Origin of the sequence: Acinetobacter septicus (assembly GCF_019355975.1) — a bacterium.
In the GTDB taxonomy this organism is placed as follows: domain Bacteria; phylum Pseudomonadota; class Gammaproteobacteria; order Pseudomonadales; family Moraxellaceae; genus Acinetobacter; species Acinetobacter ursingii.
This window is the reverse complement of the sequence record NZ_CP079898.1, coordinates 2,534,932-2,650,274: the sequence shown is the minus strand read 5'-3', so window position 1 is coordinate 2,650,274 and position 115,343 is coordinate 2,534,932. Positions and strand designations below refer to the sequence as shown.

The window sequence follows — 115,343 nt, the reverse complement described above, 5'->3', positions numbered from 1 at the left end:
TTTGATCACCCATAGCATCAAACGATTGAGCTTAGATCTGACTATACCGAGTATTACCCGTTTGCGAGTTCTTTTCGGATAATTTCTGCACCTGCGCTAAGTGCTTGTAACTTGCCTCGTGCCACATCACGAGAAAGTGGTGTCATACCACAATTGGTCGATGGATACAGTTTATCTGCATCCACAAATTGGAGTGCCTTGCGCAAGGTATCAGCGACTTCTTCAGGCGTTTCAATGCTATTGGTGGCAACATCAATCGCGCCGACCATGACTTTTTTGCCACGAATCAACTCGATCAAATCCATCGGCACGCGAGAGTTGTGACATTCCAGTGAGATAATATCAATCTTGGATTGTTGTAACTTAGGAAAGGCTTCTTCATATTGACGCCATTCTGACCCCAAAGTCTTTTTCCAGTCAGTATTGGCTTTAATACCATAGCCATAACAAATATGCACAGCCGTTTCACACTTAAGACCTTCAAGCGCGCGTTCAAGCGTCGCAACGCCCCAATCATTGACTTCATCAAAGAACACATTAAACGCAGGCTCATCAAACTGGATAATATCCACGCCCGCAGCTTCTAATTCCAGTGCTTCCTGATTCAAAATTTTGGCGAATTCCCAAGCCAATTTTTCACGACTTTTATAGTGCGCATCATACAACGTATCAATCATGGTCATTGGACCAGGTAATGCCCATTTAATCGGTTGAGTCGTTTGCTGACGTAAAAACTTGGCATCTTCTACAAATACGGGTTTTTGACGCGATACTGCACCGACAACGGTCGGTACGCTGGCATCATAACGATTACGAATTCGAACCGTTTCACGTTTTTCAAAGTCAACGCCATCCAGATGTTCAATGAATGTGGTGACAAAATGTTGGCGAGTTTGTTCACCATCACTCACGATATCAATGCCCGCCAATAGCTGCTCGTGTAGCGATAAACTCAAAGCATCACGTTTGCCTTGCGCCAGTTCATCACCTTGTAATTTCCACGGTGACCAGAGTTTTTCAGGTTCTGCAATCCATGATGGTTTTGGTAGGCTACCCGCAGTTGAGGTTGGTAATAATCGTTTCATCTTCAATAATCTTCTATATTTAGTTACACAGCAGCGGTTTTATTCGGATGACTTCTATCCAAACTTTTATCCGAATTATTTTTATCGGAGTAATTGGCAGCCCAGCGTTCAAGAATATTCTGGTAAGGCTTAATGAAGTTTTCCTCAGTCCATTTACCTTGTTTTACTGCTAATTGACCACGTTCCACACGATCATAGACGATGCGTGTTAATGAATAATCTGGATATTCAAGACTTGCTTGATAGATTTGTGCCGCTGATGAATTTGCATTGTAAATTTCAGGGCGATAAATCTTTTGGAAAGTTTCCATCGTACTAATTGCACTAATCAATTCAAAATCAGTGTAATCACGTAGTAAATCACCTGCAAAATAGAAGGCTAAAGGTGCAACGCTCCCTTTTGGCATAAAGAAGCGAACCTGTAAGCCCATTTTATGGAAATACTCATCAGTCCGTGAGTATTGGTCTTGTTTGTATTCAACGCCCAAAATAGAATGTTCATTGCTTGTGCGATGATACTTTCTCGCGGTCGAAACACTCAGGCAAATCACAGGTTGTTGATTAAACTCTGCCTTAAAGGTGTCAGAATTTACAAGATATCGATATAGCTTGCCATGTAAATCACCAAAGTTTTCAGGTGCATACGATGTTGAGTTTTCTTTATTATGTTCTTTAAGCACCACGCTGAAATCGTAGTCACGAACGTATGATGAAAAGCTATTTCCAATCATTCCTTCAATACGTTGATTGGTTTTATGATCAATAATTGTACTTTTCAGCATTTCAATGATTGGGAAGGTTGTACCATTGCCTTCAATATCCAAATCGGCAGAAATAATATCGATTTCAAGTGAGTAACGATCACCATTAGGATTGTCTGATTGTGCTAAGGCATTGAAACGATTATTAATCATGCGAAGGGTATTGCGCAGATTCTGCTCACGGCTTTCACCACGTGCCAAATTGGCGAAATTAGTTGTAAGACGTGTACTATCTGCGGGTTGATAGTTTTCATCAAAACGAATACGTTTAATTGAACATGCGAACTCTTTACTCATGGCAAAATCTACTACCCTAAATTCTATAGAGTCATTTATACCTAAAGACAAACATGAATAAAAACGATTTTGTTTCATTAAAAGATGAGCCAAATTCATGTTTAGAAATTTAGCCCAATTGAAGATGGATAATGCGAGTCATGTCTTAGCAGAAGTTTGGGATAATCAGGCAATCTAATAAAAACTGCCCTCCCGCCTTTTCAGTAAAATTAATTTTTATTTTTATCAAAATCTTAGATACTATTTCAACGATCCACTTAAACTCTATCAAGTCCGCTATCTGAAATAAAAACAGTAAACTCCTAACTTTTTGACCTATGGTCGTTCTGCATACTGCGGTAAGTCATCACAAATCGTGTCCCACTCTGCTTTGTGCGCAGCGAAAATATGCATACTCGGTTTTTGCTCAATTTTGGTATCTAAAGTTCCAATCCGCAAACGATAAAATTCAGGGGTATCTATTTTTATGCTCATGATGGGCGAACCACATTCGCTACAAAAACAACGCTGCGTGGTTGGAGTGGATTGATATTTCTTAAGCAAATGTTCGCCTTGCACAATTTTAAAATCATTCACATGCACAGGCGTATTGGTTGCATAAGCTGTACCATTGGCTTTACGGCAACGTTGGCAATGGCATTGAATAATATCACCCAAGCCATGACCTGAAACCTCGTAACGAATGCCCTGACATAAACAGCTTCCCGTCAATAATGCAGCTTGTGACATGAAGATACTCCGTGTAATTATTGATTTTTTAACCAAATTAACAGGTTTTGAGGATAACAAAAATAGTGAATTTCAATTTAGTCAGAATTTAGTTGTGCATGAACACCTTGTGCTGCTGTTCGTCCTGTCGCCAGACAAGCGTTCAGTAAATAACCACCTGTAGGTGCATCCCAATCCAGCATCTCACCACAAGCAAAAATATAAGGAGAATTCTTTAGCATCAGATGCTTATTTAATGCATCGAGTCGAATCCCACCTGCGCAGCTAATCGCTTCTTCAATTGGACGAAAACCCTGTATCTGCACGGCAATTTGTTTAATATGCTGCGCCATTTTGATTGCATCATTCCAGTCATTTTTACTGACGACATCACGAATCAAAGCAATTTTGGTTTTATCCAAGCCAATCTTTTGCCATAAAGTATTTAAAGACTGCTTTTTGCCTTGCTGTAACTTTTGTAAAATTTGTTCTTGGCTCAGGTCTGGCAGTAAATCCAGATATAAAATTGCGGGACCTTGCGTCTGCATCGCTTCACGCAAATCGCGATTACAGCGATAGACCAAACCACCTTCCAATCCATAATGGCTGATCACCATTTCGCCAAACTGAGGTACTTGACCAGCTACCCACGCCTGAATCCGCTTAAGCGGTTGTCCGAAAATGGGTTGCAAATATTCAGACCAATTGACTAACACCCCGACATTACTGGCAATAAAAGGTTGAATAATCGATGCATCTAACCAGTTTTGCCATTTTCCATCACTTCCCAGTTGTGGCCATGATACTGCCCCACACGCCAGTACAATCGCATCAGCCGTAATGTGATTCTGCTGTTGTTGCACTAAATCCAGAACCATCAACTCCCGATCCTGCATAGCCAAGACTTGATGGCGGTAACGAAATTTTACGCCGCGATCTTGCAAACGCTTGAGCCATGCGCGTAATAATGGCGCGGCTTTCATCTCGTTTGGGAAAATCCGTCCTGAACTACCAATGTACGATTCAATCCCTAAACCTTTCATCCATGCCTGAATGTCTTGAGCATGAAAACCTTCAATCATCGGGCGCAACCATTTGGCATGATCATAGCGTGATATAAAATGATCTAAATCTTCAGCATGACTAATATTGAGTCCTGTTTTTCCCGCCATTAAGAACTTACGTGCTGCCGATGGCTTTTGCTCATACACGGTAATGTCATAGTCACCAAGTTCAGACAAAACTTCGGCACAGGCTAGTCCCGCAGGACCCGCCCCAACGATCACGACCTGCTTACTCGGCATGACCTTGCCCTTGCAATGGCAAAAATTCATCAAACCGAGTCTGATAGCTTTCAGGTTTAGTGATGATGAGCTGTTGGCAAAGTTCAGCACGCTCTAGATATTTGATCTCAAAATGGGTGCGTGCCGAATCAGATGCAATGCGTTGTTTAACGTAAGGCAAATGCCACAGGTGCAAAAGTTGCTGTTCTGCTTCATCAATATAATCTGGAATATTACTAGCAAGCGTGATCGTACCTTGAGGTTTTAAACGTGACAGCAAAAACTCAAAAAACGGCATATTCAGCCAACGCTGTGCAGGATTATGCGGTTCAGGATTAGGATACAAAATAAAAAAATGTTGTACTTGTTGCGGATAAAGCGCATGGACGATCCACGGCAAAGCATCCGCATGGACGGGATATAAATTATCCCGTGGTTCCAATCCTTTTTGTTTCTGCATCGCCAAAAATTTTTCTTTGGTGCGCTCGATTGCAAACAATGTTTGTTCTGGATGTTCACCACTAAATAACAAGGCATGCTTGCCCTTACCCGCACCAATTTCAACACAAATGGGGATATTTTCAATGGAACTAAAATCACGCGGCGCCTGCATGCGCTGGGCTTGAAATTGACGAATCGAGATAATCACAGCAAACTATTCAAACTAGGTATTGAAATCAGGCTAAGTCTAACAAGTGATTTGAGCTTTGCCTAATATCTTGATGATGAATTTGAGGATTTTACTATGCCACGCACATTTCCCTGTCCCCGTTGTGGAGAACCCTCTGTCTGGGAAGGCAATGAGTTTCGTCCCTTTTGTTCAGAGCGTTGTAAACTGATTGATCTGGGCGCATGGGCCAATGAGGACTATAAATTACAGACTCAAGATGCTCCAACATCGGAAAATGGCCATCCGAATGATTACGATAGTTAAGTTGCTATACCCGCCTCGATGATCATCTTTCGTTGCAAAATTTACTCAAAATCGTGCAATTAGCAAACAAAATTAAACACACAGGACTTAAAGTACTCGTCAATAATATGGCTCTTCTCACAATAGGAGAATTTTGATGCTTTTGTTGAGATTACTTTTCGCTGTTTTTGCTATTTGCTGTTTAATCTTCCTCGTTTTAGGTTTTATGGCTTCAGATGCCGTTTTATTTGTTATTGCCGTATTATTTGCAGTTGCAAGCGTTTTAATTGCACTGGAAGCCAAACAGCGTTTCCATAGCTTATTTCACTCTTGACGTCTGGGACAATGATTGCAAGTTCAATCATTGTCCTTTTATTATGTCTCTTTTAACCTGCTTTACCTGCAACAAAAGGATTAAATTGTTTTTCATAGCCAATGCTGCTCATCGGCCCATGCCCTGAAATAAACTGTGTATCATCGGGTAGACTAAAACATTCACGTTGAATCGAATCCAATAGTTGTTGGTGATTGCCTTTCGGAAAATCAGTCCGCCCAATCGAGCCCTTAAATAACACATCCCCTGTCCATAATAATGCATGTTGTTGGTTATAAAACATCACATGGCCTGGTGTATGTCCAGGCGCAAATCGCACGTCAAACTGATGCTCACCTAATGTCAAGACTTCGCCGCCTTCAAGCCATTGATTTACATGTACAAGTTCAGGAATTGGAAATCCATAACGTTTCGACACTTCCTGAATCATATCTAGCCAAAATTGATCCTCTTTGTGCGGGCCAATCACAGGAATACCCCAGATTCTAGCTAACTCACCAACTGCCCCTGCATGATCAAGATGTCCATGGGTCAACCACAATGCTTTGACCTTTAAGCCAAGTGCTTCGACTTCTTGTCTTAGTTTGGCTGCATCTCCCCCTGCATCAATTAAAATTGCGTCTTTAGTTTCACTATCCCAAACAATAGAACAATTTTGAGCGAAAGCCGTTACAGGAACTATTTTAACTTGCAGCATAACAACCTCTGGCGAAACATCATGATGTTTTATTGAGCTAAGGTGATTTCAAGCGCATTTAAATGGGCTTGAACGAGTTTGCGGAGTAATTGTAGATGGGCATCTGAGTCGTTTAATGCAGGAATGTACTGATAAGACTCACCACCAGCATTCAAAAACAATTCTGCATTTTGAATCGCGAGTTCTTCTAAGGTTTCCAGACAATCCGCAGAAAAAGCAGGGCTCAAAATCTGTACAGATTTCACACCTTGTTGCGCCCACTCTCCAAGCAATTGATCTGTATAAGGTTTAACCCATTCCTGTTTGCCAAAACGTGACTGAAAACTAATGGCCCATTGATTGTGTTCGAGCCCCAGTGCTTGGGCAACTAAACGCGCGGTTTCCCGACATTGATCTGCATAAGGATCACCTTTATCAGCATACGGCTGGGGAATTCCATGAAAAGACATTAATAATTTTTCTGCTGTCCCATGCTGATTCTGAAAATCCCGAATACTTTGCACTAGCGCCTGAATAAATAAAGGATGGCGATAATATTCTTTAACAATGCTTAAGCCCGGTAAATTACGTTGCTGTGGAATCCATTTGGCAAAAGCATCATAAAGTGGCGCGGTTGAGGTCGCAGAATATTGCGGAAATAAAGGCAATAATAAAATATGATCCTGAGGAGATTGCGCCAATTGTTGCAATAATGAGGTGATTCCGGGTTGACCATAAGTCATGGCAGGAACCACCCTTAAATCAAACTGCGGATAAGCATCCGTAAGATCAGATTTCAAACGTTCAGTCTGCGCAAAAAGAATTTCTCGCATGGGTGAATCTTTACGCCAAACTGTTGCATAGGCATGCGCCACACGTTTAGGACGAAAAGGCAGCACAAAACAGCGTAGAATAATTTGCCAAAGCAGTGCGGGAATTTCAATCACCCGTGAATCTGACAAAAACTGTTTTAAAAACTGCCTCACTGCTGGAACAGTGGCTGCATCAGGAGTTCCCAAATTGGCTAAAATAACAGTCACTTTTGGCTTAGATGCAGTAGACATTCTTTTTCCTGTTCAATGCGTACATGAAAATCTGTGGAGTACGCTTACTTTAACAGTTTTATGGCTTTTTCAAAATAAATGACTAATTTGTTTTTATTTGCGTCGTGCGTTGAGGTTCTGGCTGTTGAGTTTCCAGTAATTTCAAAGCCTTAGGTGTAAGCTGCCACAATAAACGCTGACGCTCATCACGACCAGCGGGGACAATCCAGTCATTTTGTCGCATCTGCATTTTAATATGATGCAATGCACGGATATTAATTTGCGAACGCGCAACTGCATGTGCTCGCGGTAAGACTAGCCTTGCATCTTCAAGTCCCGTTTCATTCAGATAATCATTAATCCTTTTAGAAAAATATTCCTCAGGTGTCGGGATTTTAAAGACCACACTTAAAATGGATAAAATCTGCAACCAAGTCAGCTTACGTTCAGGTTTAAGTTCCTGAAAATTACCATCCTGATAGGCATGAACACGGTATTCAAAAGAATAAATTTCATTGGTATACACTCTTGGCATTGCGACCAAAGGATCATTTTCACGCTTACCTTGCTCGGTTTCCAGACGAGTGACTTTAGCGCGTAAACTATCAATTTCATCTTGTAAAACTTGGGTATTTTGCGGTCTGACCCACCCCAATACAGGATAACGTTCCAACATTTGAGACATATTGAAACGCACCGCCAGTTCTAAGTCGCGCAGGCTATGATAACAAAAAACCTGATCGACCTCTTGTTGGAGCTGTTTACGAAATTCATGAAATTTTTCTTTTAATTCTGGTTTGCTATCCTGCAACGCAGCGTCACGGCTTTCTGGCGCATCATGCATAAAGACAATGATCGGTTTTTGTTTGGTTACGGCATAAATATATTCAAGATGTAGATAACTTACCCCTGAAACTGATTGTTCCCCGTACTGACTACCAAGCAATAATACAACATAATCACAATCGTCAATTTGACGACGCGCAATGGAGGTACTCAGTGGTGTACGTTGCTCAAGCCCCCATGAAAAAAATCCCATTCCGATGAGTGTCTGTGCCAATACCATACGTTCTGGTTGCATCTCTGCACCAGAAGTTGAAATAAACACTTGATAACGCTTATCCAGCATGGTTATCCCCTAAAATTTAACATTCCTCACCACGTTCCGTGTGATGTACGAATATACAACCTCAAATTTAGATCTAAAATTTATGCAATCATCGCCATACTCTTCAATCATCAATATTGTGAATACGCCAAGTCATATGATCTTTAATCATATGTTTTAACACAAACTTTAACTCATCTGCATTATTTCCGCTGACAAAACACTCAATTTGTAGATGATTCTGACGAATTTCGTCAAATAATAACTCATTTTTAATCAAAATGCGGGCTGTTTGCCTCGCCACCGCCAAACCTGAGTCAATTAATGTCAGTTTCTGCCCAAAAAGATGGGTAATTGCTTCATTTAAAAACGGATAATGAGTACAGCCTAACACCAAAAAATCCGCATGCTGATCCACGACAGGCTGTAAACATTGCTTCAATACCGTTAAACAAGCGGGACTCATTTGTTCGCCTGCTTCAACAAAGGGTACCAGTTCCAGACAAGTGACAGCTAAGACCTCTACCCCTGCTGGATGCGCGAAATTTTGAATCACATCCTTAATCAGTTGCCCACGAAATGTTGCAGGTGTTGCCAATACTGCAACGACTTTAGACTGAGTTTGTAGCACTGCGGGTTTGAGCGCAGGCACTAAGCCAACGATTGGAAAAGACGCTCCATAATGTTCGCGCAAATAATCCAGACTAAATGCTGAGGCTGTATTACATGCCACAACTGCCATTTTACAACCACGACGATATAACCATTCAATCGCCTGTGCGGTTAACTGTCGGATTTCCTGATCTGAGCGTGGCCCATAAGGAACATGTGCAGTATCGGCATAATAAATAATCTGTTCATTGGGTAAATGCTGAACGATTTCCTGTGCAATGGTTAATCCCCCCACACCAGAATCAAAAATACCAATCGGCGCATCTTTAGATGCTTGAAGTCTGGATTTTAATTCAGCATGAATAGGGTGTATTGCGGTCATTTCTTTGGATAAATCCATCGTGTCAGATTCAGAATTAAGCTTAAACCTCAACTGCTCAATTGCAAGAGCAAATCACCACTTTTTAACTCAAGAACAGCTTCTCCATCAGAATTTTCAGTCAAAACACCCAACTCAATCAAATGATAAAAAGCGGCGCGCTGAATTAAAGCATTTAAACCAAAGCGCACATGTACATAAGGGCGTAATTCCTCTTCTCCTGCTTCACTTACATAACCACGCATAAAAATCGGATGTTCCTCATCCACAATCACAATATCTTGATTGGTGGTGGTTAATTGGATAAAAGATTTACAATCAATCTCAATCACATCGACTTGATTGACCAGCAAAGGTTCATCTTCAACCTCGATCTCAATTTGCTCAACGGGCGTCTTTAAATAATACTTTGCATCCTCTTTCCAAAGCACTTTAGAAAATAGATCTAAAAGCGCCTGCCGCTTGATCAATTGACCTTCGTGCCACCATTCTCCATTGGCTTTTATGATCAAATCCATTTTACCGCAATGCTTTGGATGCCATTGGTCAAGAGGTGGAATTGACCTTTTGTGACTTTGCTGTGCATCTTTTAGATATTGTGCGATACTCATTAAGTTTTTATCATCTAACGATGTTGACTGGTTTGTCTCTTGAGACGAATGATGATGATTTACCATGGTTTATGCCTTGCTGACGAGAAAATATAACGACTCAGCCAATTGGCTAGATCAGGGTTTGAAACTATACTAGCCGCAAACTATTTAAGACACGATTGTCTGTTTGTGTCTAGACATTAAAGAACACTCATGGCAGCACCGAAGCGCTGATGTGACGGTTGCCACCCTTAGCAATATGAGGAGTCCTACATGGAGCACATCGAACGCGAAGCGATGGAGTTTGACGTAGTGATCGTTGGTGCTGGACCTGCGGGTCTATCGTCTGCGATTAAAATTCGCCAACTTGCGATTGAACATAATTTACCCGATCTATCCGTCTGCGTCGTCGAAAAAGGCTCCGAAGTGGGCGCTCATATTTTGTCTGGTGCGGTCCTTGAGCCACGTGCCATCAATGAGCTATTTCCGAACTGGAAAGAAGAAGGTGCGCCTTTAAATGTCCCTGTGACTGAAGACAAAACCTACTTCCTGCTCTCTGATGAAAAATCGCAGGAAGCACCGCACTGGATGGTGCCAAAAACCATGCATAACGATGGCAACTATGTCATCTCGCTCGGCAACGTGGTGCGCTGGTTAGGTCAAAAAGCTGAAGAATTAGAAGTGTCTATTTTCCCGGGCTTTGCTGCTGCTGAAATTTTGTATCACGAAGATGGTACCGTCAAAGGCGTACAAACTGGTGATATGGGCATTGGTAAAGATGGTGAACCGACGCATAACTTTGCGCCAGGTTACGAACTCCATGCCAAATACACTTTGTTTGCAGAAGGCTGTCGTGGTCATCTAGGTAAACGCTTAATCAGCAAATTTAATCTGGATAAAGATGTAGATCCGCAGCATTACGGTATCGGGATTAAAGAACTGTGGGAAATTGATCCAGCCAAACACAAAGAAGGTCTGGTCATGCACGGTTCAGGCTGGCCACTGACTGAAACTGGTTCTTCGGGTGGTTGGTGGTTATATCACGCAGAAAACAACCAAGTCACTTTGGGAATGATCGTGGATTTATCCTATGAAAATCCGCATATGTTCCCATTTATGGAAATGCAGCGCTGGAAAACCCATCCTCTGATTAAGCAGTATTTAGAAGGCGGTAAACGCATTTCTTACGGCGCTCGTGCGGTTGTGAAAGGTGGCTTAAACTCTTTACCTAAACTCACCTTCCCGGGTGGCTGTCTGATTGGTGATGATGCTGGCTTCTTAAACTTTGCCAAAATCAAAGGCTCTCACACTGCCATGAAATCAGGCATGTTATGTGGTGAAGCAGTCTTTGAAGCGATTGCGCGTGGTGTAGAAAAAGGTGGTGATTTAGCCATTGCCCGTGTGCTCGAAGGTGAAGACTTCTTTGATAAAGAACTCACCGCTTATACGCAAAAGTTTGACAATAGCTGGCTCAAAGAAGAGTTACATCGTAGCCGTAACTTTGGCCCTGCAATGCATAAGTTTGGTTTGTGGATTGGTGGTGCGTTTAACTTTCTGGATCAAAATATCTTTAAAGTACCGTTTACCTTGCATGACTTACAACCAGACTACAGCGTATTAAAGACTCAGGATAAAGCCACCTTTAAACCGACTTATCCAAAACCAGATGGCAAGTTGACTTTTGACCGTTTATCTTCAGTGTTTGTCTCCAACACGGTACATGAAGAAAACCAACCGTCGCATTTGAAATTGACCGATCCAAGTATTCCAGTCAATGTCAATTTACCGAAATGGGATGAACCTGCACAGCGTTATTGCCCAGCAGGGGTTTATGAGATTGTGGATGAGGGTGAAGGCAATAAGCGCTTCCAGATCAATGCAGCCAACTGTGTCCACTGTAAAACCTGTGATATTAAAGATCCATCACAGAATATTACTTGGGTGACACCTGAAGGTGGCGGTGGTCCGAATTATCCGAATATGTAAATTCCTTGCGTTATAGCAAAGCAGTGCTTTGCTATATCTCATCTTGCGAAGCTATAACGGCTTCTCATCCCCCGAACGATAAAACTTAATCTGTTTTCAAATGCACCGTAATTTAAATTGCGGTGCATTTTTATTTTTTGCCAGTGCGTTATTTTTATTCTGCTCATCTGCTTACATTTCTATCAATCTTTGTTACCTAATTTGAGCGCAGAAATGCATAGACTAATTTTTAAACATTTTATTTTTTCTGATTCCTTTGTTAATTGCGGGTTTGTCACCTTTTAGCCAATTTACTCAAGTCTTTGTCTATGAATCCATATTCAGATTACATCTTGGGCAAGGGATCACTTTTCTTCACATGATTTGAAAAAAGGATGAAAGTCATGCTTGATTTAAAACACACACTGCAATCACTTCAAAATATACGTGCTAACCCAGCAGTTTCGATTTTTGTTCCTACCCATCGTACTTTTCCAGATAATCAACAAGACCATATCGCACTAAAAAATCAACTCAAACAACTCGAAGAACAATTACTGAAAACTTATGACAAAGTTTTTGTTGCCCAATTTTTAAAGCGTATTCATGAAAAAACGGATGAATTAAATCCCAATTATTATCTAGATACTTTGGCCATTTTTGCGACCGCTGATCAGGTCGAGGTGATTTGTTTACCGTTTAAAACTCAAGCCAGAATTATGATTGATACGCAATTTGTATTACGCGACTTTATTCGAGAACTGTCTTATGCACTGGATTATTATATTGTGGTCGTGACCCGCGAAATGGGCCGCCTGATACAAGCATCCAATAATCGCGTTATTCATGAGTTTTCAGAACTGGATATTGAACTCACTCCGCTTTTGCCACATGGCGCTTTTCCAGTCAAAAATGAAACATTATATAGCCTGACTGCCGCAGAGCGATCTGCTGCTGCACAGGAAGATCGTTATCTTAAAGAGTTTTTAAATCGAGTGGATAAAAATGTACAGGTGATTCATGCACAAAAACCTTTGCCAATTGTGCTTGTTGCTGATCGTCGAAATATCAGTTTCTACGAAACCATCTGCGATCATCCTCACCAAATTATTATCAAGGTCGACAATGTCACTCAACTGGAGAATAGCGAACCACGCCATATCGTAGACAGTGTTCAAAATGCATTAAAAGATTATCAGAATAAAATTCATCAAAATCATGCCAATCAACTGGATCAAGTTTATGGAAGTGAGCGGGTTGTGACTGATTTACAACACATTTATCAGGCTGCTTTACAGGGCAATATCGACACGCTCTATATACAACAAGGTTATTCGGTAAATGGTTTTATTGATGAAAACGAGCAGCGTATAGAATTTAGCGCCGCACCAGAAGATGACTCTACGCCTACCGATGTTATCCACCATATCATCGATGCGGCTCAGACGCATGGCGGTCATATTGTATTTTTACCCGAAGCGTATTTAAGTGGCAAAACCCCAGTGACTTTACTTAGTCGATATGCAATTTAAATTTATAAAATCAAGCCTTTGCATAGGGCTTGATTATTTTACTGACCCATTGCAAGCTTATGAATCAAGCAAAGACCATGCAATCAACCACATCACTACACCAATAATGATATCCAAAACCTTCCAAGCTTTTGGATTTTCGAATACGGGTTCAAGCAATCTTGCACCAAAACCCAAACTAAAAAAGAAAACAAACGATGCTGTCACCGCTCCAGCAGCAAAAGCAGCTTTATTGGCATATTGAGAAGAAATAGAACCTAATAAAACCACTGTGTCCAAATAAACATGTGGGTTCAGCCAAGAAAAACTTAAACATAAAATCAGGGTTTGCGCCAAAGAATTCACTTTTTGTCCCGCAGCATGCAAACCATCTTTGGCAGTATAAGCACTATAAAAACTGCGTAAGCCATAAGCGAATAAGAAAATAGCACCAAACCATTTCATCGCCTGAATGAGCCATGTCTGTTGACTCAACAAGCTTGCAAAACCAAAAACACCTAATGAAATCAGCAATGCATCTGAAACTGCACAGATTAAACACACCCAAAAGACATGTTGTCTGAGCAAACCCTGTTTTAAAACAAAAGCATTTTGTGCGCCAATCGCTAAGATTAAGGAAAACCCTAGTAATAAACCTGAAAAATAGGTCGACATCATTATCCTTTTTGCACCAGATAACGATATTCTTTTAAACCTGCTGCATCCAGCAATTCTTCCTGAACTAACAATTCATGTCCCAGATGCATACAAAACTTGGGAATATCCCATGAAGTGGATGGGTCAGTCGCCAATACCTCCACCACATCCCCTGACTTTGACTTCCGAATGGCTTGATGCAGCATCATCACAGGTTCAGGACAACGCAAACCGCGTGTATTCAATTGAATGGTCGGAGTTAAATCTGGTGAAGACATGCCTATACTTGAGTTCAAAAACAGGGGCATAGTTTACCATAAAGTTAAGTCTCCTAGAAAAAGCAAAAAAAGCTGACTCATCAATTTGAATCATTTACGTTTTCCAATCGTTTTAGTAATGCATAAGCCATTTTTCTTCGGTATGATTAAAAATCATTGATTGACACATTAAGAGTCTTTAGGAAAGATCATGCAAGAGGAATCAGGCCCATCGTGGGGTATGCGTGGCTTAAGAAAATGGTTAGGCACTGCACCAGAAACCCGTGACGAACTGTTAAAACTCGTTCAGGATTCACAGCGTTTTTTAGAACCCGATACTGTGGCAATGCTAGAAGGCGTTCTAGACCTTCCTGCCACCAAAATTCGTGAAGTCATGACTCCACGTACTGCCATGATCAGCTTGCAAGAAGACGATGAATTACTGGATATTTTGCACGTTCTGGTTGAATCAGCACATTCTCGTTTTCCTGTCTTCTCATCCGATCAACCTGATAATGTAGTGGGAATTCTCCTTGCTAAAGACTTACTGCCTTTTCTGACCGAACAAGGTGCGAAAGTTGATGTACGCGCCTTAATGCGACAACCGCTGTTTGTTCCAGAAAGTGCTCGTTCGGATCAGGTTTTACGTATGCTTAAACACACGCAAACGCATATCGCGATTGTGATTGATGAGTACGGGACGACATCTGGTCTGGTCACGCTTGAAGATATTTTAGAAGAAATTGTCGGTGAAATTGAAGATGAACATGACAATGCCGATGAAGAGGCGCAGTACATTGTGCCGGATCCAACACAGCAAACAGCAAACACTTGGTTGGTACAGGCACTTACACCGATTGAACACTTTAATACAGTTTTAGATGCAGACTTTTCTGACGATGAAGTAGAAACTATGGGCGGTTTATTGCTTCAGGAAATTGGTTTAGTCAGTGATTTGCAGGGTCAGACCGTTGAACTTGAAAATTGGGAATTTACCATCGTTGAAGCAGATGCACGTACCATTCATCTGATTCGAGCTGTTCGTAAATGAGAACATATTTTAATACATTGTTAGGATCTTCCCAGCAACAAAAACAACTCCCCTTTATTATTCCCCTGCTGATTTCACTCTGTGCTGGTGCTATTTTTAGTCTAGCACTTGCGCCTTACTATTACTGGTGGCTGGCGATTTTGTCGCCAGCATTATTATATGCTTCTCTCAAAAACCGTACAGCTAAACAAGCGTTTGGGATCGGTTGGGCCTATGGTTTTGGCTTATGGTTTGTCGGAGCATTTTGGCTCTATACCTCGATCCATGTCTACGGCGATACCAATGCTGTTTTAAGTGTACTCATGATTGGCTTTATGGCCTTAGTCATGGGACTGTTTACCGCATTTCAAACTTGGCTATATCGTCGGTTTTTCCCAGAAACACCGCTGACGTTTGCACCACTCTGGATCTTCTTTGAATGGGCAAAAACTTGGGTGTTTACAGGTTTCCCATGGCTTTTTGCAGGTTATGCTTTCACCGAACGTTTTCTGGATGGTTATGCGCCGTTGTTCGGAATTTTCGGGGTTTCCTTTGCGGTCATCATACTGGCCTGCGCATTGGTTGAAATTTTACAACGTCGTATTTTCTGGGTGATTCCATCAGCCCTATTATTATTGGGTGCATGGGGAGCGTCGAAAATTGAATTTGTTCAGCCCAAAAACAGCAAACCCTTATCTGTATCTCTGATTCAAGGTAATATTCCGCAAGATCTAAAATGGCTGACTGAATATCAAGTTAAAACCTTGATGATCTATGCCAATTTGACCCGCACAGAATGGGGGCGTGATTTAATCGTTTGGCCTGAATCCTCCATTCCGATGTTTCAAACCGACATCGAACCTTTTCTGGATGCCATGCAGCAGCAAGCCAAGAAAACAGGTTCAGCATGGGTGACAGGTATTCCGTATTGGGATATGAACGCTTCTCAGCAGGTTGGAACGCCACAGTACTACAACAGTATTATGGCCTCGGGCAGTGATTCATCAGGGCTATATAAAAAACAACGTTTAGTCCCTTTTGGTGAATATATTCCGCTTTCTGGACTACTGAGTTGGGTGTTGCCTGCCTTACAAAATGATCCTTCGATGAGTGGTTTTAGTCAAGGGGCGAACGATCAAAAACCCTTGATGATTAAGGGCCATCCACTTGCTGCTGCCATTTGTTATGAAATTGCTTATCCAAATTTAACCCGACGTAATGCGGAAAATAGTGACTTTCTGGTGACGGTTTCCAATGATGCATGGTTTACTGGAACCGCAGGCCCCATGCAACATTTACAAATGGTGCAAATGCGTGCTAAAGAAAATGGACGCTGGTTTATTCGTGCCACCAATACGGGTGTAACAGCGTTTATCGATCAGAATGGTCATATTGTTAAACAAGCACCAATTGATAAAGAAGCCGTGCTCCGTGGTGAATTGCCTGCGATGCAGGGTGAGACACTATATACTCGTTTAAGTGACTGGCCAATCTTGGGCTTTTCATTGTTACTCTTAATCATGGGTTGGTTTTATCGCCCCAAACAAGTCAATGTCAGCTTTAAATCACGACGTTAACGTCCGATTGACCGCTTCAAAAAACCGAGATTTCTGCTGAATCTCGGTTTTTATATGCATCAAAACTATAATAATTTTGTTCCCACTGGCACGTCAAAATCAGGCACACAAAGCGCCACATCTCCCTCTGCATTATGAAACCCAGTGACCAGACATTCGGACTGAATCGGGCCGATCTGTTTTTTAGGAAAATTCACCACTGCAACCACCAGTTTATTGATTAAATCTTCTGGTTGGTACAGCTTGGTAATTTGTGCACTGGATTTTTTAATCCCCAATTCTTCGCCAAAATCTACATGCAAGATATACGCAGGCTTACGTGCTTTTTCAAAAATCTCAGCCTGTATAATTTTACCGACACGCAGTTCTACTTTTAAAAAATCCTGCCATTCGATTAAATCCATCGCACTTATTCCTGTTATTTATTTCAATAAGGATTATGCATACTGTTTAAACTGATTGAAAAGAATAAAAATTAAAAAATAATCACGCAATAAAAAACGAGGCATCAGCCTCGTTCGATCATACATCATCGTTATAGCGTCGCAGTTAGATAAGATAACATAGCAGCTAGACTCAACATCGGAACATAACGATAAATAGAAACGATAGCTTGCTCAACATTTGAAATTTGTTGTTCAAGCACAATTTTTAATACCGTTGCTTTTAACGCTGAATAAAAACTTAAAATCAGAATCGCACTAAATATACTCAGCGCAATGAAACCTACCATAATTTGGCTAGTTGCGTCTGACATTTGCCAAAGGGTTAAAATACCTTGACTCAGTGGAAGTAAACTCAAAATCAGGAGAACAGATTTGAGCATTGACCAATGAAACTGATGAATTTCATCCGAAAAAAATAATGCTTTCATGCTATCCTCCGACAGTAAAATGGCTGACTTAAAAACTATTATGCAAGGTTTTAATCAAATAAAAAGTCTATTTTTATTCATAATTCATTTATCTTGTAATCAGTAAATATGGGAATAGTTCTTATTATAAATCTCATATCTTGATATTTTATTAAATTATATAAAAATCAATATGATAAATTAAAATTACAAACTGAGATGTATTATCATTACAATGTTTTATTTTTAAATTCGATTCAACCCATCCATAATTCCCATCAAGCCAAGTACATTATTTTAAATAGATAGCACTTCATTTAAAAATGCTACCTATAATCTTAAAACTAAATTTTAAGGTTTGTAGTAAATATCCGCATCGTTTCCTTCACCGCCAGATTTTCCATCTGCCCCAAAAGAATATAAGTCGTAGGCATGGCCCTCGGTACCAGGAATCACATACTGAATATCATTTTCCCAGCTATCTTTCGGATAGCCCCCTTTGACATAACCGCCTGGCAACCAGTTTTTCGCAGTGGCAGGCTGAGTCACAAGCGCATCCAGACCACCTTCTTGCATAGATGGATAATGACCATTGTCTAGTTTGTATTGATCTAATGCTCCTGCCACACCTTTTAAGGTGATTTGTGTGGTATCGACTTTGGCTTTTTCACCACGCCCCATCACATTTGGAACAATCAATGCAGCTAAAACACCTAAAATTACGATCACAACCATCACTTCAATAAGTGTGAATCCAGACTGTTTGTTCATAATTTTATTACCCTGCATTTTCTGCTTATTCATTTTCATCTCTAACATACAACTCATTAAATCATATTATTCATATTTACAATTGGCAGCATGACCGCAATCACGATCACCAGTACAATGGCCGCCATAAACACCAGCATCAACGGTTCAAGCAGCGCCAATAAGGTTGAGATGAATGTTGTGACTTCACGATCCTGCATATCGGATGCTCGCTGCAACATTCGGTCTAGTTCGCCCGATGCTTCACCACTGCGTATCATTTGTACCATCATTGGTGGGAAATAACCACAGCGCTCAAGCTGGGTTGCCAAGTTTCCCCCTTCCGTGACTTTTTCCGCCGCAATATTAATCGCATCACGAATCACCCAATTACTACTCACCGCAGCCCCAATTTTAAGTGCATCAACTAAAGGAACACCCGATTGAGTCAAAATCGATAAGGTACTGGCAAAACGCGCCGAATTTATACCACGTGATAATTTACCAAATAATGGCAATCTGAGCGTTAAACGATCAAATGCATAATGGCCTGCGGTGGTTTTTAAAAAGCGGACAAAAGCAATGATGCCAATGATACTGATCAGCAATAGGAACGGCCATGTGTGACGAATCAGATCGCTGGCTTTCATCAAAGCCACTGTAATCCACGGCAAAGCCTGTTTACTCTGGTCAAACGTTTTAACAATATCTGGGACAACATAGGTCATAAGCCCCATGACAATTGCAAAAGACATCAGCAATAAAATGATTGGATAAATCATCGCACCCTGAATTTTCTTTTGCATGGCAAAACGGTTTTCGGTGTAGTCTGAAAGTTGATCGAGTATTAGATCCAAATGTCCAGAGCGTTCACCTGCGGCAATAGTGGCAATATATAAGTCAGGAAAACGTCCTGATTGCTGCATGCCCTGTGCCAGCGAATGTCCTTCTAGTACTTTGGAACGTACCGAAAGGAGTAAATTCTGCACATGGGCTTTTTCATTTTGTTTAGCCACGGCGCGTAATGCTTCTTCAAGCGGAATCGCCGCTGCCACCAATACAGAAAGCTGCCTCGTCATGAGTGCTAGATCATAAGCACTAAACTTTTTTTGAAACCATGAACGTTGCTGATGTTTATCTTTTTGCTCAACAGGTTCAACGGCGATCGGCGTCCAAGTTTTATCCCTGAGTTGCTGGCGAATTTGTCGTGCAGAGTCCCCTTCCAGCACCCCTTTTTGCTGTTTTCCCGAAGCGTCAATGGCAGTAAATTGATAGGCAGGCATGATCTTTTCTAATTTTTTCCAAAAAATAATCGGTTAGCTGTTGCATCTTTCCTACAGAATCCCTCATATTTCGGAGCATTACAGCTTTGCACACTTTAGCACAGCACCTATCATCCGAAAACGAATCATCTTAAAAAATAGTGACGATACAGATTTATGCCAAACACGCCGCCACCTCAAACAGAGATTTACCGTATTCGGGTCGCTGTACCTGTCTATCTGTATGAGACCTTTGATTACAGCTTAACTCAGGCTCAATATCAACAGGCTCAGGTTGGCGCGCGCGTAGCAATTCCTTTTGGTCGGCAAAAATTGATTGGCATCATTACCGAGAAAATCGCGCCAGATATTCCACTGGATTCACGGTTTCAGCTCAAAGCTATTTTTGAGTTGCTTGATGATGATGCCATTTTAGATGACAAAGTTTTAACTTTGTTGACATGGTCAGCACAGTATTATCAGTTTCCGATTGGGGAGGTGATGCAAGCGGCTTTGCCTGCACTGTTACGACAAGGCAAACCATTGGATATTTTGGCGCATATCTGGAAAATCAAACCTTGTGAAGATGCAGAATCCAAACTTAAACGCTCGCAAAAGCAATTTGAAGCCTATCAAATTTTAAAACTACACCCGACTGGAACAACCGAAAACATTTTAAATTTAAGTGGGGTAGAAACTGCAACTTTACGCGCTTTGGCAAAAAAAGATCTGGTCGAATGTCATTTAGAAACACAAGATTTTCGACCGACACCCGTTCAATTGGCACAAATGCCCCTCACCCCCAACGATGATCAGAAAAAAGCCATTCAACACGTGGTTCAGTCGCTCCATCATTATCAAGCTTTTTTACTGGACGGCTTAACAGGCAGTGGCAAAACCGAAGTCTATCTACACATCATGCATGAGGTGTTGAAACAAGGTAAGCAAGTGCTGGTTTTAGTGCCTGAAATCGGACTGACCCCACAAACCATTTCCCGATTTAAATCGCGTTTTCATTGTGATGTTGCGCTGATGCATTCGGGCTTAAACGACTCCAAACGTCTGCAAGCATGGCAACAAGCCAAAATGGGTAAAGCTTCAATCATTTTAGGCACACGCTCTGCTATTTATACGCCTTTGCATAATCTTGGTTTAATCATTCTGGATGAAGAACACGATATTTCCTATAAACAACAGGAAGGCTTTCGTTATCATGCACGGGATGTGGCGCTGTATCGAGGGCATTTAGAAAACTGCCCTGTTATTTTAGGCTCAGCCACACCAAGTATTGATAGTTACCATCTGGTCGAACAGGAAAAATTAAAACTACTACAACTCAATCAACGTGCGGGTGTGGCACTCATGCCGAAAATGCATGTGATTGATTTAAAGGTTGCCAAGAAAAAGCAAGGGTTGAGTCAACAACTGATTGAGCAAATCCAAAAAAAACTGGATAAAAAAGAACAAGTGCTCATTTTTCTGAATCGCCGGGGTTATGCACCTGTTTTGGTTTGCGAAAGCTGTGGCTGGCAAGCCAATTGTCCACATTGTGATGCGCATTTTACGCTGCATACTCAACCTTATACTTATCTGCATTGTCACCATTGCGGTACGATTCAGCGCTTACCCGATCAATGTCCAGAGTGTCAGCATCAGAGCCTAAAGACTCTCGGAATGGGAACAGGTAAAGTTGAAGAACATTTTAATGAACTTTTTCCAGATCATGATGTGATTCGGGTCGACCGAGACAGCACCAGTCGGGTCGGAAGCTGGCAGAAAATTTATGATCGGATTCAGCAAAATCAACCCATGATCTTGCTGGGTACACAAATGCTCGCCAAAGGTCATCATTTTCCTTTTGTCACCTTGGTTGCGATTTTAGATATCGATGCAGGTTTACTGTCTGTCGATGTTCGTGCACCTGAACGTACTGCACAATTGATTGTACAAGTGTCTGGTCGTGCTGGACGTGGGGAACATAAAGGTGACGTTTATTTACAGACGTTGAGACCTGAGCACCCCATGCTCACCACGCTGATCGAAAAAGATTATCGTGCTGTCGCCAAACATATGCTCCATGAGCGTAAAGCTGCATTGTTGCCTCCTTATCGTTATGCGGTATTGATTCGTTCAGATTCTAAAAACCGTGACTATAGTCAGCAATTCTTAGCTGACATCGCTGCCCAATTACAGTTAATGGCGCAGGATAGCATTGAGATTTGGGGACCTATTCCCGCGCCGATGGAACGCAAAGCTGGACGCTATCGGGCGCATATGGTGATCTTGTCGCAAGATCGCGCACGTATGCACTTCTTTTTACGGCAATGGTGGGCGCAAGTGGTGCATTTACCTAAACAGCATCAATTACGTTTATCGATTGATGTTGATCCACAGGAATTTAATTAAAATGTTCATGATCTGACATCTATCTTGTTTTAAATGATGTTTATACTGGTGAGATAAGGAACTGAGCTCAAAACGATCAAGGTAATCCATGTCATTATTATTACAAATCACTCTATTTTTAGGCGCAGCCTTACTGATCGTACCACTGGGTAAACGCTTTGGCATTGCCACGGTACTTGGTTATCTATTTACGGGTATTTTACTCGGCCCCAGTGTTTTAAATATCGCCAGTGATGCCAATGCCATTATGCATCTAGCAGAATTTGGCGTGATTTTATTGATGTTCATTATTGGCTTGGAACTTCGTCCACAGCGTTTATGGGAAATGCGACATTCCATTTTTGTCATGGGAAGTATGCAAGTGGTGCTCACGGGTGTGATTTTAATGCTGATCACACTACTTTTGTTCAAGCAAAATCTAGCCAGTAGTTTTGTGATCGGATTTGCATTGGCACTGTCTTCAACCGCCTTTGTCTTACAATTATTAAGTGAAAAACAACAACTCAATACGACTTATGGGCAATCTTCCTTTTCCATTTTACTTTTTCAGGATATTGCCGCAATTCCGTTATTAGCCGTGATTCCGCTTTTGGCTGGCACACAGACCACACATCATGGAATTGCTTACTTTGCTGCCATTGTAGCGACCTTCACAGGTTTGTTTTTATTTAGTCGATATATTCTGCGTTATTTCTTTCGCTTTGTCGTGGATAGTGGTGCAAGTGAACTGATTACTGCGGTTGGTTTATTTATTGTATTGGCCGTGGTTTTGCTGATGGATTTATTAGGTATCAGTACGACGCTGGGTGCATTTTTAACTGGAGTATTACTAGCTGATTCCGAATTTCGTCATGAGCTTGAAGCCAGCATTGCCCCGTTTAAAGGATTACTTTTGGGTCTGTTCTTTATGACTGTGGGCATGACTGCTCAGATCTCGCTATTTGTCGATATGCCGTGGCTGATTATTGGGGGTGCAATCAGTTTAATGCTGATCAAACTGATCATTTTAACGGGGATTGCCCGATTTAATCAGTACAGTTGGAAAAATAGCCTGTTGATGGGCACCTGTCTGGCACAAGGGGGCGAGTTTGCGTTTGTGGTACTCAGTGCAGCAAAAAGCGAGAAAGTCCTCACTCAGGCATTAGTAGAGCCGCTGACCTTAATAGTGACTTTATCGATGATGTTGACTCCCGTTTTATACTGGCTCATGACCTCGAAAATTGTGCCTGTTTTATTTAAGGACAAAGCACCCGAATATGATGAAATACCCGCCAATGATCACCCGATTATCATTGCAGGTTTTGGTCGTTTTGGACAAATCATTGCGCGCATCGCACGGCTGCATCATTTTAGTTTTACCGCAATTGACAATAACATGCAGCGTATTGATTTCGTCAGACGTTACGGTGGAACGCTGTATTATGGAGATGTCACACAGCCTGAGATCTTACGTGCAGCAGGTATTGAAAAGGCTCGAATTTTTGTTCTGGCGGTGGATGATGTAGAAGACAACATGAACGTCGCGCGACATATTCGCCTGAATTATCCTGAAATTAAACTGTTTGTCCGCGCTCGTGATCGACATCATGTGCATTTGCTGCGTGATCTCGGAATCGAGCATATCTGGCGTGAAACCTATTTATCCTCACTGGGTATGGCTTATCGGGTACTTTGTGATCTGGGCGTCTCTGCCGAACAGGCCTATGAAAATATCGAAACCTTCCGTGATTATGATGAAAAATTGTTGGCGAGACAGCAAAGTATTTATACGGACGAACAAAAAATCGTTGAAACGCATCGTAATATGTTAGCGGAACTTGAACATTTGTTTGAAAGTGATGAAAGAAATCAGCCTGTCAGTTCAGGTGTGAATTTACAACGTGGTTTAGAAAACGATACACAAAAGCACCGTATTAATGTGACACGAGATGATCACGATTGACTTGTGTTTTACAATAAAGACACCATTAAGACAGGGTTATGGAGAAAAATATGTCTGATCTACGCCAACGTTTTTACATTGAGGACTGCCCTGTTCGTGGAGAAGTGGTTCATCTTGAAGAATCCTTGCAAACCATTTTAGCGCAACGTGATTATATGCCTGCGGTCAAAGCCCTATTGGGTGAAATGCTAAGTGCAACAGCATTACTGGCCAGCACCTTAAAAATTAAAGGTCGTATTAGCCTACAAATTCAGGCTTCGGGGACATTTAAATGGGCAATGGCGGAATGTAACCATTTGGGTGAAATCCGTGCTTTGGCAGATTATGAACAAGACCCACACTTTCAGGAAGGCACAGACAGCAGCGTAGTGTTAGGCAGCCTGCAAAATCCAGTATTGTTTATTAATATTGAACCCGAATTTGGTGATCGTTATCAGGGTATTGTACCGTTGGATCAACCAACGCTGGCAGGTTGTTTAATGCAATATTATGATTTATCTGCCCAGATTCCGACCCATATTGTATTGGCTACCACGCCGAAACGTTCTGGGGGGTTATTGATTCAACTGCTTCCGCGTAACAATGAAGAAGAACAACAGTTGATCGATGAAGACATTTGGCCACGTTTGACCATGTTAACTGAAACCCTCAAGCCAGAAGAGCTGACCGAACTTTCAGCCAATGAAATTTTGTATCGTTTGTATAATGAAGAGCAAGTTCGTTTGCCTGAAATTGAGCATCTCAAATTTGGCTGTACCTGCTCCAAAGAACGCTGCGCCGAAGCTCTGATTCAGATTGGTGTGGAGTCGGTACGTGAAATATTGACCGAGCAAAATCCAATTCGTATGGACTGCCAATTCTGTAATACTCAATATAGCTTTACTGCGGAAGAAGCATTGGGCCTGTTTGGCGAGCATTTAAGCTAAAAGACATGTGATAACACCAATCAAAGCCTTCAGAATTCTGAGATTCTGAAGGCTTTTTGCTGCGTTTCATTTTCCAAATCTCAACATTTTACTATGCTTATGGTCTTGTAATTGCTCAGTTCATCACCATAATTAAAAGAAATAAAACCCAATTTTAAAAGAGCTTTTATGGCAAAAAACTACTATGAAGAACTCGGGGTTACACGAAGCGCCTCAGCAGACGAAATCAAGAAAGCCTATCGTAAATTAGCAAAGAAATATCATCCTGATATTAGTAAAGAATCAGATGCTGAAACCAAAATGCAGGCGATTAATGTCGCCTACGATACGTTGGGCGATGCCACTAAAAAGGCTGAATATGATCAGATGCTGGATCATCCTCAAGGCTTTGCAGGATTTGGACAAGGAGCTCAAGGTGCATCTGGTGGTTTTGATGGCGCACAATTTTACCGTCAAGGCAATGCCTCTGACTTTCAGGGCTTTGAAGATCTATTTGGTCGCTTTGGCTCAGGTTTTGGCGGAGGTGATTACCAATATCAACGTCAAAAACGCAGTTATCGTGGTGAAGACCAACATGCCAGTATCGAAGTAGATGTCGAAATTGCCTACCATGGAACCACTCAGAATATCACGCTGCAAATTCCAACCGTCAATGCCTACGGTGAACCAGAAGTTCAACGTAAAACCTTACAGGTCAAAATTCCAAAAGGCATGAAAGAAGGTCAGCAAATTCGCTTAAGTGGACAAGGTCAAAGTGGCATCAATGGCGGTGAAAATGGCGATCTTTATATTGAAATCCAGTATAAAGACACCGATCGCTTACGGGTAGAAGGCGCAGATGTCTATGCAACAATCGATGTTGCTCCATGGGAAGCGGCATTGGGGCAAAAAATTGAAGTGAATACTCCTGCGGGTAAGTTAGGAGTTAATTTGCCGAAAAATGCCAAAACAGGTCAACAACTTCGACTGAAAGATAAAGGGATTCCAAATAAAACCGCAGGTCATCTCTATTTGGTCTTAAATATCGTGCTACCTATCGCCACAACCGCAGAGCAACAGCAAGCTTATGAGAGCTTTGCTCAAGCCTTTTCATCCTTTACACCGCGTTCATAAGGAGCTGAATGATGCCTACTATTCATTATCGTGAAATCACATATAGCGGATTGAATGAAGCAGAAGTCATTGATGAACAGTGTACTTTTGATTTGACTCACTTTGCACAAGTCAGTGGTCAAAGTCCTGAATGGATTTTGCAATTAATCGAGTACGATATTTTATCGACTTCAGGTCAACCGCAACAGTACCGTTTCTCTGGTACAGATGTGATTCGCGCACGACGAGCCTATCGTTTACAACGTGATTTTGACGCCAGTCTTTCTGCGGTGTCGGTTATGCTGGATTTGATTGATGAAGTTCATCAGTTACGTCGACAAATTCGTTCAAATCAAGCATGATCATTTTATATTCGCGATAATGCCACTTATCGCGAACTTTTCTGGACATAAAATGGTTCAGAACTGAATGAAACTTATCTTCAGAGAATCATAATGGCTGTACCCCAAAATAAAAATGAATTATTAAATGCGATTGAAACCAATTTTAATAAACTCATCCAACAACTCGATAAAGTTCCCGTTGAACAAACGCAGCAACCAACCTTAGATGGACATGTTAAAGGCAGCCAGATGAGTATATGCAATCTTCTGGCTTATTTAATTGGCTGGAACGAGTTGGTTTTGAAGTGGCTGTCTATGGATGCTTCAGGAAAAACCATTGATTTTCCTGAAACAGGCTATAAATGGAATCAGCTGGGTCAACTTGCTCAGAAATTTTATCAGGATTATAGTGATCTTAACTACGCTTTGCTCATCAAACGACTCAGCTTAAGCAAAACTCGCATGGTTGAACTGATTGAAACAAAAACCAATGCAGAACTGTATGAAAAAAGCTGGTACAACCAATGGACCATGGGTCGTATGATTCAATTGAATACGGCTTCCCCGTATCTCAATGCCAAAAACAGAGTCAGTAAATGGCTCAAAATTCAAAATTTTCAACCTAGGGTGTAATTCATAAGCATTAATTTTGTGCAATCCATTGATAAGATAATAATCCTAAAATGGTACAGATCAACGAACCCAGCAAATGAATACAAATCACAAAAATCGCGATTGAAAATTTTTGTTGCTGCAACAAACCCACGACTTCTGCCGAAAACGTCGAAAATGTGGTGAGTGCCCCACAAAACCCCGTGATGATAAATAATTTATAGTTTGGGCTGAGATTGGTATTGGCAAAAAATGCGATGGCAAAACCAATAATAAAACCACCAATTAAATTTGCCAGTAATGTTCCCAGTGGGACATTTTCAAAAGTTGCATTAAATTTTAAACCCAAAAACCAGCGTGACCACGCCCCTAATATAGAACCCAGCGCGATAGACAAAAGTGAGTAATACATAATAACCACATGCTCCAAAATCATGTTTATTCAACAGAGCACGTACACCTACGCTCCTCTGTCAAATGAAAGGATCGTAGGCATCATTAGCCAATCACTGGCGGTTTGTAGCAGGAGGAATGCCATCTCCTGTGGCTCTAGTCTAACCGAGTCAAATTCAAATGTGAAGTTGAACACTCATGCAGGTTTTACTTAAGCTTGGTTATCTTTTCAACTTCTTTCAGGGTTTGCTTTAAAGGCTCATAATCCAGAAACCAAAACAAATTGACGTTATGCTGACGCTTTTGCTGTGCCAAAAGCTCAATCACGCTTTTCTCCCCACGCCCCACCAGATGTTGCCGATAAAAATAATATAGTAGTAAGACAGTACACAATAGCATCACGCCAAGCATCATCCAAAAACCCAATGGCGACTTTAAGCCGGGAATAAATTCAAAGTTCATGCCATAAACCCCTGTTAATAAGGTTAACGGCGCAAATACAGCGGTAATAATCGCCAAAATACGCATATTTTCATTGGTTTGATTGGCAATCGCATTGAAGTGCAAATCAATTGCAGACTGAATCGCCATGCGTAAACGTGAGGTGTGTTTTTGTGTGCGTTCTAAATGACTAACCAAATCATTCATACGGACTAATAACAGATCAGGAGATTCGGTGGCATGTTCACCCATCAAATGGTGATAATTTTCCACCAATTCATCACGTAATTCCTGCAACGTTTCAATCTGTTCTTCACACAAGTTTTCAACTTGCTGAAATGCCATATTTTCCTGAAAAAGCTGTGGCCATTGATTAAAACGCTTTCGCCCCTGTAACAACTCTCTTTGCCAATGTTCAACACGACGAGTGAGCGGAGTTCGCAATGCCAGATAACCATCAATAATGGTGTTAAGTAATCTCAAACTTAAATCAATCGGACTTTGAGGCAGTTTTCTGGGCTTATTTTGCTCCTGTATGCTGCGCTGTAAAATGCTCTGAAAACGTTGCACATAATTATCTACAGCTTGATTACCCTGCTCTCTGACACTAACCAGAATATGCTGACTCACAATAAAGCTAATCGGTGTGGTCGCCAGTCCAAAGATACTTTCATGTTGCTCACCTACACTATTATTGTTTTCGATATGATCTTCTGGCGTAATAATTTTTCTAAAGATCAGAACATCGTAATCTTCCATGGTGTCAAAATCACACGGATGATCAATATTTAAGATATCCCGAATATGAAATTCGTTAATGCTAAGATCTGTGATCGCTTTAATTTTTTTTTGCCATTCTTCTGCATGATTGACCACATCTTCACGTATGCAATCGACCCATTGAAAAATCAACGGATGATCGGTTTGATGTTCATGGCTTAAAAACACATATTGTTCTGTAGTGTGCCGATAAAAATAATAAATCTGCATAACAGTATCTCTTAATTTCTACTGTTATTTTTAGCATAAATCTTTGAATAAAAACTTAAGTACCCAACAATTGAGGACAAGATTCAATTTCAATGGATAGTTATCAAGATGGATCGAAGCGAGGATGCTCAAAAATTACAATGCAACACTGCAAATTGATCAAATGTTACACAAATAAAAAATATTCACTCAATAAGACTGACATATTATAGCATAAAACCCTACTATTATTAAGGATTAAATCTGTATGGCTCGTCCATGCTTTTTACGATCATTTTTGGTGAGTTTCACGCATACTCAAATCAGAGAGATGAATTTAAACACAGTATCAAAGGTGAATTTATGTTCCCAGAATATCGCGCTCTTATCAGTCAACTCAAGCAAGATGATGCGCATTTTTCCAAAGTTTTTGAAGAACACAATGCGCTCGATCACGAAATCATTCGTCTAGAGCAAAACCCTGTAACCAGCGGTTTAGATGAAATTGAAAACTTAAAACGCCAGAAATTAAAACTCAAAGATGAACTCTATAAAATGCTGAAACAAGCAGAACAATAGTGGATTGATGAGCATTAAAAAAATCCGCCGCGGCGGATTTTTTTAATCAATTTTAAACAGCTTTATTTAAGCCTGTTCAATGTCTTTCATGGTCAGTTTAATACGACCACGGTTATCGACATCAGCCACCTGAACTTTGACTTCTTGACCTTCTTTCAATACATCAGTCACGTTGGCAACACGTTCATTTGAAATTTGAGAGATGTGAAGCAAACCATCCGTACCTGGCATAATGTTCACAAACGCACCAAATTCAACGATACGAATCACTTTACCATCATAGATTTTGCCTGGCTCAACTTCAGCGGTTAACGCTTGAATTTTGGCAATGGCAGCACGTGCAGCCGCTTTAGATTCACCAAATACGCGCACAGTACCATTGTCTTCGATATCAATCGCCGCTTTGGTTTCTTCAGTAATTTGACGAATGGTCGCACCACCTTTACCAATGACATCACGGATCTTGTCTGGATTAATCGTGATCACTTCAAAGGTTGGTGCAAACATTGAAATTTCTGGACGTGCACGAGAAATGACTTTATTCATTTCATTCAGGATGTGCATACGACCAGCATAAGCCTGATTCAATGCAACTTCCATGATCTCTTCGGTAATCCCTTCGATCTTGATGTCCATTTGTAGCGCAGTAATACCGTTGGCAGAACCAGCCACTTTAAAGTCCATATCACCTAAGTGATCTTCATCACCCAAAATGTCTGAAAGCACGGCAAAACGCTCGCCTTCTTTGACTAGACCCATCGCGATACCCGCAACTGGTGCTTTTAATGGTACACCTGCATCCATCAATGATAATGAAGCACCACAAACAGAAGCCATTGAAGATGAACCATTTGATTCAGTAATGTCAGATACAATACGGATCACGTATGGAAAGCGGTCAGCAGCAGGAAGAACTGCTTGAACACCACGACGAGCCAAACGACCATGACCGATTTCACGGCGTTTCGGGCCAGATTCACGACCCGTTTCACCTACAGAGTATGCAGGGAAATTATAGTGCAACATAAAGTTGTCAGTTTTAGTACCAGAAAGGGTGTCAACCATCAATGCATCACGGGTATTACCCAAAGTGGTCGTAACCAATGCCTGAGTTTCACCACGTGTAAACAATGCTGAACCATGAGCGCGTTCTAGTACACCCACTTGTACATCGATTCCACGAACGGTTTTAGTATCACGACCATCAATACGCGGCTTACCTGACAAAATATTGTCACGTACAGTACGGTATTTCAGATCTTCAAATAGCTCGTTGACTTCGTCAGCAATACCCGTTTCGTCATTTTCAGGAACAAATTGGGCAACCGCTTCTGCATACAATGCATCAAGCGCTGCATAACGATCTTGCTTCACCGCAATGGTATAAGCTTCAGAAATTTTACTTTCAAACGCTGCTTTTAATTGTTCAAGTAACGTTTCATTTTTGCTTGGGGCAACCCAAGTTGACTCAACCGCACCCGCTGCCGCGGCAAACTCTTTAATCGCCTGAATCGCGATTTGCATTTCGTCATGACCAAACAAAACAGCGCCAAGCATTTGATCTTCTGAAAGCTCTTTCGCTTCAGATTCAACCATGAGGACTGCTGATTCTGTACCTGCAACAACCAGGTCAAGATCAGACTGTGCCAATTGCTCAAAGTTTGGGTTTAAAACGTATTCGCCATTGATCAGACCAACACGCGCACCACCGATAGGACCACGGAATGGCGTACCCGCAATCGACAATGCAGCAGATGTACCCAACATGGCAGCAATATCTGCATCCATAGTTTTATCAGAAGACACCACTGTTGCAGTGACTTGGATTTCGTTGAAATAACCTTCTGGGAACAACGGACGGATTGGACGGTCAATCAAACGTGAAATCAAAGTTTCAGCTTCAGACGCACGTCCTTCACGCTTGCCATAACCACCTGGAATACGACCAGCAGCATATTGTTTTTCTTGATAGTTTACAGTCAGTGGAAAAAAGTCTTGACCTGCTTTTGCTTTAGGTTGAGCAACTACAGCAACAAGTACCGTTACACCGCCCATGGTGATTAATACGGTATTTGCCTGACGTGCCACACGACCTGTTTCTAAAACAACTTGATGCTGACCGAATTGAAATTCTTTACGAACGATATTAAACATTGACATGTATTATATTTTCCTAGTTCTTTTTGAACAATTATTCTAGTGGAGACCCCTAAGGTTTGGCATTCAAACCATTGCGATCAGATGATTACAAACAATGGTCAATGACAAAGCTTAGAAGCCGACCTCACTAGAGAATAAACACAAAGAAGGAGCGAACAATCGCCCCTTCTAAAGTCATTTAGTGACACACACCAAATGATACTTTCTTTTCAGCACTCTCTTTTTAACGCTTAAACACCACGTCATATAAATACCGAAAATCAAGCCTGAAATCGAATTAACGACGTAAACCTAGTTCGTTAATTAGACTTACATAACGACCGTGGTCTTTACCATTTAAGTAGTCAAGTAATTTACGACGTTGGTTAACCATACGGATCAAACCGCGACGGCTATGGTGGTCGTGTTTATGTTCTTTAAAGTGACCTTGCAAATCATTGATTTGAGCAGTCAATAAAGCAACTTGTACTTCTGGTGAACCAGTGTCGTTTTCAGCACGAGCAAATTTAGCGATGATTTCTGCGCGATCTGTGTTAGTTAAAGCCATTCGATTTCTCCGAGATGCTTAAATAAAATAAATTGATACTGATCAATCGATTCAAGGAGAACCTAAAACCAATTGACTGCCGTGCATCACTACAGCAGTGACGTATTTTAAAGGATTCAGGTTGAATTGACAATTCTTAAATCATACAGCTTATCCGCCTGGCAATATTTCATTGCACATTACACATGCATGCTGGTCATTTTAGACACTGACTTTTGTCTCATAACGCTTCACACTCATCTGATATAAAAAGAAAAGATATGGAATGACTGTGAAATTATTATCAACCAATACCTGTTTTGTACCCCATGATCTTGCTGCTGTGATGAGACAAGAGGATGAAGTTCATCCAGAACAAGGGGCAATGACCGAGCAACAACGACAAAAAATATGGAAAAGTGTAGAAAGTGCTTATAAAACTGGAAATTATCCTTTCATCAGTTTTTGTTTACGCCGTAAAGGTCAGATTTTACTCAACCGTAGTCTGGGTTATGCCTCTGGCAATTCAACTCGGGGATTAAGTAACACGGCAAAAGTGGGTTCAGCTGATACGCCTGTCTGTCTGTTTTCTGCCTCAAAAATGGTTACAGCAATGCTGATCCACATGCTGGACGAACAAGGCGAAATTAATTTACTTGACCCGATTAGTTATTATATTCCTGAATATGCCGCACATGGTAAACGTCGCACCACGATATTTCATTTGCTGTCACACCGTGGCGGTATTCCCAAAATTGAAGGCGAGGTAACACCCGAATTACTGTTCGATAAGGATGAAATTTTAAAACGATTGTATGCGGCCAAGCCAGTATCTGTATCAGGTTCGCGGCTAGCATATCATGCCGTCACTGCGGGCTATATTTTAGGTGAATTGATCGAGCGCGTAACTGGTCAGGATCTACGCCGTTTTCTACATGAAACTATCGAAAAGCCCATGAATATGCCATTTTTCAATTATGGTTTAGACGCTAAATACCGCGACCAAGTGGCATTGAATTATCCGACAGGTTTACATCCTCGTCTGGGAACGGATCATTATCTCAATCATGTGCTCGGTGGTGGTTTAAAACTGGCAGTCGATGTGACCAATGACACACGTTTTATGGACACGATTTGTCCCGCTGGCAATATCTATACCAGTGCTGAACAAGCAGGCCGCTTTTTTGAAATGTTGTTGAGTGGCGGTCAATATCAAGGCAAGCAAATCATGAGTCCCCGCACCGTATTTCGGGCGACTTTACCTACCTCAGTAACCAGTCTGGATCGCACTTTACTTGCCCCGATGCGTTATGCACTTGGCCGAATGCTCGGAAGTAATCCTGTCGGATTATTTGGCCCACAAACAGCACAAGCCTTTGGGCATATCGGCTTTTCCAATATTTTGTGCTGGGCTGATCCTGAGCGCGATATTAGCGTGTCATTTTTGACCACAGGAAAGTCGGTGATTGGCACCCATCTACCTGCTTTAGCAAATGTACTTTACCAAATCTCGATGCAATGTCCACGAATTCCAAAGCAATCGCGTCGTTCACTTTTTGGTTCAGGTCAAGCTGAACATGAGTGGCTACAAGCCATTTAGACAAAAAGAAGCCCAAGCGTAACTTGGGCTCTTTTGCGCTGTATTTTTATTTTGAATCGTTGTTGTTTTATTTTATTGTTGTCTCAAGGTCTTACAACCTTTTACTCCATGATGTATATACGAGCTAGACATCATCAGTTCCTACACTTGTCATTCTGCCACAACTCATTATGTAGAAAAGTAGTATTTTACGTATCAATATGTAAGTGAAAACTTACGCAATATTTTAGGTTTTTTAATCATCCATGATTTATCCTAACTATTTGTAATATTCTGTATTTTTTATTTAAATTTTGATCACTGTAAATGCTAATCTAAGAATTCAGATAAAAGACAATAAAAAAGCCCTGTAGTCTCTCCCAAAACTACAAGGCTTAGCGGCTGTAAGTTTCCTCGCTTATCACTTACTTCACTGTAAGTTCGCTGTTTTTCAACTTTATGGTTATTGTTTTGCGATTTTCTCAGCATTCCTTGCTGAGCTTTTTGTGCAGAACTATGATCTCAAAAAAAAGGCAGCGGCTCTATCCGCAAATTTCTCGAAACCATGTAAGCATTTTCGTACAGATCTGTCTACCGCATAGACTAACTTAACAATGCTAAATTTTTATTAATTTTTCTAAGCAATCCACTTGTTCTGGTGGTTTTTACGGTTAAAGCTTTACTCCACGCAGTCCGATCCACCAGTAAGCTCACTACTTTTTTGGCGCGAGTAATCGCGGTATAAATCAGTTCTTGGCTGAGTAATTTTTCTGCGGAATGATCAAATACCACCGCAGTATGGGCAAATTCTGAGCCTTGTGATTTGTGTATCGTTAAAGCAAAAGCGGTCTGAATATTTTTCGGTAAGCGATGTGCAGCAATCCAGAGATTCAAACTTGGAAAATACACTTCAAATTGTTCAGGATCGGTGCGGTGACGAAAACATAATCCAATATCGCCATTGGAAATACCCAGTTGATAATCGTTATAAGTCATCATCACAGGACGCCCAATATACCACCCACCGACAGCTAAAACGGATAAATGCTGAGTCAACCATTGTTCAGCATAAAGATTAATTTGTTCCAAACCGAAGTCACCAAAACGGATTGCCACCAAAATACGATATTGATCAAAGGCTTCGATAACAGAATCTATATTTTCCTGAGCGTAGTCCGACTGTTGATAGGTTTTTAATTGTCGCAAAAACGGAATAAACCCTGCCATTAATTGTTCATAATAAGGTATCAGATCGGTGATTTGATCAGGCAAATACTCAAGCTGAACCACATCATTCATCGCAGCATTGAGCTCAATGTTTTGTAAAGTGGCAGGAATGGCAATCTGCTGTTCAAATTGTTGAAGAAGCTGTTCGGCAGATTGATCTCGCTTGACGTTTTGAATAAACCCCGCCAATTGACCAATTTTAGCCTCCGCACTAAAACGGCGACTACTGATCAGATGAACCAGATGTTTCTGTAGTTCAGGCACTTGTTGTACATCTGCCAGTACTGAGCCGACATCCACCGAAGCAAGCTGCTTGGCATCTCCCAATAAAATCAGACGACAATTCTGGGGAATCGCTTCGAGTAACAAGGTCGCGAGATTTAAATCCAGCATGGATGCTTCATCAATCACGATCACATCATAAGGTAGAGGTTGTTTGGCATGGAATCGTGGAATCTGCCGATGACCCAGACCAAGTAAACGATGCAGGGTTTGCGTGGTTTGCTGTTTCAGCGTGTCAGTGACCAGACCCGAGGCCAACAGTTTTTCGTCATTAAATGAGGTTTGTAAAGCTTCTTGCATCCGCTGTGCAGCCTTACCTGTTGGAGCCGCCATCGCAATCCGAATATTTGGAATAGATTGGTTTAAAACTGCAATAATTCGCGCCAGCGTATAGGTTTTACCTGTTCCCGGCCCACCTGTAATGATATTCAGCGCTTGACTCGTGACCATGTGCAAAGCAGCACGTTGCTGTGGATCTGTTAATAAATCCAGATAAACATCAATCGCTATCGGTTGAATCTGTTGCGTACTTAAACGGGCAATTTGGTGAGCAAGGCGTTGTTCCAATGACCAATAACGATATAAAGCCAATAATTCACCATCATAGATCATCGGGGCAACTTGAGTTCTCGCCTGCTGTTCATCAATGATAAAATCCTCAACTTCAGGAACATTTGACGAAGAAATCGCCAAACCGCTATCGCCCTGTAAACTTGCTTCAATTAACGCTTGCAACAGCTCGGCAATTTCGGCAGAATTGCGCTCCCTGAGATTGAATGGTGCCTGAGCCAAATACTCGCTCCAATTTTTCAACCATCTCAATTCTGCATTTTCAGCGTCAGTTTGCTTTTCCACACAGTTATCCTCAAGCTTTTCCACAAGCTTATTAACACACTTATCCACAAAATAACAATTTGATTAATATCAGTTTATATCAATTATCCGCATTTTAGGCGTGATTTTATCCTCAAGCATTTACCCGAAGCCATCTCAATCAAAGTAGCCTAAAATTGCATCCAGACGCAAAATAAACTCGGTGTCAGGTCGCCAGTAATAATATCCCTGATCAGCTTGTCCATTCATGCCGCGTAAATACAAATAGGTTGCGCCCCCCAAATGCTGCTCAATCTGATAATGTTGCAATTTCACTTTTAAATAACGATGCAACGCTACCAAATACAGCGCAGCCTGTAACCAATAACTGGACTGGCGCATATTCTGCTGAATTGCATCTGCCCGATAATCGTTGAAGTCTTTGCCCAGATAATTACTCTTATAATCGGCAATATGAAACTGTGAACCATCAAAATACATCAAATCAATTGAACCATTTAAGTAACGCGCGGCATGAGCGTCCAGAAAATCAGGCATTTCGATCTGATATTCCAAAAATAATTGCTGAATACGACGCATCGCCAGTACACGATCCGACAATGCCAAATAAAAAGGACATTCAGATAAAAACTGACCCGCTTGCAGTTGATGTAACTGAAAACCTTGATGTAATGGCGTGGTTAATACTTGCTTTAACCAATCTGCTAACCATTGATAAAGCTGACTTTCATTCTGTTCATTTTCAGGAAAATCCTGTTGATAGATGCTATAAAGCTGATCCCATAAACTACCATAATCGTTTTTAAAACGCCGACGAATTTCAGTAATCCATTCACTTTGATCCTGAAAATCGACATGTTCAAAAATCTCATGCAAAAAATTCCCAGCCAATGTGCCTTTAGGAAAATTGTGCTGAATCCAGTGAATGGGCTGTGTGAGCGTGGATCTTTCAACAATTAAATGATCTTGCTCATCTGCGGCTTGATCCAGTTTTTGATCCTGTGCAGCCAACTGATCGCTGGCGATTTGATGCGGTTTTAAGTGTTGCGCCAGATAGCTAAAACTGGTTTTGCCACGTGCATAAAAACGCTGTGTCGGCAAAGGCTGTGCCTGTAAGTTGAGTTTTGGCTCGGTGATTTTCGCTTTAAACGGCGGTGGACATTCTGCCAACTCCTGTTCATCAAAACTAAATGGATGCTGAAAATTCCCGTGTTGATATTTCCAGAATGCCAATGCATCCAGTGATTTTTGCTGCTGATCCTGCATCATGGCATAGACGCGATGGCTGGCACGAGTCAGCGCCACATACCAGAGTCGGTTTTGTTCGGCACGACTGCGTTGTTCATTTTGCGCCAAGGCTTCAGGACTTAAGCGTTGTTTATCCTGAATGGCGATCACGCGCTGTGTGGTCACTTGTCCATTTTCAGGATGGGGAACATCTATAGTTGAAAAATTTAAAGCCGTATTTTGATCTTTAAAAGGTTTATCTGCTCCCAATAAAAATACGATCTTAAACTCCAGACCTTTGGACTGATGAATGGTCATCAGTTGAATGCCTGCATCACTGGAAAGTTTACGCTCCATTTCCCAATCGCGCTGGCTTGGAGCTTGGAGCTGCTTTAAATACCAGTGATAGAGATTTTGCGCACCCTGATAATGTTCACTGTGCTGACTTAAAATTTCACTCAAATGCCGTAAATTCACCACATCACGTTCATGGTCTTTACTGTGCTGCGCCACCAGATTTTGCCAGACGTTAAACTGGTTCATACAGGCTTGCCATGCGCTTAGAAAGCCCTGCTGTAACCAAAGCTCACGCAAATGATCAAAGGCCGCAATATAAGTACTTAAACCTTCTGTAGTCTGTTCCTGCTCAACCAGTTGCTTTAAATTCAGTCCAATGAGACGACTTAATAATGCACGTTTAATTTTGGCTTCATCGTAGGGATGCAAAACTGCGGTCAGTAAAGCGGCAACATCTTGTGCTATCGGATGATCAAATACGCTTTTTCGTGACGGTCGATGAACCCGAATGCCTAAACATTCCAAAGCAGACTGTACTGCATCGAGTCCAGCATGATTTCTAGATAGCACTGCAATATCATCTTCGATTAAAAGCTGTGCTTGCTCGGCTTGCAAATATAAATCACCCGTCTGTGACTGATTGAGCAGCGCACGGATTTTCCATGCCACCTGTTCAGCCTCTTTAGATTTATCACTCAGCATCAACCAGCGTAAAGGTGCAACATTGGGCTGACCTTGATCGATCAAGGCAGGATGTGCTCGTGAACCAGCCTGAATCGGGTCATACATGACCTGTTCACCAAAATCAGGCTGCTGTTGAAAGAGATGATCAACGACTTCCACCAACTCCTTGACCGAACGGTGATTAAAACTGAGCTGATATTCTCGTCCTTGCTTGACTTTAATATCTTGATGCGCCTTGAGAAAAGTCAGCATATCGCCGCCGCGAAAGCCATAAATCGCCTGTTTACGGTCTCCCACCATAATCATGCAGCCTTTTTGATAACGCTGCGGATGTCGCCAAATGCTGGCCAACATATCATCTTGATCTTGATTGGTATCCTGAAACTCATCTACCAAAATCAAGGGATAGCGAGCCTGCACAAAAATCGCAAAGCGTTGTCCCTGCTCGCCTTGTAATGCTTCCGCAAGGGTACGAATCTGCTGTGAAAAGGTGGTCTCGCCCTTTTGTTGAAGGAGTTGGGGTAACCGCTGTTTGACCTCCAGACACAAATAGGCTTTTAAATACTGTTGTAATTGTTCAAGCTGATCTTGAATGATGCCTAAATGACGGATGATCTCTACCCATTGCTGTATCAGTGGATGATGATAGAATCCATCGCTCACCTCGGCAGGACATTTTTTAAATATTTTGCCCTGTTCAAATTTATCCAGAAATTTAAATGCAGCCTCACGCGCGCTCGCGAGTGGAGCATCAAAAAACTGTAATACATTTTCACCAGCCAAGACCTGAGCCAGCTGGGGTAAATGCACGGTAAATAAATCATGAAATGCGCCATTTCGAAATGAGGTGCCATTGATGCAGGTATAGTATTCGCCATCAAGCTCGTAATACGCCTGTAGGTCGCTCAAATCCGAATGCTGTACAAAAGATTGAAATTGAGTCAACACCTCCCAATTTAGTACAGGCATTGGTGCTGACTGAAATTGTGCTGAAGTAAAGTTCAACGAATTTTCAACCACATCCACAAACGCATCGACACTTTTTAAAGCGCCAATATTATACAGACCATCGATCAATACTTGCGGTTGTGCCTGAATCCATTCACGTAGCACATCATGAATGAGTTGGCGGGTATAACGTTTGGCATCATCCGTAATTTGCGCACGCTCGATTTTACCGCTTTCAAATGCAAATTCGCGTAATAGTTTTTGACTAAAACTGTCCAGAGTCCCGACAAAGAGTTCATCCAACTGATCTAGCACTAGTTTTAAACGTTCACAGGCATAGTCAATTCGTGTCGCAAAATGACGCAATACATGCTGCATTAAAGGATCAGTTTGTTGTTTGGCTTGCGCCAAAACCTCTTGTTCCGTCAAACCACGATAGGCTTGTAAATCACGATACATCTCTTGCAAACGCAGCCGTATTCGGGTTTTCAACTCTGCTGCCGCAGCGCGGGTAAATGTGGTCGCGATGACCTGATTGGGTAAATATTTTTCCAAAAAAATACGTACCATCAAACTCGACAAAGTAAAGGTTTTTCCTGTGCCTGCGGAAGCCTCGATTAGATGTAAACCTGAGAATTCAATATCGGTAATCGGTTGATAAGACACGGCTGAGTGAGATGAGATCAAGGCTTACTCCGTGCGTACATATTGAAAAATCGGGGCATATAAAGCATAAGAAAATTGTATGAGTGCAACATTGAGTAAGGCCTGAGCATCTTGCTGCTGTAAAATAAACATCCAATCCTGATGCCACTTACTACTTTCATCCTGTGTCACATCTAATGCGCTAAACGCCCCTGTTTTATTCCATTCTTTTAAAATATTTTCACGATCTTTTTCAGCCAATACAAATCCTATCTCAGTGTCTTCCCAATGATAGTGTTTAGCCTTTTCCAAAGGTTGCAATATTAGTGCCGCAGGCAACACCAACGGCTGCTGTCGCGCATAGTGCCATGCTGTCAACCATTCATCGAGGTATTGACGCGCCTGACCCGATGAAATCCCTTCACAAATCACGGTTTGATCACTAAACACCACGATACGGCGCTTGTCTTGTACATGCTCGCCCTGATTTAAAAAGCTCAGCCAAATCAAATATTCCAACCAAACTTTAGCGATCCGTTTCGCTCGCGCACTTGATGCCTGCACACTGACCCAATCCTGAACGTCATCTTCAGGAATTTGAATATTTAGATGTAAGGGTGAGGATAAACGCCAAGTTCGATAGGTGGTTGGGGTTTCCTGCATCGCATAATCGTGCAACCGCGATTGTAAACGCTGCTGGTCAAATAAACTTTGCTGCCATGCACTGTGTTTAATTTTACTGACAGGGAGTTGATCTAATAACAAATCTGAAGCAGCGTCGGCTTGATGCTGATGTAAAAAATCACGAATCGCATACTTAGCTAAACCATCCAAGAACAAAGGCTCATCCTGATCTAATAATGCCTGTTCATTCCAATTTTCAACCCCTAAAGTTTTTAAATACAACCGTGCAGGAAAAGTGACATCGGCTATCCACTGTTGACTATCAAGTAATAATAGATCTTGCGATGGTGGCTGATAATCAATATTCACCCACGGCAAACGTGTCCCTTGTGGCTGTTGAATATGCTTGGCCACTTGATACCAATGATCCTGATAGCGCTGTAAAGCGGGCTGCTGAGTAAAGCCCGTCACATCGAAAGGCTGTAAGCTATGAATCCGGTAAAGTGACGCCAGTTGTGGTGCTATGCCCAGTTGTTTAAAGGGCAAAGCTAGTGCAATTGCACGTTCAGAGAGATCGGCACTAGGTTTAACAATCTTCGCCAAATGTGTGGTGAGTTCCTGCACGATACTGGAAGGCTCGCGGACTTCACCATCATTGACATCAAAGCCATTATAAAATAACCAGAGATGATCTTTCGCCAACAACACGGCATCCAGAAATGCACCCTGATCATCTTCCAGACGCGAGCGATCACCGAGTTGCGGACGTAATACATCCATCAAATCAAACGGAGTGTGATTGTCACGATTTGGAAATTGCCCCTGATCCAGATTGAGTAACACCACCAAACGATAAGGCAATGGACGAATCTGACCAATTTGGCTCAAGGTAATCTGACCTGTGGGTTCTGCCTGTGCAGATTGATTTTCCAAAGTACGCTGAATTTCTTCAAGTAGATAAGGCAATGGCAAGGCAATCTGGCGCAAATGCTGTGTATCAGCTTCGCCATAAAAACTAGCCAGAGTCACCATACGTTCTTGTTTTTTAATTGCGTCACGTGCAGATTTTAAAGCCGTTACGCCTGCTTGTTCAAACTCAGTGACATCTACCATTAATCGTTTTAACCAGATTTCAACAGCCAGTTGCTCACCTTGTTCGTGTGCTATTAACCAATCACGACGCTGGTCAAAATCCCGATAAATCTGAATCAATTTATCAATAATTTCAAAATCATCAGGTTGTACCTGCGCATAACTTAACGTACCTTGAAACAGCACATGATCGGGAATCGCAATCCCCAACGCCAATCGATCCAGTGCAAATTTAAAGCTATAGCGATAATCCTCATCCCCCTGAACAAGACTTTGCTGTAAATGAGTTGCATCAAAGCCACGTTTAAAGCCTGCTGCGGCTAACAACGCCAATAGGCGTGAGACTTGGCTGTCATCAAGTCCATAACATAACTGCGTTGCACCAAGACTGAGCCAATCAGCGAACTCATCATAATTAAAACGGCTGTGTAACAGTTGAATACGACCTAATACTGCATGCCATGCATTCAAGACATCAAGCTGGGCTACTCCTGCAATTTTTACAGGTAAAAACACCCCCTCAGCACTTGGTGTCGCGGGAAAAACACTGCGAATCTGCGGTTCTAATTCCTTAAGATTCGGCGTAAGCACCAGGATATCACTCGGACGACGTGGCTGTTCTGTTGTTCCCTGAGATAACCAGTAGATTAGTTGATCTCGCAATACTTCCAGTTGTCTTAAACCAGAATGACAGACATGAATCTGAATCGATTCATCGCTTAGATCAAGGGCATAATCCGCTGCTTTGGGTTCAGTCAAATGCAAAATATCAGACTGCACATGTCCCAATAAGGTTTCTGGAAACTCATCAACAAAAGCATCGACCCAATGCCCTTCTTCTCCCGTCGATAAATTAGATAATAATGAAAAATGATCACGCGCTTGCTTGCCCAAACGGGTTAATAAAGGATGTCGTGATTCACGAGCTTCGGCATTAAAATGCAAAGTGAATTGCTGAAAAAATTCCGCAATTTCAATATCTGTTGCTTTAGGGTTCTTGGCAATAAAACGTTCTTTTACCCCGACATCATAACGCTGTTTCCAGAGTGGATCGACGCTATCGGCCCAGTATTCCTGTGACGGGTTATAATGAAAAATATAAATCTCAAGATATTGCCCTAAACGACGTAAAAACTGTAACTGACTGGGTGGCAGATCCAGTAAAGTAAATAACACCACTTGTTGCGGTAACCGTTTTAACGCTTGCGCACGTGTTTGTTCATTATCAAGCTGCTGCCAAAACAGCTCATCAATTTTCTCTATCTCTAAAAAATCCTGATGGAAATGTTCTTTCCATAACCAGCGTTGCCACGCTTCTAACTCTTGTGCTTGTTGTAGTTGAAACGCTGAAACAATTTGATCTTTATGGACGATCCATTTTTCAATCTCTAATGCCTGGTCACGTCCCCATGCATCGAGCCAATTGCTGGCACATGTACATGGTCCGATACAATTTTTAGTGCAAGAGCCACGATACAACATGTAATTGCTAAATAATTGTGAGACTTGTTCTGCAATCCAGTACAACATACTTTGCTTTTTAAGCTGTTTTTCAATGCCTTGTGTCAGACGATCTGCACTGTCATAAATGCGGGCAATGATCGAATACAACGGATGTTCAACTGTAAGTTGCATCTGTTCAGACTGAATATACGAATAAAGTGCCTGATAAATTCGCCATTTTAAAATCAGACGCGGAATATTGGCTTTACGAACCTGATCCTTATGCTCACTTAATACTTGTTGATAGGCATACCACTGAAAGCCACGAATACGTTGATGAAACTGGTAATTGGCATGAATCCCTTGCAGTTCAGACAGTTTTTCAGTCAGCCATTGCTGCACCGCAGCATTGGGAACTATAAAATGCTGGGTCGCCAACACCTGAAAAGGTTGTTCATGGCGAGATTGTGAAGTTCGCGCCAGTCCTTGCAATAAAACATCGATACGTTGACTTTGAATGACATGTATGGCCATGTATTCCTTACCTTACTAAACTATGCTTTTATGCACAAAATCATAAACATTCGTCACTATACATCTAAATCCAACTATGTCACGTTGATGGCATGAAATAAAAATGTGAACATCATTTAAAATACATGCTTGAATGATACAAAAGGAACCGACTTGAGTATAAGCCCAATGAAAATAGAAAATATTCCTGATTCAATTGATCCAAAACTTGACCTTGAACAAGTGCGCGAAGAATGTTTAGACATGGTCAAAAAACGCGCTTACTTTTCCGCAGGCGCCGCTGTGGTTCCAATTCCATTTTTTGATGTGGTCATCGATATTGGAATCTTGTCACAATTGATTCCAGATATTAGCGCCCGTTTTGGTTTATCGCCTGATCATATTAGTGTCTATGATCCAGAAACTAAAAAAATTCACTGGAATGAACTGCGCAAACGTGGCTTTGAATTTTCAGGCTTGGTCGTGGCACGAACTGCGGTAAAAAAATCTTTAAATGGCATTGTGGGTAAAGTCATTACCAAACAAGTCACCAAATTTATTCCGCTAGGTGGGTCCATTGTCGCGGCCAGTTTGGGCTATATCGTGATGAAAAAAGTGGCTGAAGCGCATGTGCAAGATTGTTACCAACTGGCGAAACGCATTCAACAAAAGAATGTAAATGGAAGCATTGTGGCCTAAATTCAAGTGAATCCCTCTAAACTGATCCTGAGCAACATGGCTTAGGATCAGTCCTTATTTGTAGATTTTATCTTTAATCAAATACGATTTATTTCAAATTCATAACAAACAGCACTTACTTTTAAGTTTTATTAAATATTTGACTTTTACCCTAGTCCAACGATGACAAAAACTAGGGAGAGTCGTTGTGCAACATGGATCTTCTTCGCGCCTACGCGCCATTTTTAATGTAACCAGCGGTAATTTTCTCGAACAATACGATTTCTTTTTGTTTGGTTTATATGCTAAAGCCATTGGTGAGACTTTTTTCCATTCTGACAGTAGCTATGCCGCGTTGATGAAGACTTTCTTGATCTTCGCAGTGAGTTTTCTGATGCGCCCGATTGGTGCTTTAGTTTTAGGCCCTTATGTCGATCGGATTGGTCGTCGTAAAGGTTTGATGGTCACGTTAAGTATTATGGCGGTGGGTTCGCTTTTGATCGCGTTAACACCCGGCTATGCCACACTCGGGTTTGCCGCTACAGCATTGATTTTTATTGGTCGTTTGGCACAGGGCTTTTCAGCAGGTGTGGAGCTTGGCGGTGTTTCGGTCTATCTCTCTGAAATTGCAGAACCACATAACCGTGGTTTTATGACCAGTTGGCAATCTGCCAGCCAGCAAGTTGCGGTTATTTTTGCAGCAACATTGGGCTATATCGTGAGCCTCGCCTTTACCAAAGCGCAAGTGGATGCTTGGGCATGGCGCATTCCATTTTTTGTAGGTTGTGCCATCATTCCTTTTATTTTCTGGTTACGAAAATCGTTACAGGAAACCGAAGCTTTTGCATCACGCAAGGAACATCCAACCACTCGCCAAATTCTGTCTACATTGGCAGCCAACTGGAAAATCGTATTGATTGGAATGTCGATGGTCGCCACCACCACAACCATGTTCTATTTTATTACGGTTTACACCCCGACTTACGGTAAAGAAGTTTTGCATCTGACGACCGCAGAAAGTTTGATTGCAACGGTGATGGTCGGTGCGAGCAATTTTATTTTATTGCCAATTGGCGGTTATTTATCTGATAAATTTGGACGTAAACCGCTGTTGATTACGACCACCACCCTGATTTTTATCACGGCTTATCCACTCCTCAGTTGGTTAACGCAAAATATTAGTCTAAGCCATATGCTGATGGCATTGTTGTGGTTGTCGCTACTGTATAGTTTCTATAATGGTGCGCTGGTGGTGTCACTTACTGAAATGATGCCAAGCTCGGTACGTATTGCAGGGTTTTCGGTGGCTTATAGCTTGGCAACGTCTGTGTTTGGTGGCTTGACGCCGATGATTGCGACGTATCTGGTGGAACAAAGTGGCAGCAAAAGTATGCCTGCTTTTTGGCTGATGTTTGCTGCAATTGTGAGCCTGATTGCAACATTGATTGTGTTCCGTCAACGTCAGTCAAAAACGACTCAACCGCCAAAAATTAAGGCACAACTAGCATCCACTTCATCACATTAATTCACTGAAAACCTCTGACTTGAAAATCTCATTCAAGTCAGAGGCCAGATACAAAAACTGATTTCTTTAATCAGCCTGAAGTTGTTTTAAAATCGTTTTGAGTACCTGAATACGTGCCGTGTATTTATCGTCAGTTGCCACAATCGTCCACGGTGAAAATTCGGTACTGGTTCGCTCAAACATATCTGCGGCAGCATTTAAGTATTCATTCCACTTACTGCGATTGCGCCAGTCATCTTCGGTAATTTTAAAGCGTTTATGTGGTGTTTTTTCTCTGGCATGAAAACGTTGTTCTTGCTCATCTTTACTGATCGATAACCAGAATTTAATAATAACCGTTTGACTATCAATTAAATCTTTCTCAAAACGATTAATTTCATCATACGCACGTTGCCATTCTAACTCACTGGCAAAACCTTCTACACGTTCCACCAAAACCCGACCATACCAACTTCGGTCAAAAATACGAATATCACTACAATGATCCAGCTTTGTCCAAAAACGCCATAAATACGGATGACGCAACTCGTATTTTTCTGGCGCGCTAATGGTAAAAATATCGTACTCACGCGGATCAAGCCGTTTAATAATCCGCTTAATCGAGCCCCCCTTTCCTGTGGCATCCATCCCTTCAAAAACGATCACGACCTTACGCTCATCGTAACGCATTGCTTCAGCGACACGACGGCTCAGTTTTTTGAGTTTTTTCTTATATTTTGCCTTTTCCATCTTCTCTGTATCAGGATGCAGCAGTTCATGTGGAATTAAGGCCTGTGGCCAATGTTCCTGCCCCTGTGTGGGATGCTCAGGTAAATCCTTCATTGCCTGTAAAATCGACTGTGCAAAGCTTTGATCACGAACTTCTGGCTCTTCACCATCAATGATGATCCAATCTTCTGTAAAACGTTGTCGCAACTTTTGCAAATTGTCATATTGCTTTTTATTACGCCAATCCAGACCGTGCAATTTATGCCATTGACGCTCGGAAGCATCGATATGATCTAAACGTTTTTGGAGTGATTTCCACGACAAATCGAACCAGACTTTGATCACATCAACCTGATTATTTTTTAGATCTTGTTCAAAGGCTCGCATGTTTTCTGCGTAGGCATCAAACAGGGTTTCATCCAATGGTTTAGAGACATGCATCGCCGTGGTTAATAAATCGCTATACCAGTTACCAAACATCACCGCAATTTGACCTTCACGTGGAATAAAATTGACATAAGGCTGCCAAAATGCCTGATCATTTGACAACATATTCGGCGGATCTGCTTTGACTTTTAAATATCTTGGATCGACCCATTCTCTGAGTTGTTTAACGGACTCACCTTTTCCTGCCAGCTCTATTCCGCTGACCAGTACCAACACACTTTTAGCATTTTTTTGGCCCCAGCTATTTTTTAAAGTGTATTGAGCTTCGATCAGATCGATAGATAAACGATGTTCATCAATTAACTCACAATGTGCTTGTTGTTCACTCATGATCTATACATTTTTTTGCTTATTTTTTTGAGTATAACCAAATGTTCGGGCAGCTTGAGGCAAATGCATGTACTATTTATGTCAATTGATCATCTATTGAATCGGACTGACTTCGAATTCACTATTTTAATATGGAAACGTCATAGCGCTCTTGATTCAAGCCTTTTATGCTTTTGATAAACTGATTATTTTGAGTTATTTGAATGTCCAAACTTGCTCCTTTTGACAACTTACTTCAACAGTATAATGCCTTTGAATATCATCACGACCCTGTATTATTAAAGCGTTTAAATGATGCCCAGCACTGGCTTAAAGAGCGGATAAAACACACTCATCAAGCACATTTTGATCAGCCTAAAAATCAGTTAATGGCACAGTATTTTCTTAATCGTTTATATGGTGGCCCAGATTTTGATCCACTGGCGTTACAAATTGAACGTCTACTTAAATATGCCCACAAAGCAGAAAAACTGTTACCAGACAATGCCATAAAAACGGGAACTAAATCCGTCAGTTTAGCTGTACTCGCCATGCAACTGGATGAGCAAATTGCCATTCAATTACTTAAAGATTATCCAGCAGATGCACCAATCACAGACGAAATGATGCGCCAGACGTTGATCAAACTGGATCAAAAAGAGCAACGTTTGATCCAGCTACAACTTCTGGATGACTTGGGTGAGGCCCTCGATAAATACATGCGGTCACTGATGATGTATGCTGCTTTTAAAATGTGTAAAGGCGCAGCACATAAATATCAGTTTGACTTGATGTATGAGTTTATTCAGGAAGGTTTTGTTGCCATGAAACCGCTTAAATCTGCAGAACAATTTATTAAAACCTTTAGTGCAGTTGAACGTGATATTATCGAGAAAGTGCATTCGGATCATCCAGATCCTTTTCGCTAATTTCTGATCTGCATGCGCTGCTAAAAGAGGCATGAAATGCCTTATTTTTATCATTTTCGGTATAGTATTAATTACGATTGTATGATGATGACTGTAAAACCATACTAAACTCTGTCATCATGCAGATAGCCATAATCACTTTATAATGTGTTTAAATTTAGGAGCGACAAGATGTCTAACGAAAATCAAAAGCCCACTTTTTCAACTGAGCAGGCATCGCGTTCAGACAACAATAATCCTTTCCTAAATGAACCACTTCCGCAAGGTACGCCGCAAGGTCAGCAACAATCATTACAACAAGGTTTTACTGATTCGCAAAGCCATCATGTCCCGAAATACAACCTCCCGCGTGGTGCAGGACGGACAGGTAACGTCGGTGAAACTACCCACTTCGGCTATCAAACCGTAAGCTCAGAAGACAAAGCACAGAAAGTGGCAGAAGTGTTCCATTCGGTTGCCAGCAAATACGACATCATGAATGACCTGATGTCATTTGGTATCCATCGCCTCTGGAAACGTTTTGCCATCAATATGTCTGGCGTTCGTCGCGGTCAACAGGTATTAGATATTGCAGGCGGTACAGGTGATCTCGCCAAAGTCTTTAGTCGTGAAGTTGGCCCACAGGGTCATGTGGTGTTATCTGATATTAATGAATCGATGCTGAATGTGGGTCGTGACCGCTTACTCGATGCAGGTTGTACTAATGTCGATTTTGTACTGGCAAATGCTGAAACATTAGAACCTTTTGCAGATGAAAGTTTTGATCTGGTGACGATTAGTTTTGGGTTACGCAATGTCACGGATAAAGATGCCGCACTTGAAGCAATGTATCGCGTCCTAAAACCAGGCGGTCGATTACTGATCCTTGAATTTTCAAAACCTGTATTTGAACCTTTTTCAAAACTATACGATTTATATTCATTTACTGCATTGCCGATCATGGGCAAACTGGTAGCAAACGATTCGGAAAGCTATAAATATCTGGCTGAGTCCATTCGTATGCACCCTGACCAACGTACACTTAAAGGCATGATGGAAAAAGCGGGCTTCCAAAGCTGCGACTATCATAATTTAACAGGTGGTATCGTTGCGGTACATCGTGGTTTTAAACTTTAAAGGTCAATGATTATGTGGTCGATTCTTGCGCTCGGTGCAGTCGAACGCGGTATTCATCATTTTATTAATCTGGATGCCATTACCCGCATCCAGTTGAATCAACTACAGGGGCAATTGCTGCGAGTCGTGATCGATAGTCCGCAGCTTTCGGTTGATGTTTTTTTTGATGATAATAAAGTTCGCCTTGAGCCTACTGTGACGGGTCATAGCTCAGCACCATCTATATTTGAAACGCGTCCTTTTGATGAACAAGTCAGAATCAGCGAAGCCACCGCCACGCTACATGTTAAAAATGTGGTGGAATTACTCAAGCTTTTAGTCGGCGATGCTGATCAAATTGGGAATATCCCTCTGACAGGTGACTATCATCTGTTACAGGATATTCAACGCATTATGCAGCAAGCTGAACCAGATCTGGCAGCCCATTTAAGTCCGTGGATTGGTCCAACCTTGGCGCACGAATTGGCTAAAATCAGTCTGGTGCCGAAACAGATTAAACGGAGTCTGCAAAGTCATCTCTTTTTTGCAGAAGATGCCATTAAAGAAAACAGCGGTCTTTTTGCACCCCGTTGGCAAATGGATGATCTGAATCAGTCCACACGGCAGCTTAATCAGGAAATTGATCGCCTTGAAGCCAGACTGCAACAGCTTAACTCTCAATTTAATAGAACAAACGATTAGGTAATATCCCATTATGATTCCGCACGTTACACGGTTATTCGAACTTTGGCGCATTGCAGCACATTATCGACTTGACACCCTGTTCCCTGCGGAAGAATTCCCCCCAAAAGCTCGGCATGCTTTGGCTTTGATTCGCTTACACCCAGCTGCTTGGTCGAGTCGTGAACGAAAAAATCCGTTGAAGCTCAAACAAGCGCTTGAAGATATGGGGCCCTTGGCGATTAAATTAGGACAGTTATTGTCCACACGCCGTGACCTGATTCCACCTGAAGTCTTATCGCAACTGGTTTTATTGCAAGATCAGGTCAAACCTTTCGATGCACAAGTCGCCAAACAACGTATTCAGGAATCGTTAAAAGCTGATGTAAATACTTTATTTGCACGTTTTGATGAGCAACCTTTAGCTGCTGCTTCAATTGCCCAAGTCCATACCGCGGCTTTGCATGATGGTCGTGAAGTGGTGGTTAAAGTCACACGTCCTGATATTCGTGTACAAATTTTACAAGACTTTGAAATCATTACCTGGTTAGGTCAATGGTTAGAAAGTCGTTTAGAAGCCGCTCGTGCCTTACATTTGACTGAAATTATTCAGGATTATCGCCAGATCATTTTAAATGAACTAGATTTAACCATTGAGGCTGATAATACCCGTCGTATGCGCCATTATTTTACGGGTTCTAGCATGATGTATGTGCCAGAAGTCTATATGGACAGTAAAGATGTCATGGTCGCAGAGCGAATTACCGGTGTGCCTATTTCAGATACTGCCACTTTTGATCGTTTAGGCATGGATCGCGCTGAACTGGCAGAAAAAGGCTTGATTATCTTTTTTACCCAAGTCTTTCGTGATAATTTTTTCCATGCCGATATGCATCCCGGCAATGTCTTTGTCGAAACTATCAATCCTGTTTCACCGCGTTATATTGCACTGGACTGTGCGATTATGGGCGAACTCTCCAAACAGGATCAGATGACCGTTGCACGGATGTTGCTGGCGGTCATGAATAATAATTTCATGCAACTGATTCAGATTGTGCATCAGGCAGGATGGATTCCACCAGGAACCGATCAGGATGCATTGGCTCGAGAAATGCGTCGTACCGTTGGGCCAATGGTGTCAAAGCCGATGGATCAACTGGATTTCGCTGGGATTTTATTGCAGGTCATGGATATTGCCCGACGCTTTCGTTTGGAAATTCCACCACAATTGATGTTGCTCCTGAAAACACTGGTGCATGTCGAAGGATTGGGAACAGATCTTTACCCTCAATTAGATATTTGGAAACTGGCAAAGCCGATTTTGACCGAATGGGTCAAATCCAATATGAATCCTGTCAAAAACATGAAAGAAATTGGTCAGCAAATTCCAGATTTATTACTGGGTGCGCATGACTTACCGACTCTACTTATTGACAGTTTAAACGGTTTAAAAAATCAATCTGCATGGCATGATCGTCAAGTTCGGGAAATTCAACAACTACGTATGCAGATTCAGCAGCAACAGCAGCGTAGTTGGATATTTGGCAGTATCATATTGATATTACTAACTATCGCCATTATTTCACCGTGGTATATTTCCATTGTTCTGATTGCGATGACTGCGCTATTCGCGGTTTGGCGTATTATTAAATAACTGGTATTAAAGATGGGGAAGCTATATTTTTCCTCATCTATTTTCAAAATAAAAGATCGATAATAATGAAAAAAATCAAGAATATTGCCATTATTGGTGCAGGAACTGCAGGTCTGGCCACCGCGATTTTATTGGCTCGCCAAGACATTGATGTCACTTTATTTGAAAAAGTCGATTGCTTACAACCTGTGGGCGCAGGCTTGTTATTGCAACCTGCTGGATTGGCAGTTTTTGAGCATTTGGGAATTTTACCAGACACCTTAAAACTCGGAGCAATCGTCACAGGTCTGGAAGGTCGACTGGCTAATCAACGTTTGTTAGTAAATAGTCATTATCATGAAGTCGATCCACAACATTATGGTATCGGAATTCATCGCGCAACCTTGTGTCATTTACTGAGTTCAAAATTACAAGACTATGCAGCATCTGTAACATGGAAAATGGCACATGATATTCATCGCTTACAAGAACATCAGCAGGGCGTCACAATTTTCGGTCAGCATCTTGGACTACCCTTTGAGAGTAACTTCGATGCAGTCATCATTGCCAATGGTGCACGAAGTCAACTTCGCCCATCATCATGGGTAAAGGTCGATAAGGCTTATCCGTGGGGTGCGGTGTGGAGTATCGTTCCTGAATGCCAAACCTTAGATCCACAAATTTTGCATCAATTTTATGACCGTTCACAAATCATGATGGGCATATTGCCTACAGGCGCAATTCCACAAGCTCCGACTCAACGCCTTTCGAGCGTATTTTGGAGTTTGCCAGCTCAGCAATTACAACAGTTTTTAGATAATCCTCAAAAGCATGATTTTTTACTTCGTCAAATTTCATCTCGCTGGAAACCTATTGCTGACTGGCTTGAACAAGTCATGCAGAAACAAGACAGTTTACAATGGTTATCTGCTCAGTATCGCGATGTAGTGATGACAAAATTTGGAAAAGGTCGCATAGGTATTATTGGCGATGCAGCGCATGCGATGAGTCCCCAATTAGGGCAAGGTGCAAATATGGCTTTACTAGATGCTTGGGCATTAGGACAAGCCATGCAACAATTTCCAGATCAGCAAGTCGATTGGACCATGTTCTGGCAGCATTATCATCAGTTACGCTACGCTTCCACTCAATTTTATCAAATGTTAAGTCAGCTACTCACGCCCCTCTATCAATCTGATTCAACTTGGGCAGGTCCGTTCCGAGATGTGAGTTTTTATTGGATGTACCAAATTCCTTATTTACGCAAACAAATGGCACTCACTATTTCGGGCTTAAAAAGCTCTCCGCTACAGCATATGAATTATGCGGAAATTGCGCAATCGCAGTCTCAATCATCTATTTTAAGTCAAAACTAAATTTAGAACTGGTTAAGGCTCATTGCTGGCTATCACAAAAAAGATGAGTTTTTTTCCGAAATGCTGCATAGATGCCGTACACTATAGGGTGCGATGAATAACCGCAAATGAACTTATTTAATCCATAATTCTGGTGAATCTTTATGAACAACGTGCAATGGCTCGATGAAGTAAAATTTAACGAACAAGGTCTTATTCCAGCCATCGCACAGCATCATCTAACCGGCCGTATTTTGATGGTGGCTTGGATGAATCGTGAATCACTTGCTCTAACCGCAGAAAAACAACAAGCGGTTTATTTCTCACGTTCTCGTCAAAAACTCTGGCACAAAGGCGAAGAGTCAGGTCATTTTCAAACCGTGTATGAAATTCGTCTGGACTGTGATGGTGATGTGATCGTGTTGCAAGTGGAGCAGCATGGTGGAATCGCTTGTCATACAGGGCGCGAGTCTTGTTTTTATCGTAAGCTTACACCGCAAGGTTGGGAAATTGTCGATGCGCAACTGAAAGATCCGACAGCTATTTATGGCGCCTCTGCCAAAACTGAAGCGCATGATCACGGCACACGACAAGAACAGATCGATGTCTTGGCACATTTGGGACAGTTGATGCAACAACGCAAACAAGCGGATGCTGATAGTTCTTATGTTGCAAGTCTATATAAAAAGGGCTTGAATAAAATTTTGGAAAAAGTCGGCGAAGAAAGCGTTGAAACCATTATTGCCGCGAAAGATTATGCCGTTCAGCCGACACAGGAACATTTAAATGATCTGATTTATGAAACTGCCGATTTATGGTTCCATAGTATCGTCATGCTCGGTCATTTTGATCTCGATCCCAAACTGGTACTAGAGGAACTGGCACGTCGTCAGGGACTCTCAGGTCTGGTTGAAAAAGCCAATCGTACGCAAGGATAATTATTGACTGTGTCTAATTTTGAGAAACCCAAAGCGACGTATGAACAGGCAACAGCTATCGATAATGCGCGTCTGGGCGAATCTTTTAAAGTTATCGCGTATGCAGGCACAGGTAAGACCACCACATTACAATTGATTAGTGATGCCATGCCTCAGCGGCGTGGTATGTATCTGGCATTTAATAAAGCCATTGCCAGTGAAGCACAGCAGAAATTTCATCGTAACGTTGACTGTCGTACTTTTCACTCTTTAGCCTTTCGTAGTGTTCCACGTGGCGTCACCGATAAATTACGACTACCGCGATTAAGTCCAAGTTTTATGGCTAAAGATTATCGCTTGGAACCTGTGACCCTGCGCCGTATGATGGGTGGACGTTATGAAAAATATGTATTGATGCCCAGCCGTCTGGCCAGCTTGGTCGCCAATGCGGTCAGTTATTTTTGCTCAACCAGTTCGCAATACCCCGCGCCGCGTCATATTCAAGCGCCCAGTTGGCTACATCCTGATGATATTGAAAGCCTGCAAAAACATCTCTATCCCGCAGTGGAACGACGTTGGCTAGAATCGATTGATCAAAATCATCAGGCAGGAATTGGGCATGATATTTACCTGAAACTGTGGGCACTCTCTGAACCGAATATTCCAGCGGATTATGTATTGTTTGATGAAGCACAAGATGCCGATCCATTGATGCTTGGGATACTGCTTAGACAACGTAGTACACAAGTGATTTATGTCGGTGATGCACATCAGCAAATTTATGCTTGGCGCGGTGCAGTTAATGCCATGCAGCAATTACCACTGCCCGAATCACGCTTGACCACCTCATTTCGTTTTGGTGAACAAATCGCTGATGTCGCCAACTATTTATTAAGTGGTTTGGATGAAACAGTTCCCTTGTTAGGCAATCCAAATCTCAACTCAAAAGTCGTCAACAAACCCCATACCAAACAACGTGATGCCATTCTTTGTCGTACTAATGCCCGTGCAATGGAACTACTACTGGCAGGTCTGGTACATGGCGATAAAGTCAGTTTGCAAGCCGATCATAATAAACTCAATCGTTTTGTCGATGCTGCAAGTCTATTAAAACAAGGCAAACGCGTAACCGATGTGCCAGAACTAGCTTGGTTTAATTCATGGCATGATGTGCATGAATATTGTGAAACCAACGATGGTAGTGATATTAAACCACTGGTGAAACTGGTCGATGATCATGGTACGGATCCTTTAAAACGTGCATTGGCAAAAATCACGCCTATTGAACAAGCGGATTATGTGATTTCCACTGCGCATAAAGCCAAAGGTCTGGAATGGGATCGGGTGCATCTGGAAGATGATTATCAATTTAAAATCAATGGATTGGAACATAAAATCAGTGATGAAGAACTGAGACTGCTTTACGTAGCCTGTACACGTGCTAAAGTAAGTTTAAATATTCATCATATTTATGACCTTGTTCAGCAGCTCAAACTGCAAGCACCGCAAAGTTTACGCAAATCCGTAGCGGTCTAAAACATCGCGTTCCAACTCTGGTGGGCATATGAAACTTGAATCTATTCGTCTTAAACATACAGGCTTGTTTAGTAATTTACAGGTTCAATTTCTTTATCCACACAAACCCATCACCCTCATTTTAGGTGAACAGGCGACAGGTAAAACCACGCTACTAAAACACATTTACCAAGCCTTGAGCTGGTTTCCAGCACGATTAAAAGATAGTCGTACGGCGGGTGTGGTCATGCTAGATCAGGATATTTTAAATTCAAGAATCCAATCCAGAATAGAGCTGAGTGTTAAAATTCCAACCGAAATCGGACAACTTCCAGAAGGCAGTCAATCTCAGGAAAGTGATGCCTCAATCTGTACATGGAAACTTTATAAAACCCTGAATAGTCAGGGAATTGGTATCAGTCAGGCAGAAACACAACAACTGGAAGAATTAACGGCTCTATATCAAAAAGCCATTAAACAGGATCCTTTACAAGGTCTACCGTGTATTGCCTACTATCCATCTGACCGATTTATCAATGAAATCAATTTACTCAGTAAAAATATTCCTGCGGTATTTCAGGCCTCTTCCGCCTATGATGTCGCGGCCATTCCATTTACCACTTTTGCCCGTTTCTTTGAGTGGTTCCGCGAAATCAGTGATATCGAAAATGCTCAAAGTGCGCAGTTGCTACAGCATATTTTAGGTAAATTTAATGCGCAGAGTTTGCAACATCTAGAACAGGAAATTTTTCAGACACATGCGCAACTCAACTCTCCCAATTTGCAGGCATTAAAAAGCAGTCTAAATACTGTTTTCCCTGATATTACCGATATTTATCTACAATATCAGCCGAAACTTCAGCTGATGCTCAGCTATCAAGGACAAAATCTAAGCTATCAACAACTTTCCAACTCCATGAAAACATGGATTGCATTGGTAGGAGATATTGTACGTCGCTTATGCTTGCTGAATCCTTTAAGTCTTTATCCCTGTCTTGAAGGTGAAGGAATTGTACTGATTGATCAGATTGATACCCAACTCGATCAAACTTTATGTCGTGAGATCCTGCCGCGTTTACATCAGGCTTTTCCACGTTTACAACTGATCGTGACTGGAAATCGTGAAGAATTGCTTGAACATGCATTTGATTATCAATGTCTGCGTTTGTCCAATAAGCAAATTTCACCCTTAGTGCTCGAAAATACCCATGATCTCTATGACCATGTTTACCAAAATTTATTTAATCATTCTTCAGAACCTGATTTGAATGATCTAAGTCCGACACTTGCCAATGAACCCGATGTAGATCAGCTGCTTGAATTATTAGCGCATTTAACTGATGCACAAAAACAAGAGATTCTGCAATATTTGCAATCAGATACCAAGCATTTAAATGAATCAAGATTGTCCGAAAAATAAAGGATTTCATAATTTAGGCATCAAATCATTTTTCATGTTATTATTGAAAATAACTATCAATACACTTGAGAGCGCGTGTTCTGACCACATCTTTAAGTGATTGATATTTTGTTATTTTAGTGTAAAAACAGTAAACAGATGCAGGGTTAGCGCTGTATACTTTTTCACACGTATTTTTTGTTTCTTGCAAGTCGCGCAATACAACTTGTTTTTTCTTTTTACCTACATTTATGGTTTTCAGGTGTCAAACTTTTGGAATTCTCCTTGATTTCCTTTACATCCTGAAAAATAAGATTCACGCTTAGGTTCCGACCTAAATCACCACATGGATACGAGTGTGCTACCGATTATTATCTTGTTACCGTTAATATTAGGCACCACCCTTGTTGCATTGCTACAGCGTTTTTCGCGGGAAGCAACGGCTTTAGGGGCAATTGCAGTCAGCTTGACCTGTTTTGGGTTATTGCTGACTGAGGCAAAACAGATTTTTGCTGGTGCAGCCATTTTACAAAGCTGGGACTGGTTACCACAGCTTGGACTGAATTTAAGTTTTCGTCTGGACGCACTTGGACTCTTGTTTAGCCTACTGATTACAGGTATTGGCACCCTCATTTATATTTATGCTTATTATTATTTAAGCCCTCGTAACTCACTTGCCAAGCTCTATATGCTGCTCATGGTTTTCATGACAGCCATGCTCGGAATTTCACTCTCCAATAATTTAATCTTGCTCTTGGTGTTTTGGGAATTAACCAGTATTTCATCTTTTTTACTGGTGGGCTATTGGAGCCATTATGAGGCCGCACAACGTGGTTCTCGAATGGCACTGACCATTACAGGCATGGGCGGTCTAGCCATGCTTGGGGGTTTTATTTTGATTGGGCAAATTACTGGAACATATCAGATTGATCAACTGGTCAATATGAAAGAGATGATCCAGTCTCATGCCTTATTTGTTCCTGCACTACTTTTAATTTTACTGGGTGCATTTACCAAAAGTGCACAGTTTCCTTTTCATTTTTGGCTTCCCAATGCCATGGCAGCACCAACACCTGTATCGGCTTATTTGCATTCCGCCACCATGGTCAAAGCAGGGATTTTTTTACTCGCTCGTCTTGCTCCGATTTTTATAGGTGCCGCGCTTTATCACAATATTGTCACTTTTGTCGGTTTATTTACGCTTTGTATGGCGGCTTTTTTCGCCATTTTCAAAGAAGACCTCAAAGGCTTATTGGCGTATTCGACCATTAGCCATCTTGGTTTAATTGTATGCCTATTGGGGATTGGCTCTCCCCTTGCTGTTGCCGCAGCCATTTTTCATATTATTAACCATGCCACATTTAAAGCGGCGCTGTTTATGATTGCAGGCATTGTTGATCATGAAACAGGAACTCGAGATTTACGCAAACTCAGTGGCATTTGGCAACTGCTGCCTTTTACTGCCACCCTGACCATGATTACGGCGGCATCGATGGCGGGTGTTCCGCTGACCAATGGCTTTATTTCCAAAGAAATGTTCTTTACAGAATTGGTTTCAAGCCTGAATGGTAGTGCGTTAATTTTCTCGACGATTGTGGCCACACTGGCAGGAATTTTCGCAGTGAGTTATTCACTGCGGATGCTGCATGGTGTATTTTTCGATGGTCCCGTCGGTGAGAAAGTTCCCAACAAGGATGCGCACGAACCCGCTTGGGGAATGCGTCTTCCTGCAACTTTACTCGCCATACTTTGTATTTTAGTGGGCATTATTCCTGCCTTACTGGTTGAAAATATAGTCAATGGTGCAACCCGTGCCAGTCTCGCCATGCCTGAGTTTGCAGGCGTACATCTGGCGATTTGGCATGGTTTCAATTTACCTCTCATCATGAGTCTGATTGCCTTAATCGGTGGCACAGTTTTCTATTTCGCTCTCGCGAAAGATGGACGTATTCGCCATATCGATCTTGACCCTTATTTGGGGAATTTTCAGGGCAGAATTTTATTTGATAAATTTTTAAAATATTTGTTGTTAGGCAGCCGTAAAATTAAACGCAGTACTGAAACAGGTTCTTTACAACTTTATTTATTCTTAATCGTACTGTTCAGCATCGCTATAGTCTCAATTCCTTTATTTAATCAAGGTTTGAGTACAGGATCACGTGAACTGACTCATGCGCCGATGATCGCCATTGTGTTATGGCTGATTTTATTCTCAGCCTGCTGGATGATGCTCTGGTTTCACCATGAGCGAATTAAAGCCGTGTTAATCAGCGGTGCGATTGGTTTAGTCGTGACCATGATCTTTATTGGATTCTCTGCACCTGATTTGGCGCTGACGCAAATTACCGTCGATGTTGTGACCACTGTTTTATTGCTCATGAGTTTATCTTTACTGCCACAACTCACCCCTTATGAATCCAGACGCTCCAGACGTTGGCGTGATGCGATGATTGCCATTATCGGTGGTTTGGGTATTGGCTGGATTGCATGGTTAATATTGACTCGTGATCACAACTCTTTGTCATGGTTCTTTATGCAGCAATCGCTACCTTTAGGCGGCGGCTCCAATGTAGTGAATGTGATTCTGGTCGATTTTCGTGGTTTTGATACCTTTGGGGAAATTACCGTTTTGGGAATTGCGGCTATTGGTGCGCTGTGTCTCATGGATGGTATGCGGATTCATGGTACCAGTGTGACGCAAGGTCTCACCTATCGTTTTAATCCATCACCCTTAATGTTACGAACCACAGCCTCATGGGTGTTGCCAATTGCCTTAGTAGTCAGTCTGTATATTTTCTTGCGCGGACATAATTATCCGGGTGGTGGCTTTATCGCTGGTCTAGTAACCTCGATGGCACTGATTATTCAATATATTGCACAAGGTCAAGATCAAGCTGAACAGATGCTAAAAGCCAAGTCTGGACGTTTGTATGAACTTTGGATCGGAATTGGTTTGCTCATTGCTGGTCTTTCAGGCATGGCTGCATGGTATTGGTCACGTCCTTTCTTAACCAGTGCACACATCTATGTCGATATTCCAGTGATAGGAAAAGCACACCTTGCCTCAGCGGCACTGTTTGATGTCGGGGTCTATGTCACAGTGGTGGGTGCAACCATGTTGTTAATTTCGGTACTTGGTGATTCACGTCATTCATCCATGTCTGGCCCTGTTCCACGTGAAGGAGATACGTCATGATTAGTCTGGAGTTCCTACTTGCTTCCGCGATTGGCCTACTTGTCGCGTCGGGGATCTATTTAATTTTACGTGCCAGAACTTTTCCTGTGGTACTCGGGCTTGCCATGATTGGCTATGCAGTCAATCTGTTTTTATTTGCAATGGGACGTATTCAGATGAATGCACCTGCGATTTTGACCGAAACGGTTAAAACGACCGATCCTTTGCCACAAGCTTTAGTCTTAACAGCGATTGTCATTGGTTTCGCCACAACAGCATTTATCGTACAGCTTGCAATTCGTAGTCGTTATGAATCAGGTACAGATCATGTGGATTCCAAAGAAGACCCAGCCCTAAACTATGACCCGCGTGAGGATGAACCTTGATGATTGACTTTATCAATTTCTGGAACATGCACGCACCTATTTTTAGTATTCTGATTCCTGCGTTTACTGCTTTTATTCTCATCATTTTAGGCAATCCCGGTTATGGTGCTTTAGAAACTGATCGTCGACAACCGTGGCGCAGAGCCATCAGTCTCATTTCTGTTTTAATGGGTCTTGCCACCGCAATCAGTTATTTTTTTATTGCCCATACCGGTCAAATTACGGTTTATCAACTGGGTGAATGGTCTGCGCCATTTGGCATTGTATTAGTACTCGATCAACTTTCTGCTTTTATGTTGCTCTTAACCTATGTACTGGCCGTTCCTGTACTCTGGTTTGCGAGCAAGGAATGGGATACCCGCGGCCGTTATTTCCATGCCATGTTTCATTTTCTACTCATGGGAATTTGCGGTGCCTTTTTAACTGGTGATTTATTTAACCTATTTGTATTCTTTGAAGTGTTATTGATGGCTTCCTATGTGTTGCTACTACATACACAAGGCAAAGCGCGTTTTCAGTTAGGCATTCATTACGTCACCATCAATTTACTGGCTTCAGCGATTTTTTTGATCGGTCTGGGTATGATTTATGGCAGTGTGGGTAGCCTCAACATGGCTGATGTATCACGCCTATTGCCGACACTTGAGCCTGACCAACACAAACTCGCGATTGCGGGCGGGATGTTGTTATTTGTCGTCTTCGGCATCAAAGCTGCAATCTTGCCTGTGGGTTTATGGTTACCCAAAACCTATGCTGTTGCCACAACACCTGTTGCTGCTATTTTTACCATCATGACCAAAGTCGGTATTTACGCGATCTTAAGGGTAAATGGCACTGTCTTTGATGATGTATTGGCGCAGAATATTTTAAAACATTGGCTGTTGATCATTGGTTTAGTCACTTCGTTATATGGTGTAATTGGGGCAATTGGAGCAGACCGTTTACGCCGCTTCGTCGGTTTTATGGTGCTGTCATCCATCGGGACAATCATCATTGCAATTTCCATGTTCAATACGCAAGCATGGGCAGCCGCATTATATTATTTGGTCCATAGCACCCTGATAGCCGCTGCGTTTTATCTACTCTGTGGCTGGATCACCTCACAACGTGGCAGTTTCAAGGATCATCTCAAAGTTGCGCCAAGAATGAAACAGGGCAAAACTGTAGCGATGGTTTATTTTATTATTGCCATGATGATGGCAGGTTTACCTCCCTTTAGTGGTTTTCTCGGTAAAGTTTTTATTTTACAAGCGACCCATGATCAATCTTATCAGGCATGGATGATTGCGATTATTCTGATTGTCAGTTTGCTAAGTATTATCGCCTTAACCCGCGTTGGATTTGTTTTATTCTGGCGCTCAACTGCACCAGAGGAAAATGAGAAAGAACCTGCTTTTATTGCCTATCAAAAGTTACCTGATCATGCCCCTGCCCGTAATGATTTGACTATTTATGCACTTCTAACAGGCTTAATAATTTATGTTATTTGTGCACCTTCGATCTATTCTTATAGCTTAAGTACAGCCGCACAAATTCAGGATCATGCCCTTTATACAAATTCTATTTTGAGCAAAGATCGTTTTGGTCAGGTGATTAGTGTGCAACCTTATGATCCAAGCTATGTGCCTGAAACCAAATACGGCGGTGAAACGATTGATCCATACGCGCATTATATCCCTGATGTCATTTCGGATGATACGCTTGAGGGCGAACATATTTCAGAGTACAAAAAACGTCAAATTGAGCAGGAACAACAGGATCAAGACATCGTGCCCAATGAAAGCGAACTCAAACCGATGGAGCCTTAAAAAATGAAAAAAAAGAGCGCTTTACTGGAACGCTGGTTTCCTCATCCATTGGTTTCAGTCATTGTGGGTTTGAGCTGGATCATGCTGGCACATAGCGTTTCAGCTGACAACATTCTGATTGCTGTTATTCTGGCAATTCTGATTCCTCGTTTGGTACAACCCTTTATTACCCGTACCCCGCACATTCACTGGAGACAGGCGATTCATCTGTTTTTTGTGGTGCTTTGGGATATTGTTGTTTCCAATATTCGTGTCGCCAAATTGGTCCTCGGGCCTACAGATCGGTTACACCCTAAATGGTATCGTGTACCGTTGGAAACGCAACATGAACAGGTCAATAGTATCTTGGCGATGATTATTACCACCACACCCGGTACAGTGTCTGCGGGCATCGATCAGGAACGTGGCGATATTTTGGTTCATTCACTCAGTACTGACAATGAAGAAATGGATATTCAGGACATCAAATCACGCTATGAAGCGCCATTGATGGCTATTTTTGATGTAAAAGCTGATAAAGGAGGAGAAGCATGATCATCTTACCTTACGCTTTGGGCATTTGTATGGTCGCCATTACCATTTCAATGTTTCTCTGTCTGATTCGGCTTGTAATCGGTCCATCAATTGTAGATCGATTGCTGGCCTTAGATACTCTATTTCTCAATGCGACCTGTTTGGTCGTAGTTTTGGGGATTTACTGGACCAGTACCAATTTATTTGAAGGAGCGCTTTTGATCGCCATGCTCGGTTTTGTATCTACCGCAGCGTTAGCACGTTATTTCACTACGGGTCATGTGATCGATTAAGGAGACGCTCATGCAATTGATTATGGAAATTCTAGTTTCATTCTTTCTGTTGGTCGGCGCATTCTTCATGTTAGTCGGTGGCATCGGCATGATTCGACTTCCAGACTTATTTATGCGCCTACATGCGCCGACGAAATCCAGTACACTCGGTTTGGGTAGCTTCTTGTTGGCCTCTATTATTTATTCAGCATTTCATGGGCGGTTTGGTTTTTCAGAGTTGTTAATTACCTTGCTGGCGTTTATCACTGCACCAGTTTCGGCAAATTTGATGGCACAAGCCGCATTGCATTTACGTTTACGTTCCATGAGTGGTGAAGTCCCTGAAGCCCTCAATCGCCCTTTACCGTGGGATCGTTATTCCTTTTTAAATCGTAGAAGAAATAGCACACTGGATTCTCATTCAGAGCCACCGAAAGAGTGAAATTTAATATCATAAAAAATGCCACCCGAAGGTGGCATTTTTTATGTATTCAGATTTACTGCTCTGAATCATCTTCTTTTTTATGCTCAGGCAAGTCCTGTACTGCTTTTTCAATCAGACCAAACATATAGTTGCCATAGGCATTGGTCTTGTCATAATGAAAACGCAAACGCGGTGTAATACGCGTTTTAATACGACGACTTAACTCCTGACGCAAAAATCCAGACGCTTTATTTAAAATATCTAGCGTTTCCTGATGAGCGATTTCATTTTGGTCATCTGCCAGTTCACGTCCCATCACAGTGACATAAACATCTGCGTATCCCAAATCTGGACTCACCTTAACGCCTGAGATGGTCACCAGACCACCCAGACGCGGATCTTTCAACTCTTGACGGATTAACTCTGACAACTCACGTTGTACCGAATCCGCCATGCGTTTCAAGCGTTGTCCACCCGCCATTAAAGACTCCGTTTCACCATTTGAACATCATACACTTCGATCTTATCGAGTGGTTTGATGTCATTATAACCTTTAACCGCAAGACCACATTCCATGCCTGCGCGAACTTCATCTACTACATCTTTATAGCGACGTAACGATTCAAGCTCACCCTGGAAGACCACCACGTCATCACGAAGGACGCGAATTGGTTTGTTACGGTGAATCACACCTTCCATCACCATACAGCCCGCAGCAGCACCGAACTTACTTGAACGGAACACTTCACGAACTTGAGCCACACCCAGAATCGTTTCACGATGTTCAGGCGCAAGCTTACCGCTCATGGCATTCTTCACATCATCAATCAATTCATAAATGATGCTGTAGTAACGAATGTCGATACCATCCTGATCGCTCTTCTGACGCGCAGTCGTATCAGCACGGACGTTAAATCCGAGTAATACCGCTTCTGATGATTCAGCCAGTGTGACATCAGATTCAGTAATTGCACCGACACCTGAACTAATCACACGTACTTTCACTTCTTCAGTTGAAAGCTCATCCAAAGCAACCGTCAAGGCTTCTAACGTACCGCGAACATCTGCTTTTAAGATGACATTGACTGCTGGTACATCTTTTTTGCCCATAGAGGCCATGATATTTTCAAGACGCATCGCACTTTGACGATCAATCCGTTTTTGACGCTCACGGTCGGCACGAGCATCTGCTACTTCACGTGCTTTTTTCTCGTCATTGACAACAAGAACTTCGTCACCTGCCATTGGCGCATCAGGTAAACCTAAAATTTCGACTGGAATGGATGGCCCTGCCGATTTAATTGGTTGACCATTTTCATCCGACATGGCACGTACACGACCATAAGATGAACCTGCAAGAACAAGATCACCAATATTCAATGTACCGTTTTGTACCAGAATCGAAGTCACTGCACCGCGACCTTTGTCAACACGCGCTTCGATCACGACACCCTGAGCAGCACCTTCGCTTGATGCTTTCAGTTCCATCAATTCAGCTTGAATCAAGATTAAGTCAAGTAATTCATCGATGCCTTGACCCGAGTGTGCCGAAACCATCGCGACTGGAACATCACCGCCCCATTGTTCAGGTACGATCTGCTTAGTGGTTAATTCATTCAATACGCGATCTGGGTCAGCCGATTCTTTATCCATCTTGTTAATGGCAACAATAATCGGTGTCCCCGCAGCGCGTGCATGGTCAATGGCTTCTGCTGTTTGTGGCATCACACCATCATCCGCCGCAACCACCAATACCACGATATCCGTTGCTTTAGCACCACGTGAACGCATCGCAGTAAATGCTGCGTGTCCTGGTGTATCAAGGAAAGTAATAATTCCTTTATCGGTCTCAACGTGATATGCACCAATATGCTGAGTAATACCACCTGCTTCGCCTGCTGCTACTTTAGAGCGACGGATACGATCCAGTAACGACGTCTTACCGTGGTCAACGTGACCCATGATTGTGACGACTGGAGGACGAGTAGTTTGCTCACCACGTGCTTCTTCAGCAGCGACAAGTAAGTTATCTTCGGCTTGTGTATCAGAAACCAAAACAGGGTTATGTCCCATTTCCTCGACCACGAGTACCGCAGTATCTTGATCAATCGCTTGGTTTTGAGTCACAAGCTCACCCATTTTCATGAGCGTCTTAATCACTTCGCGAACTTTAATCGCCATCTTTTGTGCTAAATCAGCAACAACGATTTTTTCACCAATCTCAACGTCATAAATTTGCTTTTTAACAGGTTTTTCAAAACCGTGTTTATTCGCCTGACTGGTTTTTAAGCCGCGTTTATGATGGCTTTTACTAAAACTTTGTTCCGCTTGTGCATCACCACCACGACCGCCTTTTTTACCCGCACGTGGATTTGCAGTAGCACCACCACGTTTGATTTCACGGTCTTCTTTATTGAAAGAATCTTCATAAGCCTGACCGACAAGTCCAGCAGCCAAAGGTGAATCATCAATCACACGAATGGTCGTCGTTGCATCATCATTTGAATATTTCGATGCCATTTGACGCATTTGCTCAAGTGTACGCTGTTGCGCTTCTTCAGCTGCTTTACGACGAACTGCTTCTTCCGTTGCTTTCAACTTCGCAGACTCAGCTTCACGCGCTTTTTTCTGTTCAGGCGTTTCTGTTGGTTTTACAACAATCGGCTTAATCGGCTTATTGGTTGAACGACGCTTCACCACAACTTCTGTGGTCGAAGTTTCCGCTTTTACTGTTTCTTTTTTCTGAGCAGCGCGCATTGCATCCAATGTGGCTTGTGCTTTGTTTTCAGCTTTTACTTGAGGCTGCTGCGCAGTTTGCTGGCTTACTTTTTCATCAGTACGCACTTTCGCTTCCGCATCAACACGCGCTTTCGCTTCTGCTGCAATCTGTTCAGGGTTAGGCTTGGTAAACGTATGTTTCTTACGAACTTCTACATTAATCGTTTTTGCCTTACCTGAAGTACTCGCGACTTTCGCTGTACTGGTTGTTTTACGTTTCAACGTGATTTTTCCTGCGCCACTGGCATCCTGACCGTGTACCTTTTTCAAATGGTTCACAAGCGTATCTTGTTGCTCAGTGGTAATAGTGTCATTTGCGTTACGCTGTGGTAGACCTGCTTCACGAACCTGTTCTAGAAGCTTGTCGACAGGACGACCAACTGTTTGAGCCAAGTCTTGAATCGTTTTGTCTGTCATACGCTACTCCTTAGTTAAACCATGATTCGCGTGCTTTCATAATGAGCTGACCCGCTTTTTCATCACCAAGACCTTCAATATCAGAGATATCGTCGGTTGCCTGATCGGCCAAATCATCGACTGTAATCACACCACGCGCTGCAAGGGCATAAGCAAGCTCCTGAGTCATTCCTTCCATTTCCAGAAGTTCTGCACTTGGTTCCTGAATATTTTCTTGCTGTTTTAATGCATCTGTTAATGCAGCTTCTTTTGCACGACTTTGTAATAACTCAACCAAATCTGCATCAAGTTCAATTTCGTCAAAAGTTTCGGCTGGTACATAGGCAATTTCTTCAAGTGAAGTAAAGCCCATTTCAACCAATGCCATTGCCAAATCTTCTTCAATATCCAGACGTTCTACAAACATGTCCAGATATTGCTGTGCTTCATTTTGCTGACGTGCACGGTATTCATCTTCTAGCATCATGTCGAGTTTATAACCCGTCAATTCAGATGCCAAACGTACGTTTTGTCCTTGAGAACCAATCGCACGCGCCAATTGATCATTGGTTGCAAAAATGATATCAGCACTACGTGCATCTTCATCCAGTACAATCCCTGATACATCAGCAGGCTCTAAAGCACTAGCAATATACTGTGCTGGATCATCCGACCACACCACAACATCGATGCGCTCACCATTGAGTTCCGACTGTACTGCCTGAATACGCGTACCACGCATACCAATACAAGCACCGACTGGATCAATACGGTGATCATTGGTTTTTACAGCAATTTTAGCACGCACACCTGGCTGACGCGCTGCTGCTTTAATTTCGATGATTTCTTCAGAAATTTCTGGAATTTCTTTTTTCATCAAAGCAATCAGCATTTCAGGTTTCGCACGCGACAATAACAATTGCGCACCACGACCTTCACGGTTGACATTATACAAGATCGCATTCATACGCTGTTTAGGACGAAGCAATTCTTTAGGAATCATTTCTTCACGTGCCAAATACGCTTCTGCATTATCACCCAAATCAATGATAAAACCGTCTTTGGTTTGCTTTTTCACTTCGCCATAGATCAATTCACCAACTTTGGCTTCATAGGCATCCGCCACCAAAGCACGTTCAGCTTCACGAATTTTCTGGACAATGACTTGCTTGGCAATCTGCGCTGCGATACGACCAAACTCGATCGATTCAACCTCAAGTTCACGAATATCGCCAATTGACCATTGTGCAGGATCCACATCAGAAATCGCATCCTGACAGGCTGGCATTTCATGATCTTCATCAGCAACGACTTCCCATTGACGGAAAGTACGATAATCGCCAGTCTTACGGTCAATTTCAACACGTAACTGTGCTTCTTCAGAGTGTGTGCCTTCGTAAAATTTCTTCTTCGTTGCAGCAACCAGTGCCTGTTCTAATGCTTCGAAGATCGCTTCACGACTAACACCTTTTTCATTACTAACCGTTTCAACAACGGTAAGAATTTCACGGCTCATAAGTCACCTACAGATTCTTATAAATTTAAATGAATTTAGTCCTGATAGATCAAATTTGCTTTATCAATATTATGACTATCAATTTCAAGCACATGGTTGCCTTCAACTTCCACTTGAATGACTTCATTTTCAAGATCAACGCTGAGCAATTTTGCCTGGAACTTACGACGATTTTCAACCGCAGTAATCAGTCGTAATGCAACTTGCTGCCCAAGATATGCAGGCATTTGTTCAAGCTGAAAAAACGGACGATCCCAACCTGGAGATGATACTTCAAGTGCATATTCACCAGAAATTGGATCATGAACATCTAACATTGCGCCGACTTGTTGGGTGACCAGCACACAGTCTTGTACACCAATTCCACGGCCCTGTTCCAGTTCACCCTCTTCATTGATGACTGGTTCAGCATTATCATCGATCGCTTTATCGATATAGATACGCAGTAAGGAACGCTTCCCTTGAGGAATAAATTCAATTCCCCATAGATCAACATTGCAGGCTTGCACTGCGGGTGCAATTAAATCATGCAGTGCTTGAGTTTTATTTGATAGCTTCATTTACTCTCGTCATTCTCGCGCGGTTCAATTGGCACATAGCCAATTCAGACTAATCTATAGTGAAGCATGACTATTTCACCTTTACGACATCTTATGTCTTGTGTCACCGCTACACGATAGCCAATAAAAAAGGGCGTTAAATCGCCCCTATATTTTACACAGAAAACTATAGCTCACTGTGCAAAAAGGCCCACCTATTTGTGAGCCCTCTTAGAAACTTGGTAGCGGGAGCTGGATTTGAACCAACGACCTTCGGGTTATGAGCCCGACGAGCTACCAGACTGCTCCATCCCGCATCAACGTGCAAACATTATATACAATTATTAGAAAAAGTCAATTTCAATAATTGCTGACTAAGTTGTTGCCCTTAGTCATTTAAAGATGTAATGAAGCTAAATTTAACAAGTTTCAATACACTTTAAAAAAGTGGTAGCGGGAGCTGGATTTGAACCAACGACCTTCGGGTTATGAGCCCGACGAGCTACCAGACTGCTCCATCCCGCATCAACATCACTGCGACACCAACTTTCTTTCTGGATCAAGTTGGTGCGGAAGGGGGGACTTGAACCCCCACGCCCGAAGGCACTACCACCTCAAGGTAGCGTGTCTACCAATTCCACCACCACCGCAGCTTGTGGGAGGCATTCTATTCGCTTCAATCGTAAAAAGAAAGCGTTAATTTGAATTATTGACTCGTTTTAGGTGCAGTTGGTGAAGTTTCAGGCGAAGTTGGTTGCTGAACTGGTGCAGTTTGTACAGATTGTAAGCTATAGGCTTCTGTGGTTTGTTTCTTGGCAAAAACCGCAAGAGTCAAACTGGTAATAAAAAACAAAGCCGTACAGATAGCGGTTAAACGCGTCAGAAAGTTACCCGAGCCTGAAGCACCAAATACTGTTGCCGCACCACCACCGCCAAATGAGGCACCTGCATCTGCACCTTTACCATGCTGAACCAATACCAGTGCAATAATCAGAATGGCGAGAATAATGTGTACCACCAGCACAAACGTATGCATGCTGAACTCCTATTGTTTTGATTGGGCAAATGCCTGAGCAATTTGATAAAACGATTGGGCATTAAGCGATGCACCGCCAACCAATGCACCATTAATATCTGGGCAAGCTGCCAACTCTACCGCATTCTCAGGTTTAACACTACCACCATATAACAAGGCAATCTGTGCACCATGTGCGGTAATCTGAGATAAACCTTCACGAATTTTGGCATGCATCGCCTGTGCATCTTGCGGTGAAGCAGTTTTACCCGTACCGATTGCCCAAATTGGCTCGTAAGCAATCACGATTTGTTTTAACCATTGTTCAGTATTTACAACACTGGCGATATCACAAATTTGCTGTAAAACCACTTGTTCTGCCAAGCCTTGTTCACGCTGTTCAAGACTTTCACCCACACAGTAAATGACAGTCATACCTGCCTGAAGTGCATTGTGGAGTTTGGCTTTTAAAATTTCAACTGAATCACCCAACAGGTCACGACGTTCAGAATGACCGATCAAGACGTATTGAATTTGGCTATCAACTAAAAGTTCAGCACTGACTTCACCCGTATAAGCTCCCATTCCTGCAAAACGGGAAATATCCTGTGCGACAGTATAAATGGCGCGTGGCGCTGCATTTAAAGCTTGAAAGGTACGATCCAATGCTATCGATGTAGGTGCAACTCCAATATGGCAGGCATTTGCCTCTATTGGAGATTGTGCCAATAAATTGATAAGTTGTTGAATGAGTTGTGTGGCATCAGATTGTATTGGGTTCATTTTCCAATTGCCAACCACCCAAGGAATAATTGTCGAACCCGACATACTGCTACCCTTTTATCGAAAATGCTGCATATTCTACACGTATTTTAGACAAACTTAGAATGTTTTCTTTTAGCAATAGATACAAAAGCAGTTAAAAACAAATGTATTCTAAAACGCCAAATGCATGGATGCTGTAAAAAAAATGGACTAAAAAATCGACCAGTTCAAATTTTAGACCGTGAATACGCTAGAAAATGCATTTTAATAGGTAGTAATTTTCCACAACAAAAGTATAATTTTTACCATATCAATTATAAACATATTGCGATAAGGCAGACGGATGTCAGTATTACAAGCATCTCCAAAATTTTCGGGGTTCATTCGGCGAATAGTCGAAGACGGGCGTGTAAGCGCAGCAACCATGCAAACTGCGATCGATACGGCAAAAAAATCGAAGCAGGATATCGTTGCCTACATGATTGAACATTTGGGGATCTCAGCCCTAACTCTTGCTGAAACCATTTCTATTGAATTTGGGGAACCCCTTTTTGATTTGGCTGTTTACGATGCTGCATTATTACCACGCGACCTAGTAGATGAAAAACTGATTCAAAAGCATCATGTTGTTCCTCTTATGCATCGAGGTCATGTACTTTACGTCGCAACCAGCAATCCAACTAATATTGAAGCACTCGATGCGATTCGTTTTAACAGTAAGCTCAATATTGAGCCGATTATTGTTGAACATGACAAATTAACACGCTTATTGGAAAAGGAATTTGCCGAAAGCGATAATTTTGCATTCGATGGTGAAGACTTCGATATTGATGTCCATGTAGAAGAAGTCAATTCAGACGAAACAGATAATGAGCCCCCGCAGGGTGATGAAGCCCCAATTGTAAAATATATTAATAAGTTGCTCATTGATGCGATTCGTATGGGTGCATCAGATTTACATTTTGAACCGTATGAAAAAATGTATCGCGTGCGTTACCGTGTAGATGGAGTATTACGTCAGATCGCCAATCCTCCCCTCCAGTTAGCCACCCGAATTGCATCGCGCTTAAAAGTCATGTCACAAATGGATATTTCAGAAAAGCGTGTTCCACAAGATGGTCGTATCAAACTTAAACTTTCTAAGACTAAAGCCATCGATTTCCGTGTGAACTCTTTACCTACCTTGTTTGGTGAAAAGCTAGTACTGCGTATTTTAGATCCGTCTAGTGCTATGTTGGGTATCGATGCGCTGGGTTATGAAGAAGAACAAAAAGCGCTATTTATGGATGCGCTGGACAAACCACAGGGAATGCTGCTGATTACTGGACCAACAGGTTCTGGTAAAACTGTTTCACTTTATACAGGCCTCAATATTCTAAACACTGAAAATTCTAATATTTCAACTGCTGAAGACCCTGTGGAAATTAACCTTGAAGGGATTAATCAGGTGAATGTAAATCCTAAAGTAGGCTTGACCTTTGCCGCTGCGCTAAAGTCTTTTTTACGTCAGGATCCTGACATTATCATGGTGGGTGAGATTCGTGATCTGGAAACAGCAGAAATCGCAATCAAGGCCGCACAAACGGGCCACATGGTCATGTCTACGCTGCATACTAACAGTGCGCCAGAAACATTAACGCGTTTACGTAATATGGGTGTACCCTCATTTAATATTGCAACATCAGTTAATCTAGTGATTGCACAACGTCTGGCACGGCGCTTATGTGGTCAATGTAAACAAGCGGTGGACATTCCTAGAAATAGTTTGCTAGAAATGGGATTTACCGAACAAGATTTAGTACATCCTGACTTTCAGATTTATCAACCTGTCGGTTGCTCTGAATGTCGCGAAGGTTATAAAGGTCGTGTCGGGATTTACGAAGTCATGAAAGTCACACCTGAAATTTCGAAAATTATTATGGAAGATGGCAATGCACTTGAAATTGCAGCGGCATCGGAAAAACTGGGGTTTAATAATCTTCGTCGTTCAGGTCTTAAAAAGGTGATGCAAGGGGTCACTTCTTTACAGGAAGTCAACCGCGTCACCAGTGAATAAAAGCAGATTCTAAAAATAAGGACAGCACAATGGCAGTCAAAAAAGCGCAAATGATGCCAACTTTTGCTTATGAAGGGGTTGACCGTAAAGGGGTCAAAATCAAGGGTGAACTACCAGCGCGAAATATGGCGTTGGCAAAAGTTACCTTACGCAAACAAGGCGTTACCATCAAGACGATTCGGGAGAAACGTAAGAATATTCTGGAGGGGCTATTTAAGAAAAAAGTCACTACACTGGATATTACGATTTTCACGCGACAACTGGCGACCATGATGAAAGCGGGTGTGCCGTTGGTACAAGGTTTTGAAATTGTAGCAGAAGATTTAGAAAACCCTTCGATGCGCGATGTCGTCCTAGGCTTAAAAAATGAAGTAGAAGGCGGTAATACCTTTGCGGGAGCATTACGCAAATATCCACAATACTTTGATAATCTTTTTTGCTCACTGGTGGAATCAGGCGAACAATCGGGCGCACTCGAGACTATGCTTGATCGTGTCGCGATCTATAAGGAAAAAAGTGAGCTTTTAAAACAGAAAATCAAAAAAGCCATGAAATATCCGATTACTGTCATTGTTGTTGCACTCATTGTCACGATTATTTTGATGGTAAAAGTCGTCCCCGTCTTTCAGGATTTATTTAGCTCATTTGGCGCAGAACTTCCTGCTTTTACCCAGATGGTGGTGAATATGTCAAAATGGATGCAATCCTACTGGTTTATTCTAATTATTGTGATCGGGGTACTGATTGCTGGATTTCTGGAAGCCAAAAAACGTAGTAAAAAGTTCCGCGATGGACTAGATAAACTGGCCCTAAAACTCCCGATTTTTGGTGATCTGGTTTATAAAGCCATTATTGCGCGTTATAGCCGTACTCTAGCAACGACTTTTGCTGCGGGTGTTCCATTGATTGATGCTTTAGAGTCTACTGCTGGTGCCACCAATAATGTGGTCTATGAAGAAGCGGTCATGAAAATTCGTGAAGATGTCGCTACAGGACAACAACTGCAATTTGCCATGCGTGTATCTAACCGTTTTCCATCTATGGCGATACAAATGGTGGCTATTGGTGAAGAGTCTGGTGCATTGGATGCCATGCTCGACAAAGTTGCCACGCATTATGAAAATGAAGTCGACAATGCTGTAGACGGACTCACTTCCATGATGGAACCTTTGATCATGGCAATTCTCGGCGTACTAGTCGGCGGTCTGGTCGTCGCCATGTATCTTCCAATTTTCCAGATGGGCTCAGTGGTTTAATGTCTGAAATTCTTAATTATTTTATCCAAACCCCAACTGCGCTTTATCTTGCAGTTGGGATTTTTAGCTTGTGCATTGGTAGTTTTTTAAATGTTGTGATTTATCGCACGCCTAAAATGATGGAACAGGACTGGCACACTGAGTGCCAGATGTTATTACATCCTGATCAAGCGATCATTGATCAAGATAAACTGACATTAAGTTCACCACCTTCAACCTGCCCTAAATGCCATAGCCGTATTCGTTGGTATCAAAATATTCCATTGCTCAGTTGGGTATTTTTAAAAGGTAAATGTAGCCATTGTCAAAATCCGATTAGCATCCGTTATCCTTTGGTTGAACTGCTCACGATGCTATGTTCACTGATGATCGTAGCTGTCTTTGGGCCTAGCCTTCAAATGCTGTTTGGTCTGGTTTTAACTTGGGTGCTTATTGCACTGACATTTATTGATTTTGATACTCAACTGTTACCCGATCGTTTTACTCTACCGCTAGCAGCATTGGGGCTAGGGATTAATAGCTATGGTCTTTATGTCTCACCAACCGCCGCGATTTGGGGCTATCTGATTGGTTTTTTATGTCTGTGGATTGTCTATTATTTATTTAAAATCATCACAGGTAAAGAAGGGATGGGCTATGGCGACTTTAAGTTGCTCGCTGCACTTGGCGCATGGATGGGACCTTTGATGCTTCCACTCATTGTGCTACTTTCTTCACTGGTCGGTGCGATTATTGGGATTATTTTACTCAAAATTCGTAAAGAAAATCAGCCATTTGCCTTTGGTCCTTATATCGCAATTGCTGGATGGATCGCCTTTTTATGGGGTGAGCAAATTATGAAAGTTTATCTGGGAGGCTAATGATGAGTTTCATACTTGGTTTGACAGGTGGCATTGGTAGTGGCAAGTCCGCTGCCAGTCAATGGTTTGAAACTCAAGGGATTACTGTGGTGGATGCCGATGTGGTCGCCAGAGAAGTGGTTGAAATTGGGCAACCCGTACTAAAGAAAATTCATGACAGCTTTGGTGATTGGGTACTCAGTCCTAATGGTAGTCTAAATCGCCGAGCGTTAAGAGAGCATATTTTTCAGAATCCTTCTGCACGCCATCAATTAGAACAGATTACTCACCCTGCTATTCGCCAATCTATTGTTCAGCAATTACAGAATGCGACCAGCCCTTATGTGATCTTGGTTTCACCATTATTGTTTGAAACAGATCAACATCAACTCACTGATCGTACTTTGCTGATCGATGCCAGTGAAGCTATTCAGATCGAACGAGCCAGTCAACGTGATGGTCAAGATTCAGAACAGATTAAAAAAATTATTGCAGCACAAATGCCACGTGAGCAAAAGCGCAATATCGCAGATGATATCGTGATCAATGATGGGCATCTGGATCATTTATATCAACAGCTTGCAAAGCTACATCAGAATTATTTAGAACGTTCCTGATCCTTTTGGCGTTGCAATTGTACCGTCAATGTATCTTTAAAACGCCAACGCCACGGTTGTAAAGCACCGATTCCCATCCCAATAAGCCCACATACAATCGCACGACTTAAAGGTTCACCCAATAATGGCACAGCAATCACTGCGGCAATAAAAGGTGCGAGTGTAACGATGCTGCCTGTTTTAAATGCACCTAAACGCTCAATCGCCGCGACATAGGTAATGGTAGCAACAATCACCACAAAAACCCCATGGAATAAACCTTGAATCGCTAAATGTAATGGCTCAACCTCATGATAATGTTTAGGAAGAAATAGTAGGTAAATCGGTAAATAAATAATGGCTGACCAAATCGCGACGCTCGCCATCGAATGCCATGCAGAAAGCTTCCACTGTTTCAATAAAACAGTAAAAATACCCCACCAGATTGCACTCATCACAAATAAAATATCGCCTAGACCAAAATGAGACTGTTGATCCCGCGACATCAAATAGCTCATCAGTGCAATTGCAGCTAACATAATCCCGACACTCCACCATGTGTGCCGATCAAAAGGTTGTTTGAATAGTAAATAAGCTGCAAGCGCAGTACACAAAGGAATGCAACCATTTAAAAAGATTGCTGCATGCGCCGCAGGGGCGTAAAGAAAGGCGCTATACGCCGTAAGGCAATAACCCACTCCACCGATTAAAGCCAAAATCACCGACTGTTTTGTGCATAAAAAAGCCAAATCTTTTTTATAAATTAAAATCGGCATTAAAATTACAAATGCAATGGCAAAACGCAGTGCGGTAATATCCCATGCACTGATATGCCAATGTGCATTTAAACGGGAAAAGATAGTAAAACCGCCCCAGATGCACATCGTAATAGCAATAAAAACATAGCCTTGGGCTCGCAGAGACATGGCGTTCTTCTTTAAAACATCGGATCAGCTTAAAATGATTTTATGCAGGATGACGTTGGCGACTTGCTTCATAGAGTGCCATACCTGTTGCGACACTCACATTTAAACTTTGCAGGTTGCCGCTCATTGGAATATAAACGGTTTGATCACATTGTGACTGAGTAATTGGACGCAGTCCTGTATCTTCAGCACCCATCACAATCACCACACCACCTGTTAAATCACACTTCTGGATCGGTAGAGCTTTTTCATCCAGCATAGTCCCAATGACGCGCAGAAAGAACTGTTCTTTGACATGCGCTAATGTTCTCGCCAGATTGGTCACCTGAATAAATTTGACCTTTTCTGCACCACCTGCCGCAACTTTTCGAGCAGTTGGCGTTAAACCAGCGGAGCGATCACGCGGAACCACGACCGCTTGTACGCCCATTGCCGCGGCAGTACGAATACAGGCACCCAAATTATGTGGATCTGTGACTTGATCTAATGCTAAAAGTAATGCATCTGGCGTGGCTTGCAAGAGTTGATCCAGATCTTTTTCATTTAAGGTGGGATGTGGACGGACGGCTGCCACCACGCCTTGATGAAAAGGCATGCCTGCCAATTTTTCCAGACTGTCACGACTGGCTTTTTGCACACTAATCCCAAAAGGCTCAGCTAGCTCCAGAATCTTCTGTAAGCGTTGGTCATCCCGCCCTTTTAAGGTAAATAACGTCAAAACACGCTCAGGCTCAAGCTCAAGCAATGATTCAACCGAATGTACGCCATAATAATATTCTGGTTTTGCCATGCCTGACCTCTATCTCAACTTTATTTAACTCAAAATAAAAATCCCGTAAAGCCAACTTCACAGGATTTCTTGATTTACTCATCTATGCGGCTAGTTTAACCGATTTTCAGGCAAACAGGTTAACCTTCTAAATGGCAAACGTAATCGAGCACATCATCTGTCTCAATTTTAAATAAGCTATTGCCAGGGACATAAAATGACTGCCCTGCACGAAATAATTCACTTTCTGTACTGTCCGCAATTTTGACACGGCATTCACCCGAAATAATTTCCATACGTTCAGGCACATGAGTTTCAAAAGTTAAGGCCTGTTCACTTGGCAAAATTACGCCCAGTGTCTTTTTTGTTCCATCTTCAAATTGAACCGTATGGCTAATGCACAAACCGCCAAAATAAACATTTGATTTTTTTACTACCGTTACATGATCAAACTGAGCTGAACTCATGCGTAACTCTCCAATTTCGCCGCATTTGTATTAGGGGTGATGACTGACGTAGTTTAATTCTGGGCAAATAACTAATCAATCTCTTTTATCTAGAGTCTGCTATCCAAGCAAATTTTGTACCTGTCTCATTTTTTTATTTATTCTATATCCATACATGAAGTCAGTTGCTTATTGTGTTCTGTTCATCATTCAATAGACTTCTTTCATGCTTGTTTAAACCCTTTTTATTTTTGCATATAGAGAGAAAAATAAAGAATTTATGCAAGCGGTCTAATAAAAGCTGACATCTAAATTTGTTTTGATTATTTTACTTTGAAAACAAGACATTCTCATGACAATTTTGTCATATATGAACTGAATTTACACGGCATTTCTATTCAGTCTAAATCTTGCTACACTGCATCAAGCATAAGATTTACTGATGGCTTTTATTCAGTTCATAGCTTGTGACAACGATAAAACTTCTCTATCTTAAACAAAAAAGACTGACGCTCTGGACGCGTGTATGCTGACTCATTTAACTCTGATTAACTTTGCACTTGCTGATCATCTTGTACTTGATATTGAACAGGGATTTAATGTCTTAACAGGTGAAACTGGTGCGGGTAAATCCTTGCTACTCGACGCACTGTCTGCCTGCTTAGGTGAACGTACAGATACCAACTATGTGCGTTATGGCGCGGAAAAAGCCGATATTACGGCAAGCTTTAGCTATCAACCACAAAGTCCAGAATCACAGTGGCTTAAAGAACATGAGATGGATGAGGATACGGGTGAAATTCACTTACGCCGTGTCATTTTTGCCACAGGTCGTAGTAAAGCATGGATTAATGGTCGTCCAAGCAGCCTATCGGAACTCAAAGAAATTGGCCGTTTGCTGGTACAGTTGTATAGCCAACATAGTCAGCAACAGTTGCTTGAACCACCCTACCCTAAGCACTGGTTAGATCGTTATCGTAATTTTTATCAGCCTGCACAAGAGGTCAAAGAGGCTTATCAAACGTGGCAAGCCACAATTCGCCAACATCAATCAGCACTAGATGCTCAGGCAACTCGTCAGCAGCGCATTCAAACACTGCAACTACAATTAGAAGAAATCGAAGAGATTGTTCAAACAGATTATCAAGAAATTGAACAGGAGTTCGATCGACTCAGTCATCATGAACATATTATGCAGGACTGTGCTTATAGTTTAAATGCGCTAGATGAAGCTGAACCAAGTATTAATCAGGAACTGGCGTCTATTTTAAGACGCATTGAAACGCATTCGGGTCGTAGCGAGCAACTTTCTGAGATTTATAATTCGATCGTCAATGCGCAAAGTGAGTTGGACGATGCAACCGCCAATCTACGTCAATTTATGGATCGTCAAAGTTTTGATCCTGAACGAATGGAAGAATTAAATACAACTTTGGAAGTATTTCATCGTCTAGCTCGTAAATATCGTCTTCAACCTGAAGAACTCAAACAAGAATATGAACACTGGCAACTTGAGCTAGAAAAGTTACATCAGCTTGAAGATCCAGAAACCCTGGCCGAACAAGTCGAAATTGCACATCAGGACTTTTTAGAAAAAGCCCAACATTTGGATCAAATTCGCCGCGATGCTGCTCTTCCATTGGCCAAACAACTGACGGAACAAGTTAAACCACTGGCGCTGCCTGAAGCGCATTTTGAGTTTAAGTTTGAACCTTTAGAACAACCGAATGCTGAAGGTCTAAGCTTTATTCAGCTTTTATTTACCGCGAATAAGGGGATGCCGCCACAGCCTTTGGCTCGCGTTGCTTCGGGTGGTGAATTATCGCGTATCGCGCTGGTCATGCAGGTGATGAACGCTGAAAAAACCGAAGCAGAAACGCTGGTGTTTGATGAAATTGATGTCGGGATCAGTGGCGGTACAGCTGAAGTCGTGGGTCGCTTACTAGCAGATCTGGCGCAGCACGTGCAATTGCTGTGTATTACCCATCAGCCTCAGGTTGCGGCGCAGTCTGATCAACATTTACTGGTCAAAAAACAGCAGACTGATCCGGCCAGCAGTACCATTATTGAGCTTGATGAACCTCAACGGGTGCTTGAGCTTGCCCGAATGTCAGGCGGGGTTGAAATTAATGAGACGACCCTGCAACATGCCAAACAATTACGCCAGCTCAAATTCCAACACAGTTAAATCCTATCAAAGCCAGTTTCCTGTCTTGATCGCCAATTATTTTTCTGCAATAAATCACTGAAAAATGATTGGCGAAATCCATTTACTCTTGTATGTTGATAAGAACATCCTATATCAATACAAAAGCGACCACGTTTTAAGGAGAACCGCTTAGGTGACCAAACAATATTTGACACACCGTTGTCTGATTGCTCCTCCAGAAATGGCCGATGATTTTTTTGCGAATACCGTAATTTATTTAGCACGTCACGATGAAGAAGGCGCACAGGGTTTAATTATCAATCGTCCGTCTGGGATTCAAGTCAAAGAATTACTCAATGATCTGGATATTGATGCTGACCATGTGCAACCTCATGAAGTGCTACAGGGCGGGCCATTACGCCCAGAAGCTGGATTTGTGTTACATACTGGACAGCCAACGTGGCATTCCTCAATTGCGGTCGGTGAAAACCTGTGTATTACGACCAGTAAAGATATTTTGGATGCGATTGCACATAACGAAGGTGTCGGTCGTTACCAGATCGCACTGGGCTATGCCAGTTGGAGTAAAAACCAGCTCGAAGATGAAATTTCACGGGGAGACTGGCTCGTGTGTGATTCCGATATGGATTTGATCTTTAATTTGCCTTATGACGCACGTTGGGACGCTGCCTATAAAAAGCTAGGCGTTGACCGCACATGGCTTTCTTCCGAGATTGGTCATGCCTGAAATGCCAAGCATGCACATGATTATGGCCTTTGACTTTGGTACGCAAAAGATGGGAATGGCTGTGGGTCAATCTACGATCGAAAGTGCCAATCCATTAGCCTTATTTCCCATGAAAGATGGAATTCCTGACTGGAATCAATTGCTCAAAATTGTCAAAGAATGGCAGCCGAACCTATTTCTGGTCGGCTTACCATTAAATATGGATGACTCTGAATCCGAACTTTCGACTCGAGCGCGTAAATTTGCACGGCGCTTACGTCATCAAACCAATATTGAGACTTGGATGGTGGATGAACGTCTAACCACACGTGAAGCACGTGATGAATTAGATGCTTATCATGATCAGGGACGTGGGAAGCGTCTTTCGGCAGATAGCTTAGCCGCAGCTCTTTTGATTCAGAGTTGGTATCATCATCCTCAAGGGATTCAACCCTAAAAAAATGGCTGATCAACATCAGCCATTTTTCAAGTCAACAATATTTTTATGTAGACTTTAATTTTCGATCCGCACTGTTGCTGTACGACCCGCTACAAATGCCAACGCATTTTTCGGTGTTTCATCTAATACAATCTTAACCGGTACACGCTGCGCTAAACGCACCCAAGTAAAAGTCGGATTCACATTGGCGAGTAAAGTTGAACTACTTGAACGTTCACGATCTTCAATCCCGCTGGCAATCCCTTGTACATGCCCACGGATTTTTTGTGAATCACCCATCAATTGAATCGTGGCTTTATCTCCCACGTGAATGTGATTGAGTTTGGTTTCTTCAAAGTAACCCACCACATAAAGCTGCTCACGATCGACCAATGCCGCAACTGCATCACCAATTTTGACATAATTACCAACACGCAAGCTGAAGTTGGACAATGTACCATCCGCAGGCGCAACCACCTCTGAACGTTTTAAATTCAGCAATGCCAGATTGAGCGCACTTTGAGACACTTCGATTAATGCATGTTGCTGTTTAATGGTCGCCTGTGCCTGTTCAATCGAGGCGGTCATTTGCGCATCTTCAGCTTTGGATTGATCACGTGTCGCATACATTTGATCTTGTTCCTGCTTGGAAATCGCACCATCCATCAGGTTTGAATAACGTTCTGCATTTTTTTCAGCTAACTGCGTATTGGCACGAGATTTTTCCAGATTGGCTTTGGCTGCAATCGCATTGGCTTCTGCTTGAGCCAGCCCTGCTTTGGCTTTAGCCAGATCAGATCGTGCCTGTTCGACATCGAGTTGCTGACGTGCGATATCAATTCGAAATAAGGGCTGTCCTTTTTTGACGGTCTGGTTATCTTGCACCAACACCTCGGTCACCAAACCCGACACATCAGACGAAACCTGAATCACATCACCACGAACTCGCCCATCACGTGTCCACGGTGCGGAGTTATAGTAATTCCACAAATGAACAATCACAAAAATCGCGAGTATTGCGATCACCAGTGTGACCAACGGACGGACAATTTTCCGTGCATCAAAAGAATTCATGTTGCTTACCTTAAATTTCGCCTTAAACTTTCGTTAAAACTGATGTGAATCACGTCATAGAACGTACATTGATTTTAGATCCGGTTGAGATATTAGGTCTGAATCGCCAGAAATATCCAGTGTACGAGCATCAACATCAACACATATAGACTTAAATTAAAAATGCCTGGAAATCCAATCCATCCCGCAGCAATCCATCGATTGCTCACCACAGTCACGAGCTTGAAGAATAAATAGGCCAAAATCGCCTGAATCAGCAATGTCGGCACATAAACGCCATACAGATTGAACTCACCCATGTACAGCTCCATCTAACGCTTGATGGTCTTCGCCATTTTTTTGTACATGGAAAATGCTACTACGAATATTATTCATACTCATTTGAATCCGATGTTTCACTTCAATATCTGGTTCATTGAGCACCAGTGTTTCAATATAGTCCATTTGCGCCAATACTTTATCTTTTAGAACCGTATTCAACGCAATATGCTTTTCCTGATCACGAAAACTGGCTTCCAACAACTGTTGTAAATGCTTTAATGCCTGTTTTAGCTCGGGCAAGGTTTTACTATTTTGGCTCAACTCGGCAATCCGGCTGAGATTCACCACCGCACTGGTTTCAATCAGTGCCAGATTCATGGCATGCTTTAACTCATCAGACTGAACCAGCTTGGTATTTAACACCCCGATCCGATCCAGCATACTGCGTAAATGAATGCGAAACGCTGAACCATAGGGAATATACAACGCTTCCTTTAAGGCGCGATAATGTAAACTCAAAATACGACGAGCACTGGTTTCAGGCGACATAGCACGAATAAAATAAATCGCCAAAATAGAAATAATGGGTCCAACTACGCCCGCCATTGCGGTATCCATCAAGATAACCGCATCCATCGCATAGCGATTTTGCAAATTCAAACTCATAATAAAGTTAATCAGCATCGGCAATGCCAACATCATCAACATCGGTGTAGGAAACATGCTGGCCAGATAAATCACCAACGGAGCCAAGACCACCGCTAACTGCCAAAATGCGTGAACTTGCGGCATGATGGTAAACGCATAAATGATGGTCAGGATTGCAGCGTAAACCGAGCCACGAATAAACGTCTTTAATGCTGGAATCGGATTATCCATTGTAGACAAAATACAGGCACTGACCGCAGTTAATTGCGCCATCATATACCCCGCATGCCACCCCGTATAAATCCAGAGTAAAAATGACGTCGCTGTTGCAACGGCAGCAGCAATCGAACTGCGCACTGCAATACCATGATCACGATGTAGACTCGGATATTGTGTGGTAATGGTGGCAATCGTATCTGGAATACGTTTTTCGCCTTTATTGATCAGTTGCCAAAGTAACTTCACCGCCATCACATTTTGAATAAAATGACGGATATCCATTTTTAAGGCATCCAGCATAATTTCTTGTTGTGGCTGACTAAGTACCAATAAATGTTCAAAATCGGACTCAAACTCTGGCGGTAATTGATTCAATTCAGATTCGTGGATATCGGTCTGCGCACGTAAGAAACTGACCACATCATGATGCAGTTGCTCTAAGCCTAAACGATAATGTTGATCAATTTGATCCAATTGAAAAATACGTTCTGACATCGACACCAGATTAGCAACCACCATAGTCAGTTGATGCAATAACTCCTGTATCGGCTTGGTCATGCCATGCAATTCGCCACTTTCATAGGCCAGATGCACCGCAAGACCATGAATATCGGTCGTATCGCGGGCAATATGCCCCAAAAGTTGAGTATAACTCTGGCTGTGCTGTTGATCGGTTAAAATACTGGCAAAGACATCACGCGTATCATCCAGCGTTTTTTGAACACGTTGCTGAAGTTGTGCGCCCAAGTGTGCAGGGAAAATGGTCGCAGAAACGACCGCACTACAGATCACCGCAATAGAAATTTCCAGTACCCGACTTAAGGCCATATCAAACACACTATGGCTATCAATATTATAAATTGAGCTACAGGCAATCATGACCGTGGTATAACCCGCCAACATAAATACATAACTTCGCGGGGTACGATCCAGCAAGGAAATATATAAACATACGCCTACCCATATCGACAAAATACAGGTAAACAGAATGGGCATATCAATTAGACGCGGGGTAAAGAAAATCGCCAGAATACCGCCCAGAATCGTTCCAGTAAGACGATACAAGGCTTTGGATGAGACCATGCCTGCATAAGGCTGGGCAATGATAATCACCGTACCTGCTGCCCACATGGGATAAGTTAAATCCAGTACAAATGCGGTATACAAAGCAAGCATCATCGCGATAAAGGTTTTGACCGCAAAAATCAAATCCATGCGCGATGGTCTAAACGCCAGTATCTGTTTAAATAACATGAATTGATCTCAAAACCAGTATTCCCTAGTGAGTGCTTGATCTATACGCATAATCCATCGATGTCATGCTTTTTTTCAATCACACAACAGCCACAATCTGCTGTAAACGTTGGTTTACACTCAGTTCAGAAAGATCATTTTATAATCAGATTATCGCTCAACAAGCGTTTAGAACTACGGCTTTTACCTGTTGTTGTAAAAGGCAGTCAAAACATTGGTTAAGGATGAACCACAGATGGATGAAAAAATTTCACAGCGTGCATTTGACTTGATGAAAACTTCTTCATTGGATATTTTATTTGGATAATTTTGGCAAAAAAACAAAAAATAGTCAACAAAATATCTTATTATGATAATTAATTGTATTTTAAGCTTGGTTCAGCGTCGTTTTTTGATGAGATCAATTAATTAACGCTGACTAATTTAGACTGCAAGGTGTGTCGCAATTTGTTATAACAGATAATTCCGCACGTGTTTCTGATGGTTCTTTAGCAAAGTAGGTAATCATGGCGCTTTCAAGCTTTGGCAAAATTTTAACGGTTCTGGATTTATTTTCGGTATCACGGCCTGTGATTAATGTCGATCATATTTGCGATGAACTAGGTCTGTCCAAACCGACCAGCTATCGTTATTTAAAAGAACTGGTTTCTGCCGATATTCTACAGCGCATCAGTGGGACATCAGGTGATTACACCCTCGGTTCAAAAATTGCGGTCTTGGACTATATCTCGCGCACCACTGACCCACTGGTGCAAATCAGCAGTCCGTTTATGAAGGATATCGCCGAACGTACCGAATTATGTTGTTTGTTAACCCATCTCAATCGTGATTATTGTATTGATTTGCATCATGAAGTGTTTCGCAATACCGATCTACTTTCCTATGGGCGTGGTTGTCCACGACCGGTATATATGGGTTCGTCACCTAAAGTGATTATTGCTCAGCTCCCAAAACGCCAAATTCAGGATTATTATCAACGTTTTGCAACACAACTGGCTGAGGTTGGATTTGCGCAGGATGAAGACAGTTTTCTGGCTCGTATGAAAAAAATAAAAAAACAAGGGTTTTATTTATCTCACGGCGAACTTGATCCTAATGTGTCAGGTTTATCTGTGCCGATTAAGCTGTCCACCAATAAAGAGTCGCCTTTAGCACTCACCATTGTGGCCTCAAAAAATCGTTTTGAATTTATTCATATCGAGAAATTGATTGAAATTTTAAAAAGTAATGCTGCTCAAATTGAACATAAGTTTCTGACGCTTTCACAAAATGAACGGAACCCAACCAATAGCTTGATTTAACACGATATGAAAATTTCATTTATTTTCCATAGCAGCGATGTTTGAAATTTCGATCAAATTCTCATATAATGAAATTGTTCTTCATTAAAGCTTAATTTTCCATGAAATTAAGTCGTTTTCATCCGAAGACACTCCTCCTCAGAGTAAAAAGCTCATGTTGATCTCATGGGCTTTTTTCTTGTTACATAACACCCTCTTGAACATCTTATTTTTGCTTTTTAGACTGAAGCTAATGTAGATTGACTCTAAGCCATACAACAATAAACACCACATGAATTTCTGGCACCTTTTTCAACAACTACGCCCTTTTGTACGACCTTATCGGCTACTGGTCATCGCCACGCTCATTTTAACGTTGATTGGCGCACTCACGGCTCAGGTCAATGCGCTCACTCTGCAATATGCAGTTGATCGGATTAATGCACTGGTCGAAGCAGGAAAAGGACTCAATGAAGGCTGGATGATTTTAGCCACGATTTCAGCGATCTTACTGGGGAAAGAAATCCTCAATGCCTTAGTTCAATTTGGACAAAAATATTACGGTGAAAAACTGCGTATTTATGTTTCACAGGATTTGGCTCAAGGCATTATTGAGAAGTTTCTGACGTATCGCCTGACTTTTTTTAATCAGGAAAAAAATCAGGCGGGTAAATTACAAACCCGTATCGATCGGGGCATCGGTTCACTAACGCGTCTGGTACAAATTTTCTTTATTGATATTTTACCACTATTTACCAGTGCGATTATTGCTTTAGGACTGATGTTCTACGCCAATTTCTGGATTGGCCTAGTCGCATTAATGATTGTCCCGATTTATTTCTGGTTAACCTTTAAGCAGGCACAAAAACTGGGGGGATGGCGACGTCGTTTACGCGATGGTCGTGAAAAAAAGAGTCAGGGCATTTTAGGCATTATCCAGTCGATTACCGTGATTAAATCATTTAATCGTGAAGAAATAGAAGCCGAAAAACAACTTAAGCTACAGCGCGATTTGACTGACAATCAAATGCATACCCGTCAGACCAGTTTTATATTTGATGGCGTCAAAACTTTTCTTGAACAGATTGGTATTGTGCTGATTATTATCCTGACTTCTTATTTTGTTCTGGCAGGACAAATGAGTATTGGAATGATCATGTACCATATTTTATTGTTCAATAATGTTTCTGCCCCGATTCGTTCACTACATCGCATTTATGATGAAGTGAATGATGCCATGATTTATTCAGAAAGTTTCTTTCAAATTTTAAATGCCGATGACGAAATTGAAGATAGTGGTCATCTCAAACCGATCATTCACGGACAATTTGAACTTAAACAGGTCAATTTTAGTTATGAAAATGGGCATCAGGCATTAAAAAACATCAATATGCTGATACAGCCAAATAAAATTACGGCGTTAGTCGGACTATCGGGTGCGGGAAAATCTACGTTGATTAGTTTACTCGATAAATTTTATCTGCCTGAATCAGGCGAAATTCTACTGGATGGAGTCAATCTCAATCAGATCGATACGCACTATTTACGTGATCATATTGGTTTAGTACTGCAAAAAAATCATATTTTTCAGGGTTCGATTCTGGACAATATCCGCTATGGCAAAATGAATGCCAGTCTGGATGAAGTGATTGTTGCGGCAAAAAAAGCCTCTATTCATGAACAAATCAGTCATTTGGCACAAGGTTATGATACGGATGCACTGATGCTTTCAGGTGGACAACAACAACGTATCGCACTGGCACGGATGTTTCTAAAAGATCCAGCGATTATTTTTCTGGATGAACCGACAGCGAGTTTAGATGCGATTGCCACTGAGCAAATTAAACAAAGTCTGGATGAAATTAAACAAGGTCGTACTGTGATTATGATTTCCCATAGCTTGTCGCAAATTATCGATGCCGATTATATTTATGTGATGCAGGATGGTGAAATTGTGGAACATGGTGAACACGAACAGTTGTATTTACAGATGGGGGCGTATAAAGACATCTTTGATGCGATGGCAAAAAGTTTAAATATCGACAAAATTGCCAAAACACTAGAAGATGAAGAAACCCATAGTTAAAACGTCTCGTATAATGATTTAAAGCAAAAACTGTCTAAAGGTTAAATTAATACGGGGCTGCAAAATTTTTTGTGACTTCATAATCGCATGCTGCCAGTGCTGTTGAGTGACACCCCGCATGACAATGAGCTGCCCCGATTGCAGCAGCATTTCAATTTTTTCTTTGGTACTGATATGCCGAAAACAAAACTTTCGAGTGGCGCCTAAACTCAATGAGGCAATCGTGGTTTGTTCCGCCAAAGACATATCACCGTCACTATGCCACGCCATTCCCTGTGTCCCTTCTTCATATAAATTGGCCAGACAAGAATTAAACTGCTCGCCAAGCAATTGCTCAATACTCTGCTTGAGTAAAAATAACTGCTCATCCCACGGCAAGGAATCACGCATTACCCCTGAATAAGCATAGCGATAATGTGCATCGCCATACCATGCGACTTTACGCGGGGTAATAAAATGTTTTCCATAAAGTTTGGCTTCATCATGCCGCCATGGCAAATGTTCAAGCAAATAATGAAAATAAAATTCAGCCTGTTCAGGGTTGAGGAATAGACCATAATCCTGCACTTCCCCCTCATAAGGCAGCAAATTTATTTGTGGTTCTGGAGCAAATAAATCCAGCGTCATACCGCTTGCTCCTGTTTTGCCATTTCCCATGACAACAGTGCCAGTTTACGTGCATGAGTCCAATGATATTCACCAATCACACCTGTAGATCGAATCACACGATGGCATGGGATTAAATACGCGATTGGATTTTGCGCGACGGCACTGGCCACTGCACGAACCGCTTTGGGATGGCCAATTTGCTCGGCAATCTGTTGATAACTGCTCAACTGGCCTTCTGGAATCTTTAACAGTGCTTCCCAAACTTTGAGCTGAAAAGGCGTCCCCTGCAAACGTAGTGGAATTTTTTGCTGCAAATTAGACTTAAAATCATGCTGGAACCATGCACTAACCTGCTGATGAAGTTCAGTAGATTGCTGTTGAAACTCAGCCAACGCAAAGCGCTGCTGCAATTCATCAAGTGCTATCAAATCAGTCAATGCATCTGATAAAAACTGAATTGAACAAATGGCTTTATTTGTACTTGCAATGAAAATCTCACCAAACGGCGTTGCTTCTATCGAATAAATAATCCGTAGAGATTGCCCTTGTTGTTTATATTCTCCGGGTGTCATCCCTTCAATGTGTACAAATAAATCATGCAAACGTCCAGTACCTGACAGTCCAGTTTCCAGTGCAGTTTCCAAAATACTATGGCGCTGTTTTAATAAGGCTTTGGCGCGTTGCAGACTCAAGTATTGCACAAATTTTTTAGGGCTAATGCCAACCCATTCCTGAAACTGGCGCTGTGCATAGCTCGGGCTTAAACCCACCCTTGCAGCCATTTGTTCCAGACTAGGTTGGTCATCAAAATGCTGGTAGGCATATTCAATCATGCTTGCCATCACAGTAAACTGGCTGGAGGATACGTTTTTCATCATCAACACTCCTGTATTCAGTTTTACTGTAAATCAAAGCATCGACCCTGACGACCCGATTCTTGCACGACATTAGATGTTTCGTTAAAAAAGCCTTTCATCAGAAAGGCTTTAAATGCTTAAGGCTGTTTCAGATACGGCCATGCCGCTTTTAAGTAAATAAACATCGACCATAAGGTTAAAATCACCGCTGTATATAACAATGCATAAGCCAGTAATTCAAGCGGCTGCCAATTCAGTAAAAATACACTAATCGCAATCATTTGAAAGGCAGTTTTATATTTACCTACGGTTGAAACCGCAACGTTGGTTCTTGCCCCTAATTCAGCCATCCACTCACGCAAGGCAGACACGGTAATTTCACGGGAAATGATCACAATCGCAGCAAAGGCCATTGCGATCGTGGGTTGCCATTGCACCAGTACAATCAAGGCTGCTGCCACCATCAATTTATCTGCAACGGGATCTAAAAAACGTCCAAAAGCAGAGCTTTGATTGAGTGCACGAGCCAGATAACCATCAAACCAGTCGGTAATTGCAGCGAGCACAAAGATTGCAGTCAAAATAAGATGCCTAAAAAAGCTCCCCTCATGTTCATTGATCCCAATTGCAGGGGGCCAATAAGCAATCAATAAAAAAACTGGAATCAATGCGATACGTGCAAGTGTTAAAATGTTCGGGATATTCAGGATGCGTCCTGTTGTCATAGACATCGCCAGTTTAGTCCCCTCATTGCCGCCACAAGGCGATGCAACATTTCAGATAAGGCAAAATATTTTCTACGCCCAACTTTATACGAAATACCCAACAGTGTCGACTAGGCAAATACAGTAACCGTCTGACGGCAAATCGCCAGTAATTGATCTTGTTCATTCCAGACATAAGCCTGTTCTGTCGCATATCCATGCTCAGCATATTCAGTTACTACTTTATATTTAAACCAGTCGTGTAATTGCTCTTTTAAAGAATGAATAAACGTGATGTGCCAAGTCAGTGAACTTGCTGGTGCAAGTGTCTTAAACATACTCAAAACACCGGGTGGCCAGATATCAGTCAGTGTGACAAAATCTGCCAGTGTCATTTTACGATTGGCTTGCTCTTCAGGTGAAAACCTTGCCCATCCACCAAAATCTGGACTTGGACTTCCCATCATTGGAAATTTCCCTTCGGCCCAGCGCAGGTCAAAATGTTGATAACACTCAGGCATCATTTTAGCAAAAGGTAAAGGTGCTAACTGATCCGCGAGTGGATAAGCAGGGATCACAGGCTCCTGACGCACACGAATACTCGACTCACGATCTGTACCAAAACTCGCAATCAAAATACTTTGAACCGCATTTTCCTGCCATAGGCGTACTTCAAGTGTAGTGACCGACTTGCCCTGACGCAAAATTTCAGCGGTTATACGTGCTTTCCCCGCTTGTACTGGCCCGACAAAAGTAATACTACAGCTCAATAAACGCTTGCTTTCATCCCCAATGGTGCATAGTGCTTTATGCATCAAAACGCCTGCGGCCAGACCTCCAAAAATCGTGCGACCCTGTAACCAACCCTCTGGTAAATCAATCCATTCCTGTTGTTCAATTTCACGAAATAACCGTGTAAGTGACATGTTATTTTTCCAGTTTATTGATCTTTCACATAGTGTGATGCTTTTTTATAGATGTAAATGATCATTGACGCATAAGTCATTGAGCATTTTGGTCACTCTTAAAACAGGATCGTTATTGCTAAAAAGTAATCGAAAATTATTCATGCAAAATTTTATAAATGGTTCGTGCCATTGCTGGACCAAGCCCCGGAACCAAAGTCAGCTCTTTTTCCGAGGCTTTGAGTACGCCCTGAATCCCACCGAAGTGTGTCAATAAATCACGGCGACGTTTGGGTCCAAGCCCGGGAATCGCTTCTAATACTGAACCTGCACGGCGTTTATCACGTTTAGCGCGATGTTTGGTAATCGCAAAACGATGTGCTTCGTCCCGCACCTGTTGAATCAAATGCAATGCTTTATGATCTTCAGGTAATTGAATTTTGGTGCCATCAGTAAAATGTAAAGTTTCAAGTCCGGGTTTACGCCCTTCCCCTTTAGATACGCCCACCATAAAGGCATCCAGTTGTAAATCCTGCATCACCTGCATCGCCATATGCAGTTGTCCTTTACCCCCATCAATCAAGAGTAAATCTGGCAATAAATGCTTTTTATATCGGCGTGTTAAGGCTTGGCGCATGGCTGCGTAATCGTCACCGCCCGTGATATCCTGAATCGCAAACTGACGATAATCACGCTTACGCGCTCCACCCTGATCAAACACCACGCAAGATGCAATGGGGGCTTCACCCATGGTATGGCTGATGTCAAAGCATTCAATCCGATCAATCGGTCGTCCCACCACTTGTTCTAATTGGTGAAAACGCTCATTCAGTTCCAGATGATTACTGAGTTGCCCTTTAATGGCATGCTGCACATTCATTTGTGCCAATTCTAACCACTCGGCACGGGTTTCACGGACATTATGTTTAATCTGTACTTTCTTCTCAAATTCGGTATGGAGCGCCTGTTCCAACTCTTTACTGTCAGGCAATGCGACATTAATGATTAACTCACTCGGAACTTCATCGGCGACCTGAAAATAAAAGTTAGCCATAAAGTCACTCAGCATTTGTCCCAGATCATCACTGAGCATATCTGGAAAGTAACTTTTACCCCCTAACATTCGACCATTACGGACATGCATGATTTGCACACACGTCACACCCGCTTGATGGGCAATCGCCAGAATATCGGCCTCACCTTTCACTTTAAATACCGCTTGCTGTGCCTGAACTTCACGTAGCAACGCCAGACGATCACGATAAAAGACCGCTTTTTCAAATTCAAGCTGTTCTGCCGCTTGCTCCATTTTCGCAATCAGTTCCTGATTGAGCTCGCGGGTATCACCCTGTAGAAAACGAATGGAGTTATCCACATCTTCCTTATATTCCTGTGGAGAAATCAAACCGACACAAGGCGCAGTACAGCGTTTGATCTGATATTGCAGGCAGGGGCGTTTACGTTGTGAAAAAAAGCTATTTTCACACTGACGCACATTAAACAGCTTTTGCAGCACCAATAAAGTATCCCGAGCATTATAGGCACTCGGATACGGTCCAAAAAATTTGCCGACTTGATGCTTGCCTTTACCGCGTCCACTGGCAATCCGTGGATAAGGTTTATCTGCCGAGACAAAAATGTACACATAGGATTTATCATCGCGCAGCATAATATTGTAGGGCGGGCGATGCAGTTTGATCAGGTTTTGTTCGAGTAGTAAGGCTTCAGTTTCTGAACGGGTGACCAGTGTTTCAATATTATAAATACGCGCCACCAAGGCCTGAGTTTTCGGATGTTCAATAGTTTTGACAAAATAACTCGACACCCGATTTTTTAAATTCTTGGCTTTGCCTACATACAAGAGTTCACCCTCTTTACCCAGCATTTTATAAACGCCGGGTAATTGGGTCATGTGAGCAAGAATTTTTTCAATATGTGGGCGCGCGGTTGAATTCACTATGTCTTGGCTTTCCTTTGGCTACATCAGTGTATGTTGTGCTCAAACATTCTCTTTTCAAGCATTTATATGATTGTTTGCTGTTAGAGCAACATTTTCACCAAGAAAAAGAGACTTAGGGTTTTAATGATGAGAACGATCCGACTGTAGGGCTTCGATAAATTTCTGCTTATTTTTTGGTGAAATCAATACAGATTTGGTTTTCCCATCTTTTTGATAATCGATCTTGAGTCGATCCAGTGATAAGGCAGGAGAAGACAATGGATTATGGGTTGGAGTAATCTGCTGAATTTGACTTCGTGAAATCGTCCATTTTAAAAACATACTGTGAATAATCAACTGATCTTGAGTCACAATATAACGGGTGTTCAGCACAGGCCACCACATGATTGCAATCGTTAAAGCATAGACCACGCCGTGTTCAGGATATTCCGTTAAAGTCCCTCTGAGCTGCATACTCCAAAGCATTTGCAATAAAATGCCTGTTGCGGCAATGATAAAACCCAAAATCCACCAGTCTTTTTTTGAACGAAAGGTCTGCATGTGAAACTCCCCAATAAAGAACAAATCAATCTTTAAAATTTTATGCGATATATAAATCTGGGCTTATCTTCTCATGAACCTCGTGTAAGGGCAAAGCGTTGCAAATGATTGATCCTCTACGATCAAAAATTTGTGATGTATCAAAAGACTTCTTTCATGAGCTTCTTTTATTTCTCCGTATGGGAGAAAAATAAAGAGGATTTAAACAATTATGAAAGAATTCTAATAAATAGATCAATAAAAAACGCCCTTAAGGGCGTTTATCTCACAGTATCTTTTGAAAGAACTCAATGATCTGCGGCATATAAGGACGAATAAAAATCAGGAAGAAAATGCCAAGCATCAAAAACCATTTCAGGAAATAGTATAATTTTCGGTTTTTCGCTTTTAAGGCTTTGGCTTTTAAACGAATTTGATAGACATAACCAAAAGCTTTATTTAAGCCTCCCGTCTGGTCGCCTGTTTCATTCGGCGAGCTTGCAGCCGTCATGACATTTTTACCAAACCAGTGATTAAACTTTTCCATTAAACGAGTTTTCAGCGGACGTTCAACATCGGCAAAGAAAATAATACGGTTTTCATCGGTTCCGTTTTCGGCATAGTGAATATAGGTTTCATCAAACACCACACTTTCACCGTCACGCCATGAATAAATTTGTCCATCAACATCGATAAAGCAACGATCATCATTCGGCGTGATCAAACCCAAATGATAACGTAATGAGCCTGCATATGGGTCACGATGACGTACCAAACGACTATGTGGCGCAAGTTCAGTAAACATGGCCGCTTTAATCGTGGGTAAAGTTTTTAATAAAGCCGTTGTTTTCGGACATAACTCAGCTGCTGAGGGATGCGCAGAGTCATACCATTTTAAATAAAAGCGTTTCCAGCCTGTCTTAAAAAATGAATTGAACCCCAAGTCATTATAAGTACTTGATGCCTTGATTCCACCCTGTGCATATAAGGCTTTTGCCTCATCACGGATCATTTCCCAGTTTTCATCCAGCACTTTCAAATCTTTAAAATGCTGCGTATCGATATAAGGTTGATTCGGCACTTTTGAAAAGATGTACATCAAAAAATTAATCGGTGCCAATATCGTAGAATGATCAAAAAATTGACGATAAAACGAATGTCGTACTTTTCCGCGATTTTGGATATATAAAGCTGAAATCACAAAAATCGCTAATATGATCCATTTAATCATATCGCTACTCTTTCAAAGGATAGAAAACTCAGAGCAATCATACTCACAAGATCGGCCACTGATCAGTGGCTAACGGCGAGAGATTTTAACAAAAGCAATGACAAAAAAGCTATTTTTTGTCAATTTAGTCTAGCTTACCCCAGAAACTGGCAATTAAATAATTCACTTGATTGACCTTTTTGACAGAATGGTTACAAAAATAGGGCTACTTTTTTGACACTGAATCTATTATAAAAATACAGGTTTGATTAAAAAAACTTGAATTGAAACAGGAAGTTCATTATCTCAAGCTATGCTTATGGAACGTTATTTACAAAAACGCGCAATAACAGGTAACAAAAATAGATGACCCTTGCGTCACGGCTTGATACAACTTGTTATGCTGTTTTTGGATATAGTTATCGTAAGATTAGCGGAGCATAACTGTGTGCAGAAAATGCATACACGCTTCATCACATCAACGTAGAAGTCCTCCAAAATAAAGGAGATCAGGCATGATCCACGCTGGCAATGCCATTACCGTCCAAATGCTTTCGGACGGAATTGCAGAATTCCGCTTTGACTTACAAGGTGAGTCAGTCAACAAATTTAACCGTGCAACCATTGAAGATTTTCAGGCGGCAATTGCTGCGGTTAAAGCCAATGCTGAAATCAAAGGCTTAATCGTCACTTCTGCAAAATCAACATTTATCGTTGGTGCAGATATTACCGAGTTTGGACAAAATTTTGCGCAAGGTGAACAAGCCATTGTTGAATGGTCATTGCCTGTACATGAAATTTTTAGCAGTTTTGAAGATTTAAACATCCCTAAAGTCGCTGCCATTAATGGTATGGCATTGGGCGGTGGTTTTGAAATGTGTCTGGTCTGTGACTATCGCGTGATGTCAGAACAAGCACAGGTCGGTTTACCAGAAATCAAGCTCGGTATTTTCCCTGGCTTTGGCGGTACAGTGCGTTTAAGCCGCGTAATTGGTATCGACAATGCAGTTGAATGGATAGCGATGGCTGCTCCGAAAAAGCCTGCTGCTGCACTCAAAGATGGCGCGGTAGATGCTGTGGTTGCGGCTGACAAGCTACAAGAAGCGGCAATTGACTTGGTGAAACAAGCAATTGCGGGTCGTTTAGACTGGAAAGCAAAACGTCAGGAAAAACTTGATCCAATCAAGTTAAATCCACTTGAACAAATGATGGCCTTTAATACGGCGAAGGGCGCAGTTCTGGCAAAAGCGAATCCTGCACAATACCCTGCCCCTAAACTGATGCTTGATTCCTTACAAGCAGGCGCAAGCTTAGGTCGTGATGATGCACTAAAAGCAGAAGCGCAAGGTTTTGCAAAAGCGGCGATCACCCCACAAGCTGAAGCACTAATCGGTCTATTCTTAAATGATCAGATCGTAAAAAAAGCCTCTAAACAACATGAGAAAGGTGCACACCCAGTCAATCAGGCTGCGGTTCTTGGCGCTGGGATCATGGGCGGCGGTATTGCCTATCAAGCGGCAAGCAAAGGCACCCCAATTATCATGAAAGATATTGGTAATGCCCAACTTGCACTCGGTATGAAAGAGGCCAATGGCTTACTTACCAAACAAGTAGAACGCAAAAAGCTTACTCCTGCAAAAATGGGTGAAACTTTAGCGCGTATCCGCCCAACTTTAAGCTATGACGAGTTTAAAGAAGTCGATATCGTGATCGAAGCGGTAACTGAAAATCCAAAAGTCAAAGAAGCAGTTTTGGCGGACACAGAGTCTAAAGTCCGTGATAACACGATTATTGCATCGAATACCTCAACCATTTCAATCACTCGTTTAGCCAAAGCGCTTAAACGTCCTGAAAACTTTGTGGGTATGCACTTCTTTAACCCAGTTCACATGATGCCATTGGTTGAAGTGATTCGTGGTGAACAAACCTCTGAAGAAGCAGTTGCTACTACTGTAGTGCTGGCTCAGAAAATGGGTAAAACCCCAATCGTTGTAAACGACTGCCCAGGTTTCTTGGTGAACCGTGTGTTGTTCCCTTACTTTGGTGCATTTGATCTATTGCTTAAAGATGGTGCTGACTTCCAGCAAATCGATAAAGTCATGGAAAAATTCGGTTGGCCAATGGGTCCTGCATACTTGATCGACGTGGTGGGTATCGATACAGGTGTTCATGGCGCAGAAGTCATGGCTGAAGGTTTCCCAGACCGTATGAAGCCAGACTACAAAGGTTCGATCGAAGCGATGTACGAAGCAAAACGTTTAGGTCAAAAGAATGACGTTGGTTTCTACAAATACGTGTTAGATAAGAAAGGCAAGAAAGCGAAAACTGTTGATCCAACAGCTTACGAAATCATTGCCCCTTTCATTACTGGTGAAAAACGCGAGTTTGATAACCAAGAAATCATTGACCGTATGATGCTGACTTTCTGTAACGAAACCGTTCGTTGCTTAGAAGACAATATCGTTGCCACTGCTTCTGAAGCAGATATGGCGATGATCATGGGTGTAGGTTTCCCTCCATTCCGTGGCGGTCCATGCCGTTATATCGATCAGACTGGTGTTGCTGAATACGTTGCGCTTTGCGACAAATATGCACACTTAGGTAAGGCTTATGAAGCGCCACAAATGTTGCGTGACATGGCTGCTAACAACAAAAAATTCTACGGTTAAGGAGCGACGTGAATGGCTACTTTAAATCCACGTGACGTTGTGATTGTTGATGGCGTTCGTTCTGCCATGGGCAAATCACGTAACGGTATGTTCCGCAATGTACGTGCCGACAGTTTATCTGCTGAATTAGTACGTGCACTGGTTGCTCGTAACCAGTTTGATACCAATGAAGTTGAAGATGTCATCTGGGGCTGTGTCAACCAGACTTTAGAGCAAGGGATGAACATTGCTCGTAATATTGGTTTATTGGCTGACATTCCAAAGACTGCGGGCGGTCAAACCGTTAACCGTCTTTGCGGTTCTTCTATGCAGGCCATCCACACGGCTGCTGCACAAATTGCAACCAACCAAGGTGATGTTTTCATCATCGGTGGTGTTGAGCACATGGGCCACGTTGGGATGATGCACGGCATCGACCTTAACCCAGAAGCCTCTAAACACTATGCCAAAGCCTCTAACATGATGGGCTTAACAGCTGAAATGTTAGGCCGTATGAATGGCATTAGCCGTGAAGAACAGGACAAATTCGGTGTTGAATCTCACCGCCGTGCTTGGGCTGCAACACAAGAAGGTCGTTTCAAAAACGAAATCGTAGGTGTTGAAGGTCATGATGCTAATGGTTTCAAAATCCTGTGTGACATCGACGAAGTGATTCGTCCTGATGCTAACCTTGAAGCATTCCAAGCATTGAAACCAGTGTTTGATCCTAAAGGTGGTTCAGTGACAGCGGCAACGTCTTCTGCTCTGTCAGACGGTGCTTCTGCAATGTTGCTCATGTCTGCTGAACGCGCTCAAGCATTTGGTTTAAAACCACGTGCCGTGATTCGTTCAATGGCGATTGCAGGTTGTGATGCTGCAATCATGGGTTATGGTCCAGTACCAGCAACGCAAAAAGCCCTTAAACGTGCTGGTTTAACCATGGCAGACATCCAAACTATCGAGTTAAACGAAGCATTCGCTGCTCAAGGCTTATCAGTCATGAAAGGCTTAGGCGTTTATGATAAACAAGACATCATTAACTTGAATGGTGGTGCAATTGCACTCGGTCACCCATTGGGTTGTTCTGGTGCGCGTATCACTACAACTCTGTTGAACGTGATGGAACAGCAAGATACACAAATTGGTCTTGCGACCATGTGTATCGGTTTAGGTCAAGGTATCGCGACCATTATCGAACGTGTTTAATATTTAGTTAAATACTGAGATAAAAAGAAACCCCGCTTATTGTGGGGTTTTCTTTTCATCTCTTGAGTTTTATTTTAAGATCATATTTTTCTATATATATTCTAAGTTCCTTTATTAATTTTTTTATTTCCTCTAAATAGTCCTCTTTAGTATGTTCTTTTGAATTATTATAATTATTATAGAACAAATAAGTAGCCAAATTTTCCAAGTCTAAAAGATATACCTTCTTATCCACTTGATAAGGATTTATGATACATTCAATATTCCTTACTTTTGTTTTCAATAAGTTATAATTTTCCAATGTTTCTTTATCTGTGATTATATAAAAATCACCAATTATATATACATCCTCAGCATTTCTTTCAACTTTTCTTTTCATATGCCTAAAATCATAGTCCAATGTATTAATATATTTATCAAGTGATCTATTAACAGGAACAAAAGAATCCCACTTAATATTAATATTATTAATTTTATCTGGAGGTTTATTTCCTTTAGGAGATATATAAATAGCATTTATATCAAACTCTTCATCATCCCCATCAAAATACCCTACATCACTTTCAAAAATTGTGCAGCTTGACAACTCATTTTTAGCTTGAACATTAATAAACTCACCAAATACCTCTGAGACCTTGCCAGACATTATAAAATAATCTTTAATACCACTTACATTACCATCAAGCAAATCAAAAGATTCAACACTTAAAAATATATTATCTCTTAAAAATATATCTTTAATTAATAAGTTTTTATTCAGAAAACATAATTTATATTTTTTCCATTCATTACTTTTCGATAAATTATATCCCAGAAGTTTATCTATAAAAAATTTTTCTACATTTGACCAATCTTCAATGTATTTCCTTGTATATTCCTCCACATCCTTAATTATTTTTTTAGAAAAATTATCATTCCATTTATCTCGACTTATATTTAATGCATCACTAGCCTTTAAACCATAATAATCCAACTCATAATCAATAAAAAAATCATGATATGCCCACCTGTTAATAAAATTAGCAGCTTGCCCCCTAAATCTTGCTACTTTTTCATTTAGATCATTATTAATAAATACTCTATATGCAACAAAATTCTCTTCATCCCATTTATAACTATCTAAAGTACCATTGTAAAAAGGAGTATTTTTTAAAATTAAATCAAAAACTTTTTCTTTATAGAAATTAATTTTATTTTCTTCAATCTCATCAACACTACATCCTTGCAAACTTAAATAATGGCTTGAGAAATCAAATTTACTAGAAAATCTAACTCTTAGTTCAGTACCTATGTTTCTATTTTTACTTTCAACTTTAGTAATAAAACAATACCCTTTTTTATTACCAAGAGGTGAACTCATTTCTACCTCAAGTTTTTCGCTTGTGAAATAATTCATGGTCGTAAATTTTAAAAACTGATCTTCTTCAGGTAAATCTTTACATAACAAGAAGGCACTGTGTAAGCCTATACCAAACTCGCCTGATGGGCGCATCCAAATGGGCATGTCTTCAATAGAGGTGGTCCCACATGTTTGAACAACTAAAAGCTTATTTATAAGTGATACTCTGCTCTAGTTAAGCTACCTTATTTTGTTGTGGTAGCTGGTCATAGTAAAACTCATCTGGAGTCATTTTGTCCAGACTCGAATGAGGTCGTTTCAAATTATAAAATTCAAAATATGCGTTTAATTGCTTCTTCGCATCCAAAACATTGCTGTAGGCTTTGAGATACACCTCTTCATATTTAACGCTCCGCCATAATCGTTCAACCATCACATTATCAACCCATCGACCTTTACCATCCATACTGATTTGAATGCCATTTGATTTCAATACATCAATAAATGCATCACTGGTAAACTGACTGCCTTGGTCTGTATTAAATATTTCAGGTCGACCATATTTTTCAATAGCTTCATTTAATGTTTCTATGCAAAATGTAACCTCCATACTAATCGATACTCTATGCGCAAGTACCTTGCGGCTATGCCAATCAATCACAGCACATAAATAAACAAAGCCTTTTGCCATAGGGATATACGTTATATCCGTAGACCACACTTGATTACTGCGCTGAATAGCCAATCCTTTGAGCAGATATGGATATTTGCGGTGAGCTTGATTAGCCTGGCTTAAATTTGGTTTGCAATATAACGCATTAATGCCCATTTTCTTCATTAAAGTACGTGTATGACGTCGTCCTATATGATGTCCTTGACGATTCAACAAATCACGCATCATCCGGCTACCTGCAAAAGGGTATTGCATATGTAACTCATCCATACACCGCATTAGCTTCAGATCTGATGCACTCACAGGTTTTGGGCGATAGTAATAACAACCACGGGAGACTTTCAGCAGCTGAGCTTGCTTAGATACTGAAATCTGAAGTGAGTCATCGATTAACTTTTGTGGTTGAAGCGGCCCAGTTTCTTCAACACACCTTCTAAAAAATCAATTTCTAATGCCTGCTCACCGATTTTTGCATGTAGTTTTTTTAGATCGATGGGTGGTTCTGTTGGAGCTTTTGATTGATCGAAAGCTTGCGAGGAAGCTGAAATCAGTTGATTTTTCCAGTCGATAATTTGGTTTTGATGAACATCAAATTCAGCACTCAATTCAGCAAGTGTTTTTTCTGCTTTAATCGCAGCAAGTGCTACCTTAGCTTTAAAATCATTTGAATGATTTCTTCTTGGTCTACGTGCCATAAAATACTCCATATATTGATGTTTATAACATCATTTGGGGAGCAAAATATCACTTATAAGTGTTGTTCAAATTTCCTGATCCACCTCTAATTATTTTTTTCTTTTCGTAATTTCTATTTGAACCAGCCATTTTTTGCATGTAATTCAAATCTTTTAAACTTATACCGATACCCTTATCTCTAATAGAAATTTCCCAAAAAAAATGATTTGCTTCACTTACACTTTCTACTCTATAAATCTCTACTTCTATAGGATATTTTTTACATATATCAATAAAATCTTTATGATATGGATGCAATTTTTTAATTATGTTTTGATCTTCTTCAAGCCAGATTCTTATCATTGTTGCATCGATAGCATTTTGAATCAGTTCTCTATAAATACTAAATTCATCACTATATAAATTTGCGCCTTGCAGTAATTCCATACCATTTTTTTCATCCAATGTAAATTTCATTGGTTTATTATTTAATAAGATTTTCTCCCTTTTTATGCCATTATCATTTTTTATCTGCATCCGGACATCTAATTGCTCAATTGTTGGTAAAGAACCATACTTAATATCTGGTGTTATTAGATTCCATTGTGACATTTGATTTTGGAATTCTTCACGTATCCATCCAAACCAATTTTGTGTTTCTACATAAGACATTTCATCAGGACATTCAGCTACAAGTTTCACCGTCCGTTTATCAAGCTGAAACTCACGTAAAGATAAATGCTTATCGTGATGATGTTTACTAACGGAAGGCATATTACTGACATGCTTTGCCATAACAGGACAAAAACGGTTGTCATCTAAATCAAATAGATCACCTAAGCGAAGCAAACACCCTATAAAGCGCGGATGACAATCTTCTGTACCCAGTCCAGTCTGTTTATAAGGAATTGTTTCCATTAAAGTATCAAAATCCATACCATGAGAAACACAAATTTGTCCTAAATAACGATAAATTCGGTTGGGTAATAATTCGGTTCTAGGTGAAGTTATCCCTAAATCTTTGAAAGGATCTTCAACCAATTTTCCAACTCTTTTGTCATGTCCTCTTCTAAACCACTCAGCAACTAATTGGCGATATTTTTCTACTCCATCAAAAGGATGTTCTACAGTCCCTATTGCTGATAGCCAATTTTTCTCGACATAAGCTTGGCAAAATTTTTGAAGATCATGCCCTTTTTCATTTGCGATTGTTTGAATCATAAAGTTGAAATCAGGATTTGAATGCACTTCCTTGGCATTTTTTGCATCAACTAACATTCCAACATCATGCCAATACGCAGCTTCAAGAATTAACCATGTATCAGTAGCACTAAGTAAATCAATATCATCACCTAAAATACGCTCAATATTCACTAATATTTGCTGTGAATGTGATGCATTATGATTGCTAAAATGTGGGTAAAAGCCCCCAATATTTTCTAAAGCTTTACCTACTAACTTTTGATCAAATTCCCACTGTGAAAGTAAAATTTTTACATTATCATCAGCTTCACATTTCTTCTTTAAGTGTGCAATTAATCTAGTGCTCATATCTTTGTTTTTAAAAACTATTAATAATTATTATCATACATTAAATTCCATTATGATGATTAGAATAATGCCGATAAAAAATCCCGCTCATTTTGAACTGCACCCTAAAAGTTGGACACACTTAGTCTAATTTGAAGGGTGCTTTTCTATGGCTAAATATACCAAAGCATTAAAATTAAAAGTTGTGCAACATTACTTATCAGGCTACGGTTATCCAGCAACCTCTAAGTTTTTTGATATTGACAAGGGACTCGTTCGCCAATGGGTAGCTCAATATAATCAAAAAGGTGAAGTGGCTTTTTCTGAAAAACAAATACATCGAGTACTTTCTCTCGAACTTAAACTGGCAGTTATAGAGTCGGTTCTAATAAATGGTCTATCCGCTCGGGAAGCAATGATTAAATTCGACCTTAAAAGCCCATCACAGATATTCAATTGGTTGCGTCAATATCGAGAGCACGGTATAGATGGTTTAAAACCAAAGTCTAAAGGGCGACCTAAACTCATGCCTAAACCCAAGTCAGTCAAAACCAAATCTACTAAGACAGACCAAGATAAAACCTCAAAAGAGTTACTGGAAGAATTGGCATATTTACGTGCAGAGAATGCCTTTCTAAAAAAGCTGAAAGCCTTAAGACTAGAACAGGAAGCGCAAGAGCAAGCCGAACAGCAGAGCTTGCAGGACTTGTATCAGGATTAAGGCAAACCTATTCTCTAAAGCATTTATTACGTGCAGCCAAGATGGCTCGTAGTACCTATTATTATCATGTTCAGGCATTTGAACATGAGGATAAATATACTGATTTAAAACAGCAAATCAGGACAATCTATCATCGGCACAAAGGACGTTATGGTTATCGCAGAATGACTTATGCCTTACGGAATTTAGGCATGATGATTAACCATAAATGTGTATTGCGTTTAATGCAGTTGATGGCGCTAAAATCACGTATTCGGACGGCAAAGTATCGGTCATATCGGGGGCAAGTCGGTAAGATCGCTGATAATGTATTACAACGTCAATTTAAGGCAAATCGACCTAACCAGAAATGGGCGACTGATGTGACGGAATTTAAAGTACATGGTGAAAAGCTGTATTTATCTCCTCTCATAGATTTGTTCAATGGAGAAATTATTGCATTCCAAACCCAACGTAAACCACATTATGCTTTAGTTAAAAACATGCTTAGTGAGGCTTTGAGTAACCTCAAACCTGATGAAAACCCTATTTTACACTCAGATCAAGGTTGGCAATATCAAATGCGCCATTATCAGCAACAGCTTAAAGTGCATGGTTTGACACAAAGTATGTCACGTAAAGGGAATTGCTTGGATAATGCGGTAATAGAGAGTTTCTTTGGAATACTTAAATCGGAATGTTTCTATGGTGAAGAATTTAAATCAGTTGATGAGTTGGAGCAAACAGTGAAAGATTACATTCATTATTATAACCATGAACGAATCAAGGTTAAATTAAAAGGACTAACCCCTGTACAATACAGAAATCAGTCCTTATTATCCGCTTAATTCACTGTCCAACTTTCGGGGGGCAGTTCATTTGCGGGGATTTTCTTTTTTCCAAATAGATAATTTTTTAACGCGGAAACCATGGGTTTTGCGGAGGATTTAATCCATCTCTAATTTGTTGCTGAAGTCTTAAGATGTCCTCTACATTCACTTTGATCGTACCATCACGAAATGCATCGACATTGTTTCGGTTGATATTTAAAGGTGCAAGCATATTAAATATGCCACTGGTCGGGTCAGATGATTGTAATCCTGAGGTAATCGATAAAAGATACTGCTGCAAAAATGGAGAAAGTTGACTCATATCAGGTGAAGTTGTAGGTTGATAATCAATTGCGATATAAGGGTTCTGATTAACTTTGGGATTCTGTATATCATTTTGAATTTTATCAATATGATGTCTAAGCGCCTGACGTACTGCTTTATCTTCCTGAAATGGAACAATACCAGCTTCTTCTCGCAATTCAGATTCCGCCATCGCATGAATACTGGGCAATACTGCAACATCTTCAGCTTGCACAGTTGGCATGTTCATCATCATGAAACTTATGACCGCCAGATATTTAACCAGATTCATAACATGCTCCCGAGATGCCACATCACAATAAAACATGATGAATAAAATAAAAGCGATACTAATAGGCTACAACAAAACAGATTTTTATTCAGTAGGACTTGGATAAATGGTCATAAAGTTTAAATATTCAAATTACATCTAGCTTTGAAATAAGACTAAGATAAAAACCATTAATAACGTCAAAATAATCAATTCAATAAACTTTCTTATGGATGCTATGCTATTTTAAAGACCAATTTAACCCATTCAAAATGCTGATGAAAAATTTAAAAATAATCTCCTTATTCACTGTAGTTTCATCTTTGTTTTTACTTTCAGGCTGTACGTCGAATCAGACCATCGGTGGAAACACACACGATCTTTTTACAAAATATGAGTACGGAGACCGATGGAAAACGTTGGTTGATGATGAAGTGGTGGCTTTTGGTAAGCCAACAACATTTTTAGTCAATGAACCCAAAGATGCGATTGTGATTGCAGGAAAACAATATAGTTATGTGCTTAATAAAGGTGGCTCAGATTTTTTCAATTTAATTAGCCAACTTAACCCAGATGATATTCAGCTTCGCCAAGATTTAAACTTTGTTTCACCTGATAAAGACAGCCATCACTTCACAGGATATTTAAAATTTTCTTATACGCCATCAACAGGCAGTTTAAACCAAAGAGAAACACTTTTATTCAAACAATACGGTATTTTGCCCTGTGATTGCGGGGAAGCAACAGAACAAAATCAGCATTATATTTTTCAGATTAAACTGGAAGGAAATCTCTATCCTGTGGTAGAAAACCTAGATTCTTTAAAACCCTTATCCAAACCGTATAAAGTTAGGATTCAATATTATCAAGACAAAAGAGAGAAAGTTACACTATCTACTCAAGAAAAATTAACACGACTTCCCCTCGTGCCATTTACTTTAGCCATAGATGCTCTGGTTTTACCAGCACAAATCATGGGAATTAGCTATCAGCCTTAGATTTTCATTCCAAAAATTAAAATAAGGTTGGTCATGGCGTCTGATGATTTCTCTTGCTGATAAATTGATAAGATCCAGCGCCCTCATGATATTTAAGTGAACTGGATCTTATTTTTAGCGCTTCTTCTCATCTTCACCGTAAATGGCTGAAGCGGCATTTTCCGCACTTAAGTCCTGAAGCGTATAGCTTTCATGATGCAACATATTTAAGTAATATAAATATTGACCTGCTTCGTGCGCCTTACCATTCGCTAATAATAGCTGTGCATATTTATGTAGATTATAAGGTGATGCCCGATTTTTCACCATTTGACCGAGTTGAGTTAGTTCATCCTCACTTAGTTGTGTCGTCGGATTCATTTGCAGCCAAAGCATACGATCTTTAAATTGCGTTAACACATAAATATCGGTACTTCCCCACACGGTTTGTGTAGGCTGTTCGCCACGAAAAGCCAAGCCATTATTGAGTTTATACACCGTATAATCGCGCCAAATCAGCAACATCAAAATACTACCGATAACAACAACACCCCTCACTACATACTTGGATAAAATTGACGCTTTAAGCTCAGGAGCTTGTGATTGTACAAAGCCAAGTAAGAAGCCCAAAGGGAATAAAAAATAGGCATAACGTAACGGAAATTCGAGCAAAGCATGAATTAAGATTGCTCCGACCATAAGTAGTGCAACGACTGACTCCAGACTTTTTGCTTTGTGATTCAACCATAAAATCCAGCATGTCATATAACCAATGATCAATAAACCAAGTGGTAAACCATTCCAGACGATAATATCGAGCAAAATATTATGTCCACTGGTCACCCATTCATGCGATGGATGCAGATTAAAAATAGTAAGCTGTGCCAGACTGGTTTGACCCCAGCCATAACCACCAAAAGGATGCTGTTGAATTGCTAGTAACATTTGCGTCCAAATATCAAAACGCAAATAGCCCGAAGTTGCTCGTTCGGCAACCGAACTGGCTTCCACCACTTTTTCTGCACGCAATAATGCAATAAAACTAGATAAGTTAGGTAACAAAGAAATCATCGCAACAAAGCCGATCACCCAAAGTAGCATATATGGCATACGTAAACGAACGGGATATTTATAAGTTTTATACGTCCAGTAAACCATAAAGAATAGGCACACTACCCATGCGGTACGCGACTGACTAAGAGCAATTGCAAATAGAATCACCACCGATGCTAGTGTTAAAAGTGGCTTTTTAAGTTTTTGTTGTTCAAATAAATACAAGCATGCCATCAGTCCCATAACCAGAAATGTCGACATATTATTGGGCTGGGCAAAATTGGCAAATGGTCGATTGCCTGCTCGAAGCTCCATGACTCCATAAAGATGCTGATCCAGATTAAGCCATTGCAATACCGCAATGACACTGGAAATAGTACTGGTGATAAGTAAAACATAGCAAATACGAATAAAAAGCTTTTTTCGATCATTTTGTATAGCAAGGTTATAACTTGCAATCGTAACAAACCAGAAAGCCAGTAAATAAAAGCTAAATAACAAGGCACTACTTAGATCCAGAACCAGTCCGCACATCCCCTGAAGCAGTGGAATGATGACAATAGGTAAAGCCACCCACTGAATTTTAGGAACTCGTAGATTTTGATCACACAGTCCTGCCAATAAACTCAGTACTGCGGCAAAACTCAGCATTTCACTGGAAAATGTCAGCCACGGAAAAGCATGATCAGGAGATAGCCATGCAAGGCTAATGAGAATAGACGCTAAAAATAGGAAAAAAGCGCGCATAGGTATAGTGCGAAAAATAGAGTGTGGGGATTATACATTGCCTAAGTAATATGAATTTATATTTCGGGGTATCAATTTATAAATTAAAATTAGTCAAAAATAACAAAATCCGTCACTTTAAAACTATTTTTAGAAAAAAAATTTAGCTAATACCACTAAAGCATTGAATTATTTAATTATTATTTTTAGGCATGATTTTTGTAACCAAAATTTAAAAAAAGAGAGTCAAAATGTCTAAAGGTTTCACTCTAATCGAATTAGTGATTGTCGTTACTGTCCTCAGTATATTGATTTCTATTGCTATTCCTCTATATCAATCGTATATGATTTCGACCCGATTAAAAGGCGCATTTCAAGAGATATCAACTAAAAGAGCAGGATATGAATTAGAAGTCAATACTGAATACTCCACCAGTTTACCTATTAGTGCCCCCATTCAAGAAACAACGTTATGCCAAATTTTAAAAAGTTATGATCAAAAAAACGGGGAAATTAATAAGGCTATTTCTTGTAAACTAAAGAACAAAACTGGATTGGGAAATGATGCAGAAATTAGTTTAACTAGAACCCAAGAGGGAAAGTATATATGCCATACAGTTGGTATTCCAACATCGCATGTCCCTTCCTATTGTTTAGCAACTGAATAGGTCTTTTTGACAGAAGCCTCCTTTACAAATAGACTTTCATAACTATAGCGTTGATTATACATAATTTTTAAAACAGTTAACTGCCTAATCGCTTCTTCTTTATGACCATTAAAGGCTAGTAATTTTGCAAATTTATACAAATCATAAGGTGTTAGATAAGTTTGAACCATTTTTCTGCTTTGATCTAATTCTTCGCTACTCACTTTTGAATACGGATATAGCGCAATCCATTTTGCTCTTTCATTGAACATATCAAAAAATGGGATAGGATAAGGCAAAATTAACTCTGTTTTTAGATCATTCATCTCATGCGTATTTGCTGCAATCATGTTATCAGAAATTTTATTATATTCAGTAAATATATAGCCAGTCCCGAAAAAGCTAAAAACAATTAAAAGCCAATTAAAAAATAAAGGAACTTTAATATAATTATTTGATATTTCTGATAAAACTACGCCGCATAATAACCCGACTGGTAAAAGAAAGTATGAATAATAAAGTGGATATTCCAAAAGAGAATGAATTAATACGGCCGAAATCATAAGTGTCGCAACAATGGTTTCACTAGACTTTGACTTGATGAGGAAAGCTAAATAAATATAAAAAAAATAGCCTGTGATTATTAACCCAATTGGGAGCCCACACCAGATAATAACATCTAAAATGATATTGTGTGCACTTGAAGCCCACTCATGTCCATGCACCCGATCAATAACTGCATATTGCGCGGCAGTAGTTTGATTCCAGCCATAACCCCATATAGGTTTCTGTATAATGGCGTGAAGCATCTGATCCCAGATTTTTAATCGTAAATAGCCAGAAGATGCACGTTCAACTACAGTACTTGTATCATTAATATTAAAATAATGAGATAAAACTGAATTAAGAATTGGTAAGGAAAATATAATAAGTACATAACTTAAAAACCAAATAAAAATCTTATTTTTGGACAATCTAAAGTTAAACTCTTTGGTTTTCATCAAATAAAATATTAAAACAAATAGACTAACTAACCATGTAGTCCTTGATTGGGTAAGAGCGATACAAAATATTAAAATAATACTTATAATTGATAAAACTAAAGCATTTTTCCTTTTTTCAAAAAAGTATAGGCAAGATAGTAAACTTAAAGTGAGTAATGTCGCTAAGTGATTGGGTTGAGCCATATTTGCATAAGGTCTATTCCCCACAAGATTTAAAATATATTCTGAGTCATGGACAAGACCTAGCCACTGTACAATCGCGATACAGGCGGAAATGACACCTGCGATAATAAAGGTAATAGACAATAACTCCATCACTGTTTTACTTAATTCTTTATGTCTTTGACAAATCGTATATGCAATTGAACATGCGACGCCAAAACTTAGGATATAAATACTAGCAAGCATAGCTTTTTGATAATAGAAAATTTGCCCTAGAAAAAATTGAAATACTGGGATTAAAGCTACTATAAAGGTAGGAATTACTAATTTTGGTACTAATATTTTTTTATGAATAAATAGAAGTAATAATAATAATAAAGCAATAAAAGCCACTATTTCTTGAAGAAAACTGGCCCAAGGTTGATAATGTACAGGGATTAATAATAATAAAATATATAATATACTAGAAGTTGAAATTATAAACTTACAAAACATTTAAAAATTCTTTTTTGCAAAAAGGCATAGCTAAACTATGCCTTTCTTTGAGTAACAGTTAATTAAGAGCAAGTCTTTGGCTTAAACTCAGCAGCTACCGTAGTTGCGCAAGACCACACACCGATTTCTCCAGTTGTTGGATTATCTTGAGTACGACTCCAAGTAATAGTCTTAGTATCAATTGCTGATGTTCCAACTAAAGCACATTGAATAGAACTCGTACCATTTGCAGCAACACTTACGGTAATAGTCGAACAACGTTTCGTTGTACCTTGAATCCCTAAAGCTGATGCTGTTGTGATACTACCAGAGATGCCTTCTGCTAATTTTGCTTCGGCATTAGTTTTAGCTGGTGATATCTCTGCCAAACCAGCAGCCACCTGTGACTTCGCTGTATAATTCTGATAAGCAGGAATCGCAATTGCTGCCAAGATACCAATGATCGCCACAACGATCATCAATTAAGGTAAAACCTTTTTGTGCGTTCATAACATTCTCCACGAATTGTGTATTTTTTATAAAGCTTTGTAAGCTAATTTATATGAGCATAAAATATGCCAACTCTGATTATAATCATTTCAAAATAAAAAACAGTAGTTTATAAAAAGTTTTTTTTATTTCTGTTTCTTTAAGTATCCAAATAAGAAAAAAGCGACAAATATCGTCACTTAATAACATTTGAGATTTTTCTCGTTAATTTAAAATAATTGGTGAATTATCGAGCTCATCATCTTTATCCGTGATCTGCTTATCATAAAATTGATCTAAAATTTCTCCAATTTCCAACACACCCTTGACCACCGCTTGTCGATAATTTTTTGCTTTAAGTTCAGTCACGATATGCTGACAAATCGCTTGCCACTCAGCTTCATGGGTCAAAGCGCAAATGCCACGATCAATCACAATTTCAACCTGCCGTTCACACAAATTGAGATACAACAATATGCCACTATTGTATTCCGTATCCCAAACGCCTAATTCAGCAAAAAGCTGTTCAGCACGACGACGGGTATTTTGATAATAAGCCTGAGAACAAGGAATATGCCCTTCAATCACCACCTGTATCTCACCAATATGACCATGTTCTGCCTGTTTAACGGCATTTGTTATCTCGAGTTGATCCTGTTTTGAAAACAAGCGTTTACTGGCTGAAAAATAAAATGCATGTTTAAACCAACGCTTTAAACTCGGTTGTGCTTTTTCATCCAATTTCGGCTGAGTGATGATTTGTGTTGTATCTGTTTTCGTTACCATGATCCTGACGCTCCCCCGCCACCAAAGCTACCACCGCCGCCACTATAACCGCCTCCTCCACCAAAGCCTCCACCGCCGTAACCTCCACCTCCACGACCACCTCCGCCAGAAGCAAAGATTTGCAAGATCAACTGTGCTAGTGAAGTAATCAGTAAAAAGAAAATTCCAAAACCCGCCAATATACTGGTAACCAAACCGACACCACTGACCAGTCCAGCCACGATACCCGCCACACCGGCAGTTGCCGCACTCACACGATTTCCTACTATAAATGATGCAAATACCCCAACGACGATAATGATCAGAGAATAGACCAGCATATGTGAACGTGCTTCTTGTTCATGCATGGCCTGCGCCTGACGTTCTTTTAAGTCTGCCGCCGCTTGTTGAGCAATTTCAGGGTCAAGGTTTAAGACCCGATCAATTTCATTTAAACCTGCTTGTATGCCTTGTGCGTATTGTCCTTGCTGAAAGTAGGGTGTCATTTGATTACGAATAATCCGACTGGCGACAATATCTGGGATGACGCCTTCCAGACCATATCCTGTCAAAATCTGGATACGTCGATCATTGACCGCTATTGCCATCAGCAAGCCATTATCACGTTTGGCTGAACCTAATTGCCATTTTTCACCGATCCGCATGGCATAATCAAAAATATCTTCCTGCCCCGTAGTCGGAACAATGACGATACCGATTTGCGCTTTATTGTCCTGATAAAGTTTTAATATTTGCTGTGAAATGGTCTGTTTCTGTTCTGCTGTGAGTAGATTCGCCTGATCAATCACTGGCTCATTCATACTTGGCAGTCCTCGAATCGATTCGCCTTCAGCCATATCATTGGCAATTTCAGGTTGTTGAACCGTAGTCGAGCTTTGCAGTGTGGATGCTGCTGACTTTTGTTGCTGCGGGTTTTGTTGCTGTTGAATGATCTTGCCTGCAATGATGGTATCAGCATCATCCGAATCCTGTGCAGTGGCGACTTCGCTCCAGACCGTGGTCGAGAGTAAAAATCCACAACAACACAGCAGCATCAAAACCGCTTTTTTCCAGCGATTTTGCATCTCCAACATGGCAGTTTTGATCATCACAGCACCTATTTATCTAATCAGGTTTAGTTAAACGAAACTGTTGGTGCCTTTTCTGCGCCAGCTTCTGCGCTAAAATTTGGTTTTTCATGCATACCAATCACTTTGGCAGTCATGACTTGTGGGAACTGACGCACATAAGTGTTGTAATCCTGAACGGTGGTGATATAACGATTACGTGCCACTGCAATCCGGTTTTCTGTGCCTTCAAGCTGTACCTGTAAATCACGGAATTGCTCATTGGCTTTGAGGTCTGGATAATTTTCTGATACTGCGATCAAGCGTGATAATGAACCCGTTAATTGGCTTTGTGCTTCCTGATATTTTTTAAATAGTTCTGGATTTTCAAGTACGCTTTGATCAACTTTTAGCCCTGCAACATTAGAGCGTGCCTGAGTGACCTCAGTTAATACTTTTTCTTCATGCGTTGCATAACCTTTGACCACATTGACCAGATTTGGCACCAAGTCTGAACGGCGTTGATATTGGTTTTGTACTTCTGACCATGAAGCAGTCACCGCCTCATCTTTGGCCTGTAAAGTGTTATAACCACAGCCAGAAAAAGCCAAAGTACTCGCAAGTAAAGTTGCAACCGCAGTCTTTTTTAAAAGATTCATGATGATATCCTCTTAGTATTTCTTGGAATTTTTTTACATAAATGCATTTTAGCGAGGATTGAAAGTGATGTTTGTTTCTTTTCTTTACATCATCAAAAAACGGACTTTACATCCGTTTTTATGAAACTTATCTTTGTAGTCAATTAATTTAACTATAGAGCTTTGGCATGACTTCTTCCTGAAAGCTTTGCATGTGATATTCATTTGCCATTTTCTCTTTCCAGTATTTCACAATCTGACTATAGTCCTGTTCCGCTGGATGAAAGTCCGCTTTGTAATAGGACAAATATTCAGGTAATAATTGAATGAACATCTTAGCTAACAAATACAAGCCAAATAGATTGCCTCCAATTTTAGGTAAACTGCGCCATTTATCTTGCCAAAACAAACGCGTAGTTGAATACAGTGTTAGGCTCGCAAAGCCTGTCGTGACACTACGCATCAACAAACGACGAACACGGTCATCGCCGTACACTGCCTGATACACCTCAAACGCAACTGAGCGATGTTCAATTTCTTCAATCGCATGCCAAACCCAAAGTTTGATCGCATCTTCATCAAGCGTACTCAGCACTTCAGGATGACGTAAAATATAGCCACCTAATAATGCGGTAAAATGTTCAAAGGCACAGGTAATGGCCAACTGAATTTTAGGATGTAAGCTGCGGACATGAATATTTTTTCGCGCTAACCATGCCTGAAAACGATCCAGATTATAGTGATCACGTCGCCATGCATCATTAAACTCACTATGCGCTTTGGAATGCATCGCCTCCTGTCCAATAAATGCCGCAATCTGCGCCTGTAATGTTGGATCAGTTACCTTATCCCGAACATTACGTACGCTATGTACAAAAAATTGTTCGCCAATCGGAAAGGTCGAAGACAAGGCCGTGAGCATATGTGACATGACAGGTGAATTGGCAAAGTAATGTCGTTTAATTTTTTCAGGGTGAAATTGTAGACGACGTACGGTAATACCAAGCGCTTTCGGACGATTTAGATATGATTTTTGTTTCGTCACTTGAGCTAAGCTCATGGGAATTCCTCAACAATACAACGAAGAAATCAGTATTAGAAATTTCTATACATTTGTATATTGCATAAAAACTCAGCCATTTGCCAAAGTGCTCATTTTGACCAATAAATCCGTTTGATTCTATTTGAAAGCACTTTATCGTTGCGTTTTAAATGAACTGTATTTAAACAATTTAAATCGGATTTAGGCCTACGGTCATGCCCCCACAGACATATAAAATTTGCCCCGTAATAAATCCTGATTTTTCACTGAGAAAAAAATCACAAGCATGAGCAATATCTTCAGGCTGTCCGAAACGTTGTACTGGCACATTCTTTAAAATCTGTTCCGTTTCTGGTGCATCCTTTGGATTGGCTTGCTTAAACAGCTCTGTTTCGATTGGACCAGGTCCAATCGCATTTACAGTAATACCATAAGCACCCAATTCCAAAGCTGCGACCCGAGTCAGCCCAATCAAGGCAGCTTTACTGAAAGCATAGGCTATGCATGAAATTCGGAACTGGCTCACCATCGTGGAGTTCGTAGAATTGGATTTAGGGATTGCGCTCGTGCCCAAATCGATGCAGTCGTTAAAAAGGATTATGTGCGATTTATTGAAATTGAAAATAATGACATTCTTTCTGAAACACACTGTATTTGGAATAAACGTAGCTCGTCTATTTTACTCGATCATTTTCTTCAGCTTTTACCTTTTGGCGCAGTATAAAAAGCCCGCATCACTGCGGGCTTCACATCGCTTTTGAATCTCTAGATTTTAAACATCAAGATAATCCAAAATACCTTCTGCTGCTTGGCGACCTTCCCAGATGGCTGTCACCACTAGGTCAGAACCACGTACCATATCACCACCCGCAAAAATTTTCGGGTTAGAGGTCTGGAATTTATACTGTTGTTGTTCAGGCGCAATCACACGACCTGAACCATCCAAGCCGATGTTCGCACCAGTGAACCAGTCTGCTGGACTTGGGCGAAAACCGAATGCCAGTAAAACTGCATCGGCTGCCAAAACTTCTTCAGAACCCGGAATTGGCTCAGGACTACGTCGACCACGACTATCAGGCTCGCCCAATTGAGTGGTCACAACTTTAACACCAGTCACTTTGCCATTTTCACCAACAACTTCGATCGGTTGACGGTTAAATAGGAAGTTCACCCCTTCTTCACGCGCATTATTCACTTCACGACGTGAACCCGGCATGTTGGCTTCATCACGACGATAGGCACAGGTCACCTGTTCAGCACCCTGACGAATCGAAGTACGGTTACAGTCCATCGCGGTATCACCACCGCCCAGCACAATCACTTTTTTACCTTCGACACTGATGAATTCACCAGCATCTTTTTCCCAACCCTGACAGCGATTGACATTTGCAATCAGGAAATCCAGTGCATCGTAGACACCATCCAGATCCTCACCAGGGAAACCACCTTTCATATAGGTATAGGTTCCCATTCCCATAAACACTGCATCATATTCTTGTAGCAGTTGTTCAATCGTAACATCTGTACCAATTTCAGTATTTAAACGGAATTCCATCCCCATACCCGTGAAGATTTCACGGCGGCGCTTCATGACGTCTTTTTCCATTTTAAATTCTGGAATACCGAATGTGAGCAAACCTCCAATTTCAGGACGTTTGTCAAAAATGACCGGTTTTACGCCATTACGCGCTAGAATATCAGCACAACCTAGACCCGCAGGGCCAGCACCAATAATCGCCACTTTTTTATCTGTCCATTTGACATGCGACATATCTGGACGCCAGCCCAGTGCAAAAGCAGTATCATTGATATATTTTTCAGCATTACCAATCGTCACTGCACCAAAACCGTCATTCAGGGTACATGCCCCTTCACATAAACGGTCTTGTGGGCAAACACGACCACAGACTTCTGGCAAGGTATTGGTTTGATGGCAAAGTTCTGCCGCTTGGAAAATCTGACCCTCAGCAATCAGTTTTAACCAGTTTGGAATGTAGTTATGCACTGGGCATTTCCATTCACAATACGGGTTACCACAAGCCAGACAACGATGTGTCTGATTCGCTGCAACATCAGCAGTAAAAGGCTTATAAATTTCCACAAATTCTGCTTTGCGGA

Annotated in this window: 97 protein-coding genes, 3 tRNA genes, 2 pseudogenes and 1 riboswitch (1 of these 103 running past the window's edge); of the genes and pseudogenes, 43 read left to right on the top strand and 59 right to left on the bottom strand. The window is 41.2% G+C overall.

Annotated features, from left to right (window positions below; all coding sequences use genetic code 11):
* Positions 1–53 precede the first annotated feature (53 nt).
* The 5 genes from I6L31_RS12560 to I6L31_RS12540 form a co-directional block, all read right to left on the bottom strand.
* Positions 54–1,085, bottom strand: coding sequence for a methionine synthase (locus I6L31_RS12560; protein WP_005001278.1), 1,032 nt, complete (start codon positions 1,083–1,085; stop codon positions 54–56).
* 23 nt (positions 1,086–1,108) lie between these two features.
* The gene (locus I6L31_RS12555; protein ID WP_035271674.1) at positions 1,109–2,143 is read right to left on the bottom strand and encodes a DUF1852 domain-containing protein; all 1,035 of its coding nucleotides are present in this window, start codon (positions 2,141–2,143) and stop codon (positions 1,109–1,111) included.
* A gap of 315 nt (positions 2,144–2,458) precedes the next feature.
* A complete protein-coding gene (locus I6L31_RS12550; RefSeq protein WP_005001275.1) occupies positions 2,459–2,872 on the bottom strand; it encodes a GFA family protein in 414 nt (137 codons plus the stop codon).
* A gap of 77 nt (positions 2,873–2,949) precedes the next feature.
* Complete coding sequence (locus I6L31_RS12545; RefSeq protein ID WP_005001273.1) at positions 2,950–4,155, bottom strand: TIGR03862 family flavoprotein; 1,206 nt, start codon at positions 4,153–4,155, stop codon at positions 2,950–2,952.
* Entirely contained in the window at positions 4,145–4,783 is a 639-nt protein-coding gene (locus tag I6L31_RS12540) for a class I SAM-dependent methyltransferase (RefSeq protein WP_004994135.1), read from the bottom strand. The genes I6L31_RS12545 and I6L31_RS12540 overlap by 11 nt, the downstream gene beginning before the upstream one ends.
* 96 nt (positions 4,784–4,879) lie before the next feature.
* Between I6L31_RS12540 and I6L31_RS12535 the strand changes: the two genes are divergently transcribed.
* Positions 4,880–5,068: a DNA gyrase inhibitor YacG gene (locus I6L31_RS12535; RefSeq protein WP_005001271.1), complete on the top strand. Its 189-nt coding sequence runs from the start codon at positions 4,880–4,882 to the stop codon at positions 5,066–5,068.
* A gap of 365 nt (positions 5,069–5,433) precedes the next feature.
* Here the strand turns inward: I6L31_RS12535 and I6L31_RS12530 are convergent, their stop codons facing one another.
* From I6L31_RS12530 to I6L31_RS12510, 5 genes are all read right to left on the bottom strand, one after another.
* Positions 5,434–6,078 (bottom strand): MBL fold metallo-hydrolase, encoded by a 645-nt coding sequence (locus tag I6L31_RS12530; RefSeq protein WP_005001267.1) that lies wholly within the window; start codon positions 6,076–6,078, stop codon positions 5,434–5,436.
* Between the two features lie 29 nt (positions 6,079–6,107).
* Positions 6,108–7,121 (bottom strand): ferrochelatase, encoded by a 1,014-nt coding sequence (gene hemH, locus I6L31_RS12525; RefSeq protein WP_005001265.1) that lies wholly within the window; start codon positions 7,119–7,121, stop codon positions 6,108–6,110.
* Between the two features lie 82 nt (positions 7,122–7,203).
* Entirely contained in the window at positions 7,204–8,229 is a 1,026-nt protein-coding gene (locus tag I6L31_RS12520; protein WP_004994149.1) for a DUF4062 domain-containing protein, read from the bottom strand.
* Positions 8,230–8,332: 103 nt separating this feature from the next.
* The gene (gene murI / locus I6L31_RS12515) at positions 8,333–9,202 is read right to left on the bottom strand and encodes a glutamate racemase (protein ID WP_035271672.1); all 870 of its coding nucleotides are present in this window, start codon (positions 9,200–9,202) and stop codon (positions 8,333–8,335) included.
* Between the two features lie 47 nt (positions 9,203–9,249).
* Positions 9,250–9,876, bottom strand: a complete 627-nt coding sequence (locus tag I6L31_RS12510) for a DUF1285 domain-containing protein (RefSeq protein WP_005001260.1) — start codon at positions 9,874–9,876, stop codon at positions 9,250–9,252.
* 189 nt (positions 9,877–10,065) lie between these two features.
* Between I6L31_RS12510 and I6L31_RS12505 the strand changes: the two genes are divergently transcribed.
* Both I6L31_RS12505 and I6L31_RS12500 read left to right on the top strand, forming a co-directional pair.
* On the top strand, positions 10,066–11,778 hold the full coding sequence (locus tag I6L31_RS12505; protein WP_004991534.1) for an electron transfer flavoprotein-ubiquinone oxidoreductase: 1,713 nt from the start codon (positions 10,066–10,068) through the stop codon (positions 11,776–11,778).
* Between the two features lie 383 nt (positions 11,779–12,161).
* On the top strand, positions 12,162–13,289 hold the full coding sequence (locus I6L31_RS12500; protein WP_005001258.1) for an AOC03_06830 family ribosome hibernation factor: 1,128 nt from the start codon (positions 12,162–12,164) through the stop codon (positions 13,287–13,289).
* Positions 13,290–13,346: 57 nt separating this feature from the next.
* Here the strand turns inward: I6L31_RS12500 and I6L31_RS12495 are convergent, their stop codons facing one another.
* Together I6L31_RS12495 and tusA are read right to left on the bottom strand one after the other, a co-directional pair.
* Positions 13,347–13,946, bottom strand: a complete 600-nt coding sequence (locus I6L31_RS12495; protein ID WP_456057501.1) for a LysE/ArgO family amino acid transporter — start codon at positions 13,944–13,946, stop codon at positions 13,347–13,349.
* Entirely contained in the window at positions 13,946–14,203 is a 258-nt protein-coding gene (gene tusA / locus I6L31_RS12490; protein WP_005001252.1) for a sulfurtransferase TusA, read from the bottom strand. Before tusA ends, I6L31_RS12495 begins: the two co-directional genes overlap by 1 nt.
* Positions 14,204–14,393: 190 nt before the next feature.
* Between tusA and I6L31_RS12485 the strand changes: the two genes are divergently transcribed.
* Together I6L31_RS12485 and lnt are read left to right on the top strand one after the other, a co-directional pair.
* Positions 14,394–15,233, top strand: a complete 840-nt coding sequence (locus I6L31_RS12485) for an HlyC/CorC family transporter (RefSeq protein ID WP_004991545.1) — start codon at positions 14,394–14,396, stop codon at positions 15,231–15,233.
* Positions 15,230–16,789, top strand: coding sequence for an apolipoprotein N-acyltransferase (lnt, locus tag I6L31_RS12480; RefSeq protein WP_005001250.1), 1,560 nt, complete (start codon positions 15,230–15,232; stop codon positions 16,787–16,789). The genes I6L31_RS12485 and lnt overlap by 4 nt, the downstream gene beginning before the upstream one ends.
* A gap of 65 nt (positions 16,790–16,854) precedes the next feature.
* On the opposite strand, the gene I6L31_RS12475 is transcribed toward lnt, so the two are convergent.
* The 4 genes from I6L31_RS12475 to gspF form a co-directional block, all read right to left on the bottom strand.
* The gene (locus I6L31_RS12475) at positions 16,855–17,193 is read right to left on the bottom strand and encodes a tRNA-binding protein (RefSeq protein ID WP_005001248.1); all 339 of its coding nucleotides are present in this window, start codon (positions 17,191–17,193) and stop codon (positions 16,855–16,857) included.
* Positions 17,194–17,324: 131 nt separating this feature from the next.
* Positions 17,325–17,663 carry a hypothetical protein gene (locus I6L31_RS12470; RefSeq protein WP_004991552.1) on the bottom strand — a complete coding sequence of 113 codons (339 nt, stop codon included), beginning with the start codon at positions 17,661–17,663 and terminating at the stop codon, positions 17,325–17,327.
* Between the two features lie 330 nt (positions 17,664–17,993).
* Positions 17,994–18,446: a type II secretion system major pseudopilin GspG gene (gene gspG, locus I6L31_RS12465; protein WP_005001245.1), complete on the bottom strand. Its 453-nt coding sequence runs from the start codon at positions 18,444–18,446 to the stop codon at positions 17,994–17,996.
* Between the two features lie 23 nt (positions 18,447–18,469).
* Positions 18,470–19,675 carry a type II secretion system inner membrane protein GspF gene (gene gspF / locus I6L31_RS12460; protein ID WP_004991557.1) on the bottom strand — a complete coding sequence of 402 codons (1,206 nt, stop codon included), beginning with the start codon at positions 19,673–19,675 and terminating at the stop codon, positions 18,470–18,472.
* Between the two features lie 156 nt (positions 19,676–19,831).
* On the opposite strand from gspF, the gene I6L31_RS12455 reads away from it, so the two are divergent.
* The 6 genes from I6L31_RS12455 (at position 19,832) to I6L31_RS12430 (ending at position 26,997) form a co-directional block, all read left to right on the top strand.
* Complete coding sequence (locus I6L31_RS12455) at positions 19,832–22,060, top strand: primosomal protein N' (protein ID WP_005001244.1); 2,229 nt, start codon at positions 19,832–19,834, stop codon at positions 22,058–22,060.
* 88 nt (positions 22,061–22,148) lie between these two features.
* Positions 22,149–24,002, top strand: coding sequence for a monovalent cation:proton antiporter-2 (CPA2) family protein (locus tag I6L31_RS12450; RefSeq protein WP_005001240.1), 1,854 nt, complete (start codon positions 22,149–22,151; stop codon positions 24,000–24,002).
* A 50-nt stretch (positions 24,003–24,052) separates the two neighbouring features.
* Positions 24,053–24,928, top strand: a complete 876-nt coding sequence (gene hslO, locus I6L31_RS12445) for an Hsp33 family molecular chaperone HslO (protein WP_005001238.1) — start codon at positions 24,053–24,055, stop codon at positions 24,926–24,928.
* 168 nt (positions 24,929–25,096) lie between these two features.
* Entirely contained in the window at positions 25,097–26,041 is a 945-nt protein-coding gene (locus tag I6L31_RS12440; RefSeq protein ID WP_005001236.1) for a DnaJ C-terminal domain-containing protein, read from the top strand.
* A gap of 11 nt (positions 26,042–26,052) precedes the next feature.
* Positions 26,053–26,382, top strand: coding sequence for a chaperone modulator CbpM (locus tag I6L31_RS12435; protein WP_004991571.1), 330 nt, complete (start codon positions 26,053–26,055; stop codon positions 26,380–26,382).
* A gap of 93 nt (positions 26,383–26,475) precedes the next feature.
* Entirely contained in the window at positions 26,476–26,997 is a 522-nt protein-coding gene (locus I6L31_RS12430; protein WP_005001233.1) for a ClbS/DfsB family four-helix bundle protein, read from the top strand.
* Positions 26,998–27,007: 10 nt separating this feature from the next.
* On the opposite strand, the gene crcB is transcribed toward I6L31_RS12430, so the two are convergent.
* Both crcB and I6L31_RS12420 read right to left on the bottom strand, forming a co-directional pair.
* On the bottom strand, positions 27,008–27,388 hold the full coding sequence (gene crcB, locus I6L31_RS12425; protein WP_005001226.1) for a fluoride efflux transporter CrcB: 381 nt from the start codon (positions 27,386–27,388) through the stop codon (positions 27,008–27,010).
* A gap of 70 nt (positions 27,389–27,458) precedes the next feature.
* Positions 27,459–27,527, bottom strand: a riboswitch (Fluoride riboswitch).
* Positions 27,528–27,576: 49 nt separating this feature from the next.
* A complete protein-coding gene (locus I6L31_RS12420) occupies positions 27,577–28,800 on the bottom strand; it encodes a magnesium transporter CorA family protein (RefSeq protein WP_004991577.1) in 1,224 nt (407 codons plus the stop codon).
* A 342-nt stretch (positions 28,801–29,142) separates the two neighbouring features.
* On the opposite strand from I6L31_RS12420, the gene I6L31_RS12415 reads away from it, so the two are divergent.
* Entirely contained in the window at positions 29,143–29,358 is a 216-nt protein-coding gene (locus I6L31_RS12415; protein ID WP_004991581.1) for a YdcH family protein, read from the top strand.
* 66 nt (positions 29,359–29,424) lie between these two features.
* Here the strand turns inward: I6L31_RS12415 and pnp are convergent, their stop codons facing one another.
* A complete protein-coding gene (gene pnp, locus I6L31_RS12410; protein ID WP_171063297.1) occupies positions 29,425–31,512 on the bottom strand; it encodes a polyribonucleotide nucleotidyltransferase in 2,088 nt (695 codons plus the stop codon).
* A 283-nt stretch (positions 31,513–31,795) separates the two neighbouring features.
* Complete coding sequence (gene rpsO, locus I6L31_RS12405) at positions 31,796–32,065, bottom strand: 30S ribosomal protein S15 (RefSeq protein WP_004991585.1); 270 nt, start codon at positions 32,063–32,065, stop codon at positions 31,796–31,798.
* A 271-nt stretch (positions 32,066–32,336) separates the two neighbouring features.
* On the opposite strand from rpsO, the gene I6L31_RS12400 reads away from it, so the two are divergent.
* Positions 32,337–33,644, top strand: coding sequence for a serine hydrolase domain-containing protein (locus tag I6L31_RS12400; RefSeq protein WP_005001223.1), 1,308 nt, complete (start codon positions 32,337–32,339; stop codon positions 33,642–33,644).
* Positions 33,645–34,226: 582 nt separating this feature from the next.
* On the opposite strand, the gene recD is transcribed toward I6L31_RS12400, so the two are convergent.
* The 3 genes from recD to I6L31_RS12385 form a co-directional block, all read right to left on the bottom strand.
* Positions 34,227–35,987, bottom strand: coding sequence for an exodeoxyribonuclease V subunit alpha (gene recD / locus I6L31_RS12395; RefSeq protein WP_005001222.1), 1,761 nt, complete (start codon positions 35,985–35,987; stop codon positions 34,227–34,229).
* A gap of 135 nt (positions 35,988–36,122) precedes the next feature.
* On the bottom strand, positions 36,123–39,806 hold the full coding sequence (locus tag I6L31_RS12390) for a UvrD-helicase domain-containing protein (RefSeq protein ID WP_035271669.1): 3,684 nt from the start codon (positions 39,804–39,806) through the stop codon (positions 36,123–36,125).
* A 6-nt stretch (positions 39,807–39,812) separates the two neighbouring features.
* The gene (locus tag I6L31_RS12385) at positions 39,813–43,460 is read right to left on the bottom strand and encodes an exodeoxyribonuclease V subunit gamma (protein ID WP_005001218.1); all 3,648 of its coding nucleotides are present in this window, start codon (positions 43,458–43,460) and stop codon (positions 39,813–39,815) included.
* Between the two features lie 168 nt (positions 43,461–43,628).
* Here I6L31_RS12385 and I6L31_RS12380 point away from each other — a divergent pair, with 168 nt between their 5' ends.
* Together I6L31_RS12380 and tcuC are read left to right on the top strand one after the other, a co-directional pair.
* Positions 43,629–44,138, top strand: a complete 510-nt coding sequence (locus tag I6L31_RS12380; RefSeq protein ID WP_004991603.1) for a hypothetical protein — start codon at positions 43,629–43,631, stop codon at positions 44,136–44,138.
* A 187-nt stretch (positions 44,139–44,325) separates the two neighbouring features.
* A complete protein-coding gene (gene tcuC / locus I6L31_RS12375) occupies positions 44,326–45,642 on the top strand; it encodes an MFS transporter (protein ID WP_005001214.1) in 1,317 nt (438 codons plus the stop codon).
* A 66-nt stretch (positions 45,643–45,708) separates the two neighbouring features.
* Here the strand turns inward: tcuC and pap are convergent, their stop codons facing one another.
* Complete coding sequence (gene pap, locus I6L31_RS12370) at positions 45,709–47,127, bottom strand: polyphosphate:AMP phosphotransferase (protein WP_005001213.1); 1,419 nt, start codon at positions 47,125–47,127, stop codon at positions 45,709–45,711.
* A 203-nt stretch (positions 47,128–47,330) separates the two neighbouring features.
* On the opposite strand from pap, the gene I6L31_RS12365 reads away from it, so the two are divergent.
* The 14 genes from I6L31_RS12365 to I6L31_RS12300 all read left to right on the top strand — a co-directional run bounded on the left by I6L31_RS12365 (position 47,331) and on the right by I6L31_RS12300 (position 63,226).
* Positions 47,331–48,035: an FFLEELY motif protein gene (locus I6L31_RS12365; RefSeq protein ID WP_004994215.1), complete on the top strand. Its 705-nt coding sequence runs from the start codon at positions 47,331–47,333 to the stop codon at positions 48,033–48,035.
* 171 nt (positions 48,036–48,206) lie between these two features.
* Positions 48,207–49,151: a bifunctional demethylmenaquinone methyltransferase/2-methoxy-6-polyprenyl-1,4-benzoquinol methylase UbiE gene (gene ubiE, locus I6L31_RS12360; protein WP_004994218.1), complete on the top strand. Its 945-nt coding sequence runs from the start codon at positions 48,207–48,209 to the stop codon at positions 49,149–49,151.
* Positions 49,152–49,163: 12 nt separating this feature from the next.
* A complete protein-coding gene (locus I6L31_RS12355) occupies positions 49,164–49,832 on the top strand; it encodes a ubiquinone biosynthesis accessory factor UbiJ (RefSeq protein WP_005001211.1) in 669 nt (222 codons plus the stop codon).
* A 13-nt stretch (positions 49,833–49,845) separates the two neighbouring features.
* A complete protein-coding gene (locus I6L31_RS12350) occupies positions 49,846–51,465 on the top strand; it encodes an ABC1 kinase family protein (RefSeq protein WP_005001208.1) in 1,620 nt (539 codons plus the stop codon).
* Between the two features lie 65 nt (positions 51,466–51,530).
* Complete coding sequence (locus I6L31_RS12345; protein ID WP_005001207.1) at positions 51,531–52,820, top strand: FAD-dependent oxidoreductase; 1,290 nt, start codon at positions 51,531–51,533, stop codon at positions 52,818–52,820.
* Between the two features lie 143 nt (positions 52,821–52,963).
* Complete coding sequence (gene hisIE / locus I6L31_RS12340; RefSeq protein WP_005001205.1) at positions 52,964–53,737, top strand: bifunctional phosphoribosyl-AMP cyclohydrolase/phosphoribosyl-ATP diphosphatase HisIE; 774 nt, start codon at positions 52,964–52,966, stop codon at positions 53,735–53,737.
* A gap of 9 nt (positions 53,738–53,746) precedes the next feature.
* Positions 53,747–55,252, top strand: a complete 1,506-nt coding sequence (locus tag I6L31_RS12335; protein WP_004991625.1) for a UvrD-helicase domain-containing protein — start codon at positions 53,747–53,749, stop codon at positions 55,250–55,252.
* 28 nt (positions 55,253–55,280) lie between these two features.
* The gene (locus I6L31_RS12330; protein ID WP_005001202.1) at positions 55,281–56,651 is read left to right on the top strand and encodes an AAA family ATPase; all 1,371 of its coding nucleotides are present in this window, start codon (positions 55,281–55,283) and stop codon (positions 56,649–56,651) included.
* A 325-nt stretch (positions 56,652–56,976) separates the two neighbouring features.
* Positions 56,977–59,826 carry a monovalent cation/H+ antiporter subunit A gene (locus I6L31_RS12325; RefSeq protein ID WP_035271591.1) on the top strand — a complete coding sequence of 950 codons (2,850 nt, stop codon included), beginning with the start codon at positions 56,977–56,979 and terminating at the stop codon, positions 59,824–59,826.
* Complete coding sequence (locus I6L31_RS12320) at positions 59,823–60,191, top strand: Na+/H+ antiporter subunit C (protein ID WP_004991641.1); 369 nt, start codon at positions 59,823–59,825, stop codon at positions 60,189–60,191. The genes I6L31_RS12325 and I6L31_RS12320 overlap by 4 nt, the downstream gene beginning before the upstream one ends.
* Positions 60,191–61,999, top strand: coding sequence for a monovalent cation/H+ antiporter subunit D (locus I6L31_RS12315; RefSeq protein ID WP_005001196.1), 1,809 nt, complete (start codon positions 60,191–60,193; stop codon positions 61,997–61,999). The genes I6L31_RS12320 and I6L31_RS12315 overlap by 1 nt, the downstream gene beginning before the upstream one ends.
* A gap of 3 nt (positions 62,000–62,002) precedes the next feature.
* The gene (locus I6L31_RS12310; RefSeq protein WP_004991643.1) at positions 62,003–62,533 is read left to right on the top strand and encodes a Na+/H+ antiporter subunit E; all 531 of its coding nucleotides are present in this window, start codon (positions 62,003–62,005) and stop codon (positions 62,531–62,533) included.
* A complete protein-coding gene (locus I6L31_RS12305; RefSeq protein ID WP_004991646.1) occupies positions 62,530–62,805 on the top strand; it encodes a monovalent cation/H+ antiporter subunit F in 276 nt (91 codons plus the stop codon). Before I6L31_RS12310 ends, I6L31_RS12305 begins: the two co-directional genes overlap by 4 nt.
* 10 nt (positions 62,806–62,815) lie before the next feature.
* Complete coding sequence (locus I6L31_RS12300) at positions 62,816–63,226, top strand: Na+/H+ antiporter subunit G (protein ID WP_004991649.1); 411 nt, start codon at positions 62,816–62,818, stop codon at positions 63,224–63,226.
* Between the two features lie 55 nt (positions 63,227–63,281).
* On the opposite strand, the gene I6L31_RS12295 is transcribed toward I6L31_RS12300, so the two are convergent.
* From I6L31_RS12295 to tpiA, 9 genes are all read right to left on the bottom strand, one after another.
* Positions 63,282–63,689 carry a ribosome-binding factor A gene (locus I6L31_RS12295; RefSeq protein WP_004991652.1) on the bottom strand — a complete coding sequence of 136 codons (408 nt, stop codon included), beginning with the start codon at positions 63,687–63,689 and terminating at the stop codon, positions 63,282–63,284.
* Positions 63,689–66,403 carry a translation initiation factor IF-2 gene (gene infB / locus I6L31_RS12290; protein WP_004994248.1) on the bottom strand — a complete coding sequence of 905 codons (2,715 nt, stop codon included), beginning with the start codon at positions 66,401–66,403 and terminating at the stop codon, positions 63,689–63,691. The genes I6L31_RS12295 and infB overlap by 1 nt, the downstream gene beginning before the upstream one ends.
* A gap of 10 nt (positions 66,404–66,413) precedes the next feature.
* Positions 66,414–67,898, bottom strand: a complete 1,485-nt coding sequence (nusA, locus tag I6L31_RS12285) for a transcription termination factor NusA (RefSeq protein ID WP_004994250.1) — start codon at positions 67,896–67,898, stop codon at positions 66,414–66,416.
* Between the two features lie 35 nt (positions 67,899–67,933).
* On the bottom strand, positions 67,934–68,458 hold the full coding sequence (gene rimP / locus I6L31_RS12280; RefSeq protein WP_004991666.1) for a ribosome maturation factor RimP: 525 nt from the start codon (positions 68,456–68,458) through the stop codon (positions 67,934–67,936).
* Positions 68,459–68,677: 219 nt separating this feature from the next.
* Positions 68,678–68,754 (bottom strand) — tRNA-Met (locus I6L31_RS12275).
* Positions 68,755–68,885: 131 nt separating this feature from the next.
* A tRNA-Met gene (locus tag I6L31_RS12270) sits at positions 68,886–68,962 on the bottom strand.
* A gap of 40 nt (positions 68,963–69,002) precedes the next feature.
* Positions 69,003–69,087, bottom strand: a tRNA-Leu gene (locus I6L31_RS12265).
* Between the two features lie 56 nt (positions 69,088–69,143).
* Complete coding sequence (gene secG, locus I6L31_RS12260) at positions 69,144–69,473, bottom strand: preprotein translocase subunit SecG (protein WP_004991669.1); 330 nt, start codon at positions 69,471–69,473, stop codon at positions 69,144–69,146.
* Positions 69,474–69,482: 9 nt separating this feature from the next.
* The gene (gene tpiA / locus I6L31_RS12255) at positions 69,483–70,280 is read right to left on the bottom strand and encodes a triose-phosphate isomerase (RefSeq protein WP_005001192.1); all 798 of its coding nucleotides are present in this window, start codon (positions 70,278–70,280) and stop codon (positions 69,483–69,485) included.
* 280 nt (positions 70,281–70,560) lie between these two features.
* On the opposite strand from tpiA, the gene pilB reads away from it, so the two are divergent.
* Genes pilB through coaE form a run of 4 tightly spaced genes read left to right on the top strand, consistent with a single transcriptional unit; the run spans position 70,561 to position 74,985 of the window.
* Complete coding sequence (pilB, locus tag I6L31_RS12250; RefSeq protein ID WP_005001189.1) at positions 70,561–72,273, top strand: type IV-A pilus assembly ATPase PilB; 1,713 nt, start codon at positions 70,561–70,563, stop codon at positions 72,271–72,273.
* Positions 72,274–72,302: 29 nt separating this feature from the next.
* On the top strand, positions 72,303–73,529 hold the full coding sequence (locus I6L31_RS12245) for a type II secretion system F family protein (RefSeq protein ID WP_005001187.1): 1,227 nt from the start codon (positions 72,303–72,305) through the stop codon (positions 73,527–73,529).
* Complete coding sequence (locus I6L31_RS18465) at positions 73,529–74,389, top strand: prepilin peptidase (RefSeq protein ID WP_005001186.1); 861 nt, start codon at positions 73,529–73,531, stop codon at positions 74,387–74,389. Before I6L31_RS12245 ends, I6L31_RS18465 begins: the two co-directional genes overlap by 1 nt.
* A 2-nt stretch (positions 74,390–74,391) precedes the next feature.
* Positions 74,392–74,985, top strand: coding sequence for a dephospho-CoA kinase (coaE, locus tag I6L31_RS12235; protein ID WP_005001184.1), 594 nt, complete (start codon positions 74,392–74,394; stop codon positions 74,983–74,985).
* Here coaE and I6L31_RS12230 read toward each other — a convergent pair.
* From I6L31_RS12230 to ppnP, 3 genes are all read right to left on the bottom strand, one after another.
* Positions 74,967–75,890, bottom strand: a complete 924-nt coding sequence (locus tag I6L31_RS12230) for a DMT family transporter (protein WP_005001182.1) — start codon at positions 75,888–75,890, stop codon at positions 74,967–74,969. The genes coaE and I6L31_RS12230 overlap by 19 nt on opposite strands.
* 40 nt (positions 75,891–75,930) lie before the next feature.
* Positions 75,931–76,680, bottom strand: coding sequence for a 23S rRNA (guanosine(2251)-2'-O)-methyltransferase RlmB (gene rlmB, locus I6L31_RS12225; protein ID WP_004994270.1), 750 nt, complete (start codon positions 76,678–76,680; stop codon positions 75,931–75,933).
* A 119-nt stretch (positions 76,681–76,799) separates the two neighbouring features.
* Positions 76,800–77,126, bottom strand: coding sequence for a pyrimidine/purine nucleoside phosphorylase (ppnP, locus tag I6L31_RS12220; protein WP_004991681.1), 327 nt, complete (start codon positions 77,124–77,126; stop codon positions 76,800–76,802).
* A gap of 505 nt (positions 77,127–77,631) precedes the next feature.
* Between ppnP and recN the strand changes: the two genes are divergently transcribed.
* From recN to ruvX, 3 genes are all read left to right on the top strand, one after another.
* A complete protein-coding gene (gene recN, locus I6L31_RS12215) occupies positions 77,632–79,293 on the top strand; it encodes a DNA repair protein RecN (protein WP_005001181.1) in 1,662 nt (553 codons plus the stop codon).
* Positions 79,294–79,447: 154 nt separating this feature from the next.
* Positions 79,448–80,002 carry a YqgE/AlgH family protein gene (locus tag I6L31_RS12210; protein WP_004991685.1) on the top strand — a complete coding sequence of 185 codons (555 nt, stop codon included), beginning with the start codon at positions 79,448–79,450 and terminating at the stop codon, positions 80,000–80,002.
* A 1-nt stretch (position 80,003) separates the two neighbouring features.
* On the top strand, positions 80,004–80,438 hold the full coding sequence (ruvX, locus tag I6L31_RS12205) for a Holliday junction resolvase RuvX (RefSeq protein WP_371863747.1): 435 nt from the start codon (positions 80,004–80,006) through the stop codon (positions 80,436–80,438).
* Positions 80,439–80,495: 57 nt separating this feature from the next.
* On the opposite strand, the gene I6L31_RS12200 is transcribed toward ruvX, so the two are convergent.
* The 3 genes from I6L31_RS12200 to I6L31_RS12190 all read right to left on the bottom strand — a co-directional run bounded on the left by I6L31_RS12200 (position 80,496) and on the right by I6L31_RS12190 (position 83,876).
* Positions 80,496–81,494: an HlyD family secretion protein gene (locus tag I6L31_RS12200; RefSeq protein ID WP_004991688.1), complete on the bottom strand. Its 999-nt coding sequence runs from the start codon at positions 81,492–81,494 to the stop codon at positions 80,496–80,498.
* Positions 81,495–81,586: 92 nt separating this feature from the next.
* Positions 81,587–81,793, bottom strand: coding sequence for a DUF1656 domain-containing protein (locus I6L31_RS12195; RefSeq protein ID WP_005001171.1), 207 nt, complete (start codon positions 81,791–81,793; stop codon positions 81,587–81,589).
* Positions 81,786–83,876 carry an FUSC family protein gene (locus tag I6L31_RS12190; protein WP_005001168.1) on the bottom strand — a complete coding sequence of 697 codons (2,091 nt, stop codon included), beginning with the start codon at positions 83,874–83,876 and terminating at the stop codon, positions 81,786–81,788. The genes I6L31_RS12195 and I6L31_RS12190 overlap by 8 nt, the downstream gene beginning before the upstream one ends.
* A 506-nt stretch (positions 83,877–84,382) precedes the next feature.
* Between I6L31_RS12190 and I6L31_RS12185 the strand changes: the two genes are divergently transcribed.
* Together I6L31_RS12185 and I6L31_RS12180 are read left to right on the top strand one after the other, a co-directional pair.
* A complete protein-coding gene (locus I6L31_RS12185; protein WP_005001165.1) occupies positions 84,383–85,177 on the top strand; it encodes an IclR family transcriptional regulator in 795 nt (264 codons plus the stop codon).
* Positions 85,178–85,448: 271 nt separating this feature from the next.
* Entirely contained in the window at positions 85,449–87,242 is a 1,794-nt protein-coding gene (locus I6L31_RS12180; protein ID WP_005001162.1) for an ABC transporter ATP-binding protein, read from the top strand.
* An 18-nt stretch (positions 87,243–87,260) separates the two neighbouring features.
* Here I6L31_RS12180 and I6L31_RS12175 read toward each other — a convergent pair whose 3' ends face one another.
* The 7 genes from I6L31_RS12175 to lpxO form a co-directional block, all read right to left on the bottom strand.
* Complete coding sequence (locus I6L31_RS12175) at positions 87,261–87,869, bottom strand: alpha-ketoglutarate-dependent dioxygenase AlkB family protein (protein WP_005001158.1); 609 nt, start codon at positions 87,867–87,869, stop codon at positions 87,261–87,263.
* On the bottom strand, positions 87,866–88,726 hold the full coding sequence (locus tag I6L31_RS12170; protein ID WP_005001156.1) for a bifunctional transcriptional activator/DNA repair enzyme AdaA: 861 nt from the start codon (positions 88,724–88,726) through the stop codon (positions 87,866–87,868). The genes I6L31_RS12175 and I6L31_RS12170 overlap by 4 nt, the downstream gene beginning before the upstream one ends.
* Positions 88,727–88,845: 119 nt before the next feature.
* Positions 88,846–89,433, bottom strand: coding sequence for a CDP-diacylglycerol--glycerol-3-phosphate 3-phosphatidyltransferase (gene pgsA / locus I6L31_RS12165; protein ID WP_010588585.1), 588 nt, complete (start codon positions 89,431–89,433; stop codon positions 88,846–88,848).
* Positions 89,434–89,543: 110 nt separating this feature from the next.
* Positions 89,544–90,338 (bottom strand): thioesterase family protein, encoded by a 795-nt coding sequence (locus tag I6L31_RS12160; protein ID WP_005001154.1) that lies wholly within the window; start codon positions 90,336–90,338, stop codon positions 89,544–89,546.
* 136 nt (positions 90,339–90,474) lie between these two features.
* Positions 90,475–92,274 carry an excinuclease ABC subunit UvrC gene (gene uvrC / locus I6L31_RS12155; protein WP_005001152.1) on the bottom strand — a complete coding sequence of 600 codons (1,800 nt, stop codon included), beginning with the start codon at positions 92,272–92,274 and terminating at the stop codon, positions 90,475–90,477.
* 123 nt (positions 92,275–92,397) lie between these two features.
* Entirely contained in the window at positions 92,398–92,817 is a 420-nt protein-coding gene (locus tag I6L31_RS12150) for a PH domain-containing protein (RefSeq protein WP_005001151.1), read from the bottom strand.
* 265 nt (positions 92,818–93,082) lie between these two features.
* Positions 93,083–94,027 (bottom strand): lipid A hydroxylase LpxO, encoded by a 945-nt coding sequence (gene lpxO, locus I6L31_RS12145; protein ID WP_004991713.1) that lies wholly within the window; start codon positions 94,025–94,027, stop codon positions 93,083–93,085.
* Positions 94,028–94,521: 494 nt separating this feature from the next.
* On the opposite strand from lpxO, the gene fadB reads away from it, so the two are divergent.
* Both fadB and fadA read left to right on the top strand, forming a co-directional pair.
* Positions 94,522–96,675 carry a fatty acid oxidation complex subunit alpha FadB gene (gene fadB, locus I6L31_RS12140; protein ID WP_005001148.1) on the top strand — a complete coding sequence of 718 codons (2,154 nt, stop codon included), beginning with the start codon at positions 94,522–94,524 and terminating at the stop codon, positions 96,673–96,675.
* Positions 96,676–96,687: 12 nt separating this feature from the next.
* Entirely contained in the window at positions 96,688–97,860 is a 1,173-nt protein-coding gene (fadA, locus tag I6L31_RS12135; protein WP_004991718.1) for an acetyl-CoA C-acyltransferase FadA, read from the top strand.
* 55 nt (positions 97,861–97,915) lie between these two features.
* Here the strand turns inward: fadA and I6L31_RS12130 are convergent, their stop codons facing one another.
* The 3 genes and pseudogenes from I6L31_RS12130 to I6L31_RS12120 all read right to left on the bottom strand — a co-directional run.
* A complete protein-coding gene (locus I6L31_RS12130; RefSeq protein ID WP_005001146.1) occupies positions 97,916–99,364 on the bottom strand; it encodes a hypothetical protein in 1,449 nt (482 codons plus the stop codon).
* A gap of 70 nt (positions 99,365–99,434) precedes the next feature.
* A protein-coding gene (locus I6L31_RS12125; RefSeq protein WP_223235881.1) for an IS3 family transposase occupies positions 99,435–100,567 on the bottom strand; the annotation gives its coding sequence in 2 pieces (ribosomal slippage) (positions 99,435–100,315 and positions 100,315–100,567; 1,134 coding nt in all).
* Positions 100,568–100,655: 88 nt separating this feature from the next.
* Positions 100,656–102,098 (bottom strand): annotated as a pseudogene (locus I6L31_RS12120) (HD domain-containing protein); the annotation flags it as partial.
* A gap of 148 nt (positions 102,099–102,246) precedes the next feature.
* Here I6L31_RS12120 and I6L31_RS12115 point away from each other — a divergent pair.
* Positions 102,247–103,625 (top strand): IS3 family transposase gene (locus tag I6L31_RS12115; RefSeq protein WP_370684981.1). Its coding sequence is split into 2 segments (ribosomal slippage): positions 102,247–102,712 and positions 102,712–103,625, totalling 1,380 coding nucleotides; the frame shifts between segments, so codons are not numbered across the junction.
* 67 nt (positions 103,626–103,692) lie between these two features.
* Here I6L31_RS12115 and I6L31_RS12110 read toward each other — a convergent pair.
* Positions 103,693–104,202: a hypothetical protein gene (locus I6L31_RS12110; protein WP_005001132.1), complete on the bottom strand. Its 510-nt coding sequence runs from the start codon at positions 104,200–104,202 to the stop codon at positions 103,693–103,695.
* 251 nt (positions 104,203–104,453) lie between these two features.
* Between I6L31_RS12110 and I6L31_RS12105 the strand changes: the two genes are divergently transcribed.
* Entirely contained in the window at positions 104,454–105,179 is a 726-nt protein-coding gene (locus I6L31_RS12105; protein WP_035271588.1) for a YidX family protein, read from the top strand.
* Positions 105,180–105,293: 114 nt separating this feature from the next.
* Here the strand turns inward: I6L31_RS12105 and I6L31_RS12100 are convergent, their stop codons facing one another.
* Complete coding sequence (locus tag I6L31_RS12100) at positions 105,294–106,958, bottom strand: PglL family O-oligosaccharyltransferase (RefSeq protein ID WP_005001126.1); 1,665 nt, start codon at positions 106,956–106,958, stop codon at positions 105,294–105,296.
* Positions 106,959–107,188: 230 nt separating this feature from the next.
* On the opposite strand from I6L31_RS12100, the gene I6L31_RS18505 reads away from it, so the two are divergent.
* Positions 107,189–107,605 (top strand): prepilin-type N-terminal cleavage/methylation domain-containing protein, encoded by a 417-nt coding sequence (locus tag I6L31_RS18505; protein WP_005001125.1) that lies wholly within the window; start codon positions 107,189–107,191, stop codon positions 107,603–107,605.
* Here the strand turns inward: I6L31_RS18505 and I6L31_RS12090 are convergent.
* From I6L31_RS12090 to I6L31_RS12055, 8 genes and pseudogenes are all read right to left on the bottom strand, one after another.
* Positions 107,584–109,245, bottom strand: a complete 1,662-nt coding sequence (locus tag I6L31_RS12090; protein ID WP_005001123.1) for a PglL family O-oligosaccharyltransferase — start codon at positions 109,243–109,245, stop codon at positions 107,584–107,586. The genes I6L31_RS18505 and I6L31_RS12090 overlap by 22 nt on opposite strands.
* A gap of 62 nt (positions 109,246–109,307) precedes the next feature.
* Positions 109,308–109,734, bottom strand: a pseudogene (locus I6L31_RS12085) (pilin).
* A gap of 204 nt (positions 109,735–109,938) precedes the next feature.
* Positions 109,939–110,499: a TPM domain-containing protein gene (locus I6L31_RS12080; RefSeq protein WP_005001116.1), complete on the bottom strand. Its 561-nt coding sequence runs from the start codon at positions 110,497–110,499 to the stop codon at positions 109,939–109,941.
* A complete protein-coding gene (locus tag I6L31_RS12075) occupies positions 110,493–111,587 on the bottom strand; it encodes a TPM domain-containing protein (RefSeq protein ID WP_005001115.1) in 1,095 nt (364 codons plus the stop codon). The genes I6L31_RS12080 and I6L31_RS12075 overlap by 7 nt, the downstream gene beginning before the upstream one ends.
* A 26-nt stretch (positions 111,588–111,613) precedes the next feature.
* Positions 111,614–112,204 (bottom strand): LemA family protein, encoded by a 591-nt coding sequence (locus I6L31_RS12070; RefSeq protein WP_004991738.1) that lies wholly within the window; start codon positions 112,202–112,204, stop codon positions 111,614–111,616.
* A gap of 148 nt (positions 112,205–112,352) precedes the next feature.
* A complete protein-coding gene (locus I6L31_RS12065) occupies positions 112,353–113,243 on the bottom strand; it encodes a metal-dependent hydrolase (RefSeq protein WP_005001112.1) in 891 nt (296 codons plus the stop codon).
* A gap of 172 nt (positions 113,244–113,415) precedes the next feature.
* The gene (locus I6L31_RS12060) at positions 113,416–113,754 is read right to left on the bottom strand and encodes an SDR family NAD(P)-dependent oxidoreductase (RefSeq protein ID WP_005001110.1); all 339 of its coding nucleotides are present in this window, start codon (positions 113,752–113,754) and stop codon (positions 113,416–113,418) included.
* Between the two features lie 243 nt (positions 113,755–113,997).
* Positions 113,998–115,343: the 3' portion of an FAD-dependent oxidoreductase gene (locus I6L31_RS12055; protein ID WP_005001109.1), read on the bottom strand. Its footprint extends 76 nt past the window's final position; only the last 1,346 of its 1,422 coding nucleotides appear in the window; its start codon lies off the right edge, out of view; it ends in the stop codon at positions 113,998–114,000.

What these genes read in the sequence shown, in the direction of transcription:
- I6L31_RS12560 (WP_005001278.1), bottom strand. Translation starts at nt 1,085, where the DNA reads ATGAAACGATTATTACCAACCTCAACTGCGGGTAGCCTACCAAAACCA.
- I6L31_RS12555 (WP_035271674.1), bottom strand. Translation starts at nt 2,143, where the DNA reads ATGAGTAAAGAGTTCGCATGTTCAATTAAACGTATTCGTTTTGATGAA.
- I6L31_RS12550 (WP_005001275.1), bottom strand. Translation starts at nt 2,872, where the DNA reads ATGTCACAAGCTGCATTATTGACGGGAAGCTGTTTATGTCAGGGCATT.
- I6L31_RS12545 (WP_005001273.1), bottom strand. Translation starts at nt 4,155, where the DNA reads ATGCCGAGTAAGCAGGTCGTGATCGTTGGGGCGGGTCCTGCGGGACTA.
- I6L31_RS12535 (WP_005001271.1), top strand. Translation starts at nt 4,880, where the DNA reads ATGCCACGCACATTTCCCTGTCCCCGTTGTGGAGAACCCTCTGTCTGG.
- I6L31_RS12530 (WP_005001267.1), bottom strand. Translation starts at nt 6,078, where the DNA reads ATGCTGCAAGTTAAAATAGTTCCTGTAACGGCTTTCGCTCAAAATTGT.
- hemH (WP_005001265.1), bottom strand. Translation starts at nt 7,121, where the DNA reads ATGTCTACTGCATCTAAGCCAAAAGTGACTGTTATTTTAGCCAATTTG.
- I6L31_RS12520 (WP_004994149.1), bottom strand. Translation starts at nt 8,229, where the DNA reads ATGCTGGATAAGCGTTATCAAGTGTTTATTTCAACTTCTGGTGCAGAG.
- murI (WP_035271672.1), bottom strand. Translation starts at nt 9,202, where the DNA reads ATGACCGCAATACACCCTATTCATGCTGAATTAAAATCCAGACTTCAA.
- I6L31_RS12510 (WP_005001260.1), bottom strand. Translation starts at nt 9,876, where the DNA reads ATGGTAAATCATCATCATTCGTCTCAAGAGACAAACCAGTCAACATCG.
- I6L31_RS12505 (WP_004991534.1), top strand. Translation starts at nt 10,066, where the DNA reads ATGGAGCACATCGAACGCGAAGCGATGGAGTTTGACGTAGTGATCGTT.
- I6L31_RS12500 (WP_005001258.1), top strand. Translation starts at nt 12,162, where the DNA reads ATGCTTGATTTAAAACACACACTGCAATCACTTCAAAATATACGTGCT.
- I6L31_RS12495 (WP_456057501.1), bottom strand. Translation starts at nt 13,946, where the DNA reads ATGATGTCGACCTATTTTTCAGGTTTATTACTAGGGTTTTCCTTAATC.
- tusA (WP_005001252.1), bottom strand. Translation starts at nt 14,203, where the DNA reads ATGTCTTCACCAGATTTAACTCCGACCATTCAATTGAATACACGCGGT.
- I6L31_RS12485 (WP_004991545.1), top strand. Translation starts at nt 14,394, where the DNA reads ATGCAAGAGGAATCAGGCCCATCGTGGGGTATGCGTGGCTTAAGAAAA.
- lnt (WP_005001250.1), top strand. Translation starts at nt 15,230, where the DNA reads ATGAGAACATATTTTAATACATTGTTAGGATCTTCCCAGCAACAAAAA.
- I6L31_RS12475 (WP_005001248.1), bottom strand. Translation starts at nt 17,193, where the DNA reads ATGGATTTAATCGAATGGCAGGATTTTTTAAAAGTAGAACTGCGTGTC.
- I6L31_RS12470 (WP_004991552.1), bottom strand. Translation starts at nt 17,663, where the DNA reads ATGAAAGCATTATTTTTTTCGGATGAAATTCATCAGTTTCATTGGTCA.
- gspG (WP_005001245.1), bottom strand. Translation starts at nt 18,446, where the DNA reads ATGAATAAGCAGAAAATGCAGGGTAATAAAATTATGAACAAACAGTCT.
- gspF (WP_004991557.1), bottom strand. Translation starts at nt 19,675, where the DNA reads ATGCCTGCCTATCAATTTACTGCCATTGACGCTTCGGGAAAACAGCAA.
- I6L31_RS12455 (WP_005001244.1), top strand. Translation starts at nt 19,832, where the DNA reads ATGCCAAACACGCCGCCACCTCAAACAGAGATTTACCGTATTCGGGTC.
- I6L31_RS12450 (WP_005001240.1), top strand. Translation starts at nt 22,149, where the DNA reads ATGTCATTATTATTACAAATCACTCTATTTTTAGGCGCAGCCTTACTG.
- hslO (WP_005001238.1), top strand. Translation starts at nt 24,053, where the DNA reads ATGTCTGATCTACGCCAACGTTTTTACATTGAGGACTGCCCTGTTCGT.
- I6L31_RS12440 (WP_005001236.1), top strand. Translation starts at nt 25,097, where the DNA reads ATGGCAAAAAACTACTATGAAGAACTCGGGGTTACACGAAGCGCCTCA.
- I6L31_RS12435 (WP_004991571.1), top strand. Translation starts at nt 26,053, where the DNA reads ATGCCTACTATTCATTATCGTGAAATCACATATAGCGGATTGAATGAA.
- I6L31_RS12430 (WP_005001233.1), top strand. Translation starts at nt 26,476, where the DNA reads ATGGCTGTACCCCAAAATAAAAATGAATTATTAAATGCGATTGAAACC.
- crcB (WP_005001226.1), bottom strand. Translation starts at nt 27,388, where the DNA reads ATGTATTACTCACTTTTGTCTATCGCGCTGGGTTCTATATTAGGGGCG.
- I6L31_RS12420 (WP_004991577.1), bottom strand. Translation starts at nt 28,800, where the DNA reads ATGCAGATTTATTATTTTTATCGGCACACTACAGAACAATATGTGTTT.
- I6L31_RS12415 (WP_004991581.1), top strand. Translation starts at nt 29,143, where the DNA reads ATGTTCCCAGAATATCGCGCTCTTATCAGTCAACTCAAGCAAGATGAT.
- pnp (WP_171063297.1), bottom strand. Translation starts at nt 31,512, where the DNA reads ATGTTTAATATCGTTCGTAAAGAATTTCAATTCGGTCAGCATCAAGTT.
- rpsO (WP_004991585.1), bottom strand. Translation starts at nt 32,065, where the DNA reads ATGGCTTTAACTAACACAGATCGCGCAGAAATCATCGCTAAATTTGCT.
- I6L31_RS12385 (WP_005001218.1), bottom strand. Translation starts at nt 43,460, where the DNA reads ATGGCCATACATGTCATTCAAAGTCAACGTATCGATGTTTTATTGCAA.
- I6L31_RS12380 (WP_004991603.1), top strand. Translation starts at nt 43,629, where the DNA reads ATGAAAATAGAAAATATTCCTGATTCAATTGATCCAAAACTTGACCTT.
- pap (WP_005001213.1), bottom strand. Translation starts at nt 47,127, where the DNA reads ATGAGTGAACAACAAGCACATTGTGAGTTAATTGATGAACATCGTTTA.
- I6L31_RS12365 (WP_004994215.1), top strand. Translation starts at nt 47,331, where the DNA reads ATGTCCAAACTTGCTCCTTTTGACAACTTACTTCAACAGTATAATGCC.
- ubiE (WP_004994218.1), top strand. Translation starts at nt 48,207, where the DNA reads ATGTCTAACGAAAATCAAAAGCCCACTTTTTCAACTGAGCAGGCATCG.
- I6L31_RS12355 (WP_005001211.1), top strand. Translation starts at nt 49,164, where the DNA reads ATGTGGTCGATTCTTGCGCTCGGTGCAGTCGAACGCGGTATTCATCAT.
- I6L31_RS12350 (WP_005001208.1), top strand. Translation starts at nt 49,846, where the DNA reads ATGATTCCGCACGTTACACGGTTATTCGAACTTTGGCGCATTGCAGCA.
- I6L31_RS12345 (WP_005001207.1), top strand. Translation starts at nt 51,531, where the DNA reads ATGAAAAAAATCAAGAATATTGCCATTATTGGTGCAGGAACTGCAGGT.
- hisIE (WP_005001205.1), top strand. Translation starts at nt 52,964, where the DNA reads ATGAACAACGTGCAATGGCTCGATGAAGTAAAATTTAACGAACAAGGT.
- I6L31_RS12330 (WP_005001202.1), top strand. Translation starts at nt 55,281, where the DNA reads ATGAAACTTGAATCTATTCGTCTTAAACATACAGGCTTGTTTAGTAAT.
- I6L31_RS12325 (WP_035271591.1), top strand. Translation starts at nt 56,977, where the DNA reads ATGGATACGAGTGTGCTACCGATTATTATCTTGTTACCGTTAATATTA.
- I6L31_RS12320 (WP_004991641.1), top strand. Translation starts at nt 59,823, where the DNA reads ATGATTAGTCTGGAGTTCCTACTTGCTTCCGCGATTGGCCTACTTGTC.
- I6L31_RS12315 (WP_005001196.1), top strand. Translation starts at nt 60,191, where the DNA reads ATGATTGACTTTATCAATTTCTGGAACATGCACGCACCTATTTTTAGT.
- I6L31_RS12310 (WP_004991643.1), top strand. Translation starts at nt 62,003, where the DNA reads ATGAAAAAAAAGAGCGCTTTACTGGAACGCTGGTTTCCTCATCCATTG.
- I6L31_RS12305 (WP_004991646.1), top strand. Translation starts at nt 62,530, where the DNA reads ATGATCATCTTACCTTACGCTTTGGGCATTTGTATGGTCGCCATTACC.
- I6L31_RS12300 (WP_004991649.1), top strand. Translation starts at nt 62,816, where the DNA reads ATGCAATTGATTATGGAAATTCTAGTTTCATTCTTTCTGTTGGTCGGC.
- I6L31_RS12295 (WP_004991652.1), bottom strand. Translation starts at nt 63,689, where the DNA reads ATGGCGGGTGGACAACGCTTGAAACGCATGGCGGATTCGGTACAACGT.
- infB (WP_004994248.1), bottom strand. Translation starts at nt 66,403, where the DNA reads ATGACAGACAAAACGATTCAAGACTTGGCTCAAACAGTTGGTCGTCCT.
- nusA (WP_004994250.1), bottom strand. Translation starts at nt 67,898, where the DNA reads ATGAGCCGTGAAATTCTTACCGTTGTTGAAACGGTTAGTAATGAAAAA.
- rimP (WP_004991666.1), bottom strand. Translation starts at nt 68,458, where the DNA reads ATGAAGCTATCAAATAAAACTCAAGCACTGCATGATTTAATTGCACCC.
- secG (WP_004991669.1), bottom strand. Translation starts at nt 69,473, where the DNA reads ATGCATACGTTTGTGCTGGTGGTACACATTATTCTCGCCATTCTGATT.
- tpiA (WP_005001192.1), bottom strand. Translation starts at nt 70,280, where the DNA reads ATGTCGGGTTCGACAATTATTCCTTGGGTGGTTGGCAATTGGAAAATG.
- pilB (WP_005001189.1), top strand. Translation starts at nt 70,561, where the DNA reads ATGTCAGTATTACAAGCATCTCCAAAATTTTCGGGGTTCATTCGGCGA.
- I6L31_RS12245 (WP_005001187.1), top strand. Translation starts at nt 72,303, where the DNA reads ATGGCAGTCAAAAAAGCGCAAATGATGCCAACTTTTGCTTATGAAGGG.
- I6L31_RS18465 (WP_005001186.1), top strand. Translation starts at nt 73,529, where the DNA reads ATGTCTGAAATTCTTAATTATTTTATCCAAACCCCAACTGCGCTTTAT.
- coaE (WP_005001184.1), top strand. Translation starts at nt 74,392, where the DNA reads ATGAGTTTCATACTTGGTTTGACAGGTGGCATTGGTAGTGGCAAGTCC.
- I6L31_RS12230 (WP_005001182.1), bottom strand. Translation starts at nt 75,890, where the DNA reads ATGTCTCTGCGAGCCCAAGGCTATGTTTTTATTGCTATTACGATGTGC.
- rlmB (WP_004994270.1), bottom strand. Translation starts at nt 76,680, where the DNA reads ATGGCAAAACCAGAATATTATTATGGCGTACATTCGGTTGAATCATTG.
- ppnP (WP_004991681.1), bottom strand. Translation starts at nt 77,126, where the DNA reads ATGAGTTCAGCTCAGTTTGATCATGTAACGGTAGTAAAAAAATCAAAT.
- recN (WP_005001181.1), top strand. Translation starts at nt 77,632, where the DNA reads ATGCTGACTCATTTAACTCTGATTAACTTTGCACTTGCTGATCATCTT.
- ruvX (WP_371863747.1), top strand. Translation starts at nt 80,004, where the DNA reads ATGCCAAGCATGCACATGATTATGGCCTTTGACTTTGGTACGCAAAAG.
- I6L31_RS12200 (WP_004991688.1), bottom strand. Translation starts at nt 81,494, where the DNA reads ATGAATTCTTTTGATGCACGGAAAATTGTCCGTCCGTTGGTCACACTG.
- I6L31_RS12195 (WP_005001171.1), bottom strand. Translation starts at nt 81,793, where the DNA reads ATGGGTGAGTTCAATCTGTATGGCGTTTATGTGCCGACATTGCTGATT.
- I6L31_RS12190 (WP_005001168.1), bottom strand. Translation starts at nt 83,876, where the DNA reads ATGTTATTTAAACAGATACTGGCGTTTAGACCATCGCGCATGGATTTG.
- I6L31_RS12185 (WP_005001165.1), top strand. Translation starts at nt 84,383, where the DNA reads ATGGCGCTTTCAAGCTTTGGCAAAATTTTAACGGTTCTGGATTTATTT.
- I6L31_RS12180 (WP_005001162.1), top strand. Translation starts at nt 85,449, where the DNA reads ATGAATTTCTGGCACCTTTTTCAACAACTACGCCCTTTTGTACGACCT.
- I6L31_RS12175 (WP_005001158.1), bottom strand. Translation starts at nt 87,869, where the DNA reads ATGACGCTGGATTTATTTGCTCCAGAACCACAAATAAATTTGCTGCCT.
- I6L31_RS12170 (WP_005001156.1), bottom strand. Translation starts at nt 88,726, where the DNA reads ATGAAAAACGTATCCTCCAGCCAGTTTACTGTGATGGCAAGCATGATT.
- pgsA (WP_010588585.1), bottom strand. Translation starts at nt 89,433, where the DNA reads ATGACAACAGGACGCATCCTGAATATCCCGAACATTTTAACACTTGCA.
- I6L31_RS12160 (WP_005001154.1), bottom strand. Translation starts at nt 90,338, where the DNA reads ATGTCACTTACACGGTTATTTCGTGAAATTGAACAACAGGAATGGATT.
- I6L31_RS12150 (WP_005001151.1), bottom strand. Translation starts at nt 92,817, where the DNA reads ATGCAGACCTTTCGTTCAAAAAAAGACTGGTGGATTTTGGGTTTTATC.
- lpxO (WP_004991713.1), bottom strand. Translation starts at nt 94,027, where the DNA reads ATGATTAAATGGATCATATTAGCGATTTTTGTGATTTCAGCTTTATAT.
- fadB (WP_005001148.1), top strand. Translation starts at nt 94,522, where the DNA reads ATGATCCACGCTGGCAATGCCATTACCGTCCAAATGCTTTCGGACGGA.
- fadA (WP_004991718.1), top strand. Translation starts at nt 96,688, where the DNA reads ATGGCTACTTTAAATCCACGTGACGTTGTGATTGTTGATGGCGTTCGT.
- I6L31_RS12130 (WP_005001146.1), bottom strand. Translation starts at nt 99,364, where the DNA reads ATGCCCATTTGGATGCGCCCATCAGGCGAGTTTGGTATAGGCTTACAC.
- I6L31_RS12110 (WP_005001132.1), bottom strand. Translation starts at nt 104,202, where the DNA reads ATGAATCTGGTTAAATATCTGGCGGTCATAAGTTTCATGATGATGAAC.
- I6L31_RS12105 (WP_035271588.1), top strand. Translation starts at nt 104,454, where the DNA reads ATGCTGATGAAAAATTTAAAAATAATCTCCTTATTCACTGTAGTTTCA.
- I6L31_RS12100 (WP_005001126.1), bottom strand. Translation starts at nt 106,958, where the DNA reads ATGCGCGCTTTTTTCCTATTTTTAGCGTCTATTCTCATTAGCCTTGCA.
- I6L31_RS18505 (WP_005001125.1), top strand. Translation starts at nt 107,189, where the DNA reads ATGTCTAAAGGTTTCACTCTAATCGAATTAGTGATTGTCGTTACTGTC.
- I6L31_RS12090 (WP_005001123.1), bottom strand. Translation starts at nt 109,245, where the DNA reads ATGTTTTGTAAGTTTATAATTTCAACTTCTAGTATATTATATATTTTA.
- I6L31_RS12080 (WP_005001116.1), bottom strand. Translation starts at nt 110,499, where the DNA reads ATGGTAACGAAAACAGATACAACACAAATCATCACTCAGCCGAAATTG.
- I6L31_RS12075 (WP_005001115.1), bottom strand. Translation starts at nt 111,587, where the DNA reads ATGATCAAAACTGCCATGTTGGAGATGCAAAATCGCTGGAAAAAAGCG.
- I6L31_RS12070 (WP_004991738.1), bottom strand. Translation starts at nt 112,204, where the DNA reads ATGAATCTTTTAAAAAAGACTGCGGTTGCAACTTTACTTGCGAGTACT.
- I6L31_RS12065 (WP_005001112.1), bottom strand. Translation starts at nt 113,243, where the DNA reads ATGAGCTTAGCTCAAGTGACGAAACAAAAATCATATCTAAATCGTCCG.
- I6L31_RS12060 (WP_005001110.1), bottom strand. Translation starts at nt 113,754, where the DNA reads ATGGTGAGCCAGTTCCGAATTTCATGCATAGCCTATGCTTTCAGTAAA.